The following is an 88,654-nucleotide window of genomic DNA, read 5'->3' on the forward strand; positions in this document are numbered from 1 at the left end:
ACCGGACCGCCGTGTGCATCTGGAGGGTCTGAATGGCCTTCACGCCTCATCCGCTCGACCGGCACCGTGCCACGCTGCCCCTTGAGTCCGACCCCCTCGACAAGGGCGGCCAGGGAGTGGTCACCCGTGTGCTCGGACCGGAGAACCTCGTCTACAAGGAGTACATGCCGCAGGCCGGCCAGGTGAACGGCGCGGCTCTTGCGGAGCTGGTCGAGTTCGGTCATCGCCAGACGGCCGCGGAAGTGCGCGCCCTATTGGACCAGTGCGCCTGGCCCGTCGCGAGGGTGGTGCACGGAGGCCAGGTGACCGGCTTCCTCATGCCGCACGTGCCCAAGGACTTCTACGGCACGATCGGCGGCAAGCCCAAGCTGGTCGAGCTGCAGTATCTGCTGTACGAGCCGAACTGGGCGTGGCAGGACCTGCACCAGCCGGACATCCAAGGCCGCCTCGAGATCGCGACACTGGCCGCCAAGCTGATCGACCTGCTGCACACTCATGGGTGGATCGTCGGAGACCTTTCCTTCCGGAACCTCCTGTGGCGCCCGGGTCAGCCGTACAAGGTCTTCATGCTCGACTGCGACGGCCTGCGCCGGCACGGGGCGGAACCGGTGCTGCGGCAGGCGCACACGCCGGACTGGAACGATCCGCACCAGCCCTCCAGCGGACCCGACCTGGACACCGACCGCTACAAGCTCGCGCTGCTGGTCGGCCGGGTGCTATCGCGGACCGCGTCCGTGCGGCCCGGTGACGAGCCGGCGCTGCTCCCCGGCCTGCCGGACCATGTGGTCACCGCGGTCAGAGAGCTCTTCACCCGTGCGCAGGGCCCGCGCGGCACCCGCCCGATCGCGGCCGAGTGGGTCCAGGCTCTGCTCGGCCGCAAGCGCATCGCGGTGACCCGCCCCCCTCGGCCACAGGCGCCCTTGCACACCGGGTCTGCCGCCCCGATCCACCTGCCAGGCGCGGGCCGTGTCAGTGTGCCCGTGAGCCGGCCGACACCGGGAAGTCGGCCGTCCCTGTCGCAGCCGCCGGCTGTGAAGTCCGCCGAGCGGCAACGGATTCCCGTCTCCGTTCGCAAGCCTCCCGTCGTCGCGCCACGCCCGCCGTCCCAGCCGGCTGCGCCTCGACCACCGGTACCTCCGCAGCCAGAGTCGCGGCCCACTTCTGCGCCCCTGCCGCCGACATCGCAACCGGGAACGGCCACAGCACCACGCACCCCGGCACCGCGGCCCTCACCGCCGCCGGCCGTACAGCTCCCACCTCCGGTCCGGCCGTCGTTGGGGCAGCGGGTGGTCGCCTCGGATACCTATGTCGAGCAGCGGAGGCTGGCTCCCCGGGGTGGCGTCGTCGATGACGCCGAAGTGGCCCGTCTCATCGACCACCTCGCCGCGGGCACTGGACGCGACTCGGTGGCGAACATCGCGGTATTGCTGGCAGACACCGCAGACAGGACGGTCTTGTTGATGCGGGCGCTGAAGAACCTGCTCAACGTGGAGCAGAGCGACGTAGTCATGCTCAAGGACGGCGACCGTACGGTCGAACTGAACGTGCGGCTGCTGGAAGAGCAGTTCCTCGAGGAGGATGAGCCGTGACGGCGAAGGTGAGCCGGGCAAGGCGGCGGCAGATCATCGACGCTCTCGGCCGCGGGACCGTGCCGCGCAACGGCCTGGACCTGTTCGCGGTCGGCATGGAGCGGTTCGAGAAGGCGCTCGACGACGATCTGACGGCGGTGACTGCCGGAAGCGCGGGATTCAAAGCGGTCCGTGGCGAGTACGGCTCGGGCAAGACGTTCTTCGCCCGCTGGCTGGCCGAAAGGGCCAAGCGGAAGAAGATGGCGACCAGCGAGATCCAGATCTCGGACCGGACCACGCCCCTGCACCGGCTGGAGACCGTCTACCGGTCGTTGATCGGCGGGTTGAGCACCGCGAGTTCGCCGCCCAGCGCGTTGCGGGACATCGTCGACACGTGGCTTCTCGCTCTGGAGGACGACGCCGGGGTCGCGAAGGACGACCGCAGGGCGATGAGCACGGCGGTCGAGGACCTCATCGAGTCACGGCTGGCCGAGACCGCCAAAAACGCACCCGCGTTCGCGACCGCCCTCCGTTTCTACCGCCGGGCCCGGCTGTCGGGCGACCACGCGACAGCGGACGGCCTGCTCGCCTGGGTGGGCGGCGAGCCGAACGTCGCGTCGAGCATCCGCCGCTATGCAGGGCTCAAGGGGGACGTCGACTCGACCGCGGCCCTGCATTTCCTGCAGGGCCTGCTCGTGGTGCTGCGCGACTGCGGTTACCCGGGACTGCTGGTTGTGCTGGACGAGGTCGAGACCCTGCAGCGGATGCGCAGCGACAACCGCGAACGGAGCCTCAACACGCTTCGGCAGCTGATCGACGAGATCGACAAGGGCCGCTTCCCCGGCCTTTATCTGGTCATCACCGGCACTCCCGCCTTCTACGACGGCCAGCAGGGAGTGCAACGATCCCCGGCCCTGGCCCAGCGACTGCATGTCGACTTCAAAACCGACGCGCGGTTCGACACCGCCCGCGCGGTGCAGATCCGGCTCACCGGTTTTGACCGGGACAAACTGGTTGAGCTGGGCTGCGCCGTACGCGACCTGTACGCCCGGGGAGATCCCGCCGAGCAGCGGATCAGAGACCTTATCGACGACGCGTACGTCAAGGACCTGGCCACCGCGGTCGCCGGACACCTGGGAGCCGGCGTGGCGCCCCGCATCTTCCTCCGCAAACTCGTCGCCGACGTGCTGTACCGGGTCTCGGATCACGAGGATTTCGACCCCCGGCGGGACTACCGGCAGGTCACGGTCACAGAGGGAGAGCTGAACGACGACGAGCTGAACGCGTTCCGCCGCGGCCGCCCGGCGGTCTCCGCGGACGAAGTGGAGCTCGACCTGCCGTGACCTCGCCGACCCTAGCGCTGCATCCAACGATCGCGTACCACCTCACCAACACGCTCGGCTGGGCCCGGCTGCGGCCCCTCCAGCAGGAGGCGCTCGGCCCCATCGGCGAGGGGCAGGACGCGCTGCTGATCGCGCCGACGGCCGGAGGCAAGACCGAGGCGGCGACGTTCCCGTTGCTGTCCATGATGGAGGAACAGACCTGGACCGGCCTGTCGGTGCTGTACGTCTGCCCGCTGAAGGCCCTGCTCAACAACCTGGTGCCGCGCCTGCAGGCGTACGCGGGCTGGCTCGGCAGGCGGGTCGAGCTCTGGCACGGGGACGTGTCCGGCTCTCGCCGCCAGGCGATCCTGCGTGATCCGCCTGACATCCTGCTGACCACCCCGGAATCCCTGGAGGCCATGCTCATCAGCACCGGTGTGGACCATCGCCGACTGCTGGCGGATCTGCAGGCGATCGTGGTGGACGAGGTGCACGCCTTCGCCCGCGACGATCGGGGCTGGCACCTGCTGGCCGTCCTGGAGCGCCTCACCCGGCTGACCGGACGGCCGCTCCAGCGTATCGGCCTGTCGGCGACGGTGGGCAATCCCGATGAACTGCTTTCCTGGCTCCAGGGGTCGGGCGCGGGAAGCCGACCCGCGGGAGTGATCGCCCCGGAGACGGGAGCGGATCCCGGAGCCGCCGATGTGGAGCTGGACCACGTCGGCTCCGTCGCCAACGCCGCCCGCGTCATCGCGGCGCTGCATCAGGGCGAGAAGCGACTGGTCTTCTGCGACTCCCGCAGAATGGTGGAAGAGCTCGGTCAGTTGCTGCGCGACCACGGCGTCACGACGTTCCTCTCCCACTCCTCCCTCTCGGCCGAGGAGCGCCGGCGCGCCGAAGAGGCCTTCGCCCAGTCTCGCGACTGCGTCATCGTCTCGACCTCCACACTGGAACTGGGCATCGACGTCGGAGACCTGGATCGGGTCATCCAGATCAACGCTCCGTGGTCGGTCGCGTCGTTCCTCCAGCGCCTGGGACGCACGGGCAGGCGCTCAGGAGTCAGGCGCAACTGCCTCGTCCTGGCCCTGACCCCGGAGGATCTCCTCGCCTCAGCGGGGCTCCTGCTGCTGTGGAGCACGGGTTACGTCGAGCCCCTGCAGCCGCCGCCCGCGCCTCGGCACATCGTCGCGCAGCAGCTCCTCGCACTCACCCTGCAGGAAGGCCGCATAGGCGACGCCCTGTGGCCGGACTGGTGGCACGGCCTCGGCCCATTCCGCGAACAGCACGCGCGCCAGGTGCTCGACCATCTCATCGCCCAGGGCTTTCTCGAGCGAGACGGCGGCGCTCTGCTCGTCGGCCCTCAGGCCGAGCAGCGCTTCGGCCGCCGGAATTTCATGGATCTCACCGCGGTGTTCACGGCCCCGCCGGAGTTCACCGTTCTGCGCGGCAACGCCGAGATCGGCCGGACGGATCCCGGTCTCCTGACGTCCGCCGTCTCGGGGCCGCGCCTCCTGCTGCTTGCCGGCCGTACCTGGGTCGTGGACTGGATCGACTGGAAACGGCGGCGGTGCTTCGTCCAGCCAGTCGAAGGCGGCGGCGGCAAGGCACGCTGGGCGACCTCGATGTCCGGCGGCGCATCCTTCGCCCTGTCGAGAGCCATGCGGGACGTCGTCCTGGGCGCCGACCCTCCGGTGAAGCTCACCCGGCGGGCGGTGAGCGGACTCACGCGGATACGGGAAGAAAGCCGTGACCTCGTCCATCCCGGCGGCACGGTGATCGTGCGAATCGACGGAGACCTGCTGTGGTGGACCTGGGCCGGATACCGCGCCAACGCCACGATCAAAGCCACGCTGGGCCCGCTCGCCGATCCGACCCAGCGCGTGGACGACCTGTACATCAGGCTGAGGAACGACCTGAACGGCACCGGGTGGCGGCAGGACCTCGCCGGTGAGCTCAGCCAACCCGATATCGATGACAGGGCGCTGAACGGCCTCAAGTTCAGCGCGTTGCTGCCCCGCGAACTCGCCGTCGAGACGCTCGCCACCCGCCTGGCCGACTTCCCGGCAGCGGCCGCCGTGCTTTCGGAACCCGCACATCTCACGCTCCGGTGAGCACGCCGTCTCTCGCAGCTTTCTCGCACTGGGTCAGCGACCCCACAGGCTCAAGGTGAGCAATCCATCTCAGCCATCAATGTGTGTGCATAGTTCACATACTGTGTGCTTGTGTTTGGCGATCCGACTGGATAGTTTTGTGGCTGTCGACGACGCAAAGGAGTCAGAAGATGGGCAACGGCTACGGGACCTGCATCTACTGCAACAACGGAAGCCATGACATGTGCAGCGGCAGCCGCTGCGCATGCGCCGATCAGCAGCACCTGAGGTAGTTCCCCACCCGACCTCTCCCCCGCGCCGGCCCTCTTCGAGGGCCGGCCAAGAACACCTCTCCCACCACCGGATGTGTCGTTCTCAAACGCTCGCACAGCGTGAACGGCAACATCGTCGGGCGAAGCATCCATCGATCGCGTTCCGAACCTTCGGAATGTTCCCCCGAGGAAACAAATGACGGTCATTCCTATCCGCGTCGATGACTGGATCAGCGTGACACCGACCGCTGTGGACACCGCCGCCGGAGCACGCCCCGGTCTCGATGCCACCGCTCCCGATGCCGCCGAGCAGCTCGTCAATCTGCCTTGGCCTCTTCCCGTGCCCGTACGCTCCGCTTCCCGGCCGGAACGGCTCGTCGCAGACTGCCTGTATCCGAGCCGCCCGCTCGGCCAGACCGGAAAGGTAATGCTTAGCGTCCGGGCGTGGCGCATGTTCGGCAGGAGGATCTCCCGGGTCCTGCACGTCCGGGAGAACCGCCTGGAACTGCTCAGCCGACGGGCCAAGGAACCGGTGGAAGTGATTGATCTCGGCCCGGTTCCGGCTGACCCCCTGACTGCCGCCCTCGACCGGATGCCAGATCTGCTGACCTTCCCTTCCGAGGCCGCCGTGGAGATCGAGTGCCCCGGCGAGGACGCCGAGCGGGTCGCCGGTCTCGTCACGCCGGTCTTCGACCAGTTCCACGCCGTGGATGACCTGTACGAGTACGACGACTTCCCGGGCGGCGATTACGGCTGGGACGAGGAGGACCGGGACGACCACGACGCGACACGCGAGCGCGCGTGGCCGCCCGAGGACGAGCGCTTCTACCGTTGGTACGAGAAGCTGATCGCCGTCCGGGTCCACATCAACGGCATCCTGCACCTGGCCGCCGGGGTGGACCATCACTGGGTCCTCGTCCCGATGGACCCCCACCAAGAGTTCCCTCCGTTACCTATGCCCAGCCGCTACTACACCGAGGACTCCTACGGCTTCGACGGCGGCTCCCCCATCAGCAACAGCCACTGTTGGACCGGATCGGGCAACATCCGCGACGACCTGCACATCGCGTGGGCCGCCTGGGACGAGGGTGGCGAGGTGCTCATCGCCCGCTGCGACATTGAGGAGTTCGAGCGCCGGATGAAGTCCCTGGGCTACCTGGACCGCCCGGACGAGGACGTGATCAAGGAATGACGGAGCCGACCGGCGGAGGATCGATTCGTCTGGCAGGACGGCGACTGGGGCTACGCCGCTACCGAACTCAAGTCCCTCGGCGGCTGTTCAGTGACCGAGTACGTCGTCGGCAAGGTGGGCCGCCTGGGCCGCCAATGGCGTGCGGGATTGAGGCATGCAGGGATCGTAACGCCGGTAGCCCTCGCCCCCGATCCTGAGCGTCTTCGCTCCCATCACCAGAAGCCGCGGCACCCGCGCTCAAAGTAGTGGCCTGCGGGCTTAGCGAAGGCGCCGGTCACCACGTGTACCTGGTCGGCGCTCCGGTGAACCCGCCAGGTGGCGGGATCTTCAGGATCAGCCCGCCGGACAGTCGCAGGGACGTGGTGGAGGAGACGGCGGCGGGGCCGTCGCTGGCCACAGCGGCGGCCCCGATGACGGCACCCGCGACGGCGTCCAGGGCGACCGTTTTTCTCATCATGGCGGAGATATTGGTGATGTCCTATAAACAGGGCACCTGGAGCGTCCGCAGGTTAAGGAGGAGCGCCGCCCTGCGCTTTCGTCGCCCATGGTGAGGCGGAACCGCGATCAGCAGGCGTCATGGAGACAGAAGCGCATCGCCGAAGACGGCCCCCCTCAAGGCTCCCCCGTCGCTGCCGGCCGTCCGTGTGGCGGCGATCCGCAGTTTGACAAGCCCCTTGACGGACAATTGTACAGCCAGCTGCCTGGCGTACGCGACGCGGACTCTTTTCAGCAGCTTCCCATTGCCGTAAATGGCGAATTCCGAAACCGAGTCGGTGCTCATCACGTCGTTCAGGCCCAGGCTCGCCCTCAAGAACGAATACGATCCGTTGAGGGTGTACTCCACCCAGGACGTCGTCCCCACGCCGTAGGAACTGAGAGCGACGCTGTGCGGGTAATCGTGCCCGTTGATGGCGTACGAACCGCTGCCGTAATTGCCCTGGTAATCCGTGATCTGATCGCCTAGGTCCGCCAGATAGACAGTCGAATCGGTCACGCCGGAGGTGGGGCCGTCGGTCGGCGCCTCGCTCAGGTCGGGGGTGGGCGTGAAGGTCACCGTCGCCCTCGCCGTTACCGTCTGAACTGCGGTCTGAGTGACGGTGTGGGTGACCTCCGCGTTGGGCACCACCTTGCGGACGAGGTCGTCGGGTGCCGCATGGAGAGTGGCGAGTGTACCGACGAGCGTTATCAACGAGGTCACGACCGTGGTCCAAGAAGCGATCCACAAGTTGCCGCGACGATGACGACGTTCAGCCCTCCGGTCCTCCGGCGAGGTGGCATCGTTTTCTAGATGTTCGGGGGTGTTAAGGGTCACCTTTCATCCATTCTCGCAGTCATCACCACAGAGAACCTGCGGAAGCGCCGAGGTGTCCATTCGTGTGCGGCCGTGGAGCCGTTGCGAAAGCATCCGTGGGCGTGACGGTCATCGCGGTGCGAGCCGCCCGATGAGGGTGCCGATGTCACCCGGGAAGGTCCAGCACACGTCTTCAGGACGGCCCTGGGATGGCACATCGTGGCCGCCTCCCGCGTAACGGCGTAGATCCCTCTCCTCCACGGGAGATCGCGGAGCAAGGCTCAACCGCTGCCGGGCGACGACCCCGGCCAGCCAGTGGGCGAACTCCTTCTCGATGACGAGCGGGTTCCAGAACTGGATCGTCCGGCGGCCGGAACGGCAGAGCACGGAAAGGTCGAGATAGACGTCCATGCCGCCGATCAACCTTTTGCTATGACGCAGCAGAAGCCCGGTGAGCCATTCGTGACGGATGTGCCCGATAGCGACCTTGCCAGCGCTGCGTTTGGCTGCTCGGTGCTTGCTGACCGCATTCGCCGCGATAGACAGCGTCAGGCCGACAGCCCCGAATCCGATCCAGCCCCCGCCGGTGTCGAATCTGGTGGTCAGGAATGCGATGCGCCTGTCGGTGACGACCACCTCGGCGCTTTCGGGCAGTTCCCAGTTTCCAGGGTCGCGGACGGTGCATCTGCCGTTCCACAGCACGATCTCGCCTCGTTCGAGGAGCAGGTGCCGACCGTCGGCGGATGCAGGACTCCAGTAAAACCCCGTGGTGTCGCCGATCGCTCTGACCTGGATGAGGTGTTCGGGAAGCATGATCGATTCCTCCGGGTACGAGGGGGATAACGAATGCGTAGCGTGCGGCATCAACAACGACTCCCCGAGCGGTCTGGGCAGAGATCACCGCCGGAGACCACGCCTGGTCCCGGGTTTTTCCGGGCGCGATCCGATCCGCCGGCTGCCCTACTGGACGGCTTCCAAGGGATATTGCCGAGGGGCGGCGCACCCGCGGCCGCCTCCCGGTGTCACTGGCTGTCGCGCAATACAGCGCCGAGTTTCATATCGGGCGCCTGCCCGCACATGTACTCCGTGTTGCTCACCATCAACGGGCTACCCGCCTCCGAATTGTGCAGTTGCACGCCGATATACTTGACCGCGGTGTCGCGTTCCTGAGGGGAGGACGCCAGATACTCTCGGCACGTCGAGTCGGCGGTGAGCGAGGAACTCCAAATCATGCCGGGGCCCCACGAGACCAGCTTGGCGATGATCAACAGGACGAGCAGGACGATCGCCGCAACGGTCTTGGCGCCGTTGGTTTTCCAGAAGTCGTCAGTGGCGGGGGCCGGGGGTTTGTAGCCGTAACGGGGCAGGCTCTCCGCCCTGGCGCCGACCCCCGCTCGCGGGTTGTCCGCCTGCGCGGAAGGGAACACCTTCGCGGCGTCGAACAGGACCGACCGGAACCCGGGGTTCTGCTCCAAATGTTGCTGGACCAGGTACCGCACCACGGCTCGTTCGCCCACACCCCGCGGGTTCTCCTTGAACTTCTTCATCTCGTCGCCGTTTCCGGACGACTGCAGCTGGCCGGCGATGAGCCGATACAGCCAAGCGGCGTGCGCCTCGCCGGACTGATGCGGGGCGCCTGCCGCCAGGCGCATGAAGTAACTAGCGACCACGAACACGACGCGGTCCGCTAAAGCGTCAATATCCACCTTTGTTTCCTGTTCATAGCCGTCCTTTCGCCTGCAGGCAGCATGGACACGGTTTCCAGGCCGCGACGTGGAGGCCGCCGAGCGCGAGTGGACCGTTCCTTCGACGAGCGACACGAGATTTCCTGACCACGGTGATGTGATGGGTGGTACCGCTTCGGACTGCGCAGCTTAGTTCGGGGACATGGGTCGACATGTACCGAGATCGTGTACATGTCGACCCACGGCGGTCAGGTGTCGCCGTCCTCTTCACCACCCCGGCGATCGATGTTCATGGCACGCCTCCTTCGGATCACGATTTCTCACGAGGTCTCGGTGGTGCGCGGACGGCATCAGCAAAACCGGCGTCCGGGCCAGGGGTGAACAGATTCCGCAATGCCCGTACAAGGCCGCACACAGCCGTTATGGTCATGCCGCGCGAGAAGGGGGCAGGGTGCCGAGCAGGAGAGTCCCGAAGTCCGACCACGACAGGATCGACCGCGGCCGTGAGGCGATCAGGATGTGCCTGGACGCCATGAGGGAACGCGGCATGAGCACGACGGCCGCGGAGATCTCCCGCCAGACCGGCGTACCCTCCAGCACGGTCGCCAAGGTCCTGGCGCACGAGCGGAGCGTGCAGCCGGACTTCCTGCGCAAGCTCGGAGAGGCGTCCGGGATCCCCATCACCCGCCTGTTCATGGAGATGGGCTGGCTTCCGGAGAGCGAGGTGATGAACGTGCTCGACGCCTCGCAGCATCTCACGGCCGCGCTGCGCGATCTCGCGCGACTGCGCCCCTATCTAGAGCAGATCGCCACGCCCCCGTTGCCAGCTCCGCTAGCGGCGGCACACGCGCTGCTCGGCGACCCCGTCTCGGCTCAGCGCTTCGAAGTACGGCTCGATCAAATCGTGTGCGGTGGCCGGTACCGCACCCCTGCCATAATCGTGGCGGAGTTCAGCCTCAAGGACGGCGCCCACCCGTTGCCCTTCGACGAGGCGCGGCGACTCGCCGCCGAGTCCGGGGTCCGGCTGTCCGCCGAGGAGGAAGCCAGGAACGACCCCGCATTCTGGTCCGTGCGACTCGAGTTGATGGCACGCACCAGGCGCGTACTCGACGACGGTCAGGAAGCCACCTGGCAGGGCGGTCCCGACCATCGCACCTGGGAGCCGGTGGCCCGCGCCTGGCCGGCCCACCTGCTCGTGCAGGACGCCGTCGGCGGCCGCCAGCGCGCCGCGAGCGTCGCTCCCCGGAGCCTTGACCGTCCCTGCTCCCTGGTGGTCGTGGGCGGCCGGCACGGTACCGGACTTGCCGCCCCGCTGCTGGCCGAGGCGTTGGGGTGGCAGTTCGTGCTCATCAGAGGGGACGTCGAGGTCGCTCCCGACGGGAGAGTCGTCCCGATTCGACAGGACAGCGCGGCAGGCCGGATCAGGGCGTGGATCTCGGCCGCCGAGCGCATAGAGGAGGCCGCGGGCGCGGGCCGACCGTGGCAGGCGGTGATCCTCGTTCGGCCCGCCGCGTTCGACGGCCGACAACGTCATCCCCACCTCGAGGCGCGGGCCTTCGACCTGCTGGCGAGAACACAGGCTCGGGTGATCTACGCGCGTGTTCCCGACGCCTACCTGTCCTGGTGGGGCCGCAGGATCGAGGGCGACCACCTGCCCGGCCGATACGACGGCGAGCGGTGGGCGCGCAGGACGCGTGGGCTGTACGAACGGCTGGAGGGAGTGCTCGGCCGCCGCACCGTTGGCAAGGACCTCCTGATGCACGTTCCGGATCCGGCCGACGAGTTCGCGCCGCATCACCCTGCCATCCCCGACGAGGTCATCGACTGGTCGGCCCGTGTGGCCTGGGCCGCCTTCAACTGGATCGGACGCGAACTCGGCCGAGACGGCGACATCCGCACCGGACGGCTGGCGCAGTGGGCCGACCTGCTTCGCGAGGACTTTCGGCAGGGCGTGCCCGACCTCGACCTCTAGGTCCGGTTCGTGCAGGGCGGGTCGTACGCCTTGTCGGGCACGTACTGCCGCCATTCGGTCGCGGTGATCGCCGTTCCCGTGATCGCGCAGATGTCCGCCGCCACGCGCTCCACGTCGGTGTCCCAGACGCGGACGACGTGATCGGCACCCGAGGTCACCAGCACGTCCGTGCCGGTGTCGTAGGCGTCGGCGAACACGGCCTGGTCCGACGCCGCCAGGGTGGCGAGGAGCACCGGTCGGCGCGGGTCCGACACGTTCCAGGTGAGAACCTCTCCGTTCCCGTCGGTTGCCGTGAGGATCTCGCCGTTGTGGTTGAAGGCCAGCGAGTAGACGTAGTCGCGGGCCCCCGTGAGCGGCCTTCCGATGAGCGCGGGTCGCCGGGGGTCGCGGATGTCCCACAGCCGCACCAGGTCGTCCGCGCCCGCGGTGGCGAGGACGTGACCGTCCGGACTGAACGCGACCATGAGGACGTAGCCGCCGTGTCCCGTGAGAGGGCCCCCCAGTGACACGGGCCGCCATGGGTTGGAGACGTCCCACAGGCGTGCGGTGCCGTCCGCGCTGCCCGCGGCGAGGATACGGCCGTCCGGGCTGAACACGGGCGAGTAGACGTAGTTGCGGAAGTCGGAGATGGGCGCGCCGAGCAGGGACGGATGCTCGACATCGCTGAGGTTCCACAGCCACAGCTTGCTGTCGTCGCCGCCGACCGCGAGCGTCTGGCCGTCAGGGCTGAAGGCGATCGATTCGATGTTCCGTCCCGGGCCCGTCAGGCGAAGCGGATCCGGTCGAGGCCTGTCCGGACTGGTCACGTCCCACAGTTGCACCGCTCCGTCCACGGTGCCCACGGCGAGCGTGCGGGCATCCGGGGTCAGGGCCGCCGCACCCGACGCGGGACTCGAACCGCCCGCATGGGTGATGACCGGACCGAGCGGGACAGGTCGCCGGAAATCGCTCACGTTCCACAGCCGAGCGGTGTCGTCGGAACTCACGGCGGTGAGAACGTGATTGCCGGTGCCGAAGGCTACGGAGAAGATGGGTGCCTGAGCACCGGTCAGTCGGGGTTCCGGGAGCCGCCATCTGCGCGCCGCCCCGTCACCGGCGCTGGTGATGGCGTCGGCGCCGGCGAACACGACCCCTGTCACAGGACCGGGATGGGGCAGCGGCAGGGTTGCGCGCCCGCTGTCCAGGTCCCATATCCAGAGGTTGCTGTCGGAGCTGGCAGCGGCGAGCCACTGCCCGTCCGGGCTGAACGCGACGGAGTTGACCCAGCTCGCAGGGCCCTTCAGCGGGCTTCCCCGCAGTACCGGACGCCGAGGCCTGGTCAGATCCCAGAGACGGACGGTCGTGTCGCCGCTCGCCGCAGCCAGCGTTCTACCGTCGGGGCTGAAAGCGACGGAGTAGACGGTCTTGCCCGCCCCGCGTATCGGCGGCGCGATCGGAACAACATGCCTCGGGTCGGCGACGCTCCACAGACGCACCGTCCTGTCCGCGCTTCCCGCCGCGAGCACTCTCCCATCCGGACTGAACGCCACCGACTGCACGGCGCCGATGGCAGCCGCTACCGGCTCGCCGAGCGCGACCGGCCGGTCCGGGCTCGTGACGTCCCAGAACCTGATGCTTCCGTCCGAAGCGCCGGCGGCGAGGACCCGCCCGTCCGGGCTGAAAGCAACGGAGTAAACGGTACCCGTGGCGGGGAGCGGAGCGCTCAGCACCGAGGCCGAACCCTGCGGGCCGATTTTCCAGAGTCGCACGGTCCGGTCGCCGGAACCGCTGGCGAGGACGTCGCCCGTGGGCCGGAAGGCCAGGGAGAAGACGGTCTCGGCGTGCCCGGTGAGCGGCCCGCCGGCCAGTGCGGGCCTGCCGGCGGCGGCGAGGTTCCACAGCCTGATCTTTCTATCGGCGCCGGACGTCGCCAGCACGTTCCCGCTCACGGCCACCGCTTGCAGGACGGTGCCGGAACTGATCATCCGCGTCACCCCAGGGAGTGGGGAGGACTCCAGGACACTCGCCCGGGCCTCCGCGGTGTGCGCGGTCCGATAGGCGACAAGCGACAACTGCGCAGCCAGGGCGAGATCACTCCTCCTGAGCTTCTGCGCGGTCACGGCCAGTTGCCGGGAGACCGCGACGTCCCGCTGCTCCGCGGCGATGTTTCCTTGCCGGAGGGCGTAGACCGTGGTGAGCGAAGCGACCAGTACCAGCACGACGAGGGCGGCGAGCATCTGCTGAAGGCGGCGCGTACGACGCTTGGACGCACGCACCTCGGCGAACTCGTGCTCGACGCTCGCGTCGAGAAAGTCGCGTTCGAGATGGTTCAGGCCGTCGGCATGGCTGGGCTCTGCCGCCCATTCAGAGGCGACGCTCAAGCGGCTGCCACGGTAGAGCGTGCCGGGGTCCCTCTCCGATTCTCGCCAGACCTCGGCCGCCGCCGTCAGCAGCCGGTGCGTACGCAGCCCCGCCCGGTCGGCGTCGATCCACTCCCGAAGCCGAGGCCATGCCATCAGGAGCGCCTCATGCGCTATCTCGACTTGCTCGGTCTCGATTGTGATCAGCCGGTGGGCGATGAAGCTGTCAAGCACCTCGTGCACGTCGCCGTCCAGCAGATACATCTCGTCGAGGGAGGCCCGGCGACGGGTGTCGCCCGTGTCCTCCGCGACATGCACGAGGCGCAGCAGGATCTGCCGCGCCAACCGCTGCTGAGCGGCATCGAAGCCGTGATAGACGATCTCGGCCGTTCGCGCGACGGCGCCGCGTATCCCCCCGGTTTCCTGGTAGTCCGCGATGGTCAGTTGGTTACGGCTGCTGTGCTCCCACGTACTCAACAGAGCATGGGAAAACAGCGGTAGGGCTCCCGGATCGTGTGCGGCTTCCGTTCCCCGATTCGTCGGCGCGAGATCCCGCAGGATAAGTTCGACCAGCCCTTCCTGCAGGTCGAGGTGGGCCTTGCGGGCAGGCTCCTCGATCGCCGACCTGAGTTCCTCCTCGTTCATCGGCCCCACCGGGATCTGCAGGTCCTGGAGAGCGGGGATCAGCGACCTGTACCGCAGTGCGTGGGGGTAGAAGTCGGCGCGCAGGCAGATCACCGCCGGCCGTGCGACGAGAGCGTTGAGGAACTTCTCACGATCGGCTTCGTCCGCGCCCCCCGTGAAGACCTCCTCGAACTGGTCGACCACGAGAAGGTCTGCGCCGACGTGTTCTGCCAGACGATCCAGGGGTCTCTCCCCCGGGGTGAACAGTGCCACGTCCCAAGCATCCGCGCCGGGGAGAGCTCCTGACTTCAGCGCGGGTATGAGCCCGGCGCGCAGCACGGACGACTTTCCCGACCCTGAAGGACCCACGAGCACCAGCAGGCGACGTTCGGCGATCCGCTGCACGAGGGCCTCGGTGAGACTTTCCCTGCCAAAGAACCACTCGGCGTCCTCGACCTGGAAGCTGGACAGCCCTCGATAGGGCACGGGCGCACTGGCAGGCCGTTTCCCCGGAGCGCGCCGCACGCGGCTGAGCGCTTGGAACCACTCCTCGGCCTGAATCGGATCGATTATTCCGCAAGCCCCGAGGATGTCCTGCAGCAGGTTCCGGGGTTTGACAGGGGGAAGATGACGGCCGCTGAAGTAGCCTCCCAGCGTACTGAAGGGGATTTGGACCAGGTTCGCGACATCGCGAACTGTTAATCCCGCCCGCTCCCTCGCCAGGGTCAGCTGTTGGGAGAACTCCTGACGAGTGCCGATGCTACTCGGGTCGAGAACCACCAGCTAACCTCCTGCAGGCCGAAGACATTCATAAGGATCATCGGCATGCCACACGGCATCGTTGCAGAGAAAACTGGAACTACAACAACATGATTGAGCGGTGGATCAGGAGTACGAAAGAGTGCCCCTGCTCATCGAGTTAGGCGATAACAGAGTGTGCTCTCTAGGCCGAATTGGACGGTACATATTCCGTCATTTAGGACTCTATTTGTTACCTCGATCTAGACGAGCGACGCTGATGAAGTCGGCTACAAGCTGACGACCACCGTCGCACATCTCGACCAGAGTCCGGGGCGCCCCGCGGTTGAGGCGACTCGCCGATTAAGAGGCCGCCACTACCTGGTCGGCTGTCGCCTCGGCGACCTCGTCGTCGCCGTAGATTCACTCGCATCTGAACACGCCCAAGGCACCGGGCTGGTCAACCCCTCGAATCCGGTGACACGCTGGACATACATCTGCGCCGGGAGGGCGGCTCTTGATGGCACCTGGGTGACACAAGAGAAAGCCACAGCATCCGATCTCGGATACTGTGGCCCTGACCTGCTAGAACTCTGTCGGGACGGCGGGATTTGAACCCACGACCCCTTGACCCCCAGTCAAGTGCGCTGCCAAACTGCGCTACGTCCCGGCGCCCAGTCTCCCGGGCGACTCCCCAACCTTAGCGTAGTTTCCGGCCGCGTGCGTACCTGAAGCCCTAGGCTGTGGATCATGGGGAGGAAGCCTCGCATCGACCAGGGCGAGCTCGCCCGGCTGGCCGCCGAGGGGTGGTCGAACGCCAGGCTGGCTGAGCACTTCGGCGTATCCGAGTCCGGGATCCTGCAGGCGAAACGGGCAGCCGGGCTGTCCAAGCCGATGACCGACCACAGCCGGGCCCTGCCCTGGCGGCTGCGGCGCGAGCACAGCCAGAGCGGGCCGGCCACGAACCTGCGCAACCTGTCGGCCGTCGCCCAGGGACGCCCGGCGCCCAAGGACAAGGTCGCGACCGCCGTACGGTGGGCGTCGCGGCTCGTGGACGGCGGCCTCGACATCGCGTACGACCAGGAGCGCGGCTTCCATGAGGTCCCCGCCAGGGGCGCGTCCCACATCGCCCGCGTCCTCGCTGAGGCGCGCGCGGTCCTGGACGACGCAAGCGAAACCGCCGCGCATCCGGCCGACGACACAACCGGCGGCACCCAGAACGCGAGCGACGACGCAGGCGGGGGCGCCGCGCCTGCGACCACGACGGCAGACGAGTCCACGGGCGCTCCGCGCTCGAATACGACGGCGGACGACGTAACCGGAAGCCCTCCGCGTCCCACTACTCAGATGTGAACCCCTCCAACGGCGAGCCCGTCGACCGGGCCAGGGCCGGCGACGTGTCCGCGTTCCGTGATCTGGTACGGCGGCACCGGTCGATGGCCCGCCGGACCCGGTGTTCCTGCTGTTCGGGGTCACGCTGCGCGGGGGGCCGTCCGCGTCCGTGACGCCGATTCCGGGATGGTGACGTCCTGACCCCTTTCCCGATTCGCGAAGCCCGGACGCCGGAACACGGAAGCCGTTCACGCGAAAACCCGCGGCCGTGCCGTCGCGTGAATTCTCTTATCGCGGCGGGTCACGGCCGGCGGGTATAGGCGCGTGTCACGGCCGGCGTGAAAGCGGATCGCGGCCGACGAGGGAAACGGCTCAGATGTCGTCGCGGCCGAGGGGCCTGGTCTCGTCCCGCACGTGGACGTGGCGCTCACCCGGGTTCACCGTGGCGTGCGACTCGGTCTCGTGCACGTGGACGTGCGGTTCGGCGGCCGGGTCGACGGTGTACACGACGTCGGGCTCAACCACGTCGACCGTGTCCTCCGCCTGCGGGCGGCGCGTGTACAGACCGGTCAGCAACGCACCGGCGACGCCGACGGCCATCAGGATCCAGCCGATCATCTGCAGGTCGATCCCGGGTACGTCCCATTTCACGGCGAACGCGAGAACAGCGCCGACGGCGATGAAGGCGAGACTGGCTCCGAAGCCCATGGCTACCTCCTCTGCTGGTAGACCCGCCTTTACCCGCGAAATCGCTTATTACGCAACGCGTGAAGGCCGCTTTCCAGGGCAGTGCGGATGAACAACGCACTCACCCCTGGAGGCAGGTATGAACGCCGTAGCATGGGTGGCCGTCGTCATAGTCGTGGTGCTGGCGATCCTGGCAATCGGCTACTTCGTGTCACGTCAGAACCGGCGACGTCATCTGCAAGACCGTTTCGGGCCCGAGTACGACCGGGCCGTGCGGGAGAGCGACAGCCGTAAGGCCGCCGAGCAGGAGCTGCTCGCGCGTGAGGAGCGGCACGCCCAGCTCGACATCCGCCCGCTCGCGCCGGAGGCCCGGGAGACCTACACCCGCAAGTGGACCGAGGTCCAGGAGCGGTTCGTTGACGCCCCCGGCTTCGCCGTCACCGAGGCGGACGCCCTGGTCACAGCCGTCATGGCGGACCGCGGCTACCCGACCGACGACTTCGAGCAGCGCCTGAGCGACCTGTCCGTGGCGCACGCCGCCACGCTCGACCACTACCGCCAGGCCCACGACATCAGCAGCCGCGCCGCCCGGCAGGACGCCACCACCGAGGAGCTCCGCCAGGCGATGGTCCACTATCGCGCCCTGTTCCAGGAGCTCCTGGAGGCCGGCGCCGGCGATCGCGACGACCGGACGACCGCCGCAGGCGCCGTCCCCGCCGATTCCGTGACCACCGACACCGCCACCGCCGACCCTGCCACCGCCGACACCGTGAACGCCGGCCGGTTCGACGACACCGCCACCGCCGACGAGCGTGTGACCGACGAGCGTGTCCGTGACGACCGGCTCCGTGACGACCAGCTCCGTGACGACCGCGCCGCCGCCGACCGTGTCGCCGCCGAACGGGCCGCCGCGCAGCGCGCCGAGGACGACCGCGCCGACGACCGGACCGGCGGACGCCGCCTGGACGACCCGGTCGACGAGGACATGACCACCGGTTCCGTGAACGGCCGGCACGCCGCCCGTTCCGACAGCAGGGAGGCGGGCCGCTGATGCGCACCGATCACCAGCCCGAGCGGCGCGACGACCTGACCGAGCGGCCCACCCCCGAGTCTCCCGAGCCGCTGGAGGAGGAGGCGCGCCGGGAGGAGGCCCTGGCCGCCCGCCGCGACGAGCACGAGGGCCCCGGCCCGGTCTTCTCCCCCGCGGGAGCGCGGGAGGCCGGCACGGCCGCGGACGAGCCCGTCGACACCACCGTCCCCGGCGAGCGCGACTCCTTCACCCGCGACTTCACCCGCGACGGCCGTTCCGGCTCTGACGTGGACGGCACCCGGGACGACCGTCCCGGCTCCGGTCTGGACGCCGGCGACCGCTCCGGTCTGGACCCCCGCGACGGCTACGGCTCCGAGCTGGACGACGACCGTACGGCAGCCGGCGCCGGGACGTTCGAGGGCGCCGGGGACCGCGACCGTGATCCCGCCCTCACCGGCGACCGCACGGGAGACCGCACCGGGTATCGCCCTGACGACGTCCTCGCGCCGGAGGCGGCTCCCGCGAGCCGGACCGACGACGCCTCGGTCGTCGCCCCCGTCGACCGGAGCGACGACCCCCTCGACGACGACCCCGACCGCAGGGACGACGCCCTCAGCGCCGACCCCGCGAACCGGCCCGACCTCGGCGCGGACGACACGGACGGCGACGCGGCGGATCCCCTCGACCGTCCGGCGTCCGAGGCCCACCGGCGGGACGGCGGCTCGTTCGCCTCGGATCCCGCGCTGGGACCGGACGACACGCAGCCCGACACCGGCGTCGCCGGTGACGTCCGGGTCGCGGGCGCGCCCATCGTCGTCGCCCCCGCCGCGAGCCCGGGCTCCGCACCGGACATGACTCACGTCGCCACTCCGGTCACCTCCGCGGCCCCCGCCGGCACCGACGGGCTCGCCGAGGACGTCGACCAGCGGTGGCGCGAGATCAAGGCCGGGTTCGTGGACGACCCGCGCCAGTCGGTCGAGCAGGCGGACGCCCTGGTGGACGAGGCGCTCGCCGTGTTCACGAAGCGGCGCCAGTCGCTCCTCGACCAGTGGAAGAACAGTGAGAACTCCGACACCGAGGCGCTGCGGCTCGCCCTGCGCGAGTACCACACGCTTCTCCTTCAGCTGAACGGAAAGTGAGGTAGCCATGCTGGCCATCGCCGCGGCGGTCGTCTTCGGGATCGCCTTCCTCCTCGATCTCCTCAACGCGAGCATCGGCATCGGGCTGACGGCCCTGCTGGCCCTGGGCCTGTGCCTGCTCGCGCTCCACCAGGCCGGCGTGGGCACGGCGGGCGTCAACTCCTGGCGTGGCGGCGGCTGGCGCCGAGCCCGCCGCTGACGCCCTCCCACCGACGACGGCGGTCCCGCCCCGGGCCAGCCGTCGGGCCCGTCCGGCACCGCCGCCACCGCGGCATCGCCTCATCACTGAGGCACCGCCCGCCACCTCGTGGCGCGGCCCCGGCCGCGAGAGCGGCGGTGAGGACGGGCAACAGAACGGCGCGGACACAGCGGAACGGCACGGAACACGATCGGCACGGACACGGGAACCGGCCGACAGCGCCGCTCCCCCACGAACGGGCCCGTGCGCCACTGTGGAGACGGCCTGGCGAGCACGGGCCCCGGAGGACCGCCGGCAGCCGAACCGGCGGTCCTCCGGCAGGCGGAATCCCGCCTCCGCCCACCCCCGTAACCCCCATCATGAAGACACCGGCGTTCCCCCGCCCCGAGGAGACCGAGATGCCGCGCAGAGTCGAAGACGTCATGACCCCCGACCCGGTGACGCTGCCGGAGGAGGCGACGGTCGTGAAGGCGGCCAAGCTGATGCGCGACCAGGGCATCGGCGACGTGCTCGTGGTCAGTGGCGACCAGCTCCGCGGCGTCGTCACCGACCGGGACATCGTCGTACGGGCGGTCGCCGAGGGCCGGGACACCGCCGCGACCCCGCTCGCGACGCTGTGCACGTCCGACGTGATCACGGTGGGCCCGGAGGACGACCCCGAGGAGGTCGTCCGGCTGATGCGCGACAAGGCGGTCAGGAGGGTCCCCGTGGTCGTCGACGGACGGCCGGTCGGGATCGTCACCCTCAGCGACCTCGCGGTCGAGTGGGCGCCCGCCTCGCCGATGTCCGACATCGCGGTGACCCCGCCCAACGCCTAGCCCGACGCCCAAGCCCGACACCTGGGCCGACAGCCTGGGCCGGCGTCGACCGGAACGACGCCGGACCGCAGAGACGTGCCGCGCGACCTCACGGGCCTTGGTCGCGCGGCACTCTGCTGCGCGCGAGCAGCCGTCTCAAGCTCTGCGAAGCGCCTAACTGCCGCTGCGGGCGGCGAGCGTGAACTCCTCGCGCGGATGCTGGATCGCGCCCAGCGAGACGATCTCCCGCGGGAAGAAGAGCCCGAGCGTCCAGTCCATCAGGATCCGGGTCTTCTTGTTCACGGTCGGCATCCGGGTGAGATGGTAGGTCCGGTGCATGAACCAGGCCGGGAAGCCGCGCAGCTCCCTGCCGTAGATCTGGGCCACGCCCTTGTACAGGCCGAGGCTCGCCACCGACCCGGCGTTCTTGTGCATGTACGGCCGGCAGCGCTCGCCCCTGATCGTCGCGATGAGGTTGTCCGCGAGCCGCCGGGCCTGCCGTACGGCGTGCTGGGCGTTGGGCGGGCACGTCTGGCCGGGCCGGGTGAGGTCGGGAACGGCGGCAGAGTCGCCGGCGGCGAAGGCGAAATCGGTGCCCTCGATGCGCAGGAAGGCGTCGGCCTTGATCCTGCCCCGCTCGTCGACGGGCAGGTCGCCCGACTTGACCAGCGGATTCGGCTTCACGCCGGCCGTCCAGACCAGGGTGTCGGAGTCGAACTCGTCGCCGTCGTCGAGCACGATGCGGCCGCCCTCCGCCGACTTGAGCCGGGTGCGGGTGCGCACGTCGATGCCGCGCCTGCGCAGCTCCTCGGCCGTCCAGCGGCCCATGTCTGCCCCGACCTCGGGCAGGATGCGGTCGGTCGCCTCGACCAGGACCCACCGCATGTCCTCCCGGCGGATGCCGTCGAAGTACTTGCAGGCGTCGCGGGCCATGTCCTCCAGCTCGGCCATCGCCTCCACACCAGCGTACCCCGCGCCGACGAAGACGAAGGTCAGCGCGCGGCGGCGCACCTCCTCGTCCGGGGTGGACGCGGCCACGTCCATCTGGCCGAGAACGTGGTTGCGCAGGTGGATGGCCTCCTCCACCGTCTTGAACCCGATGCCCGTCTCGGCGAGTCCGGGGATCGGCAGCAGCCGGGAGATCGAGCCGGCCGCGAAGACCAGGTAGTCGTAGTCGAGCGTGAGCCTCGGGCCCTCGTGCGGGCTGAACTCCGCCCTTCGCTGGTCCAGGCGTACGGAGGTGACCCGGCCGCTGAGGATCCGGCAGGACGGCAGGACCCGGCGCAGCGGGACCACCACGTGCCGCGCCTCGATGTTCCCGGCGGCCGCCTCGGGCAGGAACGGCTGGTAGGTCATGTAGGAGTCGAGGTCCGCGACCGTGACGTGCGCCTCGCCCCGGCGAAGCCTGCGCTGCAGGCGGAGCGCTGTGTACATGCCGACGTATCCGCCGCCGACTATCAGGATCCGTGGGACAGCCATGGGTGTCCCCTACCCCGCTCTAAAGGGGGAAACGCATCGTAACGGTCGTCCCGCTGGGCTCGGCGGACACCTGGAGATCGGTGCTGAGCAGGCGGGCGACCCACAGGCCCATGCCGCTGGTCGCGTTCTCGGGGGGCGGCGTCTGGCCGGGGACGCCCTCGGGACGCCAGTGCCGGCCGTCGTCGTGCACGGCGACCACGAGCTCTCCGCCGTCGGCCCAGATCCGGAGCCTCGCCTTGGTCGAGCCGTGGGTGACGGCGTTGGTCGCGACCTCGTTCAGCGCGACCAGGAAGTCGCCGAGGGCGTCCTCGGCCATGCCGCGGCGACGGGCCTCGGCGGCGGCGAACTCCCGCAGGTCGGGCAGATCGGCTAAGGAGAAGGCCCGCTCCCTGGCCGCTCTGGCGACGTGCGCCGGAACGCCGTCCTCTTTCACCCGGTACACGCCTCCCCCCGCATGTCGCTCGATCAAACCTGGTGGGCCGTGGCACCGACGAAGATACTCCGGGATACCGCCAGGTCATAGGCGGCATCCCGGGCATCCCGCTGCATCGTCATCCCGCGACGAGCTCCGCCCGGAGCTGGTCGAGGGTCTTGCGGAGGATCCGCGAGACGTGCATCTGCGATATGTCGAACTCCGCCGCGATCTCGGCCTGGGTCATGTTGCCATAGAAGCGCAGCAGGAGAATGTTCTTCTCCCGCTCGGGGAGGTGGTCGATGAGCGGCTTGACGGCCTCCCTGTCCACCAGCATGTCCAGGGCGTCGTCCTCCTCAGGGATGACGTCGCCGAGCGCCGCCGCGTCGTCGTCGGCCCCGATCGGGGCGTCGAGGGAGAGCGTGCTGTAGGCGGCGGAGGCGTCCATCGTGAGGATCATGTCCTCTTCGGAGATGCCCATCTTCTTGGCGAGCTCGGCGACGGTGGGGAACCGGCCGAGCTCCTGGGTCATGTCGGCGACGTGCCGGTTCAGCTCGGCGCGGCGCTCCTGGTAGAGGCGGGGAACCCGTACGGCCCAGGTGCGGTCGCGGAAGTGCCGCTTGACCTCACCGGTCATCGTGACCATGGCGTAGCCCCGGAAGCTGTGGCCGAGGCTGGCGTCGAAGCCGTTGATGGCCTTCATCAGGCCGACGTAGGCGGCCTGGAGGAGGTCCTCCATCGGCTCGCCGCGGTTCAGGTACCGCCGGGCGATGTCCCTCGCCATGGGGCGGTGCATCTCGACGATCATCTCACGGAGGCGTTCCCGCCGCTCCTGGGACAGCCCGTCCTGGGCCAGCTCGTCCAGAAGCTCCTCGGCGGTCGGATTGCTGACGGTCACTCCACGGACCTCGGCAGCCATCTGCGCAGTCCCCTCGTATTTTCTTTGCGAGGACGCTGCCGTGCCGGGATCACCATGCAGAAGGCGCGCCTCGCTACAGTATCGAGACGAGGCCCTCTGCTGGACCTCTGGTCAAGTATATTGCCGCAAATCCGGGAGTATCACCACCCCTTCGGCACCAGTAATGTTGCCGCAGAGGAGGCGCGAGGTGTCTAACAACGGACTGCTGTCCCTGTCGTCCACGATGGCGGGAGACATAGTGGTGATCCATGTCAACGGCGTCCTCGACGCCACGACGCGTGAGCAGTTCTCGGACTACCTGGACGCCGCGGCCGACGACCACGGCCCCGACATGATCCTCGACCTGGGCGCCGTCACGTTCATGGACTCGCGGGCGCTCGGCCTGATCGTGCACCACTGGCAGCGGTCCACCACGGCGGGGGGCAACTTCGCCCTGGTCTCCGTGCAGTACCCCAACTCCAAGGTCATGTGGGTGACCGGGCTGTCCCAGCGCCTCCCGCTGTTCGACACGCTCGACGACGCCCTGACGGCCTTCGCCGCGTAACCCCGGCTCACGCCGGGGCCGCTCCCCCGTGCTTCTGCTGGTGCTCGGTCACCAGGAGCTTGGCCAGGTCGGCGACCTTGACCTGGTGGTGCTGGGACACCCTCCGCAACTCCTCGAACGCCTCCTCGGCCGAGCACCCGCTCTTCGACATGATGATCCCCTTGGCCTGGTCGATGACCGACCGGCCGGCCAGCGCCTCCTGCATCTGGGCCGCGCCGGTGAGCACGTCGTCGAACTCCCAGATGTTGGCCAGCGCCACCGTGACCTGCTCGCGCAGAAGCGGGGTCACCGCGTCGCCGGAGGCGGCGAACACGCCGGGCCGCACGCCGTACAGGCCGATGATCACGACGGCGGTGTCGACCTCGATGGGGACCACGAGCACCGAGCGGACGCCGTGCCGCACGGCGGTGGCGGCGTACCGGGGCCAGCGGGGGTCACGGATCACGTCGGGGACCACGACGGGCCGCCCGGACGACAGCGCCTCCCTCGACGGCCCCTCACGCAGGTCGCGTTCACGGTCGATCAGTGAGGTGAGCTCGCTGTGGGAGGCCGCGAGCAGCACCCGCTCCTCCGTCCACAGCTCGGCCGTGCCGCCCGCGCACCCGGGCACCCCGCGGGCCACGGCCTCGGTGATGCCGCGCAGGACGCTTTCGAGGGACGTGCCCTCGGTCACACGGCCGAGGGCGGCGAGGTCACGCGCGAGGATGGACGTCGTCTCCATGGTAGAAAGACCATTCCCATAGTTGCGGGCTTATTCCAGGCTGGATCGATTAGACCCGGTCTTTGGCGTAGCGTCTACGTCGAGAGAGGGGGGCAGCTTGCCCGACATCGCCGAGCTTGAGCGCGCGCTGAGCGGGCTCGCCGACCGTATCGCCACCCTACGGGACGACCCCAGGCCGCAGGCCGCCCTCCAGGGGCTGGAGGAGGCCGAGGAGCTGGTCAGGGCCGCCCTCGCCGAGCTCGCCCGCAGCCGCAGGCGCAAGGACGGCGGCAGCCAGCGCGAGCAGAAGCTGCTGCGCCAGGTCTTCCGCTCGCTGCCCGTCCCGGTGATCATCATGGACACCGGCGGCACGGTGCGGCGGATCAACAACGAGACGACGCGCCTGCTCGGCAGCCCCGCCGGATATCTCATCGGCCGCGCCTTCCCCCTGCTGATCGACGTGTCGAGCCGGGCCGCGTTCCGCGCGCGGTTCACCTCGGTCCTGCACGGCGAGGAGAACGCGTCGTTCCAGACCCGGCTGGCCCATCAGGGCCGCGCCCACACCGTACGGCTGGTGCTGAGCCGGTTGCGCATGCCGGGTGAGCCGCAGGAGATGATCGCGGCGGTCGCGCTGCCGACGGAGGTGCAGCTGCCCGAGCCGGCCGCGCCGGCGGGGAGCTCGCCCGACGAGCCCGCGATCATGGCGGCGGCCCGGCGGCACGAACTGCTGTCCCGGCTGACCCGGCTGCTGCTCGACGAGGAGAGCCTGCGGGAGCCGGTGGCGCTGCTGCGCACGGCGCGCCTGCTCGCGGCCGAGACCGCCGACTGGGTCATCGCCGACGTGCTGCGGGACGGCGTCGCGCGGCGGGCCACCGTGATCGCCCCGAGCGACCAGCCGGTGGGCCGCCTGCAGCGGGTCGTGGAGGAGACCCCGCCGCGGCTCGACCCCGTCGTCGAGCGGGTCCTGACCACGGAGAGCGGGATCGTGCACGAGATGCTCACGGACGAGTCGCTGCTCGGCGGGGACGTCCTGCAGCAGATGCGGGCCGGGTCGCTGCTCAGCGTGCCGATCCGGACCGACGACGAGGTCCGGGGCGTGCTCACGCTGGTGCGGCTGCGCGACCGGCCGCCGTTCGGGCTGGCCGACCTCGGCCTGCTGGAGGAGATCGGGCTCCACCTGGGCCTCGCGATGCAGGCGCAGCGCGGCTTCCAGCGGCGGGCGCAGGCGGCCGAGACCCTCCAGACGGGCGTGCTCCCCCGGACGCTGCCGGACGTCCCCGGCTTCGAGATCGGCGCCGTGTACCACCCCGGGTCGGGGATGCGCGCGATCGGCGGCGAGTTCTACGACGTGTTCCCCGTGAAGAGCGGCTGGGGCTTCGTCATCGGCAGCGCGGCCGGCCGGGGCGAGGAGGCCGCCTCCGTCACCGCCATGGTCCGCAACGGGCTGCGGGTGCTGAGCGTGTGGGAGAACGACCCCGGGGAGGCGCTCCGCAAAATCAACGACGCGCTGGTGGCGCAGCGGACCGGCCTGTTCGTCATGGCCGCGGCCGGGTTCGTGCGCGGCAGGAAGATCAGGCTGGCCTCGGCGGGGCACCACCCGGCCGCGCTGCTGCAGGCGGGGGGCGGGGTCCGCTTCTCGGAGGGCGGCGGCGTGCCGCTCGGGTTCGAGGAGGGCTCGGTGCCCGCCACAGAGGAGATCACGCTGGCCGCGGGCGAGACGCTCGTGCTCTACTCGGACGGCCTCGTCGGCTCGCAGAGCCCGGCCGGGGAGACGTACGGCGAGGGGCGCCTGACCGAGGTGCTCGCGCGGTGCGCGGGCCAGCCGCCGGGCGCCGTCGTGAAGGCCGTCGAGGAGGACCACCGGGCGTTCTCCGGCACCCACGCCGTGGACGAGATCACCCTGCTCACGCTGCGCCGGGCCCGCTGAGGATTTGCCGCCCGGCCCCGGCTGGTGGTGGACTTGACCGGTGGGAATGCGGCCTGGGGACCACCGCGCGGTGGCCTTCTCCGACGAGGCGGAGCTGGAGCCGGTGCTCGCTCCGTACGTGTCGGAGGGGCTGGCGGGGGGCGACCGCGTGCTCTACCTCACCGACGTCACGCATCCCGCGGTCGCGACCGGCCTGCTGCGCGGGTGGGGCGTCGACACCGGCTGCCACGTCGCCGCCCGCCGCCTCGACGTGCGCCACATCGAGGTGTACGACGCCGACAGGATGCTGGGCGACCTGGCGGAGGCGGCGCGGCTGGCCCGGGCCGACGGGTATCGGGCCTTACGTGTCACGACCGAGATGAGCTGGGGGCTGCGTGAGGGCGCCGACCGGCTCGCCGACTTCGAGAGCCGGGTGCACGGCCTGTTCTCCGAGGGGACGGCCCTCGGCCTGTGCCAGTACGACCGCCGCCTGTTCCCGCCGGTTGTTTTGGCCGATCTGTACCGGATACATCAAGAGCCGGACAGTGACCTGGAGTTCGACGGAGCGCTCCTCCGGATCCGCCGCACCGTCGAGCCCGCCGGCATACGGGTGGAGGGCGACGTGGAGGCGAGCACGCTGGAGCCGTTGACGAGGTCGCTGCGGGCGGCGGCCTCCCGCGGCCGGGGCGACGTGCACGTCGACCTCGGCGGCGTCTCGTTCATCGATCTGTCCGGTTTGCGGGCCCTGCTCGAGACCGCCGGCTCGCTGGGAAGCCGGCGCTCCCTCGTCCTGGAACGGGTCCCCGACCACGTGCGGCAGCTGATCCTGCTGATCGGCTGGGACGGCACCCCCGGACTGCGCCTGGGCGGGAGCGACCGCCGATGACCGAGATGATCCACCAGGTGAGCCTGTACGGCTCGGACGAGGAGTTCCTCGAGGTCGCCGTGCCCTTCGTCCGGGACGGCATCGACCACGGCGAGCCCGTGCTCGTCACCACCACCTCGGCCAACCTCGACCTGGTCGGCGGGGCGCTGGGCGCCGACGCGGACCGGGTCGACTACGCCGAGAGCGCCTACTTCGGCCGCCGGACCGCCCAGCGCGCGACCGCGTTCCTGCGGTACTGGCGGCGCAACGCCGGGCGCGGCCGGGTGCGCGTCCTGGCCGAGCCGGTGTGGCCGGGACGGTCGGAGCGTGACGTGCTCGCCTGGACGCGCATGGAGTCGGCGCTCAACCTGCTCCTCGCGGGCACCGGCGTCTGGATGATCTGCCCGTACGACCTGCGCGCGGTCGGCCGCGACGTCGCGGAGGACGCGCTGCGCACCCACCCGTCGGTGAGCCCCGACGGCAGGCGGGCCGAGGCGTCGCCCGCCTACGCCGACCCCGCGGCGTTCATCGGCGCGTGCGACGCCGCGCCGCTGCCCGCGCCTCCCGGCGACGCCGTGACCGCGACGGCCGAGGTGCTGCCCGACGTGCGCGCCTTCGTGACCGAGGAGGCCGGGCGGCGGGGGGTGACCGGGGAACACGCCGTGATGCCGGCCCTCGCCGTCCACGAGGCCGCCCGATACCTGGGACTGCCGGTCACGATCCGGGTGTGGGAGACGTCCGGCGGGCTGGTGTGGGACCTGAGCGCGGCCGGGGACGGCGGGACGGCCGGCCACGACCCCCTGGCCGGTTTCGTGCCGCCGGACGCCGGGGAAAGGGCCGACGAGGGGCTGTGGCTGGCCCGACAGGTGTGCGACCATGTGGACATCCGCTCCGGCAGGGGTTCCCGCACGATACGGCTGCAGGCGGCGACCTCCCGCCTGCAGGAGAGTGGATGATTTTTCCCGATTAGGCGTTTAGCGCGAATCAGAGTAAGGTAAACAACCTCACAACGATCGTGCCTAGGACGCAGGCACACCTTTTCAAGCGCCTTCCTGTCTTGAGGTGTGCCATGGATATCGCGATCGTCTCCGCTCACGAGCTCACGCCCGACACTCCCGCCATCGCCCGCGAGCTGGCCCGCGGCCACCACGTCACCGTGTACACGCGTTCGAGGGTCAAGGGCGCCGCCGTCGAGCACGTGCCCGCCGGCCCCGACGTCGAGCTGTCGGAGAGCGATCTCCTCCCGTACATCTCCGACTTCAGCGCCGGGCTGCGCAGCCGGTGGAGGGAGCACCGCCCGGACATCATCCACGCGTACTCGTGGTCGAGCGGGCTGGCCGCCATCGCCGGGTCCGAGGGCCTCGGGGTGCCGGTCACGCAGACGTTCCACGGGCACGGCGACGCCGCCACCCCGGCCCCGGTACGGCGCCTGGAGTGCGCCATCGGCCGCCGGGCCCGGGCCGTCATCGCCAACTGCGCCGACGAGGAGGACGAGCTGATCCGGATGGGCGTCCCGCGGCGCAACATCTCGGTCGTCCCCCACGGCGTCGACATCGAGCGCTTCCGCCGCCAGGGCCCCGCGTTCCCGCGCGGCGACCGGCCGCGGCTGCTGCACGTCGGGCACGTCGGCGCGGCCAGCGCGGTGAACGCGCTGCGGGCCGTCCCCGAGGCCGAGCTGGTGGTCGCGGGCGGCGACGACCCGAGCGTCGAGCGCCTGCGCATCCTGGCCAAGGAGCGCGGGGTCGCCGAGCGCGTCGAGATGCTCGGCGAGGTGCCGCACACCGCGATGCCGAAGCTCATGCGCAGCGTCGACCTCGTCCTGTCGCTGCCGTCGACCGTCCCGACGGGTACGGCCGCGCTGGAGGCCATGGCCTGCGGCATCCCGGTCATCGCCTCGGCCTCGGGCGCGCACCTCGACTCGGTCGTCGACGGCGTCACCGGTTACCTGATCCGCCCGGACCGGCCGCTGGAGATCGCCGCCCGCATCCGCAGGCTCCTCGGCGACGCCACCCTCCGCACGGCCATCGGATACGCCGCCGCGGACCGGGCCCGCTCCCGCTACTCCGTCGAGCGCATCAGCGCCGAGCTGCTGCGGGTCTACGAGCGCACCTGCGCCTGAGCGGTTGCGCAATCGGCATTATGCCGTTATTGAAGTGAAATCCTGTGATTAGATGCGTCCATGTCACTTCATGGGCCTGGTTTAGCCGTGGCGGCGGCGACGCTCATCGCCGCCGCCACCGCGTGTTCGAGCGCAGACTCCACGAAGGTCTTCACCGCCGCCGGCGAGTCCGGGACGCAGGCGACCGCCGCGTCGGCCGGCGGTCACGGGGCGACCGTCACCGCCACCCCTGCCGCGGTGCCCCCCGCCTCCGAACCCGTGAGCGAGCCGGAGGCCATCCCCTCTCCCGTCCCCTCCCCGACGCGGAGCACGCCGCCCCGGCCGTCCCCCACCGAGACGCCCGAGCCGCCGCTGCGGCTGGCCGCCCCGGCGCGGCTGCGCCCGCACCCCAAGCGGGTCGACATCGTGGAGCCGGAGCCCGAGCCCGGAGGGAACGACTACGTGATCTCCGACCAGCCGCCGTCCGGGATCGAGCCCATCCCCGAGGTGCAGGGCGGCGGCCAGGAGACCCGCCCGCCGCGGCCGCACCCCTCGCGCCCGTCGTCCGGGTGGGGAGGCTCCGGATCACAGGGCTCGCAGGGCTCCCAGGGCGCGGGCGGGTCCACCGGGTCCGACGGCGCGGCCGGGTCCACCGGCTCGGGCGGCGCGGGCGGCTCCTCGAGCGGGACCACCACCGGCGCCCAGTGGGGCCAGCCGATCCTTGTCGAGGACTTCGACGGCAGCCGGATCGACCAGAGCCGGTGGAGCGTCTACGACTCCCCCAACGCGAGCGTCAACCCCCGCACGTACCAGGCCACGAGCGTCGGCGGCGGCGTGCTGAAGATGACGGGCGGCTTCTACGGCGGCAAGGACCTGTCCGGCGGCGTCGCCAGCTCCATCACCCAGAAGTACGGCCGGTGGGAGGTGCGCCTGCGGGCCGAGAAGGGCGCCGGCTACAGCGCGGTCGCGCTGCTGTGGCCCGAGCGGCAGAACGACCCGGAGTACAGCGAGATCGACTTCACCGAGATCATCGACCCCACCCGGCAGACCGGCGGCATCTACGTCCACAAGGGGCAGCAGGGCCAGGCCCAGAACGAGATGCGCGCCGACTTCACCCAGTGGCACACGGTCGCGGTCGACTGGCTGCCCGACCGGCTGACGTTCTGGCTCGATGGCACGATGGTCTGGAACTACACCGGCGACCGGATCCCCCGCTCCCAGCGGATGGGCCTGACCCTGCAGAACGACGTGGTCTGCAACCAGTGGTCGCCCTGCCGAAACGCCTCGACGCCGAAGACCGTCAGCATGTACGTCGACTGGGTCCGCGTCTACCGCGCCCCCGCCGGGGTCTAGGGACCGGTCAGCGCGGCGGCCTTGAGCGACAGGTGGAGGAGCAGGCGGTCCTCGCCGTCGGCGAGGTCGAGGCCGGTGAGGTGCTCGGCCTTGCCGAGCCGGTAGTACAGCGTCTGCCGGTGCACGCCCAGCAGCGCCGCCGTCTCCTTCACCTGCCCGGCGTGGTCCAGATACGCCTCGACGGAGCCGGCCAGGTCGCCCCCGGCGGCCCACAGGGCGGCCGACTCGGCGGCGAGGTCGGCGAGGTCCCGGTGGGACAGCCGGGCCAGCATGCGGTAGGCGCCGAGGTCCGGCCAGCTCGCGACCGGGCCCTGCCGGGGGACGTGCTCGGCCACCCGCAGGGCGAGCAACGCCTCCCGCCAGCTCTCCCACGCCTCCTGGGGGTCGTCGCGGACTCCCCCCACGCCGGCGGCCGTGCCGTACAGGCCCTGCGTCCGCCGCGCGACCTCCCCCGCCTGGGAGGCGGGGGCGAGGACCGCGAGCAGCGGTTCGCCGAGGTCGGGGTCGGCGAGCACGCCGCGCGGCAGCGTCCAGGGGCCCTCGGCGTCGCCGGGCGGAGTGCGCACGGCCACCGCCGCCACAGGCCCCTCGGCGTCCACCGACACCGAGGCCCGGGTGGCCGGGTCGGTGGAGAAGAAGGCCCGCAGCGGGGCGTGCCGTCCCCGGGCCTCCCGGGCCAGCAGCGCCGCCGCCCGGGCCATGAGAGGGGCCACGGCGGCCAGGCGCTCGTCGGTCAGCGCGCCCGAGTCGATCAGCCACAGGTACCCGTACGTTACGCCGCCGTGCCGCAGGGGCACGCAGACACGGCCCAGCATGCCGGGCAGGCCGGGAATCCGCACCGGGGCGGTGGCCGTGGCGATGCCGTACGCCTCGAAGTGGGCGCGCACCTCCGCCGTGGCGCGCCGGCGCAGGATCGACTCCTGCCGCACCCGGTCGACGTCGCCGATCTGCGCACCGTACGCGAGCAGGTTGAACGAACGGTCCTCCAAGGTGACCGAGGCGTCGAGCAACCGGGAGATCTCATCGACGATGTCCTGCATGGTGACATTGTTGTGCATTTGTAGGAAAAGCCTGTGGCGGATGTCCGTGGAACCTGGGTGACGTGCGGATTTAGCCTGTGGACATGCTCGGTTCCCTGCTTCTCGCGGGCTCGCGGAGCCCGCTGGCCCGCCGGGCGGTGTCGGGACTCCCGGTCACCCGCAAGGTCGTCGACCGGTTCGTGGCGGGCGAGACGACCGCGGACGCCGTCGAGGCGACCCGCCGCCTGACCGCCGCGGGGCTCGCCGTCACGATCGACCACCTCGGCGAGGAGGTCCGCGACGCCGCGACCGCCCGCGCCGCCGCCAAGGCGTACGTCTCCCTGCTGGACGCGCTGGCGCCGCTGGGGCTCGGCCGCCGGGCCGAGGTCTCGGTGAAGCTGTCGGCGGTCGGGCAGCGCCTCGACGAGGCGATGGCGCTGGAGCACGCCCGGCAGATCTGCTCCGCCGCCCGCGACTGCGGGTCGACGGTCACGCTCGACATGGAGGACCACACCACGGTCGACTCGACCCTGGAGGTCCTGCGGGCGCTGCGGGAGGACTTCCCGGAGACCGGGGTGGCGATCCAGGCGTACCTGTTCCGCAGCGAGGCCGACTGCCGTGACCTCGCCGGCTCTCGCGTGCGGCTCGTCAAGGGCGCCTACCGGGAGCCCGCCTCCGTCGCCTACCAGAGCAAGGGCGAGGTCGACCGGGCGTACGTCCGGTGCCTGCGCGTGCTCATGGCCGGCACGGGCTACCCCATGGTGGCCACGCACGACGACCGGCTCATCGCCATCGCGGAGCTCCTCGCCGACCGGCACGACCGCGACCGCGACGCGTACGAGTTCCAGATGCTCTACGGGATCAGGACCGACAAGCAGCTCGCGCTCGCCGAGGCCGGGTCGCGGGTGCGGGTCTACGTCCCCTACGGCGACGACTGGTACGGCTACTTCATGCGCCGCCTCGCCGAGCGCCCGGCCAACGTCGCCTTCTTCCTGCGCGCTCTGAAGGGTAAGTAATGGATGCGATCACCGACGTCCCGGTCCCGGCCAACGAGCCGGTGCACGGCTACGCCCCGGGCAGCGCCGAGCGCGCCGCCCTGGAGAGCCGGATCAAGGAGCTCGCCGGGACGGGCCTCGACCTCACGATGACGATCGGCGGCGAGAGCCGGATGGCCGGCGGCCAGCCGATCGACGTGGTCCAGCCGCACAACCACGCCGCGGTGCTGGGCCGTACGGCCGACGCGACCGCCGGTGACGTCCGGGCCGCCGTCGACGCCGCGCGCGCCGCGGCCCCGGCCTGGCGGTCGCTGCCGTTCGAGGAGCGCGCCGCCGTCTTCCTGAAGGCCGCCGACCTGCTCAGCGGCCCCTGGCGGGCGACGCTCAACGCGGCCACCGTCCTCGGGCAGTCGAAGTCGGTCCAGCAGGCCGAGATCGACGCGGCCTGCGAGCTGATCGACTTCTTCCGCTTCAACGTCTCCTACGCCCGCCGCCTGCTGGCCGAGCAGCCGCTGTCGTCGCCCGGTGTGTGGAACCGGATGGAGTACCGGCCGCTGGAGGGCTTCGTCCTCGCGATCACGCCGTTCAACTTCACCTCGATCGCGGCCAACCTGCCGTGCGCGCCGGCCCTCATGGGCAACGTCGTCGTCTGGAAGCCGTCCCCGACGCAGCAGTTCGCGGCCCACTTCACCATGCGCCTGCTGGAGGCCGCCGGGCTGCCCCCCGGGGTGATCAACATGGTGACCGGCAACGGCGGTGCCGTGTCCGAGGTGGCCCTCCCCCACCCCGAGCTGGCGGGCGTCCACTTCACCGGCTCGACCGCCACGTTCCAGCACCTGTGGCGCACGGTCGGCGAGAACATCACGGGCTACCGCGGCTACCCGAGGCTCGTGGGCGAGACCGGCGGCAAGGACTTCGTGGTCGCCCACCCGTCCGCGTCGCCCGAGGTGCTGTCGACCGCCCTGATTCGAGGGGCGTTCGAGTACCAGGGCCAGAAGTGCTCGGCCGCCTCGCGCGCGTACGTGCCGCGCTCGATCTGGTCGCGGATGCGCGACGACTTCGTCTCCCTCGCCGAGTCGCTCACGGTCGGCGACGTGGCGGGCGACCTGTCCACGTTCATGGGCGCGGTGATCGACGCCCGGGCGTTCGCGAAGCACCGGGAGGCCGTCGACCGCGCGCGGGCCACCGACTCGATCGAGGTCCTGACCGGCTCGTACGACGACTCCACCGGCTACTTCGTCCGCCCGACGGTGCTGGAGTGCTCCGACCCGGCCGACGAGATCTTCGTCAAGGAGTACTTCGGGCCGATCCTGGCCGTCCACGTCTACGACGACGCGTCGTACGACGCCGTCCTCGACCAGATGGAGGGCGTGGCGCCGTACGCGCTGACGGGCGCGGTCATCGCGCAGGACCGGCACGCCATCGCGGCGGCGACCGAGCGGCTCCGCTTCGCCGCCGGCAACTTCTACGTCAACGACAAGCCGACCGGGGCCGTCGTCGGCCAGCAGCCGTTCGGCGGCGCCCGGGCCTCCGGCACCAACGACAAGGCCGGCTCGATCTTCAACCTGATCCGCTGGGTCAACGCCCGCACCATCAAGGAGACGTTCGCCCCGCCGACCGACCACCGCTACCCCTACATGGGCTGACCGCCCTCAGCGCCCGGCAGGCGCTCGCGGGCGTGCCGCGCGAAAGCAGGCACGCCCGCGCGGCCGAGCGCGGCGACGACGTCGTACGCGGTCATGGGCGGTCGCCGCTTCCCCGCCGCCATCCGTGCCAGAACCGCCGTCACCTCGGCGGGAGCCCGGTCCAGCAGGGCGCACAGGTAGGTGTCGGGGTCGCTGACCGTCACCCCGTACCGGCCGAGGAAAGGCGCGGGGAAGTCCGCGAGATTCCAGGTGAGCAGGACGCCCGCGCGACCGGCGACGGCCGCGGCCATGTGGTGGCGATCGTCGGCGTCGGGCCCCTCCATGCGATCGAGCAGATGCTTGTAGTCCACCTCGTCGACGCGCAGGTCGTCGAAGTGCTCCCGGATCGCCGCAGTGATGCGCGACGCCGCCGGGGCCGAACGGCGCCGCTCCCGGACGATGACGCGCTCCCACTCGTCCAGCAGCCGTTCGGTCCAGACCAGCGTGTGCACCGCGTCCTCAGTCAGGGCCAGCATCAGGTCCATCAGCGAGAACGGGAACAGCACGTTCGTATCGGCGAAGACCCGTGCCACAGGCGCGTCCTCCGGAGGTCAGTAGGGCAGTTCTTCCTCTTCGGCGACCTCCATGATCCTGCGGCGGCCCTCGGCACGCCGCTCACGCCGAGCCTGGAATTCCAAGACATCCACGAGGCGGACCAGCCGATGGCGGCTGTCCGGCAACCGGTGGGACGGGATGGCCCCCTCGTCGAGCAGCCGGACCACGAACGGGCGTGACAGGCCGAGCATCCGGGCGACCTCGTTCGGGGTCAGCCGGGTCTCCACCGGCACGGCGAGGACGGCGTTGCCCCTGGCGAGATCGTGGGCCGCGGCCAGCACGAGGCTCACCAGCGACCGGGGCAGCTCGAGGTCGGTGCCGTCCGGTCCGCGCAGGACCAGCGACGCCTGCTCCGCGGCGGCCTCCACGCGGGCGAGGGTCTCGCGTTCGCCTCTGTCCGCCTCGACGCACGTGGCGGCGGCGGACAGCACGCTGGTCCGGGGCATGGCACCTCCAGGCGGGATCTTATCTGCAATAACTGTAACTGGAGGTGTGCGGCGGCGTCCACGCAAGCACACCCGCCCCGGCCGGCACGGCGCTTCTCCGGCGGCACGGACGGCTTCGCCTCTAGCTGACCGGAGCGGCGGAAGCCGCCGCACCCGCAGGGCGGGAGCTCAGCGGCGGGGGCGGGTGCAGTGGACGCAGGTGGTCGCGGCGGGACGGGCCCGGAGCCGTTCGAGGGCGATGGGCTGCCCGCAGCGCTCGCAGGTGCCGTAGCGGCCCCGGCCCAGCCGTTCCAGCGCAAGGTCCAGGTCGGCCAGCTGACTCCTGGCCTGGTCGAGCAGGGCCTGGACGTGGGCGCGCTCGAACGCGATCGTCGCGCCCTCGGGATCGTGCTCGTCGTCGACGGCCACGAGCGAGGAGGAGGCGACGATGTCGTCCCAGGCCAGCGTCAGCACCCCGACCCGGGTGACCGCGGCCGCGCGCTCCGCGGTGAGGAGATCCCGCAGGGCCGCCTCGTCCGACGCGGACAGCGCGCGGGACGGCTGTTCGGCCATCACACGGCCAGCGTACGCCGGGGTGCCGGGCCCGGCCCTCCTCACACGGTGACGACGATCTTGCCGGAGGCGTGGCCGGCGGCGAGGCGCCGGACGGCCTCGGCGGCGTCGGCGAGCGGGAAGGTGCCGGTCACGACCGGTGTGACCCGGCCCGACCCGGCGATCTCGGCGAGTAGGCGCAGGTCCTCCTCGCGCGGCAGCGACAGCAGGGAGGTCAGCCGCCGGCGCGTGAACGGCGACAGCAGCGCGGCCCGGAGCTGGCGGCCCATGCCGCCGGTCCACCTGCCGCCCGCCTCGCCGCCCATGAGGACGAGCGTCCCCCGGGGCGTGAGGGCCCGTCGCAGCCGCGACAGCGGGCGGTTGCCCGCGATGTCGAGGATCAGGTCGTACCGGGACGGCAGGTCCGCGACGTCCACGCGGGTGTGGTCGAAGACGTCGGCGGCGCCGAGCGAGCGGACGAGATCGGCCTTGCCGGGGCCGCACAGCCCCGCGACCCGCGCGCCGAACACGCCGGCCAGTTGCACCGCGAACGTCCCCACGCCGCCTCCGGCGCCGATGACCAGCACCTTCTGGCCCTCACGGACCCGGCCGCGGTCGCGCAGGCCGTGCAGGGCGGTCAGCCCGGACGTCGGCAGGGCCGCGGCCTGCTCGAACGTGAGCGCCTCCGGCTTGGCCGCGAGCCTGTCCTGCCTGGCCAGCGCGTACTCGGCGAAGGAGCCCTGGCAGACCCCGAACACCTCCTCGCCGGGCCGGAAGCGGGTCACGCCCGGCCCGACGGCCTCCACGACGCCCGCCCCGTCCATGCCGCGGACGGGGACCTTCGGCGCGCGCAGCCCGAAGCCGGCCAGGCGCAGCAGGTACGGCAGGCCGGTCGTGAGGTGCACGACCCCGGCGTCAACGCCGGCCGCGCGCACCCGCACGAGCACCTCGCCGTCCCCCGGCGACGGGATCGGGACGTCTCTGAGCTCCAGCACGTCGGGCGGGCCGTACGCGTCCTGGACGATCGCCTTCACGAGGCCTCCTCGGGCTCGTCGGGGTAGTGGAACACGTCGTCGAGCGGGACGCCGAACACCCGCGCGATCTGGAAGGCCATCTCCAGGGACGGCGAGTAGCGGCCCTGCTCGATCGCGATGACCGTCTGGCGGGTCACCCCGATGCGGGACGCCAGCTCCGCCTGGGTCATCTCGCCGTGGGCGAAGCGGAGGGCCCGGATCGAGTTGGTGACCCTGGTCGGCCTCACCACGGCCAGAAGCCGCGGCGGTAGGCGACGATCTTGGCGACCGAGCCGAGGATCGCGGACAGTACGAACGCCAGGTAGAGCACGTTGGCGATCCAGAACTGGTCGGCCCGCGCCATGGCCAGCCCGCAGGCCGCGACGCCCCCCGTCACCACGAAGGACTGGCCGATGTGGTCGCCGAACCGGTTGATCTCCCGGTCGCGCTGGTCCTTCATCCCGGCGTCCTCGGGGGCGAGGGCGGCCGCCACCGTCCGCAGCGCGATCTGGGCCGCGATGGCGCCGCCGATCGTCCCCAGCATCAGCGGCACGTACGGCACCTCGGCGAGCGGGACCGGGCCCGCCCTGCCGAGGAGGAGGACGACGTACGCCGCGTAGGCGACGGCCGAGACCGTCGCCATGATCCACGCGAGCTTCTCTTCGAAGGGCACCCCCCGAATGTAAAGCGAAACAGACCTCGTGTCTAGTTTTCTTTACATCGCGCTCCCGCTCCCGCCGTCGAGCCGCAGCGGGAGCCGGGCCAGCCGCCACGACGCGGGCAGGAGCTGGCGTTCGAGGTCCTCGGGCGGCACGGCCAGCTCCATCCCCGGGAAGCGGCGCGGCAGCGCGGTGAACGCGACCTCGGCCTCCTGCCTGGCCAGCGCGGCGCCGAGGCAGTAGTGCAGGCCGTGCCCGAACCCGAGGTGGACCTCACGCCGCCCGTCCGTCTGCCGGGTGATGTCGAGCCGCTCCGGATCGTCGAACCGGCGGGGGTCGTAGTTGGCGGACACCAGCACGGCCATCACCGGCTCGCCGCGCCCGATGCGCGTGCCGGCGATCTCGACGTCCTCGGCGGCGTAGCGGAACCGGGTGCCCTGCACCGGGCCGCACCACCGCATCAGCTCGTGGACGGCGAGAGGAGCCAGCCCCGGGTCGGCCCGCAGGGCGGCGAGCTGGTCCGGGTGGGCCAGCAGGGCGGCCGTGCCGTTCCCGACGAGGTGCGCCGTCGTCTCGTGGCCGGCGAGGACGAGCGTCAGCACCATGGTGATCATCTCGTCGTCGGACAGCCGGTCGCCGTCCTCGTCGTGGGCGCGGATCAGGCCGGTGAGCAGGTCGTCCGAGGGCTCCGCACGGCGGCGGGCGATCAGATCCCGGATGTAGCCGATCATCTCGCGCAGCGGCTCGGTCATCGCTCCCCGCCGCTGGCTGACCAGGGCCCTGCCCCATCCCCGCCAGAGGGGCCGGTCCTCCTCGGGGATGCCGACCAGCTCGCAGATGACGGTGATCGGCAGCGGGTAGGCGTAGTGCTCGACGAGGTCGACGACACCGTCCTCGGCCCGTCCGGGGAGCGCGTCCAGCAGGCGGTCGCTGATCTCCTCCACGCGGGGGCGCAGCTCCTGGACGCGGCGCGCGGTGAAGGCGCGGGAGACCAGCCTGCGCAGCCGGATGTGGTCGTCGCCGTCGGCGTCGAGCACGGTGTCGAGCACGAACCGGGCGTACTCGGCCGGGATGCCGCGGACCCGCAGCAGCTCCTCGCGGACGTTGGGGGCGTCCGTCCCCGGGACGTTCGCGGGGTCGTTGACGAAGCGGTGGTCGGACAGCACCGCCGCCACGTCGTCGTACCGGGTGATCAGCCAGATCGGCGTGCTCTGGCCGGGGAACGCGGCCCGCGTCACCGGAGTCAGCTCCCGGATGCGGGAGAACCCGCGGAACGGGTCGCGCATCAGCTCGGGGTCCATCAGGTTGACGGGGTGGCCGACCGTGCTGGGAGTGCTCATGGATGCCCTCCAGAGGCTGGTCAGATGAGTGTCCGCCTGCGCATCTCCTCGTGCAGGCGGTCGAGCAGGCGCCGGTAGGCGGCGGCGACGCGGGGCGCCGCGGCCCGCGCGGCCCCCGGGTCGCCGGGGATCTCGAAGGCCGAGCGGACGACGTGGGCGAGCATGCCGGCGGCGGCGCGAACGTCGGGCGCCGCGCCCGGCGTCATCGGCTCGATCATGAGGTACCCGGTCAGGATCGCCTCGTACGCGTGCCGCTGCAGCTCCAGCGGCTGGTCGTCGCGGACGAGGCCGTGCTCGCGCAGCGCGGAGAAGTGGGCGTCGACGGTCCGCTCGCGCACGGTCAGCAGGTCGCCGGTGTCCCGGGCGGCGCTCCTGCTCAGCGTGCCCAGCGTCTCCACATCCCCGATGAGCACGGCGCGGACGATCGGCTCCTCGTGCACCCACAGGTACGCCGACCTGGCCACGCTGCTCAGCAGGACGGCCGAGGGGTCGTCCCCCGCCTGCCGGACTAATCGGTCGATCATCCGGCTCTGGGCCCGCATCAGCACGGTCAGGAAGAGCAGCTCCTTGCCGGGGAAGTGCAGGTAGACCGTGCCCTTGCCGACCCCGGCGCGCCGGGCGACCTCCTCGATCGTCACCCGCCGGTACCCGCGGGAGACCAGCAGCTCCCCGGCCGCGTCCAGGATCCACTCGGTCCGCCGGTCGCGCCCCGCGCCCGCGGGGGCGGCCGCCCGCCGGTCGGCCTCCGTCACGACGCCTCCCTCGTGACCGGATCGACGAATCCGGTCATACAGTCGACGATACGACGCGCCGAAGCCGGGGACAACGGCGGGGCGGTCCGTCCGCGACGCCCGCCCGCCGCAGATCCCCGGGCCGGGTCTCCAGGTCTCGGGTTCGGTCTCCGGGTCAGGCCCGGTCGACGGCCATCTCGCCGAGGAGCGACCAGTCGTCCTGCGGGATCGTGGTGTTGACGATCCGGGGCGTCTCCGCGAGGTGGGCGGGCAGGGTCCGCTGGGCCTGCCGGAAATGCTCCGACCCGACGTGGGCGGCGCCCGCCTCGTCGTCCCGGAAGGCCTCCACCAGCACGTACTCCTCGGGGTCCTCGACGCTGCGCGACCAGTCGAACCACAGGCAGCCCGGCTCGGCCCGGGTGGCCCGGGTGAACTCACCCGCGATCTCGGGCCACCGGTCGGCGTACTCCGGCAGCACCCGGAACTTCGCGGCGATGAAGATCATCTCGTTCTCCTCCTCGATGTCGTACGGCCCCGATCACATCACAGCGACGTCCCCGTCCTGGCAGGCCTCCCCCGGATCGCGCGGGCCGTCCTCGCGGTAGAGGCGGCGTGGACGGGGTACGCCTGCCGGACCGGACAGGACTACCGAGCCGAGGTCGCCATGCGCCCGATCCTCACCGCGGTCCTCGCGGCCGCCGCCCTGACGGCGCCCGCCTGCTCCGACCTCAAGCAGGACGACAACAGTCAGGTGATCCCGCAGAACGAGGGCGCCAACGCCGACCTCGGGCGGGTCATGCTCAGGAACGCCTTCCTGATCGGCGGGCCTCCAGGGCGGCCGCTCCAGCCGGGGACCTCCGTCCCGATGTACCTCGCCCTGCTGAACGGCGGCGCGGCGGCCGACAGGCTGGTGTCGGTGAGCGCGCCCGGCGTGTTCCAGGGGGCGACCCTGCCCGCCGGCGGTCTCACCGTCCCTCCGAACGGGTTCGTCGGGGCGACGCCGACGCCGCAGGCGCTGATGACCGGCCTCCTCAGGCCGCTGCGGAGCGGCACCGCGATCCCTATGCGGCTGACGTTCGAGCACGCGGGGAGCACGACGGTGCAGGTCCCCGTGCTGCCCCCGACGAACTGGCGGGCCACCTACTCCCCCTGGCCCTCGGCCTCGCCCACACCGTCGCCCACCCCGTCGCCCACCCCGTCGCCGTGAGCGCCCGGAGGACCCCGGCTACGGGATCTTGAGCACGACCACCGCGATGTCGTCGCGCGGCAGGCCGGACTGGAAGTCCACGACCTCGCCCGTGAGCCGGGCGGCGATCCGCTCGGCGCTGGCGGACCGGCACTCCAGCAGCAGCGACTCCACCCGCTCCTCGCCGAAGAAGCCGCCGTCGTCGCGCCCCTCGACCACGCCGTCCGTGTAGAAGACGACGACGTCGCCGGGGACCAGGTCGACCTCGGCGTCCGCCAGCCGCACGTGCGGCAGGACGCCGAGCATGGTGCCGGGGCGGCCGACCGGGCGCACGACGCCGCCGGACAGGTGCAGGCCCGGCGGGTGGCCGCCGAGGCAGAGCGTGAGGCGGAAGCACCCGCCCGGCATGGGCCGGACCTGGGCGTACACCGCCGTCACGCACCGTCCGGCGTGCCCGTCCAGCAGGGCGCGGTTGAGCGTCGCGAGGATCGCCGAGGGGTTGGGCTCGCGCACGGGCGCGGCGCGCAGGGTGTAGCGGGCGAGGGTGGTGACGACGGCGGCCTCGACCCCCTTGCCGCACACGTCGCCGAGGGCGAGCGCCCAGCCGTCGACCATCTCGTACATGTCGTAGAAGTCGCCGCCGACCTCGTCGCCCTCGCCGGCGGGACGGAACGCGCCGGCCACCTCCAGCCCGGGGATGTCGGGCAGCGCCGGGGGGATGAAGCTGCGCTGGAGCGTGCGGGCCAGCTCGCGCGCCTCGGCCTCGGAGCGCTCGGCCCGCTGGCGGGCCCGCAGCAACTCCCGCTCGTACTCCCGCCGGTCGGTCGCGGCGAAGACGGCGATCCGGACGAGGGCCGGCCGGTCCGGCGCCTCCTGCCGCATCACCGCGTTCAGCAGCACGGGGAGCCGGCCGCCCCCGGCGAGCTTCAGGTCCACCGCGATCTCCCGGACCACGGACTGCAGCGCCAGCAGGGGGGCGAAGTGGGTCTCGTAGAAGATGCGGTCGCCCGCGGAGAGCAGGCTGTGCACCCGCACGCGCCCGGCGAGCTGGTCCCGGCGGTACCCCGTCATCTCCAGCAGCGTGCGGTTGACCCGGACGATCGTGCCGTCGGCCAGCGTCGAGATGAGGCCGCAGGGGGCGTCCTCGTACAGGTCCTCGAAGTCGCCGTCGGCGGCCCCGGGCTCGGCCGAGGAGTGGCCGCTCACCCGGCGGCCGGCAGGAACGCGCGGACGGCCGCCGCGGTCTCCTCCGGCGCGCTCAGGTTGGGGCAGTGCCCGGTCGCCCGCATCAGCACCAGCTCGCTGCCGGGGATCGCCTCGTGGACGTACCGCCCGACCTCGACGGGGGCGATCACGTCGGCCGAGCACTGCAGCACGAGCGTGGGCACGGACACCTTGGGCAGGTCGGCCCGGTTGTCCGACAGGAACGTCACCCGCGCGAACCGCTTGGCGATCTCCGGATCGGTGCGGCAGAAGCTGTTGGTCAGCTCCGCCCCCAGCTCGGGGCGGTCGGGGTTGCCCATGATGACCGGGGCCATCTGACCGGACCAGCCGAGGTAGTTGCTGTCGAGGGACTCCAGCAGGTCCTCGATGTCGTCCTCGGTGAACCCGCCCGTGTATCCCTCGTCGTCGATGTAGCGGGGCGAGGGGCCGACGAGGACCAGCGCCCCGAAGCGGTGGGGCTCGCGGATCGAGGCCAGCGCGCCGATCATGGCGCTCACGGAGTGGCCGACGAAGACGACGTCGGTGAGGTCCAGCTCCGCGCAGATCTCCAGGACGTCCCGGACGTAGCCGTCGAGGGACGAGTAGCGGTCGGGCGAGTAGGCCGACAGGTCGGAGCCGCCGGCCCCGACGTAGTCGAACAGGATGATCCTGTGGTCGCCGGCGAAGGCGGGGACGACCAGCCGCCACATGTTCTGGTCGCATCCGAACCCGTGCGCGAACATCATCGGGCGCCCGTCGGGCCGGCCCAGGATCCGAACGTTGTTCCGCGTCACGGTATTCACAGCTGATTCTACGTATCCCACGATCGACTGGAACAAACCGAACGGTGCCGTGTACGGCGGGGGATGAGGGGTAGCCGGATTCCGCACCATTTCGGACGGAAGGAGTGACATGACGGTCGCACGCGAGATCATGACCCCCGGCGCGGAGTGCGTGAACGAGGACGAGAGCGTCCTCGACGCCGCCGCGAAGATGGCCCGCCTCGACGTCGGCTCCCTGCCGATCTGCGGCACCGACGACCGCCTCAAGGGCATGCTGACCGACCGCGACATCGTGGTGAAGGTCCTGGCCAAGGGCAGGGACCCGAAGTCGTGCCTGGCCGGCGAGCTCGCCCAGGGCGAGGCCGTCACCATCGGCGCCGACGACGACGCGGCGGAGATCCTGCGCACGATGGCCTCGTACAAGGTCCGGCGGCTGCCGGTCATCGACGGCCACCGCCTGGTCGGCATCGTGGCGCTGGCCGACGTGGCCCGCGCCCTCCCCGACTCGCCGGTGGGCGACCTGGTGGACGCGCTGACCACCGACTGACCGCCCGCGCCGTCCCGGCAGGGGCACGCACCGCACGCGTGACGCGGGCACACCCCGCCCACCTCGGGCCACGGACCGCACGCGTGACGCGGGCACGCACCGCCGCGAAGCCCCGGCCGCCCGGCCGGGGCTTCGCGCGTCCCACCGTGGCCCCGCGCGTCCCGCCACGGCGGCTTCGGCGTCGACGGCCGATCCGCGCGGTTCCCGTTTGGCCCGCCGGAGGAGGGTATGGCGCCCGTACGCCGCCGCGGCACGTCCCTCCCAGGCCGCCGTGACGGCACCCGTACGGCCCGGGGCGTCCCGGCGCCGCGCGACCGAGGAGCGGAGGCGGCGATGAGCGACAACGAACGGCCGGGGAAGCGGGAGCGCTTCCTGTTCGACTTCGACCCGCGTTACTCGCCCGTGCTGACGGTCCTGGGCGTGACGCCCGCCACGGCGGGAGTGCTGGTCGGCCGGGACACCCTGCGGGTCCGCTTCGGGCCCTGGGTGGTCGAGACGTCCCTGGACAACGTCGTGGGGGCGGAGACGACCGGGCCGTACACGCCGTGGAAGGCGATCGGCGCGCACGTGTCCCTCGCCGACCGGGGGCTCACGTTCGCCACCAACACGCGGAGCGGGCTGTGCGTCCGCTTCCGCGAGCCCGTGCGCGGCGGCGACCCGTTCGGGCTGCTGCGCCATCCCGGGCTCACCGTGACCGTCGCCGACCCCGCGGCGCTCGCCGGACATCTGTCCACGCGGCGGTGACGCCCCCTCACGACAAGACAGGAGGAGCGGCAGTGATCCCGGTGATCCGCCACGTCGCCCGCGGCGCCGCGGCCGGCCTGCTCGCCACCGGCGCGATGAGCGCGGTGATGCTCGCCGGCGAGCGGGCCGGTCTGCTGCCGGGCCAGCCGCCCAGGCACATCGTCCGGGCGGCCCTCCCCGGCCACCGGCGACGCCCCAAGAGGGGCGAGAAGGCCCTCGGCGCCGGCGCCCATCTGGCCTTCGGCATGGGATCCGGCGCGCTGCTCGGGCTGCTGGCCCGGGACGGCCGCGTCCGGCTGCCGCTCGGCGTGGGCTACGGCCTGCTGATCTGGGTGACCAGCTACGAGGGCTGGGTCCCGGCCATGGACATCCTTCCGCCGATCTCCCGCGACCCCGAGCCGGGCCGCCCGGCCGTGATGGCGGCGGGCCACGTGGTGTACGGCGCCACGCTGGCCCTGGCCCTCAACCGGCTCCGCCGGCGGGGGACGGCGCAGGCAGCAACGCAACCATAGGGAGCACGACATGACGACACCGACCAGGCCGCTCGCGCTCGTGACCGGAGCCTCGAGCGGCATCGGCCTCGAGCTCGCCCGGCAGTTCGCCCAGCACGGGTACGACCTCGTGATCACCGCCGAGGACGCCGAGCTCGCCTCCGCCGCGCTGTCCCTCGAGGAGTACGGCGGCCGGGTGACCGCGGTGCCTGCCGACCTCACCGAGTACGACGAGGTGGAGCGGGTCTACGCCGAGAGCACCTCCGCCGGGCGGCCGCTCGACGCGGTCGCGATCAACGCGGGCGTGGGCGCGGGCGGCGCGTTCGCCGGCGGCACCTCGCTGCGGGACGAGCTCAGGGTCATCGAGCTCAACGTGACCTCCGCCGTCCACCTCGCCAAGCGCGTGGCCGAGGGCATGGTCGACCGGGGCGAGGGGAGGATCCTGTTCACCTCCTCGATCGCCGGGCTGATGCCCGGGCCGTTCGAGGCCGTCTACGCCGCCTCCAAGGCGTTCGTCCAGTCGTTCTCGCAGGCGATCCGCAACGAGCTGAAGGACTCCGGGGTCACGGTCACGGCGCTGCTCCCCGGCCCGACCGACACCAAGTTCTTCGAGCGGGCCGGCATGGAGGACACCAAGGTCGGGTCCGGCTCGAAGGACGACCCCGCCGAGGTGGCCCGTCAGGGCTTCGACGCGCTGATGAAGGGCGACGACCGGGTGATCGCCGGCTCGTTCATGAACAAGGTCCAGGGCGCGGCGAGCAAGGTCACGCCCGAGACCGTGAAGGCGGCCATGCACCGCCGCATGTCCGAACCCGGCTCCGGCGACAAGTGAGCACGCCTGACACCGCCGCTGCGGGGCCGCACCTTTCGTGACCGGACCGCCGGAACGCGGACGGCCGTACCGCGCAGTTACGGCAGGGGGCGGCGGAGACCGCCGCCCCCTCCGCGTCCCGCGGTCAGAGGGACGCGACGGCCGGGATGACCTCGGAGCCGATGACCTCCAGCGGTTCCAGCCGGTGGGCGTCCTGCACGGCGCCGAGCGCCTCCCCGAAGCCGAGCTCGGCGAGCCGGCCCAGGTCGTCGACGATCCGCTGGGCGTTCTCGCCCTTCTCCCCCGCGTCGAACCGGTAGTAGACCGTCTTCACGATGTCGTCGTAGTCGCGGCCCTCCGCCTCGCAGTGGGCGCGCAGCACGTCGAGCTTCCTGGCGAGGTCCGGCGTCGGGAACAGGTTGCAGGCCTGGGCGTACCGCGCCACCAGGCGCAGCGTCTTCTTCTCGCCGCCGCCCCCGATCAGGATCGGCGGGTGCGGGCGGGTCAGCGGCTGCGGCCGGTTGAGCGGCCGCTCCAGCTGGTAGTGCCGCCCGGTGTACGGCTGCTCGTCGCCCGCCCACATCCGCAGGCAGATCTGGATCGTCTCCTCGAGCCGCTCGAACCGCTCGGCGACCGGCGGGAACGGGAAGCCCAGGCCGCGGGACTCCTCCTCGTTCCACGCCGCGCCGATGCCGAGCCAGGAGCGGCCGCCGGACAGCACGTCGAGCGTGCTGATCGTCTTGGCCAGCAGGCCGGGCAGCCGGTAGACGGTCCCGGTGACGAGCGTGAGCAGCTTGGCGCGGGACGTGTGGCCGGCCAGGTAGCCGAGCGTCGTGTAGGCCTCCAGCATGTCGTTCTCGGGCGGCCCGACCACGCCGATCTGGAAGAAGTGGTCCATCACCGCGATGGTGGCGAAGCCGGCGTCGTCGGCGGTCCGAGCGATGGCCGCCAGGTCGGCCCCGAGCGTCGGGGGCCCGCCGGGATACGTGAAATCGGGGATCTGCAGTCCAACCTTCACGAAGCACCTCCTTATTACATGCTTACACGACAGCGGGCGCCGAGCGACACGCCTCGGCGATCAGCTCGCGACGTCCCGGTACGCGATCACCTTGCCGATCCGGAGCCGCACGAGGAACTCCCCCGGGACTCCGTTGCGCTCGCCGTACTCCCGGGCCCGCTCCTCGCCCATGTACCGGCCGCCGATCACGGTCGCCCAGTGCCGCAGTTCCTCCGGATCGGCCGACAGCGCCGCCTCCCCCTCGATCATGACGTACGAGTAGGGTGGCCGCTGGTCGTCGACGCAGAGGGTCGCGCGGGGGTCGCGGCGCAGCACCTTGGCCTTCACGCCGGACTCGTGGGTGGTGAACACCACGTCGTCCCCGTCGAGCGCGAACCAGACGGGCGTCACGTGCGGCCGTCCGCCGGCCCGCGTGATCCCCAGCTTGCCGGTCCGGGTCCCCTCCGCGGCGAACGCCCGCCACTCGGCGTCTGTCATCCGTTCCATGACTCGACCCTAGGCCGCGCGCTACGCCCTCGGACGCCTGCCCTCCGCGTCGAGGGCGGCCGCCTCCTCCGGGGTGGGCGCGGTGCCGCCGAGGTGGGCGGGCTGCCACCACACGCCCTTGGGCTGGTCGGGGTAGGCCCGCTGGGCCTCGTCGAGCAGGGCGGACATGCGGCGGCGCAGGCCGGCCGTGAGCTCGGCGACGTCGTCGCCGGGGGCCGGGTGCGTGGGCTCCCCCACCAGGATCGTGATCGGCACATGACGCTGCAGCAGCCGGCGGGGCCGCCCCTTGGTCCAGAGCCGCTGCCCGCCCCACAGCGCCACGGGGATCAGCGGCACCCCGGCCTCGGCCGCCATGCGGATCGGCCCGTTCTTGATGTCCTTGACCGTGAACGACCGGCTGATCGTCGCCTCGGCGAAGTTGCCCACCACCTCGCCCGCCTCCAGCGCCCGTACGGCCGCCTGGAAGGCGTCCGCGCCGGCCGACCGGTCCACCGGGATATGGCGCATGCCCCGCATGAGCGGCCCGGAGACCGGGTGGGAGAACACCTCCTTCTTCGCCATGAACCGCACCAGGCGGCCCGAGGGGAGGGCGGCCAGCCCGGCGAAGACGAAGTCGAGGTAGCTGACGTGGTTGGCGACCAGCACGGCCCCGCCCGTGCGGGGGACGCGGTCGGCCCCCTCGATCCCGATGCGCAGGTCGAGGAGCCTGAAGGCGGTCAGCGCGGTGCGGATGACCGGCCGGTACACGAACTCAGCCATGCCTGGAACCGTAACCTACTGGAGCGTAACCCGCGCCCCTCGAAGGAAGCCCGGTCGCCGCGCAGCCTCGGCGCCGCGCAGCCTCGGCGCCGCGCAGCCTCGGCGCCGCGCAGCCTCGGCGCCGCCGACCTCCGGCGCCGCGCACCCTCGGACCCGTGGGCCCTCAGTGGCCGCGGAACGCCTCCTCCAGCCACCACGAGGGCGCGTCGCCGGTGACCTTGGCGTGCACCACGAGCGGCCGGTCGCGCGGGCCCTTCAGCCATTCGGCCACCCCGCCGAGGTCCCGCTCGTCCCGCACGGTCACGGCCGCGCAGCCGAAGCCCCGCGCGATCTCCGCGATGTCGACCGGCGGGAACGTGACCGTCTCCAGCGGGAAGCCGTGCGGCCCGAAGTGGTGCACCTCCGCGCCGTACGCCTCGTCGTCGTAGACCACCACGACCATGGGCAGCCCGAGCCGCACGACGGTCTCCAGTTCGGCCACGCTCATCAGCGCTCCCCCGTCGCCGAGCGCGGCGACCGGCAGCCGGTCCGGCTGCGCGAGGGCCGCCCCGATGGCCGTGGCGAGGCCGAGGCCGATCGCCTGGAACGCCTGGGTGAAGCAGAAGGCGCTCCCGTCGGGCACCGCGAGGAACATCGACGGGTACCCCATGAAGTTGCCGGAGTCGACCGCCACGACCCGCTCCGCCGGGAGGAGGTCGTCGAGGCCGATCGTCAGCGTGCGGGGGTCGATGCGCCCGCCGCCGGTCGCGTCCTCGTACGGCACGTCGCGCCAGCGCACCTCGCGGGCGATGCGCTCGGCGAGCCCGGGGCTGCGGTAGCCGCGGGAGGACGGGTCGCCGGCCGGGGCGAGGCCGTCCACGAGCGCCCCGACCGCGCGGGCCGTCTCCCGGACGTCGCCGATCACCCCGAGGTCGACCGGCCGGTTGACGCCCAGGGCGTCGGGATCGAGGTCGACCTGGACGACCGTCGCGTCCGGCCCGATGAGCGCACCGTGCCGGGTGGTCCACATGGTGAACGAGCAGCCCCAGCCGACCACCAGGTCGGCGCCGCGGACCAGCTCGGCGGCCAGCGGCGAGGCGAACCCGCCGATGACGTCCAGGTCCCAGGGGCTGCCGTGGAAGTGGCCCTTCGCGACGGCCGACGTGGCGAACAGCGCGCCGACCCGCTCGCCGAGCGCCTCCAGCTCCCGCCGGGCGCCGCGCGCGCCGCGGCCCGCGACGAAGACCGGCCGTTCCGCGCGGGCGAGCAGCCCGGCGAGCCGGGTCATCGCGTCGGACGGCTCTTCCGGCAGGTCCTCCGGGTCGCCCCCCGACGTGTCCCGCTCGGCGGGGAAGGTCAGGCCCCACGGTCCCGCTATCCGGCTCGCGGCCTCCCGGTGGGCGCCGCCCGGGCCCGCCCGCAGGTCCCGTACGGCGTGCACGGCCTCCTCGGGCAGTTCCTCGGCCTGGACGTCGAGGGGCAGGGTGAGCACGACCGTGCGGCGGCCGAGCAGGGCCGCCAGGTAGGCCATGACGGTGTCGTCGACCACCGTCTCCGCCGACCCGACCCGGGCTCCGTGGGCGCCGACGGCGGCGGCCAGGGCGGCCTGGTCGAGGGCGAAGTTGGACCGGGCCGAGGCCGCCTCGGGGGCCAGCACGAGCAGCGGGGTCCGGCTCTTGGCGGCCTCGGTGATCCCGGTCAGCGCGTTGGTGAGCCCGGGGCCCTGGTGGACCGTCAGCACGGCCACCGTGCCGCTCATCCGGGCGTAGGCGTCGGCCATGGTCGCGGCGCCGCCCTCGTGCCGGGCGGCGACGTATCGCACGCCGCCGGCGACCAGGGCGTTGGTGACGTGGAAGTTCCCGCTGCCGACGACGCCGAAGGCGGCCCGCACGCCGAGGGAGGCGAGGACGGCGCCCACGGCCTCGGCGACGTTCACCGCTCCACCAGCGCGAGGACGCGGGCCGGGCTGCCGGAGCCGCCGGTGATGGGCAGCGGCCCTGCGAGGATCACCGCCCCGGTCGGCGGCAGCCGGTCGAGGTTGCGCAGCTGGGTCAGGCCGTACTTGCCGGCCCCGAGGAGGAACGAGTGGCACGGGAACGCGGGGTCGAAGGAGTGCGCGGCCCCGGCGTCGGTGCCGACCGTCTCGACGCCGATCCCCAGGATGGGCGTCTCCTCCGCCAGGTAGCGGGCGCACGCGACCGAGATGCCCGGCGTGTGGGGGCCGGTGTCGTCGGCGTTCAGGAACTCCGCCTGGTCGTTCGCACGGGCGTCCCAGCCGGTGCGGTAGAGCAGCCAGCCGCCGTCCGGCAGCGGGCCGTGCTCGCGCACCCAGGCGTCGACGTGCTCGACCTCCAGCAGGAAGTCGGGGTCGGCGGCGGCCTCGGCGGCGAAGTCGAGCACCACGGCGGGCGCGACCAGCCGGGACGGGGGCACCTGGGCGACGTCCTCGCCCTCCCGCGCCGTGACCCAGTGGATCGGCGCATCGAAGTGCGTGCCGGTGTGCTCGCCGGTGGTGAAGTTGTTCCAGTACCACGCCGGGCCGCGGTCGTCGTACCGGCTGATCTCCTGCAACGTGAACGGCACGGTCTGCCCGAACGGCTCGGGCAGGGTCAGGATCGGCGTCTTCTCCCCCAGCGGCGCGGTCAGGTCGAGCACCTCGATCCCGCCGCCTCTGACGGCCTCCACCAGATCCCGTAACAGCGACATGCCGCCTCCCATCGGTCAGGACGCACAGATCCTCCTACACAGCGCGGGCGGAGCGCCATATGCGGCGGCCACACCGCACGGTCCGGCCCGGGCCTTGACGCGCGTGGGCTCCCGATTTAACTTCTATGAAATCCCGTTCGACATCGTCGAACGACGTTCACCACCGGGACGGTCCCATGAACGACTCACCCCCCTCCACCCTCCAGAAGCTCCTCGCCGAACTGGTAGGCACGGCCTTCCTCGTGTACGTCGGGGCCGGCTCCGCCGCCGCCACCGGCGTCATCGCCGCCGGCACCAGGGTGCCGTTCTCGATGGCGCAGCTCGGCGTCATCAGCTTCGCGTTCATGCTGGTCATCGTGGGCACGGTGTACGCCATCGGGCACATCTCCGGCGCCCACATCAACCCGGCCGTCACGGTCGCGCTCGCCGCCACCGGCCGGTTCCCCTGGCGCGAGGTGCCGGGGTACGTCCTGGCGCAGGTCGCGGGGGCCGTCGCGGGCGCACTGGGCATCTTCGTGACGCTCGGCGCCGACGCGGCCCGGGCGGCCGGGGGCGGCGTGACGGCCTACGCCGCCCAGGTCGGCTTCGCCCGGGGCACGCTGATCGAGGGCATCGGCACGTTCATGCTGGTCTTCGTCATCTTCGGGGTGCTCGACCGGCGGGCCGTCCCGGGGTGGGCGCCCATGGCCATCGGCTCGATCGTCTTCGCGATCATCATCATCGTCGGACCGGCGACGGGCGCGGCCATCAACCCGGCCCGGTACGCCGGCCCCTTCCTGGTTGACGCCGCGTTCGGCGGCGGGGTCGCATGGGAACAGTTCCCCGCCTACCTGATCGGGGAGCTCGCGGGCGGCCTGCTCGGGGCCGCCGCGTACGCCGCGCTCGCCGCGACACGCACCAAGGCACAGGTGAAGAGCACAGCTGCAGTAGGGACGGCATCATGAAGAAACTGATCAACGGCGTCGACGCGGTCGTCACCGACGCGCTGCGCGGCATCGCCGCCGCCCACCCCTCCCTCCGGGTGGACGTCGAGAACAAGGTCGTGTTCCGCGCCCAGGCCCCCCGCCCCGGCAAGGTCGGCCTGGTCTCCGGCGGCGGCTCCGGGCACGAGCCCCTCCACGCCGGGTTCGTCGGGTACGGCATGCTCGACGCCGCCTGCCCGGGCGAGGTCTTCACCTCCCCCGTCCCCGACCAGCTCATCGAGGCCACCAAGGGCGCCGACGGCGGCGCCGGGGTGCTGCACATCGTGAAGAACTACACCGGTGACGTGCTCAACTTCGAGATGGCCGCCGAGCTCAGCGGCGACGAGGGCGTCGAGGTGGCCAGCGTGCTGGTCAACGACGACGTCGCCGTCCAGGACTCGCTCTACACCGCCGGCCGCCGGGGCACCGGCGCCACGCTGTTCGTCGAGAAGATCGCCGGAGCGCTGGCCGAGACCGGGGCGCCGCTCGCGGAGGTGGCCCGGGTCGCCAAGGAGGTGAACGACCGCAGCCGGTCGTTCGGCGTGGCGCTGACCCCGTCCACCGTTCCCGCGGCGGGCAAGCCCACCTTCGAGCTCGGGGACACCGAGATCGAGCTCGGCATCGGCATCCACGGCGAGCCCGGCCGCACCCGCGCCCCTCACCGGGAGGCCCGCGAGATCGCCCGGATCGCCATGGACGCGATCAACGACGACCTCCCCCTGTCCGGCGAGACGCTCGTCCTGGTCAACGGCATGGGCGGCACCCCGCTCCTGGAGCTCTACATCGTCTTCGCCGAGGTCGCCGCCTATCTCGCGGAGAAGGGGGCGACGCCCGTGCGCAGCCTGGTCGGCAACTACGTGACCAGCCTCGACATGCAAGGCTTCTCGGTGACGACCTGCTCGCTGACCGACGAGCTCACCCGGCTCTGGGACGCGCCCGTGGAGACGCCGGCGCTGCGCTGGGGCCGCTGACCGCCCTCGACCCTCTGGAGTCCCTGTTGAACACGCAGTTCTTCGCCGCCTGGATCCAGGAGATCGCCTCGGCCGTGCGGGCCCAGCGCGACCACCTGACCCAACTGGACGCCGCCATCGGCGACGCCGACCACGGCGCCAACCTCGACCGCGGGTTCGCCGCGGCCGGGGAGGCGCTGGCGGGAGCCTCCCCGCAGACCCCGGGCGCCCTGCTCGTCCTGGTCGGCTCCACGCTGATCCGCAAGGTGGGCGGCGCCTCCGGCCCCCTGTACGGCACCGCGTTCCGGGAGATGGGCAAGCTGCTCGGCGACACGGCCGAGGTGTCGCCGGCCCAGCTCGCCGACGCCCTGAACGCGGCCTTGTCAGGCGTCCAGCGGCTGGGGGCGGCGGCGGAGGGCGACAAGACCATGGTCGACGCGCTCGCCCCGGCCGTGCGGGCGCTGGCCCGGGCCGTACAGGAGGGCCTGAAGACCGAGGAGGCGCTCGACGCCGCGGCCGCCGCGGCGGAGGAGGGCGCCAAGGCGACGATCCCCCTGCAGGCGCGCAAGGGGCGGGCCAGCTACCTCGGGCCCCGCAGCGTGGGGCACGAGGACCCGGGGGCCGCCTCGACCGCGCTGATCCTCGGGGCGCTCAGGGCCGCCGGATCCCGATGAGGGCGTGCCCGTCAGGCGGCCGAGCCCCCGGGGGACGCCGGGGAGATCGAGCGCGGCGCCCCCAGGTCGCGCGAGAGCGCCCGGGCGGTCTCGCGGACGGCCAGCGTGATCGCGTCCCGGCGGGCGGGGTCGAGCAGCCGCTCCGCCGGGCCGACCACGCCGACCGCGCCTGCGGGCGTGCCGTCGCGGCCGAAGACCGGGGCGGCGACGCCCGCGTCGCCGAGCGCGGCCTCCTGGTCCTCGACCGCGTAGCCGCGCCGGCGCACCTCGGCGAGCGCCTCCTCCAGGGCGGGCCGGGTCGTCCTGGTCAGCCCGGTCAGCGGGGGGAGGTCGTCCGACAGCAGTTCCTCGCGGCGGGGGTCGTGGGCGGCGATGGCGTGGCCGAGCGCGCAGGCGTGCCACGGGATCGCGGCCCCGACCTCCAGGATCTGGACGACGTCGTCTGGCCGGAACACGTGGTGCAGGACGATCACGCGGGTCCCGGAGAGCGTGGCGACCCAGACGGCCTCGTTCACCCGCTGGGCGAGGGAGTCGGCCCACAGCAGGCTCCTGGCCCGCAGCTCCGAGCCGTCCAGGTAGGCGTTGCCGAGCTGGAGCACGGCGGGCCCGAGCGCGTACTTCCCGGTGTCGGAGTCCTGGACGACGAGCTCGCACGCGGCGAGCGTGCGGAGCAGGCCGTGCACGGTCGGCTTGGCCAGCCCGACCCGCTCGGCGATCTCGGTGACGCCCAGTCTGGGGGTGCCTGACCCGAGAGCCTTCAGGATGAGCGCGGCGCGCTCCACCGATTGGATCACTTTTCGATTATGCCGAACGAACTTCAGGAAGACCGAATGGTTGGCATCGTACTCATCTCCCACAGCAGCGGCCTGGCCGCCGAGGTGGCCGCGCTGGCCCGGCAGATCGGCGGGGCGCGGGTGCCGCTGGCGGCGGCGGGCGGCACCGACGACGGCGGCCTGGGGACCAGCCCCGACCAGGTGACTGCGGCGATCAAGGACGTGGACCGCGGCGACGGGGTGGTGCTCATCCCCGACCTCGGCAGTTCCGTGCTGACCGCGCGGTTGCTGGAGAGCCCCGGATCCGTCGTGATCGCCGACGTCCCGTTCGTCGAGGGCGCGATCAGCGCCGTTGTCGCGGCCGGCGGCGGGGCCTCGCTGGACGGCGTCCTCGCGGCGGCCGAGGAGGCGTGGCATGTCCGCAAGCTCTGAGCCGCTCCCGGACATGGCCGGGCGCTCGATCGTTCTCACCGAGGAGGCACGGCATGTCCGCACGCTCTGAGCCGCTCCCGCAGGCCGCTGGACGCTCGATCGTCCCGCCCGAGGAGGCACGGCATGTCCGCACCCCCTGAGCCGCTCCCGGAGACCGCCGAGCGCTCGATCGTTCTGACCGAGGACCTGCACGCGCGTCCCGCGAGCACGCTCGCCCAGGTCGCCGCCGCTTACGTCTCGTCCGTGACGATCTCGTACGGCTCCCGCGCGGCCGACGTGCGGAGCGTCCTGTCCGTCATGAGCCTGGGTGCGACCGGCGGCGGGTCCGTCACCCTGCGGGCCACCGGTCCCGACGCCCCCGAGGCGCTTGCCGCCCTGGGGGCCGTCCTCGGCGCCTGAGGCCCGGCCGGTCGCGGCGCCCGCCGGAAAGCGCCGTGGCGCGGCGGTCGTGGACCGCCGCGCCACGGGACTCCGGGTGGGTCAGCTCGCGCTGCAGGAGACCGACGGCCAGGTCCAGGTGCCGTTGGTCTGGATGGTGACGCCGAAGGTGTTGCCGTTGCCGTTCGGCTTGGCCACCATCACCTGGGAGCTGGGCCAGGTCGCGCTGGTGTTCCAGGTCGCGATGATCTTCTCGGGGGACGGGACGTTCATGGTCACGGTCCAGTTGCTGGAGCCGCTGACCGAGACGTTGAGGTTGTAGCGGTCGCTCCACTGCTGGCCTGCGGACAGCGTCGCGGTGCACCCGCCGCCGCCACCGCCGCCGCCGCCACCACCGCCGCCGCCGCCGCCACCGGAGGAGCCGCCCAGCGTGATGTTGGAGTTACCGCTGCTCTGGTAGCCCTCGGTGGCGAGGATCATGTAGTTGAAGTTGCCCATGTTCATGCCGTAGCGGGACCAGGCGTCGAAGTGGTTGCCGGTGGTGATGGTGCCGCCGGTGCGCTTGGACTGCCGGACGCTCCAGTACTGGTTGAACGTCGCGTTCCCCTGGATCGAGGGGGCGTTGTACCGCGTCGTCTCGTAGATGTCGTAGGTGCCGCCGTCGGTGGTGACCGTGCCCTTGTAGGTCCCGGTCGGCCGGTAGGTGCCCCAGTTGTCGACGATGTAGTACTCCACCAGCGGGTTGGTCGTCCATCCGTACAACGACAGGTAGGCGTTGCCGGACGGGTTGAAGCTGCCGGAGTAGTTGACGCTCATGCGCCCGCCGGTGCTCCAGCCCTTGCCGGCCACGAAGTTGCCGACGTTGCTCCAGGAGGTGCTGTAGTTGCCGCCGGATCCCAGCGTCATGGAGGACGAGCCGCCGCCGTCGGTCCAGAACGAATAGAAGTAGCCGTTGTTGGTGCCGGTCTGGTTGCTGGTGATCGCCGCGTGGGCGACGCCGGGCAGCAGCGCCACGGCCATGGCCAGCGCCACGGCGCAGGCGCGGGCGAACACCCCGGCACGGCCGCGCCCGCGGCCTCTCCGGCGGATGGGGATGTCGTACATCTGCGTGTTCCTCCTGGTGTGGGCCGGCCGGAGGCCGGGCGGCGCGCGACGGCCACGGCGGTGGCGGGCGGCCGGGTGGCGGCCGCCGCTCGCCGGTGTCGTGCGGCGCGCGGGGGGTGGGCCGGTCGTCGTGCGGTCGACGGCCGGGGGACCAGGTTGCGACGGGGCGATCCGGGTCGGCGGAGCGTCCGTCGCAGCGAAACTATCGGTTGACTGGCGAAAGTATCGGCTCGCTGTCAGGTGCTTGTCAACGGTTCTCGAAACATCCCGGTAACCTCACGGCGGACGGGACATCTGGACACGGCTCGCTTCCCGCCGCCACCTGCGCATCTGCCATCCACGTCGATCCCCGAAGCGGGCCGAAGCCGCGACCCTGCCTCCGAAAGTTTCGGAAAACTTCGCAGTCCCGGTCAGACGGGCTCGGACCTCCGGATGACGCCTCCCGTCGCGGTGTCGATCCGGGGACGGGTCGTTCGTATAGCTGGTGACGGGCCGGCGAAGGGCCGGCCGCGACGTGAGGAGGTCACCGTGGGCAGGGTCGTCGTGGTCGAGAACTTGACGCTCGACGGGGTCATGCAGGCGCCGGGCGGGGCTGACGAGGACACGCGGGGAGGCTTCGGGCACGGCGGCTGGGCCCGTCCGTACGCGGATCCGGTCATCGCGGAGAAGATGGGCATGGGCAGGGCCATGAGCGGGGACGGCGGGCTGCTGTTCGGACGCCGCACCTACGAGCAGTTCCACGGCTTCTGGCCGAAGCAGACCGACGGCAACCCGTTCACCGAGGTGCTCGACCGGCGACGCAAGTACGTCGCCTCGCGGAGCCTCCTGGAGCCCCTGCCCTGGAGGAACTCGGTCCTCGTGCGGGGTGACGCGGCCGATTCCGTGGCCGCGCTCAAGCGCGACGTCGAGGGCGACCTGGTCGTGCTCGGCAGCGGCGAACTGGTGCGGTCGCTGACCCGGGCCGGTCTGGTCGACGTCTACACGCTGGCGATCCATCCGCTCACGCTCGGCACCGGGACGAGGCTGTTCGCCGAGGGCGAGCACGCGTACGGCACGCTGGAGCTGGTCGAGGCCTCGCCGGCCCCCAACGGCGTCATCGTCGCGACCTACCGCCCGGCCAGCTGAGAGGATCAGGTGACATGCGGCAGTACCTGCTCAGTGTGTACCAGCCCGACGGCGAGCCCCCGCCACCGGAGGTCCTCGCCCCGATCATGGCCGACCTCGGCGTCCTCGCCGAGGAGATGAAGGCCGCAGGCGCCTGGGTCTTCTCGGTCGGCCTGCGCCCGGCGAGCAGCGCGACCGTCGTGCGCTACCGCGACGGCGAGGCGCTGCTCACGGACGGCCCGTTCACCGAGGGGAAGGAGCACCTCGGCGGCTTCACCGTCATCAACGCGCCCGACCTCGACGCCGCGCTCGAGTGGGGCGTCAGGATGTCCCGCGCCGCCACGCTGCCGGTCGAGGTGCGGCCCCTGGCATGAACAGCGGCACGAACGGCGGCGACATCGAGGGGATCTTCCGGAAGGAGTACGGCCGGGCGGTCGCCGTCCTGGTCCGGGTGTTCGGCGACATCGACCTCGCCGAGGAGGCGGTGCAGGACGCGTTCGCCTCGGCCGTGCGGCGCTGGCCGGTCGACGGGCCGCCCCCCAGCCCGGCCGGGTGGATCATCACGACGGCCCGCAACCGGGCGATCGACCGCCTGCGCCGCGAGTCGACGCGATCCGGCCGGCACGCCGAGGCGCTGCTGGTACACGCACCCGGCGACGCACCCGATCCCGGACAGGAGGGCCCCGTGGACGACGACCGGCTCCGGCTGATCTTCACCTGCTGCCATCCGGCGCTCGCGCCCGCCGCCCGCGTGGCGCTCACGCTCCGGCTGCTCGGAGGGCTGTCCACGGCCGAGATCGCGCGCGCGTTCCTCGTGCCGGAACCGACCATGGCCCAGCGGCTCGTCCGGGCCAAGGCCAAGATCCGTGACGCCGGCATCCCGTACCGGGTGCCGCGCGACGCCGATCTGCCCGACCGCCTCCACGCGGTCCTCGCCGTCGTCTACCTGATCTTCAACGAGGGCTACACCGCGAGCTCGGGCGACGACCTCGCCCGCGACGACCTGAGCGCCGAGGCCGTACGGCTCGGGCGGCTGCTCGCGGCGCTGATGCCCGACGAGCCGGAGGTGCTCGGCCTGCTCGCGCTCATGCTGCTGATCGAGGCGCGGCGGCCGGCGCGCACCGGTCCCGGCGGCGAGCTGGTGCGGCTCGGCGACCAGGACCGCGGGCTGTGGGACCGCGCGCTGATCGCGGAGGGCCGCGGGCTGCTCAGGGAGTGCCTGCGCCGGGACCGGCCCGGGCCCTACCAGCTGCAGGCCGCCGTCAACGCCGTGCACAGCGAGGCCGCCACCGCCGCCGGCACCGACTGGCCGCAGATCCTCGCCCTGTACGACCACCTGGCCGCCCTGACGCCCACGCCGGTCGTCGCGCTGCACCGTGCGGTCGCGGTGGCCGAGGTGCACGGCCCCGCCGCCGCCCTGCCGCTCGTGGACGCCCTCCACGGCCTCGACCGCCACCACGTGCTCCACGCCGTGCGCGCCGACCTGCTCCGCCGCCTCGGCCGTACGGAGGAGGCGGCGGCGGCCTACCGGCGGGCCGCCGGGCTCACCGGCAACGCCGCCGAGCGCCGCTACCTCCGCTCCCGGGCCGCCTGCTGAACGCGTCGGCGTCCGCGCGTCGGGAGTCCCGCGTCAGGGGTCACGCGTCAGGGGTCACGCGTCAGGGGTCACGTGCCGGGCCGGTCGGCGCGCTTCGCGGCCGCCGGGCTCGCCTGATCTCCGACCGCGGTCAGCAGGACGCGGCGTTGCCGGTCGCTGAGGTCGGCGACCTGCTCTCCGGCGCCGATGCCGGTGGCGGCGAGAAGGGTGCGCACGGACTGGGCGGTGGCGCCGGGCAGGGCGCTCAGGACGCTGCGGACGGGGGTCTGCCGGGTGACCGGGTCCGTGCGCTGGAGGACCTGGGTGAGGCTGAGCCGTCCGGACCTGACCGCCCGGCTCAGCTCACTCCGGCTGAGCGGCGCGGCCGCCTCCGGCGGCTGGCCAGGCCGCCGGCCCGGTGCCGTCGACCGCGCCGGTGAGCCGGGGTGCGGGGTCGGCGGGAGCACTGACGGGTGGACCTGCTGCCTGCGACGCGGGGGCGTGGTCGGTGCGGGCGTCACGGTCAGGGCCGCCTCCGCGCTGTCCAGCTCGGCGGACATCGCTCCACCGGCGGCCTCCTCGTGGCCGTCGTCGCCGTCGAGGGTGTGCGCGCCGGCCAGGAGGATGCCGGCACCCGCCGCCGCCCCGGCGGCGATGGCGATGTGCCGCGAGGACAGGCGTCCGCCCTCCTGCCTGCCGGCGGCGAGCTTCATCCCGACGATGGCGGTGCGGCAGAGCACGCCCATGACGACGGCGAGCAGGATCGGGACGATCCGGTCCGGCAGGGGGCTGAGGGACGCGGTCAGCACCCCGACCGCCGGGCTGAGGCAGGCCACGACCAGCCAGGGGACGAGCCGTCGCCTGGCGATGTCGAGCAGCGCGGCCAGGGCCAGGCCCTCGCTGGCCGAGTGCACGACCAGGGCGATGACGACCACGACGGAGGCCGTCAGGGCGAGGGCGGCGCCCTCGATGGCCCGGTGCAGGGTGAGCGCGGCGGCGGTGCCCATGCCGCCGAAGACCGCCGCGTCCACCCCCTGTTTCACGCGCCGGTGCAGGCCGGGGGCGTGCATCCCGGCTCTGGGCGGCTGGTCGTCCGGGCAGGCGCAGCCGCGGCGGGTGAAGTAGGTGATGACGAGGAAGCCGAATCCGGCCGACAGGCCCAGCGCCCAGGGCGGGACGCCGGCCTCGGCCGCCTCCGCCCACGCGTCGGGGGCGAGGTCGACGAGAGCGGTGACCAGGATCATCGCCGACGCGACGGCCAGCCACAGGCTCATCCGCTTCGAGTTGCGCCGGGCGAGGAACGCGCCGACGAGGGTGGAGACGCAGACGAGCAGGACCGCGCCCACCGCCTCCGGCCGGGGCGCCTGAACGGCGGACACGGGCCCCACGGCCCACACGACGGCCCATGACGACATGCGTGAGCACCTCCTTGATCTGCTGAACGGGGTGGAAGATCGTGGCCGGACCGCACGTCGGACGCCGGGTGCGGCCTGTTTACTCTTCGTAGTTATCCAGTTACCTTCGCACTTACACATGTGAGCGAGTGGGCAACTATGGATTGCCCGTCCATGGCGGCGGCGGGAGGGTGACAGACCGATGGCCTGGCCAGGAGATGTCTTGACGGCGGGAAGCGGCGGACACATACTCCGTCGAATGAGCGAGCGTTCACATGTCGTGCCCCTGGCTCCCGACGGCTGCGCGGTCCGGATGGTGGACGCCGAACGGGTGGCCGGTGTCCGCGAGGCGTTGCCGTCCGAGGAGACGGTCGGCGACCTGGCGCGGGTCTTCGGGCTGCTCGCCGACCCGGGACGGCTGCGCCTGATAGCGGCGATGCTGGAGGGGGGAGAGATGTGCGTGTGCGACCTGGCGGCCGCGACCGGGCACAGCATGTCGGCCGCGTCGCACGCCCTGCGGCTGCTGCGGGCCAACCGGGTGGTGAGGGTCCGCCGCAGCGGGCGGATGTCGTACTACCGGCTCGCCGACTCCCACGTGCGGATGCTGTTCGACCTGGCCCTCGTCCACGTCCGGCACGAGCGAGGCGAGCACGGCGACGGAGACGTCCGGTGAGCGCAGCGCGCCGCGGTCGACCGGACTCCGCCGCCGCGCCGGCGACCGGCATGGGCGTCCCCCGAGCCCGGACGACGAAAGCGAGATGAGGCGATGACCGAGCACCCGTCCGCCCTGCCGTCCACTCCTGCGGACGCCCCGGCCTGCGCCTGCGCGGACGCCTGCTGCGGCTCCGCCGCCGCGGCGCCCGCCTCCGGGGCGCCGCCGGCCGGTCGCGACGAGAGCTGGATGCGCGCGGCCCGCTGGGCCAGGGCCCTGTCATGGGTCAGCCTGGTCTGGATGACGGTCGAAGGGGCCGTCGGCATCGCCGCGGGCGTGGCCGCCGCCTCCATCGCGCTGATCGGCTGGGCGCTGTCATCCGCCGTGGAGGGGCTGGCGAGCGTCATCGTCATCTGGCGCTTCACCGGGTCCCGCACCCTGTCGGAGACCGCCGAAGGGCGCGCCCAGAAGGCCGTCGCGGTCTCGTTCTGGCTGCTGGCCCCCTACGTGGCCGTCGAGGCCGTGCACAAGCTCGTCTCCGGGCAGGCCGCCGAGTCCAGCGTGCCCGGCATCGTCCTCACCGCGCTCAGCCTCGTCCTCATGCCGCTGCTCGGCGTCGCCAAGCACCGGCTCGGCGCCCGGCTCGGCTCCGGCGCCACCGCCGGGGAGGGCACCCAGAATCTCCTGTGCGCCTATCTGGCCGGCGCGGTCCTCGCCGGTCTGGCCGCCAACGCGTGGCTCGGCTGGTGGTGGCTGGATCCCCTGATCGGCCTGGCCGTCGCCGCCGTCGCCGTCAAGGAGGGACGCGACGCGTGGCGCGGTGAGGAGTGCTGCTGACGGCGCCACGCGCCGTACCGCGAGTCGGACTCATACCTTTACGGGCCTTCACGGATTCTCCAACTCCGGCTAGTTTTCCCGATCAGTACGTATCGGGGACCCCTGTCATTGGACCCGGAGGAGAGCCCAATGCGCATCGCCCTCGGCGCGAGAGTGGGCGCCGCCACCGCGGCCGCCGCCCTCATGCTTCCGCTCGTACAGGCCTCGCCTGCGAGCGCCGACCCCGACCCCGCGCAGATCGCGCAATCGGTGGCCGTGTCCGGCGTCAAGAAGCACCTGCAGAAACTGCAGGAGATCGCCAACGCCAACGGCGGCACCCGCGCCGCCGGGACGCCCGGTTTCGACGCCTCCCGCGACTACGTGGCGAGCCAGCTCAAGAAGGCCGGCTACGCCGTGACCGTCCAGCCGTTCCAGTTCCCGTACTTCCGGGAGAACTCCACGGCGGTGCTCCAGCGGACCGCGCCCTCCCCCAAGACCTACGCCCCCACCCCGCCCGACGGCAGCAGCGTGGGCGACTTCGCCACGATGACCTACTCGGGGTCCGGCGACGTCACGGCCCCCGTGCAGAACGTCGACCTGATGCTGCCGCCCGGCCCCACGCCGAGCAGCTCGACCTCCGGCTGCGAGGCCGCCGACTTCGCCGGGTTCACCCCCGGCGGCATCGCGCTGCTCCAGCGCGGCACCTGCACCTTCCAGGTCAAGGCGGAGAACGCGCAGGCCGCGGGCGCGTCCGGGGCGATCATCATGAACGAGGGCCAGCCGGGGCGCACCGACACGCTCCAGGGCACGCTGGGCGAGCCGACCGTGCACATCCCCGTGGTCGGGGTCAGCTTCGCCGTCGGCCAGGAGCTCTCCGCCGCCGGGACCGCGGTGCGCGTGAAGACGGACACCACGAGCGAGATCCGCACGACCCAGAACGTCATCGCCGACTCCAAGTGGGGCGACCCGGCCAAGGTGGTCCAGCTCGGCGCGCACCTCGACAGCGTCCCGGCGGGACCGGGGATCAACGACAACGGCTCGGGCAGCGCCACGATCCTGGAGATCGCCTCGAAGCTCGGCAGGATCCCGACGCGCAACAAGCTGCGTTTCTCCTTCTGGAGCGCGGAGGAGCTGGGCCTGCTCGGGTCCGAGCACTACGTGGCGAGCCTGTCGCCGGCCGACCTGGCCAAGATCAGGCTGTACCTGAACTTCGACATGGCCGCCTCCCCCAACTACGCGCTGAAGATCTACGACGGTGACGACTCGGACGCGGTGGGCTCGCCCGCCGGTCCTCCCGGATCCGACGAGATCGAGAAGCTCTTCGAGAAGTACTTCGACACCATCCGCCAGGGCCACGTGGGCACCGACTTCGACGGCCGGTCCGACTACGGTCCGTTCATCGCCGCCGGCATCCCGGCGGGCGGGCTGTTCACCGGCGCCGAGGGCGTCAAGACCCCCGAGGAGCAGGCGTTGTTCGGCGGCACCGCCGGCCATGCCTACGACTCCTGCTACCACCAGGCCTGCGACACCATCGCCAACATCAACGACAAGGCCCTGCTGCTGAACGCCGGCGCCATCGCCACCGCGACCGTGGTGTACGCGTTCAGCCGCGACCTGCCCGGCCCGGACACGCGTACCACCGCGCGGACCGCGGCGGCTCGGTCCGCCCAGACCGGCCTCCGCGGGCCGGCCACCGAGTAACAGGACGGACCCGGCCGTGGCGTGGCCGTGACGGCGTCGAAGGACCCGGCCGGCGGCCCGGCGGCCGGGCCCAGGCGTCCGGCGATCCCCGAGATCCTGATCGCCGGACGCCTTTCCGTCGTCACGGTCGTGAGAGAGCGGCCCGGCCCGTTCCGCCAGTCACAGTGGCCGGCTGGCCCCGGGTACCGGACCTGCTCGACGGGGTCAGCCGGCTTCCAGTGGCGCCCAGTCGCTCCAGCCGCCGTTCTTCGCGGTCTGCCAGATGTGGTAGGGCTGACCGTCGCCGCGGGTGGCGACCACCTCGAGCCTGCCGTCCTTGTTGCGGCCCACGCCAAGCCCTGAGCGGGTGAAGCCGGTGAACGTGCCGAGCCTGTCCCAGCCGCTCCAGCCGCCGTTCTTCGCGGTCTGCCACATGTGCTGGATGACGCCGTCGACGCGAACCGTGAACGCCTCGATGCGTCCGTCCTCGTTGCCGGTGATCGCCACCGGGGCCGTCGTGTCGATCTCGCCGTTGCCGCGGTTGTCGAAGCCGGACCAGCCGCCGGTGCTCAGCTGCCACATGTGGCAGAAGTCTCCCCGGTACATGCTGTTGGTCGGCATGATCGCGACGAGCTCGAGTCGTCCGTCCTCGTTCTTGGCGGCGGCTATCGTCGCCAGAGTGGTCTCGTTGCAGTGCCCCATCGGCGCCCAGCCGCTCCAGGCGCCACCGGGAGTGAGCTGCCACTTGTGGTAGATCGCCGGAATGCCGCAATCGTACGGGCTCGCTATGCCGCACCCCACGGCGAACGCCTCCAGCCGCCCGCCGTCGTTCTGCGCGGAGGCCACCGGGCCGTTGATCAGGAACGTGGTGGTCGGCCTGCCGAGGTTGAGCGACGACCAGGAGGTTCCCGGCGTGGCCGAGGTCTGGAAGACCGACCACAGGTCGGCGCCGTCCGAGAGGAGCACCTCGACGCGGCCGTCCTTGTTGGTGGTCACCGAGAGACCGGTCATCAGGTTCCACTTGCCGAGCTGCGCCCAGCCGCTCCAGCCGCCGTTCGCTGCGAGCTGCCACATGTGGTAGAGCCTGCCGTCGGCCGTCCCGGCGAACACCTCCATCCGGCCGTCCTTGTTCGACCTGACGATCCGCCCCTGGGTAACGACACCGTCGGGAATTCGGGCGCGGGCCTGCCAGCCGTTCCAGCCGCCGCTGGGGAGCTGGAAGTTCGCGTAGAGAGTGTCATCGAGACCGAACGCGAAGACTTCCAGTCGTCCGGCCGGCTCAGCCCGCCTCGCGAATCAGGGGCGCGGGAGAACGAGCTCGGCGCCGAGCTGAGCGTACAGTTCGAGCTGGTCGTAGAAGACGCAGTGGGCGGCGATGCGACCGCCGTCCATGGTGCGCAGGGAGCACCCCCGCACGTTGACGCACCGGCCCGTGGCCTCGATGATCTCGCCGTTCGGCATCGAGAACGGGCCTCGGTGAGTGCCGGTGATGACCCACTGCGTGATCAGGACATTGCCGCAGACGACGACCCTGCTCCAAGGAGTCCAGCGGACGTCGGGGAAGGCGGTGAGGAACGCGCCCAGGAACGAGGCGATCTCGTCGCGGCCCTCACCCACGCCGACCGGTGAGACGTAGACGGCTCCTTCGGTGTAGCACCGCAGGGCGGCGTCCAGGTCGTGCATGTTCATCGCGTTGATCAGGTCGTCCGAAAGGTCGGTCAGATTCGACATGCGCGAGTCCCCCTCCTCGCGGTCTCCACCCATCCACCACGCTATCCGGACGTGGCGAACCGTCTCAGCCCGAGGTGCTCATCGGACGAACGGCCGCTCAGGCCCGAGCAGGCGACTCGGTGCCACGGGCCGCGGCGCTCAGCTTGGCCAGGGCGTCCTCGGAGGGACTCCCGGGCTCCGCCTTGGCGATGAAAAGACGCTGGCCGGGAGCGCTGTCGATGGAGAACGACTCATGCCAGAGCTTCAGGTCGCCGACAACCGGATGGCGTACGCCGAAGAGGTCGCGACGCCTGGTGCGGACATCGTGGCGGGCCCACATCCGGCGAAAGTCCTCGCTCTTGTCCGAAAGCTCCCTCACCAGGTCGAGCAGGGACGGATCCTCGTGGTCCGCGCCCACGGACGCGCGCAGGTGGGCGACCATGGCACGGGCGTTGTACTCCCAGTCGAGCGAGATCTCCTTGGCCCCCGGGCTGAGGAAGAGCATCCGCAGGAAGTTGTCGGTGTGCTCGAACCCTTCGAGGAAGGCGGCGGACATCCGGTTCCGGGCCAGCACGTCCGTCCTGCGATTGATCACGCACGCCGGCATCCGGTCCCACTCGTCGAGGAGCTGCAGCACCTGGGGATGGACCTGGCCTTCTTCGCGCCGCACTCCGCTTCTGCGCGCCCGCGGCCGGGCCAGCCGGTGAAGATGGTCACTGGCCTCGTCGTCGAGGTGGAACACGCGCGCCAGGGCGTCGAGCACCTGATCCGACGGACGGCGTTCCCTGCCCTGCTCCAGCCTCGTGTAGTAGTCGACGCTGACACCGGCGAGCACCGCGACGTCCTCGCGGCGAAGCCCCGGCGTCCGGCGGAGGTTGCCGCCGCGCGGCAGGCCCACCGTGTCCGGCAGCATGGCGTGCCGCCGGGCACGAAGGAAGTCACCAAGAGCGCTCTGCATGCCGACAAGCGTAAGAAATCGCAGGTCAAGCGGCAAAATGATGATTTACCTCAGCGCTGGGTCCGACGGTGCCCAGAGGCTGAGGGCGGCCGGTTCGGCGTCGGCCGGCGGCACGTGGCGTGACCTTCCGGGGTCTCCCCGTGAACGCTACGCGGGCGCCGGATCGTCCTTCGCCAGGTGCAGGCCGAGCTGTGTGTACAGCTCCAGTTGATCGAAGTACTCCCGGTGCGTGACGACCTTTCCGTTCTCTATGAACGAGGCGCAGGTCCCGCGCAGCGTGATGCGGCGGCCTGTCGGCTCCAGTTCCCGTCCGTCGGGCAGCAGGAACGGCCCGGTCTGCGTACCGGTCCCCGTCCATTCGACCACCAGGGGATTGTCGGTGCCGGTGGCCTCGTACCACACCGTCAGATGGAGGTCCGGAAAGCCTTTGAAGAACTGCTCGAAGATCCACGCGATCTGTTCGCGTCCCTCTGCGAGCCCTACGGGCGAGACGAAGACGGCGTTCTCGGTGAACAGATCGAGCATTCGGGGCACGTCGTGGTCGTTGATCGCGTCGGCCAGCCTGCGCTTGATCTCCCACTTGTCGACCATGGCCGTGGCTCCTCCGTGGTCGGAAGTCAACCCATGATCACACTACCGAGAGGGAGGTCGATCACGAGCCATGAGGCCGTAGCGGAGTCACCAGGGAATGCCGGGCAATCTCCCAGTCGGGGCAAGTCGGTGCGTACCGCGCCGCACCGCCGTTTCGAGCGGACAGCCCGTCCTGCGCTCGATCACGCAGGTGGACGGTACAGGGTGCGCAGGACGTCGAACTCGTTGCCCTCGGGGTCGGCCATGACCACCCAGCTCCGGCCGGCGCCCTGGCCCACGTCCACCTTCACGGCGCCGAGGCCGAGCAGCCGGGCCACCTCGTCGTCGGTGCTGCCGTCGATCGGGCTGACGTCGAGGTGGAGCCGGTTCTTCACGGTCTTGCCCTCGGGCACCCGGATGAACACCAGAGTGGGCGGCATCTGGCGGGCCCGCACCTCCTCGACGGTCGGCTCCCAGGAGCCGATCTCGACCTTGCCCTCGCTCTGGTCGATCACCGTGAAGCCCAGGACCGCGCACCAGAAGGCCGCGAGCCGCTCCGGATCGTGGCAGTCGACGACCAACTCGGTGAACCTACTCGTCATTACTCTCCCCAGACAGTGCGGACGGGGGTCAGCCTATGGGGCCGCACCGCCCGTCCGGCGCGTCCGGGTACGCCACGGCCAAGCCTCTGGAATCGATCATCTGAGGCACGTCATCCGCCTACAGCGTCCTCGGCCTCCCAGCGCAGCAGGTCGCCCGGCTGGCACTGGAGCACCTCGCACAGCGCGGCGAGCGTCGCGAAGCGCACCGCCTTGGCCCGGCCGTTCTTGAGCACCGCCAGGTTGGCGGGCGTGATCCCCACCCGGTCCGCGAGCTCGCCCACGGACATCTTCCGCCTGGCCAGCATCACGTCGATGTCCACGGTGATCGGCATCAGATCACCTCGTCCAGCTCGGCCTGCATCTGCGCCGCTTCGACGTCGCGTGCGACGGCCTGGGCGAGCAGCATCCGCAGCACGAGCACGATGAGCGCGACCCCGAGGATGCCCACGCCGACCCCGCCCATGATCAGGGTGACGCCCGGGTCGTCCCGCTGGCCCGGCGCGTTGACGATCGTGACCGCGAACCACACGAGAGCAGCCGCCACGATCGCACCGATCACGCCGTCCACGTACCGGAAGGCGGCGTGCGAGAACACGGTTCCGCGCCGCACCATCGTCACCAGCCGCATTACGCAGACCAGGGCGACCTGGACCGACAGCATGCCCACAATCGTGATCACGCGCAGCGGGATCAGCGGGAGCGACCCGTCCTCCGGATCGGTGGCCAACGCCCACACCATCGATACCTGTATCAACACGGTGCCGGCGAGCACCACCATGAGCACGGCGCGCAGCGCATGCACTGTCAGCTTTCCCACGGCCCATCCTTCCATCGAGTCACGATGGGAATCTATCGAATGTCGATAGGCGAAGCAAGTGACGAAGCCGGCCACGCTTGAGCCTGAAGACCTGAACAGAGTTGCCGTCATGGGAGCTGGAGTGACGCCGGGCCGCGAGGTTGTCCTCGAGACGAGTCGCCTGCTGCTCAGACCCTGGCGGGTAGCCGAGGCTGTCGTCCAGCGCGAGCTGTGGACCGAGCGTGATCCACGAGTGCCGCCGCACCGCCGAATCGACGCGGACGGACACCCCACGGTCGCAGAGCTCGAGGATTCGATCCGCGCCGACCAGCCATCGTCGATCGGATTGCTGGCGGTCGAGCGGAAGGCCGCTCGTGACGTCGTCGGCTACTGCGACTGTACGAGAGCTCCTTTACTATAATGCCCCGACCGCGAAGGAAGGCCCGCAGGTGCGGGTAGTCGTACCCCTTGTCGCTGTGCAGCTTCGCGGGCCTGCGACGGCGCGGTCCACGGCGGAAGCGGATCGGCGGGATGCCCCCGAACCGGCGGCTCCAGGGCCCGGGCTGTCGTGAGTGTTGGCCGTGCTGATTCCAACAGAGATCCGCACACCGCTCCGCTCGGCGATGAGGTGGCCGCCGCCGCCTACCACCCTGCGGTCGTGTCGGCACTGGCGCACCACCCTCTGGAACAGCTCCCATAACTCAGCAGGAACCAGCCGGTCCACAAACGTCGTCACGACCGGTCAAACGATCAACCGCCATTAGCAAGACACGGTCTAAGGGCTGGGTGGCCATTGCTACGGCGGGCCGTGTGATGTGGACGTCCATGTCCTACGCGATGTTGTGATCAGATCGTTTCCCTGCCTGGATTGAACCGTTCCAATCGATCGATCATTTTCTTTTATGAGAGAGGGGTGAAAGAAGGGAGTCTCTGTGCGGTCGTCGGAGTCGTCCACGCATTTGGTCTATCTGGTGACCTACTGGCGGGAGTGGCGTCTGTGGGGTCCGGGGGGCGGTGAGGCCGATGACCGCCTAATCAGGGAACTGCTCGAATCGAGTGACAGCGCCGATCCCAAGGTGTGGCTGGCGACGTCGCCGGACGGCCTGCTCGACAAGGTCACCTGGCTCAGCGGCAACGCCGCCTTGCGAGAACTCGAGGAGGGCAACGCGAAGGTCGACCAGGCGAACCGGGAAATCGAGGCCCGTTACCTGGATGCGGCGGACAGTCTCGACTGGTACCACGTCCTGATCCACCCCGATCACCAGGTGGGACCGTTCAAACAGGAGGGAAAGGGCAGGAAGCCCTGGATCTTGTTCGACATACAGTTCCGGAACCGCTGGAGCTCGCGGATGATGTTCATCGGCGTCAGCTTCTGGGTCGGGGATCCCGTGTGGGCCCCCACCAAGGCCGGGGGCTGGTTGTCGCCGCACGAGGACGACCGGAAGTGGCATGAGTGGTTCGTGAACTACGCGCGGCAGTCGCGGGCTCACGTGGGGGGTCACTTCCGGAAGATGAAGCAGGAAATCCGGGAATACGAGGCACCGGAGTTCTGGATCGCCCTGCAAGGCGACGTCGTCCGGAAACAGCAGGAATTGCAGTCCGCGCGTGATTTGTATAAGGCGATGCACTGGACCGACCAGTCTCCCATGGAGGACAGGCGTTCCAGTCGGCGCGAGCCCGCCCGCCATGACGATGATCCGCTGTTGAGCAGCGCGGACGTGCTCGTCGTTCCCACCCGGCGAGGCGACCGGACGGTGCGGGAGTGCTACGTGGTGCTGCCGGACACGACCCCTTTGAACGGCACGCTTGTAGGAGAGCGGTTACGGTCGGCGGTGGCGGGACTGCTGACCTTGGAAACACTAGCGGCCGCGGGCAACGATATCCGCGATCAGCTGGAGGTCTGGCGCGAGCACGCCGTGATCTATCAGCACGCCGCACGTACGACAGGGGCGCTGTGGGACGGGGTGGCGTCCCACCTGCCGATCCGGCGCTGGATCAGATTGCACCGGGCGCATCGGGCGGTGGAGCTGATCCACCTTACGCTCTTGCAGGGCATGGCGGACCTCGCCGACGTGTCCAGCCACGTCGATGAAGGAGTGAGCCGGCTCCAGCGGCTGGAGCACCTGGCCGACGAGCGGTTCACCGCGACACTCGGCTGGGCGGGCAGAGGGTTACGCGAGGCGCTTGATGACGTCAGCCACTTCACGGATCTCAGGCGGTTCGGGGAGCGGGCGGGGAACGTGGCGGAGCGGGCCACAGAGCAGTACAAGAACCTGCTCGAATCCATTTCACACGCCTTCGACGAGCGCCGAGTCCGGGAGTTGGAGGTGCTGCAGCGCGCGGGCTTCTGGCTGAGCGTGGCCGTGGGCGCCTTCGCGGTGCTGACGTTCCTGGACTTCTTCATGGAGAACAAGAACAAGATGCCCGCCTCCAGCTTCTGGATGAGCGGCAGGGAGCTGGGAGTAGGAGCATGGGGCATTCTCGCGGTGCTTGCCCTGGGCGTGCTGGGCTCGTGGGGCTACTCGCTGTGGTCTCGGCGGATGGGGACGAGATGGTTCCACCGTACGTTCCGGGAGCTTGAGTGGTATCTGCGCCTGTCGTCCACCCACGAGCTGGAGCTCGTGCGCGGCCGGATCCGGGCCCCGGAGGATTGGGAGGAGCATGATCGGGACCTGGCCAACCGGTTCGCGGATCTGTGGGACGCGTCGAAGGACAAGGCCGAGCGTAGTTCGTCGTCCAGGCCGCGGGTGCCGCGCCGGGCGAGGCGGTCCAGCGGGCTGCTCGCCTGCCTGGACGCGAAATGGGTCACGCTGTGGGGCATGTGGTGGACGGGCCGCGACCTGACCACGCAGAGCCGCGACATCGAGGCGCTGATCGTCCGTACGCTCCTGCTGGCGGAGCGGACGCCGACACTGCGCAGGTACGGGCTGCCACGGCTGACGCTGCTGCATCGGCACTGCGGACGGCTGCCCAGCAACTGGTTCGGCGACTTCGACGGCGTGTCCAAGACGGAGCTGCGGATGGTGCTCGCGTCGGCCGGGTTCGCGGCCGAGGTGGCGGACAGGGTCGATGCGCCGGTGGCAGAACGGATCGCCTTCACCAAGGCCGTGGCTGCGGGCCGGATCGCGCGCGAGGAGGCCGACCGGAAGGCCGATACGAAGATCACGACCGCCCAGGAGTTGCTCACCGCGATCGAGGAGGAGCTGGCCGGTACGCGCGCTGCGCGCATTCACACCTATGGCGGGCCGGAGGTCATCCGCTACGAACGAGTGCGCCTGCGGGATCCGGGGCCGGGTGAAGTGCTCATCCGGGTGGCGGCGACCTCGTTCAACCCTTCGGAGGCCGGGCTGCGCTCCGGGATGCTGCGCGGCGCGCTGCAGGTGGCGCTGCCGTACACACTGGGCTGGGACGTCGCTGGCACGGTGGCGGCCGTGGGCGCCGGGGTGAGCAAATGGATGCCAGGAGACCAGGTGATCGGCCGCCTGGACGCGGGCGGTGCAGCGGCCGAGTACGCCCTGGCCCCGGCCGAGGTCCTGGCCCCGGCGCCCACCGCCATCCCGCTTGCTCACGCCGCGGCGATACCGGTCGCCGCGTTGACCGCCTGGCAAGCGGTGTATGAGCACGCGGAGGTGACTGTGGGCCAGCGAGTGCTGATCAACGGCGCGGGCGGCGGGGTCGGCGGATTCGCCGTCCAGTTCGCCAAGAGAGCCGGCGCGACCGTGATCGCCACGGCAAGCCTCCGCAGTGCCGACGTCGTTCGTTCCCTCGGCGCCGACCAGATCGTCGATTACATGACCGTCCCGCTCCCCGGCGGCATGGACAAAGTGATCAACCTGGCCGCGGTCAGCCCGCAGCAAGCCGCCAAGCTGACCGCGCTTGTACGGCCCGGCGGTGTCGTGGTGTCCACCACGACGCCGCCCGTGCCCGGAGCCCGGCACTTGGTGGCCCGCAACGACCCCCACCAGCTCACGCAGATCGCCAAACTGGTCGACGCCTGGCAGCTAACCGTCGACGTCGCCGAATCCCGCCCGCTGACCGATCTGGCCTCGGTCCATCTGAGAAGCGAGGCCGGCCAGACCCGCGGCAAGATCATCCTGATTCCCTGAAAGAGACGAACCGCCCTGATCAGAATGGAGCCCACCATCGGTGGCCCTACCGTCCAGGTGACTTTGCCGGCCCGCGTCCCCGTCAGGGATAACAACCCTCACACCCACACAGCGAGGCGCCGGTGTCGAGTGGTGTGGGCGGTCATGCGTGCAGTGGGAGGGCTCCAGCCGACGTGCCCGGCCGGATCGGTCGCGGTCACGCTGCCGTGGATCGAGAAGGGCAAGCCTTGGGGCGACCTGGTGACGGTGGAGCTCCTGTTCCCAGGCCCGAACGGCGGTGCCCTGCACCGCAACACGTTCAACCACACGTGGCGCGTCGGTCTTGAGCGTGCTGACTCGTGCCCCCGCCGGCGAAGGGAGAGCGCCGGAAGTCTCACCGCGAACACGGGTGTCATGTGCTGCGGCACACTGCGGCGTCGGCGTGGCTCGGTGCCGGGGTCGACATTCGCACGGTCGCCGAGTACCCCGGTCACGCCGACCCTGGTTTTACGCTCCGGACGTACACCCACCTGATGCCGAACGCAGCCGACCGGGCGCGCAGGGCCGTGGACGCGTTCTTCACTCAAGAGCAGACGGGGTCGAGTGCCCTGGTTGTGCCCTCGGGGAGATCAATGCTGGCAGACGCGGGATGCCCTTACTTCCACTGGAAGTAGACGAACAGGCGTCCGTGGTTCTTGGCGTCCTTGTCGATCCGGTGGTAGAGGGCCTTGATCTCCTTCTGCTCCAGGAAGCGCAGCACCTTCTTCTTGAGCTGCCCCGACCCCTTGCCGGGGATGATCTCCACCTGTGTCGCCTTCTTCCGGACGGCCTCCTGGATGATGCCGTGCAGCGCGCGGTCGATCTCGCTGCCCTTGTTGTAGATGTCGTGGAGATCCAGCTTGAGCTTCACGACCCCGAGTCTAGGACGGCGCCCCCTCCCCCGTCTCACCCGAAAATCCCATGAAAAATCGTTCTATAGAACGATCTAGTCTGCAAAATGGTCGCCAGTTAGACTCCCTGTCAGGTTCGGCCACCCGGCGCGGGTGGCCGTTCGCTCGTCGCCCACGGGGAGGGCCGCCGTCCTCCCGCGTCTTCCGGGCGGCGCGCACCCTCCTGCCGCCGGACGGCGAGGCCGCACCGGTTACAGGGAGGGTGTCGTGTCAAGGAAGCCCCCGCCTCGCTACTTACGCGCGGCCGCCGTCGTCGGCGGCCTCGGCCTGATCGCCGCGACGATCCCCGCGGGCTCCGCCGCGGCGGACCCGAGCCCCACCCCCTCGCGCTCGTGGACCGCGACGGCGCTGACGGGCGCCGAGCGGACACAGGGCGCCAAGTCCCCCAGCGGACAGCTCGCCAAGAGCGACGAGGGCCTGTTGAGGTCCACCTCCGCGGCCCAGACGACCGTGATGGTGAAGCTCGACTACGACTCCCTGGCGGCGTACAAGGGCGGGCTGTCGGGCCTGCCGGCGACGAGCCCCTCGGTCACCGGCCGCCCGCTCGACCTCAAGAACGCCGACACGGCCAAGTACGCCAAGCACATCGAGGGCATCGAGAACACCTTCCTCGGCGAGCTGGGCAAGAAGATCTCCGGTGCGCGTGTGGGGCAGAAGCTCCGCACGGTGTACGGCGGGGTGGCGCTCACCCTGCCCGCCAACAAGGCGGCCGACCTGCTGAAGCTGCCCGGTGTGGCGGCCGTGCAGGAGGACCGCAGGGAGCAGCCGCTGACCGACTCCAGCCCCGAGTTCATCGGCGCGCCCACGATCTACAACCGCCTCGGCGGGGCGAACTCCTCCGGCAAGGGCGTCATCGTCGGCATCCTCGACTCGGGCGTGTGGCCGGAGCACCCGCAGTTCAACGACCCGGGGACGCTGCCCGCTCCCCCGCCCAAGGCCGACGGCACGCCCCGGACCTGCAACTTCGGGGACAACCCGCTCACCCAGGCGAACGACGTCTTCCCGTGCAACCACAAGCTGATCTCGGGCCAGCCGTTCCTCGCGACGTACAACGCGCTGGTGGGCGGCGACATGTACCCCGACAGCGCCCGCGACTCCAACGGGCACGGCACGCACACGGCCACGACCTCGGCCGGCGGCCCGGCCGACCACGCCAACCCGCTCGGTATCGACCGCGGCCCGATCCACGGCATCGCGCCCGCCGCGCACGTCGCCGTCTACAAGGTCTGCGGCGCGGAGGGCTGCTACCAGTCCGACTCGGTCGCGGCGGTCGCCCAGGCCATCGCGGACGGCGTACGGGTGATCAACTTCTCGATCTCCGGCGGCGCCGACCCGTACAGCGACCCGGTGGAGCTGGCGTTCCTCGACGCGTACGCCGCGGGCGTGTTCGTGTCGGCCTCGGCCGGCAACTCGGGCCCGGACGCCGGTACGACCGACCACCGCGGCCCCTGGGTCACCACGGTGGCGGCCTCCACGCAGGCGCGGACGTTCCAGTCGACGATCACGCTGACCGGCGGACCGTCGATCAAGGGCGCGTCGATCACGCAGGGGATCTCGACGCCGCTGCCCGTGGTGCTCGCCTCCGACCCGCCGTACAGCGACCCGCTGTGCGTCAACACGCCGCCGGCCGGGCTGTTCGCCGGCAAGATCGTCGCCTGCCAGCGCGGCCCGAACCGGGTGCTCAAGGGCGCGCAGGTCAAGAAGGGCGGCGCGGCGGGCATGATCTTGTACAACGCCACGCCGCTCGACATCATGACCGACAACCACTGGCTGCCGGCCGTGCACATCGACAAGCCGGAGACCGACGTCCTGCTGAGCTTCCTCGCCTCCCACCCGGGCGCGACGGCCACGTTCACGCAGGGCGAGAAGGCGACCTGGCAGGGCGACGTGATGACCACGTTCTCCTCCCGTGGGCCGGGCGGCGACTTCCTCAAGCCGGACGTCACGGCTCCCGGACTGCACATCCTCGCCGGGCAGACCCCGACCACGGAGTCCGAGCTGGAGGGCCCGCCGGGGAACCTGTACCAGGCCATCGCGGGCACCTCGATGTCGTCGCCGCACGTCGCGGGCGCCGCCGCGCTGCTGTTCGCGCTGCACCCGTCGTGGACGCCCGGCCAGGTGAAGTCGGCGCTGGAGACGACCGCCACGACCAAGGTCGTCAAGCCCGACCGCACCACCCCCGCCGACCCGTTCGACTACGGCGGCGGGCGGATCGACCTGTCCAAGGCCGGGGACGCGGGGCTGACCCTCGACGAGACGGCCGCGGACTACGCCGCCTCGGCGGCCGACCCGCTCAACCGGATCGACCTGAACGTCCCGTCGGTCAACGCCCCGATCATGCCGGGCGTGATCACCGCGAAGCGCACGTTCGTCAACGCGACCAGCGGTTCGCTCACGTACGCGGCGACCGGGACGACCGTCAGCGGGGCGAACATCACCGTGCTTCCGCCGCTGTTCACGGTGAAGCCCGGCAAGAGCGTCACGGTCTCGGTCGTGATCACCGCCCCCGACCTGCCCGAGGGGCAGTACTTCGGCCAGGTCGACCTCAAGCAGGTCGGCGGCTCGCGCCAGCAGCACCTGCCGGTGGCGTTCTACCGGCGTGAGGGCGCGGTGCCGATCGACCAGACCTGCACGCCGGCGACGATCGCCCGCAACACCGGCCAGTCCACCTGCGTGGTGAACGTCCAGAACACCACCCTGGAGGACGCCGACGTCACCGCGGCGACCGTGCTCGACGCCAAGCTCCGGGCGACCGCGGCCACCGGGGCGACCCGGGTCGGCACCCAGATCGTGACGGCGCGCACGACCCTCGCCGCGCGGCAGCCGGACAAGCCGTCGATCGCGCCGGGCGCCAACCCGGCCGGCGGATGGCTCTCGCTGGCCGACTTCGGCATCGCGCCGACGCCCATCGGGGACGAGGAGGCGCTGAACTACAACGTCCCGGCGTTCACCTACGCGGGCCGCACGTTCACCAGGATCGGCGTCGTCTCCGACGGCTACACGGTGGCCGGCGGCACCAACGGCAACGCCGACATCCAGTTCGCGCCGCAGACGCTGCCCGACGCGGCGCCGCCGAACGGCGTCCTCGCGACGTACTGGACCGACCTGAACGGCGCCGGCGCGCCCGGCGTCTACGTCGGCACCCTGAGCGACGGCGTGAACCGCTGGCTCGTCGTCGAGTGGCACGTCTACCTGTACGGCACCAGCGACCTGAAGGTCTTCCAGCAGTGGATCGGTCTCAACGGCGCCGAGGACATCTCGTACGCCTACGACCCCGGCCACCTGCCGGGCGACCCCGGGGCGGCGTACGGTCTGACGGTCGGCGCCGAGAACGCCGAGGGCACCGCCGGCAGCCAGATCAGCGGCCCGCCGATGCAGGACTACCGGATCGCCAGCACGCCGGGCGCCCCCGGCGGCACGCTCAGCTACTCCTTCACGGTGAAGGGCGTGTCCCCGGGCACCGGCACGGTCACGACCGGCACCTCCACCCCCCAGGTGAAGGGCATCACGGTCGAGGTCGACCGGATCACCGTCAAGTAGACGGCGCGCGAGGGGCCCGGCGGGTTCGCCCGCCGGGCCCCTTCTCGTCGCCGGTCAGCCGTGGAGGTAGCCGACCAGGGCCTCCTTCTCCGTCTCCAGTTCCTCGATCGCGCTCTTCACCACGTCGCCGATGCTGACGATGCCGACCAGGCGGCCGTCCCTGACGACGGGCACGTGCCTGACCCGGTGGTTCGTCATCGTGCGGCGCAACTCCTCGACGTTCGCGTCCGGGGAGCAGGTCCGCACCTCGGAGGTCATGATCGAGGACACCGGCTCGTTCAGGACGCGGGCGCCGCGCTCGTGCAGCCGCCGCACCACGTCGCGCTCGGACACGATGCCGTCGATGGTCAGCCCGTCCTCCGACACCACCACCGCGCCGATGTTGAGCTCGGCCAGCGCGGCGAGGAGCTGGGTCACCGTCGCGTGCGGGCGCACGGTCGCCACGCCGGTTCCCTTGTTCTGCAAGATCGTACCGATGAGCATCGACACCGCCTTCCAGGGGCACCCGGGGGAGATCCCCGTCTCCCGCTCCGACCGGCCGGCTGGAGCGGCATAAGCCTGTTTCCCCAGGCAACAGCGGTCGTCGTGGCCCGTCAAGTGCCTCACCCCTAGCATGTGAAATAACGCTGCAGCCTTGGGAACGGGATGGCCGATGACGGAGAAGCTGAACACCGGGAGTCACGATCTGCCGATCAGCGACGAGCTCGCGGAGTTCATGCGCACGGGCTGGGGTCCCGCGGCGGGGACCGATCCCGAGCCCCTCCCCGTCGCCGCGTACGCGGCCAAGCGGCGGGCCCGGCTCGCCGAGCGCTTCCCCGGCGAGCGGCTCGTCGTCCCCTCCGGCGTCCTGGTGGCCCGGAGCAACGACGACGACCACCGCTTCCGGGCGCACAGCGCGTTCGCCCACCTCACCGGCGGACAGCAGCCTGACTGCGTGCTCGTGATCGAGCCCTCCGGCGCCGCCCGGCTGTTCCTGCGTCCCCGCCCGCCCCGTTCCGAGGGGCAGGAGTTCTACCGCGACCGCCGGTACGGCGAGTTCTGGGTGGGGCACCGCCCCGACCTGGCCGAGGCCGAGGCCCTGCACCAGATCGAGTGCGTCCACATCGACCGGCTGCCCGACGCGCTGACCGGCCCGGCCCGGGTGCTGCGCGGCGTCGACCCCTCGGTCGACGCGCTGGTGCCCCCGTCCGGCACGGCCGACGCCGAGCTCGCCGCGGCCCTGTCGGAGCTGCGGCTGGTCAAGGACGAGTGGGAGGCCGCGGAACTGCAGCGCGCCGTCGACGCCACCGTCCGCGGCTTCGAGGACGTCGTGCGGGCGCTGCCCGCGGCGCTCGCCCACCCGCGGGGCGAGCGGTACGTCGAGGGGGTCTTCGGGCTGCGCTCCCGCCTGGAGGGCAACGCGGTCGGCTACCAGTCGATCGTGGCCTCCGGCGCCCACGCCTGCGTGCTGCACTGGATCCGCAACGACGGCCGGCTCGACGCCGCCGACCTCCTGCTGCTGGACGCGGGGGTGGAGGGCGACAACCTCTACACGGCCGACGTGACGCGCACGCTGCCGCTGTCCGGCGCGTACTCTCCGGTGCAGCGGCAGGTCTACGAGCTGGTGTACGAGGCGCAGAGCGCCGCCATCGGCGTCCTGCGGCCGGGGGCGCGCTTCCGTGAGTTCCACGAGACCGCCATGCGGGTCATCGGCGACGGCCTGGTCGACTGGGGGCTGCTGACCCGGGCCCAGGCCGACGCGGGCCTCCACCGCCGGTACACCCTGTGCAGCAGCGGCCACATGCTCGGCCTCGACGTGCACGACTGCGCCCGGGCGCGCGCCGGGACGTACCTCGACGGCGTGCTGGAGGAGGGGCAGGTGCTCACCGTTGAGCCGGGCCTGTACCTCCAGCCCGACGACCTGACGCTCCCGCCGGAGCTGCGCGGGATCGGCGTGCGCATCGAGGACGACCTGGTGGTCACGGCCGAGGGCGCCCGCCTGATGTCGTCCGGGCTCCCCCGCCACCCGGACGAGGTCGAGTCCTGGATGGCCGCCCTCGCCGGCTGAACCTCGTCGGGCCTGGACGAGGCCCGGCTCGGCGGGGGGGCAGTTCACTTGATCGTCACATCGCTCCCCTATCGTGGGCAGCGTGCGCCCCCCGCTCGCCGTGGCCGGCTACACCGACGAGGTGCTCGACGTCGTCGGCGGCACCCTCACCGAGGAGGAGCACCGGCGGGCCGAGCGGTTCACCCGCAAGCGGGACCGCCTCGACTTCGTCGCCGCGCACCTCCTCGTACGCCACTGCGCCGCCGAGCTCCTCGGCTCGCAGGCGTGCGTGCTGACCGTGGTGCAGCGGTGCGAGCGGTGCGGCCAGGGCCACGGGCGGCCGTGGCTGGCCGAGGCGCCCGAGGTGTCGATCAGCCTCGCCCACACCTCCGGATACGTGTGCGCGGTCGCCGGGGCCGGGCGGGTCGGGGTCGACGCCGAGCACGCCACAACCGGCCCGGCCGACCACAACCTGAAGACGCTCGCGCTGACCCCCGCCGAGGCGACGCTGGTGGGCGACGACAACAGCAGGCTGATCCGCCAGTGGGTGCGCAAGGAGGCGCTGGTGAAGCGGGGCGAGCTCACGCTCGACCGGCTGCGCGAGGCGGACCTGTCCGTGCTCCCCCTGGACGGCGCGCCGGCGGGGACGCTGGAGTGGGAGGGCCGCCACTTCACCGAGTGGGCGGCCGGCACGGTCATCGCCGCCGCCGTCACCGACGAGCCGGCCGAGCTACGCCTCCTTGGCGGGTGACCGGCCCGGGGTCGGGTCGAGGAACACCTGCTTGATCTCGGGGAACCGCTCGGTCAGGCGCCGCTCCACCTGGTCGGAGGCGAGCTCCAGCCGCTCGCCGGTCGTCTCGTCCAGGAAGTCGATCTTGGCGGCGACCATGACCTGGCCGGGGCCCATCATGACCGTGACGAGGTCGACCACGCCCTCGACCTCCGGCTGCCCGTTGAGCTCGGCAAGGATCTCCTCCTCAAGGATCTTCGGCGCGGCCTGGCCGATCAGCAGGGACGCGTTGGTCCTGATCAGGCTGAGGGCCACCCCGAGCAGCAGCAGGCCGATGACGATGGAGGCCGCGCCGTCCCACACCGCCGAGCCGGTGAGCTGGGACAGGACGAGCCCGAGCGCCGCGACGGCGATGCCGGCGAGGGCAGCGACGTCCTCCAGCACGACCGCCTTGAGCATGGTGTCGGACGTCCGGGCGAGCAGGTCGCGCGAGCTGACCCGCCACCGGCGGGCCTCGCCGCGCAGCTGTGACAGGCCCTTCCAGAGGGAGACCGACTCGATCGCGAACGACACCGCCAGCACGATGTAGGAGACCAGGATGTCGCCCAGCTCCTCGCCGTGGACGATGGTCTGCCAGCCGTGCGTGAGCGAGAACCCGGCGCCCACGACGAGCGTGAAGCAGGCGGCCACGATCGCCCATAAGTAGCTGGCCCGGCCGTGCCCCAGGGGATGCCGCCGGTCGGCGGGCCGCCCGCCCTGCCGGATCGCGGTGAACAGCAGCACCTCGGTCGCGGTGTCGGCCGCCGAGTGGGCGGCCTCCGAGAGCATCGCCGACGACGAGCTGAGCAGGCCCGCGACCAGCTTGGCCAGGGCGATCAGGAGGTTGGCCGCACCCGCGACCACCACAGTGCCGACGCTCTCGCCGCCTTCGTCCGCGCTCATCGGCACTCCCGTCCGCTCCGCCCCGCCTCGTGCGATCTTATGCTGGTCGTCATGGAAGACCCCCGCTGGCTAAGCCCGCAGGAGCAGCGCGCGTGGAGGGCACACCTCGCCGCGCACCGGCTGCTCTTCTATCAGCTCGACCGCGACCTGCAGGGCAGCGGCCTGTCCCTCAACGACTACGAGATCCTGGTGAACCTCTCGGAGAGCCCGGAGCACCGGATGCGGATGAGCGAGCTGGCCGACGCCACCATCCAGTCCCGCAGCAGGCTGTCCCACCAGATCTCGCGCATGGAGGCGGCCGGCCTGGTGGTGCGGGAGAACTGCGAGGACGACAGGCGCGGCACGTTCGCCGTCCTCACCGGCCGCGGCTGGGAGACCATCCAGAAGGTGGCCCCCGACCACGTGGTCAGTGTCCGCCGGCATTTCATCGACCTCCTCACGCCCGAGCAGATTGCCCTGCTCGACGAGATCTACACTCCCGTGGTGAACCACCTCCAGTCCGTACGCTCGCCGCGCTGAGCGCCGGGACGCACGGGCGCGCGGCCGCAGGCCGCGTGGCGCGACGTGCCGGGGCGGCCCGCGGCCCCTCAGAAGGGGGCCGAACCGATACGCATGGATCCGCGTGCCTGTCGGGGCCGCTCGCTACGATCCGCCATGTGAGAACAATCGCCGGGCTGGTCGCAGCCGCTCTCCTGCTTCTGACGGCCTGCACCTCGACCGGCGGGGCGGCCCTCCCCGGCGGGCCCGACCTGCTGAAGAAGTCGGCCGACGCGATGCGGGCGGTGAAGACCGTCGCCTTCACCATCGACACCAAGGACCGGCCCGCCGTGCCCGTCCGCCACGCCGAGGGCAGCCTCACCCGTGCGGGCGACGCCAAGGGCACGCTGCAGATCGAGATCGCCGGCCTGCAGGAGTTCGAGTTCGTGGTGTCCGGCGACACGGTGCGGTTCAAGGGCCCGACCGGCGGTTTCCAGACGATGACCCGGCAGCAGCTGACCGCGCTCTACGACCCGTCGGCCGTGCTGACCGGCGTGCCGGAGCTGCTGGCCACCGCGAAGGACGCCCGCACCGAGGGCGTGGAGAAGGTGGGCGGGTCCGACGCGTACCGCGTGGCGGTGACGCTGGCCCAGCAAACGCTGGCGAAGCTCATCCCCGGCGTGCAGCAGGGCGTCAACGGGACGCTCTGGGTCGACAAGGCCACCAGCCGGCTGCTCAAGATCGACCTTCCCCTCAGCGGCGGCTCGGTCGTCGTGACCCTGGGCGACTACGACGCGCCCGTGACCATCGCCGTCCCCTCCTCCAGCCCGTCGTGACCGCCTCGCTCGGCAGGAGGGTCGCGCTCGGCGCCGGCGGCGCGGCGGTGCTGCTGGCCGCGCTCGACGCGTACGTGGTCGTCACCGTGCTCGTGGACGTCGCGCAGGACGTGGGCGTCCCGCTCAACCACCTCGAACGCGCCACGCCCGTCGTCACCGGGTTCCTGCTCGGGTACGTGGCCGCGATGCCGCTGCTCGGCCGCCTGTCCGACCGCTACGGCAGGAGGCCGCTGATCCACGCGTGCCTGGCCGGGTTCGCCGCGGGGTCGCTCGTCACCGCGCTGGCCGGGAGCGTCCCCGCGCTGACGGCCGGCCGTACGCTCCAGGGGATCGCCGGAGGGGCGCTGCTGCCGATCACGATGGCGCTCGTCGGCGACCTGTGGGACGAGCGCGCCCGTCCTGTGGCGCTCGGCGCGGTCGGCGCCGCCCAGGAGCTCGGCAGCGTGCTCGGCCCGCTGTACGGGGCGGGGATCGCCGCCGTCGCCGGCTGGCGCGGGATCTTCTGGATCAACCTGCCGCTCGCCCTCGCCGCCGCCGTGGCCGTCCAGTGGGCCGTCCCCCGCGAACCGGACGCCGCGACGGACGGAAGACCGCCGGACGTCGGAGGCGGCGCCACCACGCGGAACGGGGTGGACCCCGGCGGCGGTCCCGCCGGGCGGGACGGGGTGGACCCCGGCGGCGGTCCCGCCGGGCGGGACGGGGTGGACCTCGGCGGCGGCGTGCTGCTCGCGCTCACCCTCGGCCTGCTCGTGGCCGGGCTGTACAACCCCTCGCCCGACCGCGCGGTGCTGCCGGCCTGGGGACCGCCCTGCCTCGTCGCGGGGGTCGTCGCGGGGATCCTGTTCGCGGTGTGGGAGGTCCGCTCGCCGGTGCGCCTGCTCGACTTGACCGGCGTCCCCCGGCGGCCGCTGCTCGGGACGCTCGCGGTGAGCCTGCTCGCCGGGGCGGCCCTGCTGGTCACGCTGGTCGACGTACAGCTGGCCGCGCAGACGCTCATGGGGAAGGACGCCGTCGGCGGCGCCCTGGTCCTCACCCGCTTCCTCCTGGCGCTCGCCGTGGCGGCGTTCCTGGGCGGGGTGGCGGCCCGGCGGTTCGGGGAGCGGGCGGTCGCCGCGGCCGGCATGGCCGTGGCCGCCATCGGCTACCTGATGATCTCGCGCTGGCCGCTCGACCCGGCGTCGGCCGGCCTGCGGATCGACCTCGACCTCGTCGTCGCCGGGCTCGGGCTGGGCCTGGTCGTCGCCCCGGTCTCGTCGGCGGCCCTGCGGGTCGTGCCCGCCGCCCAGCACGGCGTGGCCTCCGCGGCGGTCGTGGTGGCGCGGATGATGGGCATGCTGCTCGGGGTGTCCGCGCTGTCGGCCTGGGGGTTCCACCGGTTCCAGTCGCTCACCGCCCACCTCGACACGCCGCTGCCGTTCGGCGTGGACGCGGCCGAGTACGCCCGGCGGCTCGCCGCGTACACCCGCCAGGTCACGGCGGCCCTGCACAGCGAGTACACCGAGATCTTCCTGATCACCTCGGTCCTGTGCCTGGTGGGAGCGGCGGCGGCCCTCACGCTCCCGGTGGCCCGGGGTGTGAGCCGCGGGGTCGCGGCCTCCGCGCGGGTGGCCGAACGCGACGGCGCCTGACGGTCAGGAGCGCAGGACGGCGCCTGAACGGTCAGGAGCGCAGGTAGGCCAGCACGGCCAGGACCCGGCGGTGCTGGTCGCCGTCCTCGGCGTGCAGCCCGAGCTTGGCGAAGATGCTGCGGATGTGCTTTTCGACCGCGCCCTCGGTGACGACGAGGCGGCGGCTGATCGCCGGGTTCGACCGGCCCTCGGCCATGAGCCCGAGCACCTCCCGCTCGCGCGGGGTCAGCGAGGCGAGCGGGTCGTCCCGCCGCCGGCGGACCATGAGCTGCGCGACGACCTGGGGGTCGAAGACGGTGCCGCCGCCGGAGACGCGGCGCAGCCCCTCCATGAACTCCTCGACGTCCACCACGCGGTCCTTGAGCAGGTACCCCACCGCTCCGCGGGCGTCGGCCAGCAGGTCGTCGGCGTAGGAGACCTCGACGTACTGCGAGAGGATCAGCACGGGCGCCCCCGGGACCTTCTCCCTGGCCTCGACCGCGGCCCGCAGGCCCTCGTCGGTGAACGTGGGCGGCATCCGCACGTCGACCACGGACACGTCGGGCCGGTGCGCGACGACGGCGTCGACCAGGTCGTCCCCGGTGCCGGCCGTGGCCACGACCTCGCAGCCGAACTCCTCCAGCAGGCGGACGAGGCCCTCCCGGATCAGGACGGCGTCGTCGGCCACCACTACGCGCACGGAACCTCCGCCGTGATCATCGTGGGCCCGCCCGACGGCGAGCTCACCGCCAGCTCTCCCTCGACCGCCCGCAGCCGGTCGGCCAGGCCGGAGAGCCCGTGTCCCTTGGCGACGTGCGCGCCGCCGACTCCATCATCGCCGATCGTGAGCAGCAGGCTGTCGCCGATCCTGGTGAGCGTGACCCAGCAGGAGGTCGCCCGGCTGTGCTTGGCGACGTTGGTCAGCGCCTCGGCCGTCACGAAGTACACGGTGTTCTCGATCAGCGCGGGGTAGCGCTCCGCGGTCTGGACGTCCAGCTCGACCGGGACCGTGCAGCGGCCCGCGAGCGCGGCGAGGGCGGGGGCGAGGCCGCGGTCGGCCAGGATGGGCGGCGCGATGCCGCGCGACAGCGCCCGCAGCTCGTCCAGCGTCTCCCGGGTCGCGGTGATGGCCTGCCCGATCGTCGCGTGCGCCGCCGAGGCGTCCCGCTCCAGCTCGCGCTGGGCCCGCGACAGCTCCATGGCGAGGTGCACCAGCCGCTGCTGGGGCCCGTCGTGGATGTCGCGCTCCAGCCGGCGCAGGGCGTTGGCCTCGGCGTGGGCGGCGGCGTTGCGGCCCTCGGTCAGGTCCTCGATCCGCTCCTGGAGCTGGGCCACGCCGGTCAGCAGCGCCTTGCCCAGCGACGCCTGCAGCACCGCGCAGGCCCGGACGACCGGGTAGAGCGTGAGCGCGGCCACAATGCCCATCGCGACGTAGAAGACGCTGTCGATCAGGTACCCCCGGCCGAGCCCGAGCAGCTCGGGCAGGCCGTGGTTGCCGGGGATGTTCGAGAAGATCCACCCGTACAGGGGGTAGGTCAGCGCGGAGACGGTCGTCGCCCACCAGGTCACGGCCACGCAGAACGTGGCGACGGCGACGGGGAAGACCACGAGGGCGTGCAGGGCGTCGAGCCAGGGCTGCCCCCCGGCCAGCGGCGTGAGCATCCGCCGGAACCACCTCGCGCCGTCCGGGGACCGCGGGTACCGCGGCCGGACCGTGTCGACGCCGAGGACGGCGCGGATGCGGGCCCGCTCGACTTCGCCCATGCCGCGCGCGACGAGCAGGGTGAGGGCGAGGATCGGCACGCCGATCCAGACGACCAGCGTCCCGGCGCCCGCCGACAGGCCGGCCACGACGAGGCAGAACGTGACGGTCGCCAGGGGGAACCCGACGAGCAGGTAGGCCGTGTCACCGGCCAGGCGGGGCAGCAGTCGTCTCATGTCGTCCACGGTATTGAGCGGCGGCCCGCCGATCGATCCCGCCGACGGCAGTCCCGGTGGTAGGGCAGGCCCTACCACCGGGGGTGTCCGCTACTTCTTCTTGCGCTTCTCGCGGATCTTCATGGTGACCTCGATCGGCGAGCCGGCGAAGCCGAACTCCTCGCGGATCCGCCGCTCGATGAAGCGGCGGTAGGTCTCCTCCAGGAAGCCCGAGGTGAACAGCACGAACTTGGGCGGCTCGACCGACGCCTCGGTGGCGAACAGGATCTTGGGCTGCCTGCCGCCGCGCACCGGCGGCGGGGTGGCCTGCACCAGCTCGGTGAAGAACTGGTTGAGCCGGGACGTCGGCACCCGGGTGCCCCACGACTCCAGGGCCCGCTCGATCGCCGGGGCCAGCTTCTCGACGTGGCGCCCGGTCTTGGCGGAGATGTTGACGCGCAGCGCCCACGGCGTGCGGACGAGCTGGCGGTCGATCTCCTTCTCCAGGTAGTGGCGCCGGTCCTCGTCGACCAGGTCCCACTTGTTGAACGCGACGACCATGGCCCGGCCGGACTCGATCACCAGGCCGATGATCCGCAGGTCCTGCTCGGTCAGCACCTCCGAGGCGTCGATCAGCACGACCGCGACCTCCGACCGCTCCAGGGCCGCGCGGGTGCGCATGGCGGCGTAGAAGTCGGCGCCCTTGAGCTCCCGGTCGCGGCGGCGGATGCCGGCGGTGTCGACGAAGCGGTACGTCCGGCCGCCCAGGTCGATCAGCTCGTCGACCGGGTCGCGGGTGGTGCCCGCGACCGGGTCCACGAGCACCCGCTCCTCCCCCGCCAGCCGGTTGAGCAGCGACGACTTGCCCACGTTGGGCTTGCCCAGCAGGGCGATCCTGCGCGGGCCGCCGCGCGCGCCGAACGTCTGCGGCGGCGTCTCGGGCAGCGCGTCCAGCACGATGTCGAGCAGGTCGCCGCTGGCCCGGCCGTGCAGGGCGGAGACGGGGTACGGCTCGCCCAGCCCGAGGGACCACAGCCCGGTCGCCTCCAGCTCCATCTGCTGGTTGTCGACCTTGTTGGCGGCCAGCACCACCGGCTTGCCGGCCCGGCGCAGCACGGCGCCCACGGCCTCGTCGGAGTCGGTCACGCCGACGCTCGCGTCGACCACGAAAAGGATCACGTCGGCCAGCTCGGCCGCGATCTGCGCCTGCTCGGCGATGCGCAGCGCCATCCCCGTGGCGTCCGGGTCCCACCCGCCGGTGTCGACCAGCGTGAACCGGCGGCCCCGCCAGGTGGCCTCGTAGGTGACGCGGTCGCGGGTCACGCCCGGGACGTCCTCGACGACCGCCTCGCGGCGGCCGATGATCCGGTTCACCAGCGTCGACTTGCCCACGTTGGGGCGCCCGACCACCGCGACGACCGGGAGCGGCCCCGCGTCCGGCTCCTGCTCGGCCTCGTCGCCGCCCAGATCCGCGAGCTCGGCCTCGATCCAGCCCGCGTCGTCGTCGTAGTCCCCCGCCACGTCCACACCCTGCCTCATCGGCTGCTTCCTCTTTCCCGGCGTCCCGCCGGTCTCCCGGCGCCGGTCGGCCGTCCCGCTGGTCCGCGGGCCCGCCGGCGCCCTGGCCGTACGCCCGGAGGCGTCAGGTCCGCTCCTTCACCAGCCGCAGCACCTCGGCGATCACCTCGTCGAGGTCGAGCGGGGTGGTGTCCAGCTCCACGGCGTCGGCGGCCCTGGCGAGGGGGTCGATCGTGCGGGTCGAGTCGAAGGCGTCGCGCCGCGCCATCGCGGCCCGCTGCGCCTCCACCGTGGTCCCGGCGAGCTCGGCCGTACGGCGGACGGCGCGGGCCTCGGCGCTGGCCGTCAGGTACACCTTGACCGGCGCGTCCGGGGCGACCACGGTGCCGATGTCGCGTCCCTCCACGACGATCCCCCCGGACGGGAGGGCCGCGGCGATGATCTCGCGCTGGAGGTCCACGAGCCGCCTGCGCACCTCGGGGACCGCGCTCACCGCGGAGACGGCGCCGGTCACCTCCGAGCCGCGGATGGGTCCGGAGACGTCGGCGCCGTCGACGGCGATGCCCGGGGAGTCGGGGTCGGTGCCCACCGTGAGCGCCGGCTCACCCGCCCGCGCCGCGATCGTCGCGGCGTCGGCGAGGTCGACGCCCCGCTGGAGCATCCACCACGTCACGGCGCGGTACATCGCGCCCGTGTCGAGGTATCGCAGGCCGAGCGCCCGGGCGACGCCGCGCGACGCGCTCGACTTGCCCGACCCCGAGGGACCGTCCATGGCGACGACCAGACCTGACACCGGCTGTCTCCTTCTCCCTGCGCGCCCGCCTTCGAGCTGTCGCCCTTGAGGCTACCGGGAGTCGGGACGCGGCCGGGCATCGGCGGCCGGGCCGGGTACGGTCAGGAGAAGATCCCCGGCCCGGGGGTCAGGATGCGGCCGGGGTCGTACCTGGCCTTACGGCGCAGCAGGTCGGGCCAGCGCTCGCCGTACTGGGCCCGCCAGTCGTCCCCGGTGAAGTCGAGGGAGCCGATGGGGTAGCGGGTGCCGCCGAGCGCTCTGGCCTTGTCGTACAGGCGCCGGTTGCGGTCGAGCATCTCGGCGGCGAAGGCGGGGTCGGGCCCGGGGGCCGGGGAGGAGGTGAGGACGTCGAACAGGTAGACGAACTCGCTGTCCCCCGGCGGGACGCGGAAGAAGGGCCGGGTCAGCTTCGACCGCCGCTGGGGGAAGACGAAGCCGATGCCGGTGGGCGGGCCGAAGTCGCGGGCCGTGAGCGTCGGCACCACCTCGGAGACGTAGCCCTGGGCCGTCTCGCCCGGGAGGATCACGTCGAACCAGGGCTTGAGCAGGTCGTCCCAGGCGTACTGGCGCCGCCAGCCGTCGATGACCCGGTCGTACCGCTCGACCCACTCCAGGTAGGTGGAGTCGACCACGGCGGCCGAGGAGGCGGGCACGCTCAGCCCGCGCAGCAGGCGCCCGTCGTCCGGCGCCCGGCCGGCGTCGTAGAAGACGACGCCGTTGAGCTGGTAGACGACAGTCTTGCCGTCGGGCGCGAACATCAGGATGTAGGCGCCGTCGAGCTCCCGCCGCTCCAGCAGCACGTGCAAATCGGCCCAGACGCGGGCGGTGTCGGTGGTGGGGTACTGCAGCAGGTAGTTGCGGGCCAGCCCGCGGGCGGGCACCAGGTCGATCGTGGCCCGGGTGATCACGCCGCACTGGCCGAGGCCGCCCAGCATCACCTCGAACAGGTCGCGCTCCCTGTCGGGGGAGCACCGGTGAAGCCGGCCGTCGCCGGTGACCACGTCCAGCTCCCGGACGTGGTCGATCTGCAGGCCCAGCTCGTTCTGCGCGGGGAAGCCGCCGACCGACAGTGTGCCGCCGACCGACAGCCCGACGTACGTGGTGAACAGCGGCGGCGTGAGCCCGCGGGCGGCGGCCGCGTGGGCCGCCTCCCGCCACAGCACGCCGGAGTCGACGCTGATGGAGTCGGCGCCGACCGAGTGGATCGCGGCCAGCGACCGGTTCTCGATGATGAGGCCGTCGGTGAGGCCCTGGCCGTGGGTGGAGTGCCCCTGGCCGCGGGTGGCCACCGGGATGCGGTGCTCGCGGCAGAAGGCGATCATCTTCTGCACGTCGCGGACGGAGCCGGGCCGCAGGACCGCGCGCGGCAGGCGGCTGACGATCCTGCCGAGGTCGCGGCCGTCGGCCTGCCGGGTGGGGAGGTCGGTGAGCAGGACGCCGTCCAGATGGGGGATCCGCTGGACGCTCCGGGAGCCGGCGCCGGTCGCCCAGGCCCGGGTGGTGGGGTCGAAGCCGACAATGAGGGCGCTCGCCCCGAGAGTGCCGAGAAATCGTCGTCGTGTAACCACATCTGGGACGCTAGTGATCGCCCCGAAGCCGGAACAACGCGCCTTTCGTGACATTGCGGATCACACGTCCAGCGTGCACAGGACTTCGCCGTTGGCGACGGCCTGGCCCACCTTCACGGCCAGCCCCGCGACCCGGCCCGCCCGGTGCGCGAACAGCGGCTGCTCCATCTTCATGGCCTCCAGGACGAACAGCAGCTCCCCCTCCTCGGCCGCCTCGCCGTCCTCCTTGAGGATCTTCACGATCGTGCCCTGCATGGGGCTCACGACCGCGCCCTCGGCCGCCGGGGCCCCGCGG

General features: G+C 71.6%; 89 protein-coding genes, 1 tRNA gene and 1 pseudogene (1 of these 91 running past the window's edge). 43 read left to right on the forward strand and 48 right to left on the reverse strand.

From position 1 onward, the window contains the following. From MPTA5024_RS07645 to MPTA5024_RS07665, 5 genes are all read left to right on the forward strand, one after another. Window positions 1–32 carry the final stretch of a PP2C family serine/threonine-protein phosphatase gene (locus MPTA5024_RS07645; RefSeq protein ID WP_036321090.1) on the forward strand. 844 nt of this gene lie to the left of the window's left edge, so only the last 32 of its 876 coding nucleotides appear in the window; its start codon lies beyond the left edge, outside the window; it ends in the stop codon at window positions 30–32. Then, window positions 33–1,589 carry a hypothetical protein gene (locus tag MPTA5024_RS40695; protein ID WP_051457826.1) on the forward strand — a complete coding sequence of 519 codons (1,557 nt, stop codon included), beginning with the start codon at window positions 33–35 and terminating at the stop codon, window positions 1,587–1,589. Beyond that, a complete protein-coding gene (brxD, locus tag MPTA5024_RS07655) occupies window positions 1,586–2,911 on the forward strand; it encodes a BREX system ATP-binding protein BrxD (protein WP_036321091.1) in 1,326 nt (441 codons plus the stop codon). The genes MPTA5024_RS40695 and brxD overlap by 4 nt, the downstream gene beginning before the upstream one ends. After that, window positions 2,908–5,001, forward strand: a complete 2,094-nt coding sequence (locus tag MPTA5024_RS07660; RefSeq protein ID WP_036321093.1) for a DEAD/DEAH box helicase — start codon at window positions 2,908–2,910, stop codon at window positions 4,999–5,001. Before brxD ends, MPTA5024_RS07660 begins: the two co-directional genes overlap by 4 nt. A 702-nt stretch (window positions 5,002–5,703) precedes the next feature. Beyond that, entirely contained in the window at window positions 5,704–6,444 is a 741-nt protein-coding gene (locus MPTA5024_RS07665; protein WP_036321095.1) for a hypothetical protein, read from the forward strand. Window positions 6,445–6,718: 274 nt separating this feature from the next. Here the strand turns inward: MPTA5024_RS07665 and MPTA5024_RS40700 are convergent, their stop codons facing one another. From MPTA5024_RS40700 to MPTA5024_RS07685, 4 genes are all read right to left on the reverse strand, one after another. Then, the gene (locus MPTA5024_RS40700) at window positions 6,719–6,901 is read right to left on the reverse strand and encodes a hypothetical protein (RefSeq protein ID WP_157099329.1); all 183 of its coding nucleotides are present in this window, start codon (window positions 6,899–6,901) and stop codon (window positions 6,719–6,721) included. Between the two features lie 117 nt (window positions 6,902–7,018). Further along, window positions 7,019–7,756 carry an NPCBM/NEW2 domain-containing protein gene (locus MPTA5024_RS07675; protein ID WP_084369491.1) on the reverse strand — a complete coding sequence of 246 codons (738 nt, stop codon included), beginning with the start codon at window positions 7,754–7,756 and terminating at the stop codon, window positions 7,019–7,021. A gap of 108 nt (window positions 7,757–7,864) precedes the next feature. After that, the gene (locus MPTA5024_RS07680) at window positions 7,865–8,548 is read right to left on the reverse strand and encodes a hypothetical protein (RefSeq protein ID WP_036321100.1); all 684 of its coding nucleotides are present in this window, start codon (window positions 8,546–8,548) and stop codon (window positions 7,865–7,867) included. Window positions 8,549–8,757: 209 nt separating this feature from the next. Beyond that, entirely contained in the window at window positions 8,758–9,555 is a 798-nt protein-coding gene (locus tag MPTA5024_RS07685; protein ID WP_157099330.1) for a hypothetical protein, read from the reverse strand. A 316-nt stretch (window positions 9,556–9,871) separates the two neighbouring features. Here MPTA5024_RS07685 and MPTA5024_RS07690 point away from each other — a divergent pair, with 316 nt between their 5' ends. Beyond that, on the forward strand, window positions 9,872–11,392 hold the full coding sequence (locus tag MPTA5024_RS07690) for a hypothetical protein (RefSeq protein WP_036321102.1): 1,521 nt from the start codon (window positions 9,872–9,874) through the stop codon (window positions 11,390–11,392). On the opposite strand, the gene MPTA5024_RS07695 is transcribed toward MPTA5024_RS07690, so the two are convergent. Both MPTA5024_RS07695 and MPTA5024_RS07700 read right to left on the reverse strand, forming a co-directional pair. Further along, entirely contained in the window at window positions 11,389–15,135 is a 3,747-nt protein-coding gene (locus MPTA5024_RS07695; RefSeq protein WP_036321103.1) for an nSTAND1 domain-containing NTPase, read from the reverse strand. The two genes, MPTA5024_RS07690 and MPTA5024_RS07695, sit on opposite strands and share 4 nt — an antisense overlap. 554 nt (window positions 15,136–15,689) lie before the next feature. Next, a tRNA-Pro gene (locus tag MPTA5024_RS07700) sits at window positions 15,690–15,763 on the reverse strand. Window positions 15,764–15,843: 80 nt separating this feature from the next. Here MPTA5024_RS07700 and MPTA5024_RS07705 point away from each other — a divergent pair. Then, complete coding sequence (locus tag MPTA5024_RS07705) at window positions 15,844–16,446, forward strand: hypothetical protein (protein WP_198167005.1); 603 nt, start codon at window positions 15,844–15,846, stop codon at window positions 16,444–16,446. A gap of 351 nt (window positions 16,447–16,797) precedes the next feature. On the opposite strand, the gene MPTA5024_RS07710 is transcribed toward MPTA5024_RS07705, so the two are convergent. Then, on the reverse strand, window positions 16,798–17,133 hold the full coding sequence (locus MPTA5024_RS07710) for a DUF6458 family protein (protein WP_036321104.1): 336 nt from the start codon (window positions 17,131–17,133) through the stop codon (window positions 16,798–16,800). A gap of 118 nt (window positions 17,134–17,251) precedes the next feature. Between MPTA5024_RS07710 and MPTA5024_RS41940 the strand changes: the two genes are divergently transcribed. From MPTA5024_RS41940 to MPTA5024_RS07730, 4 genes are all read left to right on the forward strand, one after another. Continuing rightward, complete coding sequence (locus MPTA5024_RS41940; RefSeq protein ID WP_198167006.1) at window positions 17,252–18,163, forward strand: hypothetical protein; 912 nt, start codon at window positions 17,252–17,254, stop codon at window positions 18,161–18,163. Next, window positions 18,163–19,281 carry a hypothetical protein gene (locus tag MPTA5024_RS07720; RefSeq protein WP_051457827.1) on the forward strand — a complete coding sequence of 373 codons (1,119 nt, stop codon included), beginning with the start codon at window positions 18,163–18,165 and terminating at the stop codon, window positions 19,279–19,281. Before MPTA5024_RS41940 ends, MPTA5024_RS07720 begins: the two co-directional genes overlap by 1 nt. A 7-nt stretch (window positions 19,282–19,288) precedes the next feature. Further along, window positions 19,289–19,480, forward strand: a complete 192-nt coding sequence (locus MPTA5024_RS07725) for a hypothetical protein (RefSeq protein WP_036321105.1) — start codon at window positions 19,289–19,291, stop codon at window positions 19,478–19,480. A 398-nt stretch (window positions 19,481–19,878) separates the two neighbouring features. Then, entirely contained in the window at window positions 19,879–20,298 is a 420-nt protein-coding gene (locus tag MPTA5024_RS07730) for a CBS domain-containing protein (RefSeq protein ID WP_036323560.1), read from the forward strand. A 153-nt stretch (window positions 20,299–20,451) separates the two neighbouring features. Here the strand turns inward: MPTA5024_RS07730 and MPTA5024_RS07735 are convergent, their stop codons facing one another. The 3 genes from MPTA5024_RS07735 to MPTA5024_RS07745 all read right to left on the reverse strand — a co-directional run bounded on the left by MPTA5024_RS07735 (window position 20,452) and on the right by MPTA5024_RS07745 (window position 23,066). Then, on the reverse strand, window positions 20,452–21,756 hold the full coding sequence (locus MPTA5024_RS07735; protein ID WP_036321106.1) for an NAD(P)/FAD-dependent oxidoreductase: 1,305 nt from the start codon (window positions 21,754–21,756) through the stop codon (window positions 20,452–20,454). A gap of 19 nt (window positions 21,757–21,775) precedes the next feature. Further along, a complete protein-coding gene (locus MPTA5024_RS07740) occupies window positions 21,776–22,198 on the reverse strand; it encodes an ATP-binding protein (RefSeq protein WP_051457828.1) in 423 nt (140 codons plus the stop codon). A gap of 109 nt (window positions 22,199–22,307) precedes the next feature. Beyond that, window positions 22,308–23,066, reverse strand: a complete 759-nt coding sequence (locus MPTA5024_RS07745; protein WP_036321107.1) for a SigB/SigF/SigG family RNA polymerase sigma factor — start codon at window positions 23,064–23,066, stop codon at window positions 22,308–22,310. A gap of 208 nt (window positions 23,067–23,274) precedes the next feature. Between MPTA5024_RS07745 and MPTA5024_RS07750 the strand changes: the two genes are divergently transcribed. Continuing rightward, complete coding sequence (locus MPTA5024_RS07750; protein ID WP_232326278.1) at window positions 23,275–23,631, forward strand: STAS domain-containing protein; 357 nt, start codon at window positions 23,275–23,277, stop codon at window positions 23,629–23,631. 7 nt (window positions 23,632–23,638) lie between these two features. Here MPTA5024_RS07750 and MPTA5024_RS07755 read toward each other — a convergent pair whose 3' ends face one another. Further along, entirely contained in the window at window positions 23,639–24,352 is a 714-nt protein-coding gene (locus MPTA5024_RS07755) for a GAF and ANTAR domain-containing protein (RefSeq protein ID WP_036321110.1), read from the reverse strand. 97 nt (window positions 24,353–24,449) lie between these two features. Between MPTA5024_RS07755 and MPTA5024_RS07760 the strand changes: the two genes are divergently transcribed. The 5 genes from MPTA5024_RS07760 to MPTA5024_RS07780 all read left to right on the forward strand — a co-directional run bounded on the left by MPTA5024_RS07760 (window position 24,450) and on the right by MPTA5024_RS07780 (window position 30,553). Continuing rightward, window positions 24,450–26,258, forward strand: coding sequence for a SpoIIE family protein phosphatase (locus MPTA5024_RS07760; protein ID WP_232326284.1), 1,809 nt, complete (start codon window positions 24,450–24,452; stop codon window positions 26,256–26,258). 46 nt (window positions 26,259–26,304) lie between these two features. Then, window positions 26,305–27,123, forward strand: coding sequence for an MEDS domain-containing protein (locus tag MPTA5024_RS07765; protein ID WP_084369493.1), 819 nt, complete (start codon window positions 26,305–26,307; stop codon window positions 27,121–27,123). Then, window positions 27,120–28,058: a sensor histidine kinase gene (locus MPTA5024_RS07770; RefSeq protein WP_051457831.1), complete on the forward strand. Its 939-nt coding sequence runs from the start codon at window positions 27,120–27,122 to the stop codon at window positions 28,056–28,058. The genes MPTA5024_RS07765 and MPTA5024_RS07770 overlap by 4 nt, the downstream gene beginning before the upstream one ends. 113 nt (window positions 28,059–28,171) lie before the next feature. Next, on the forward strand, window positions 28,172–29,221 hold the full coding sequence (locus MPTA5024_RS07775) for a glycosyltransferase (RefSeq protein WP_036321112.1): 1,050 nt from the start codon (window positions 28,172–28,174) through the stop codon (window positions 29,219–29,221). A gap of 87 nt (window positions 29,222–29,308) precedes the next feature. Next, window positions 29,309–30,553, forward strand: a complete 1,245-nt coding sequence (locus tag MPTA5024_RS07780; RefSeq protein WP_051457832.1) for a family 16 glycosylhydrolase — start codon at window positions 29,309–29,311, stop codon at window positions 30,551–30,553. On the opposite strand, the gene MPTA5024_RS07785 is transcribed toward MPTA5024_RS07780, so the two are convergent. Then, entirely contained in the window at window positions 30,550–31,611 is a 1,062-nt protein-coding gene (locus MPTA5024_RS07785; RefSeq protein WP_036321113.1) for a PucR family transcriptional regulator, read from the reverse strand. The genes MPTA5024_RS07780 and MPTA5024_RS07785 overlap by 4 nt on opposite strands. A 65-nt stretch (window positions 31,612–31,676) precedes the next feature. Here MPTA5024_RS07785 and MPTA5024_RS07790 point away from each other — a divergent pair, with 65 nt between their 5' ends. Together MPTA5024_RS07790 and pruA are read left to right on the forward strand one after the other, a co-directional pair. Beyond that, window positions 31,677–32,588, forward strand: coding sequence for a proline dehydrogenase family protein (locus MPTA5024_RS07790; protein WP_036323576.1), 912 nt, complete (start codon window positions 31,677–31,679; stop codon window positions 32,586–32,588). Continuing rightward, window positions 32,588–34,213: an L-glutamate gamma-semialdehyde dehydrogenase gene (pruA, locus tag MPTA5024_RS07795; RefSeq protein ID WP_036321115.1), complete on the forward strand. Its 1,626-nt coding sequence runs from the start codon at window positions 32,588–32,590 to the stop codon at window positions 34,211–34,213. The genes MPTA5024_RS07790 and pruA overlap by 1 nt, the downstream gene beginning before the upstream one ends. On the opposite strand, the gene MPTA5024_RS07800 is transcribed toward pruA, so the two are convergent. The 9 genes from MPTA5024_RS07800 to MPTA5024_RS07840 all read right to left on the reverse strand — a co-directional run bounded on the left by MPTA5024_RS07800 (window position 34,201) and on the right by MPTA5024_RS07840 (window position 40,032). After that, window positions 34,201–34,785, reverse strand: a complete 585-nt coding sequence (locus MPTA5024_RS07800; protein WP_036321117.1) for a PIN domain-containing protein — start codon at window positions 34,783–34,785, stop codon at window positions 34,201–34,203. The genes pruA and MPTA5024_RS07800 overlap by 13 nt on opposite strands. A gap of 18 nt (window positions 34,786–34,803) precedes the next feature. Beyond that, window positions 34,804–35,253, reverse strand: a complete 450-nt coding sequence (locus MPTA5024_RS07805) for a helix-turn-helix domain-containing protein (RefSeq protein WP_036321119.1) — start codon at window positions 35,251–35,253, stop codon at window positions 34,804–34,806. Window positions 35,254–35,421: 168 nt separating this feature from the next. Then, window positions 35,422–35,805 carry a TraR/DksA family transcriptional regulator gene (locus MPTA5024_RS07810; protein ID WP_051458059.1) on the reverse strand — a complete coding sequence of 128 codons (384 nt, stop codon included), beginning with the start codon at window positions 35,803–35,805 and terminating at the stop codon, window positions 35,422–35,424. 41 nt (window positions 35,806–35,846) lie between these two features. After that, window positions 35,847–36,818, reverse strand: a complete 972-nt coding sequence (locus tag MPTA5024_RS07815; protein ID WP_036321121.1) for an NAD(P)-dependent alcohol dehydrogenase — start codon at window positions 36,816–36,818, stop codon at window positions 35,847–35,849. Beyond that, complete coding sequence (locus tag MPTA5024_RS07820; protein ID WP_036321124.1) at window positions 36,815–37,048, reverse strand: helix-turn-helix transcriptional regulator; 234 nt, start codon at window positions 37,046–37,048, stop codon at window positions 36,815–36,817. The genes MPTA5024_RS07815 and MPTA5024_RS07820 overlap by 4 nt, the downstream gene beginning before the upstream one ends. Continuing rightward, window positions 37,042–37,470: a hypothetical protein gene (locus MPTA5024_RS07825; protein WP_036321126.1), complete on the reverse strand. Its 429-nt coding sequence runs from the start codon at window positions 37,468–37,470 to the stop codon at window positions 37,042–37,044. The genes MPTA5024_RS07820 and MPTA5024_RS07825 overlap by 7 nt, the downstream gene beginning before the upstream one ends. Window positions 37,471–37,512: 42 nt before the next feature. Then, window positions 37,513–38,796, reverse strand: coding sequence for a cytochrome P450 family protein (locus MPTA5024_RS07830; protein ID WP_036321129.1), 1,284 nt, complete (start codon window positions 38,794–38,796; stop codon window positions 37,513–37,515). A 20-nt stretch (window positions 38,797–38,816) separates the two neighbouring features. Continuing rightward, entirely contained in the window at window positions 38,817–39,548 is a 732-nt protein-coding gene (locus tag MPTA5024_RS07835; RefSeq protein ID WP_036321130.1) for a TetR/AcrR family transcriptional regulator, read from the reverse strand. A gap of 154 nt (window positions 39,549–39,702) precedes the next feature. Then, window positions 39,703–40,032, reverse strand: coding sequence for a putative quinol monooxygenase (locus MPTA5024_RS07840; protein WP_036321131.1), 330 nt, complete (start codon window positions 40,030–40,032; stop codon window positions 39,703–39,705). Between the two features lie 159 nt (window positions 40,033–40,191). On the opposite strand from MPTA5024_RS07840, the gene MPTA5024_RS07845 reads away from it, so the two are divergent. Continuing rightward, window positions 40,192–40,734, forward strand: coding sequence for a copper chaperone PCu(A)C (locus MPTA5024_RS07845; RefSeq protein ID WP_051457833.1), 543 nt, complete (start codon window positions 40,192–40,194; stop codon window positions 40,732–40,734). 18 nt (window positions 40,735–40,752) lie between these two features. On the opposite strand, the gene MPTA5024_RS07850 is transcribed toward MPTA5024_RS07845, so the two are convergent. Together MPTA5024_RS07850 and MPTA5024_RS07855 are read right to left on the reverse strand one after the other, a co-directional pair. Further along, on the reverse strand, window positions 40,753–41,919 hold the full coding sequence (locus MPTA5024_RS07850; protein ID WP_051457834.1) for a PP2C family protein-serine/threonine phosphatase: 1,167 nt from the start codon (window positions 41,917–41,919) through the stop codon (window positions 40,753–40,755). Then, the gene (locus MPTA5024_RS07855) at window positions 41,916–42,710 is read right to left on the reverse strand and encodes an alpha/beta fold hydrolase (RefSeq protein ID WP_332310601.1); all 795 of its coding nucleotides are present in this window, start codon (window positions 42,708–42,710) and stop codon (window positions 41,916–41,918) included. Before MPTA5024_RS07855 ends, MPTA5024_RS07850 begins: the two co-directional genes overlap by 4 nt. Before the next feature lie 118 nt (window positions 42,711–42,828). On the opposite strand from MPTA5024_RS07855, the gene MPTA5024_RS07860 reads away from it, so the two are divergent. The 4 genes from MPTA5024_RS07860 (at window position 42,829) to MPTA5024_RS07875 (ending at window position 45,312) form a co-directional block, all read left to right on the forward strand. Further along, window positions 42,829–43,245, forward strand: coding sequence for a CBS domain-containing protein (locus MPTA5024_RS07860; RefSeq protein WP_036321135.1), 417 nt, complete (start codon window positions 42,829–42,831; stop codon window positions 43,243–43,245). Window positions 43,246–43,578: 333 nt separating this feature from the next. Then, complete coding sequence (locus MPTA5024_RS07865) at window positions 43,579–43,989, forward strand: hypothetical protein (RefSeq protein ID WP_036321137.1); 411 nt, start codon at window positions 43,579–43,581, stop codon at window positions 43,987–43,989. A 32-nt stretch (window positions 43,990–44,021) separates the two neighbouring features. Continuing rightward, window positions 44,022–44,501: a DUF1440 domain-containing protein gene (locus MPTA5024_RS07870; RefSeq protein ID WP_232326286.1), complete on the forward strand. Its 480-nt coding sequence runs from the start codon at window positions 44,022–44,024 to the stop codon at window positions 44,499–44,501. A 10-nt stretch (window positions 44,502–44,511) separates the two neighbouring features. Continuing rightward, window positions 44,512–45,312: an SDR family NAD(P)-dependent oxidoreductase gene (locus MPTA5024_RS07875; protein ID WP_036321139.1), complete on the forward strand. Its 801-nt coding sequence runs from the start codon at window positions 44,512–44,514 to the stop codon at window positions 45,310–45,312. Window positions 45,313–45,436: 124 nt separating this feature from the next. On the opposite strand, the gene MPTA5024_RS07880 is transcribed toward MPTA5024_RS07875, so the two are convergent. From MPTA5024_RS07880 to MPTA5024_RS07900, 5 genes are all read right to left on the reverse strand, one after another. Then, on the reverse strand, window positions 45,437–46,309 hold the full coding sequence (locus MPTA5024_RS07880; RefSeq protein WP_036321141.1) for an LLM class F420-dependent oxidoreductase: 873 nt from the start codon (window positions 46,307–46,309) through the stop codon (window positions 45,437–45,439). A gap of 60 nt (window positions 46,310–46,369) precedes the next feature. Further along, entirely contained in the window at window positions 46,370–46,795 is a 426-nt protein-coding gene (locus MPTA5024_RS07885) for a PPOX class F420-dependent oxidoreductase (protein WP_036321143.1), read from the reverse strand. A 21-nt stretch (window positions 46,796–46,816) separates the two neighbouring features. After that, window positions 46,817–47,554, reverse strand: coding sequence for a lysophospholipid acyltransferase family protein (locus tag MPTA5024_RS07890; protein WP_036321145.1), 738 nt, complete (start codon window positions 47,552–47,554; stop codon window positions 46,817–46,819). A 163-nt stretch (window positions 47,555–47,717) separates the two neighbouring features. Further along, on the reverse strand, window positions 47,718–49,469 hold the full coding sequence (locus MPTA5024_RS07895) for a thiamine pyrophosphate-binding protein (RefSeq protein WP_036321147.1): 1,752 nt from the start codon (window positions 49,467–49,469) through the stop codon (window positions 47,718–47,720). Further along, a complete protein-coding gene (locus MPTA5024_RS07900; protein WP_036323591.1) occupies window positions 49,466–50,239 on the reverse strand; it encodes a cyclase family protein in 774 nt (257 codons plus the stop codon). The genes MPTA5024_RS07895 and MPTA5024_RS07900 overlap by 4 nt, the downstream gene beginning before the upstream one ends. 176 nt (window positions 50,240–50,415) lie before the next feature. Here MPTA5024_RS07900 and MPTA5024_RS07905 point away from each other — a divergent pair, with 176 nt between their 5' ends. From MPTA5024_RS07905 to dhaL, 3 genes are read left to right on the forward strand one after another with little or no spacing between them, the layout of a single operon-like run. Continuing rightward, window positions 50,416–51,183 (forward strand): MIP/aquaporin family protein, encoded by a 768-nt coding sequence (locus MPTA5024_RS07905; RefSeq protein WP_036321149.1) that lies wholly within the window; start codon window positions 50,416–50,418, stop codon window positions 51,181–51,183. Further along, entirely contained in the window at window positions 51,180–52,172 is a 993-nt protein-coding gene (dhaK, locus tag MPTA5024_RS07910; RefSeq protein ID WP_036321152.1) for a dihydroxyacetone kinase subunit DhaK, read from the forward strand. Before MPTA5024_RS07905 ends, dhaK begins: the two co-directional genes overlap by 4 nt. Before the next feature lie 26 nt (window positions 52,173–52,198). Next, window positions 52,199–52,825, forward strand: a complete 627-nt coding sequence (dhaL, locus tag MPTA5024_RS07915; protein ID WP_036321154.1) for a dihydroxyacetone kinase subunit DhaL — start codon at window positions 52,199–52,201, stop codon at window positions 52,823–52,825. A gap of 11 nt (window positions 52,826–52,836) precedes the next feature. On the opposite strand, the gene MPTA5024_RS07920 is transcribed toward dhaL, so the two are convergent. After that, window positions 52,837–53,619 (reverse strand): IclR family transcriptional regulator, encoded by a 783-nt coding sequence (locus MPTA5024_RS07920; protein WP_051457835.1) that lies wholly within the window; start codon window positions 53,617–53,619, stop codon window positions 52,837–52,839. Window positions 53,620–53,655: 36 nt separating this feature from the next. Between MPTA5024_RS07920 and dhaM the strand changes: the two genes are divergently transcribed. Together dhaM and MPTA5024_RS07930 are read left to right on the forward strand one after the other, a co-directional pair. Next, window positions 53,656–54,030, forward strand: coding sequence for a dihydroxyacetone kinase phosphoryl donor subunit DhaM (gene dhaM / locus MPTA5024_RS07925; protein ID WP_036321155.1), 375 nt, complete (start codon window positions 53,656–53,658; stop codon window positions 54,028–54,030). A 123-nt stretch (window positions 54,031–54,153) separates the two neighbouring features. Continuing rightward, on the forward strand, window positions 54,154–54,429 hold the full coding sequence (locus tag MPTA5024_RS07930; protein WP_051457836.1) for an HPr family phosphocarrier protein: 276 nt from the start codon (window positions 54,154–54,156) through the stop codon (window positions 54,427–54,429). An 81-nt stretch (window positions 54,430–54,510) separates the two neighbouring features. Here MPTA5024_RS07930 and MPTA5024_RS07935 read toward each other — a convergent pair whose 3' ends face one another. Continuing rightward, window positions 54,511–55,512: a glycoside hydrolase family 11 protein gene (locus MPTA5024_RS07935; protein ID WP_036321157.1), complete on the reverse strand. Its 1,002-nt coding sequence runs from the start codon at window positions 55,510–55,512 to the stop codon at window positions 54,511–54,513. Between the two features lie 528 nt (window positions 55,513–56,040). Here MPTA5024_RS07935 and MPTA5024_RS07940 point away from each other — a divergent pair. The 3 genes from MPTA5024_RS07940 to MPTA5024_RS07950 are packed head-to-tail and all read left to right on the forward strand — an operon-like array spanning window position 56,041 to window position 58,213. Next, window positions 56,041–56,637 carry a dihydrofolate reductase family protein gene (locus tag MPTA5024_RS07940; protein ID WP_036321159.1) on the forward strand — a complete coding sequence of 199 codons (597 nt, stop codon included), beginning with the start codon at window positions 56,041–56,043 and terminating at the stop codon, window positions 56,635–56,637. A gap of 14 nt (window positions 56,638–56,651) precedes the next feature. Further along, the gene (locus tag MPTA5024_RS07945; protein ID WP_036321160.1) at window positions 56,652–56,990 is read left to right on the forward strand and encodes a YciI family protein; all 339 of its coding nucleotides are present in this window, start codon (window positions 56,652–56,654) and stop codon (window positions 56,988–56,990) included. Then, the gene (locus MPTA5024_RS07950) at window positions 56,987–58,213 is read left to right on the forward strand and encodes an RNA polymerase sigma factor (RefSeq protein WP_036321161.1); all 1,227 of its coding nucleotides are present in this window, start codon (window positions 56,987–56,989) and stop codon (window positions 58,211–58,213) included. Before MPTA5024_RS07945 ends, MPTA5024_RS07950 begins: the two co-directional genes overlap by 4 nt. A 68-nt stretch (window positions 58,214–58,281) precedes the next feature. Here the strand turns inward: MPTA5024_RS07950 and MPTA5024_RS39410 are convergent, their stop codons facing one another. Then, window positions 58,282–59,607 (reverse strand): hypothetical protein, encoded by a 1,326-nt coding sequence (locus MPTA5024_RS39410; protein WP_051457837.1) that lies wholly within the window; start codon window positions 59,605–59,607, stop codon window positions 58,282–58,284. 238 nt (window positions 59,608–59,845) lie between these two features. Between MPTA5024_RS39410 and MPTA5024_RS07960 the strand changes: the two genes are divergently transcribed. From MPTA5024_RS07960 to MPTA5024_RS07970, 3 genes are all read left to right on the forward strand, one after another. Next, window positions 59,846–60,259 (forward strand): ArsR/SmtB family transcription factor, encoded by a 414-nt coding sequence (locus MPTA5024_RS07960; protein ID WP_051457838.1) that lies wholly within the window; start codon window positions 59,846–59,848, stop codon window positions 60,257–60,259. Window positions 60,260–60,352: 93 nt separating this feature from the next. After that, window positions 60,353–61,075, forward strand: coding sequence for a membrane protein (locus MPTA5024_RS07965; protein WP_036321163.1), 723 nt, complete (start codon window positions 60,353–60,355; stop codon window positions 61,073–61,075). A gap of 129 nt (window positions 61,076–61,204) precedes the next feature. Further along, window positions 61,205–62,755: a M28 family metallopeptidase gene (locus MPTA5024_RS07970; RefSeq protein WP_036321165.1), complete on the forward strand. Its 1,551-nt coding sequence runs from the start codon at window positions 61,205–61,207 to the stop codon at window positions 62,753–62,755. 204 nt (window positions 62,756–62,959) lie between these two features. Here MPTA5024_RS07970 and MPTA5024_RS07975 read toward each other — a convergent pair whose 3' ends face one another. The 8 genes and pseudogenes from MPTA5024_RS07975 to MPTA5024_RS43285 all read right to left on the reverse strand — a co-directional run. Continuing rightward, window positions 62,960–63,850, reverse strand: a complete 891-nt coding sequence (locus MPTA5024_RS07975; RefSeq protein WP_051457839.1) for a hypothetical protein — start codon at window positions 63,848–63,850, stop codon at window positions 62,960–62,962. Between the two features lie 180 nt (window positions 63,851–64,030). Beyond that, window positions 64,031–64,465, reverse strand: coding sequence for an ester cyclase (locus MPTA5024_RS07980; RefSeq protein WP_036321167.1), 435 nt, complete (start codon window positions 64,463–64,465; stop codon window positions 64,031–64,033). 97 nt (window positions 64,466–64,562) lie between these two features. After that, entirely contained in the window at window positions 64,563–65,402 is an 840-nt protein-coding gene (locus MPTA5024_RS07985) for a helix-turn-helix transcriptional regulator (protein ID WP_036321169.1), read from the reverse strand. Between the two features lie 147 nt (window positions 65,403–65,549). After that, window positions 65,550–65,993 (reverse strand): ester cyclase, encoded by a 444-nt coding sequence (locus MPTA5024_RS07990; protein WP_036321170.1) that lies wholly within the window; start codon window positions 65,991–65,993, stop codon window positions 65,550–65,552. Between the two features lie 182 nt (window positions 65,994–66,175). Further along, window positions 66,176–66,574, reverse strand: a complete 399-nt coding sequence (locus MPTA5024_RS07995; RefSeq protein WP_036321172.1) for a VOC family protein — start codon at window positions 66,572–66,574, stop codon at window positions 66,176–66,178. 110 nt (window positions 66,575–66,684) lie between these two features. Then, window positions 66,685–66,906, reverse strand: a complete 222-nt coding sequence (locus MPTA5024_RS08000) for a helix-turn-helix domain-containing protein (RefSeq protein WP_036321174.1) — start codon at window positions 66,904–66,906, stop codon at window positions 66,685–66,687. After that, the gene (locus MPTA5024_RS08005; RefSeq protein WP_036321175.1) at window positions 66,906–67,391 is read right to left on the reverse strand and encodes a DUF2975 domain-containing protein; all 486 of its coding nucleotides are present in this window, start codon (window positions 67,389–67,391) and stop codon (window positions 66,906–66,908) included. Before MPTA5024_RS08005 ends, MPTA5024_RS08000 begins: the two co-directional genes overlap by 1 nt. A gap of 395 nt (window positions 67,392–67,786) precedes the next feature. Beyond that, window positions 67,787–68,028 (reverse strand): annotated as a pseudogene (locus tag MPTA5024_RS43285) (IS5/IS1182 family transposase); the annotation flags it as partial. Window positions 68,029–68,302: 274 nt separating this feature from the next. Between MPTA5024_RS43285 and MPTA5024_RS43290 the strand changes: the two are divergent. Continuing rightward, window positions 68,303–71,476: an NADP-dependent oxidoreductase gene (locus MPTA5024_RS43290; protein WP_232326288.1), complete on the forward strand. Its 3,174-nt coding sequence runs from the start codon at window positions 68,303–68,305 to the stop codon at window positions 71,474–71,476. Window positions 71,477–71,814: 338 nt separating this feature from the next. Continuing rightward, entirely contained in the window at window positions 71,815–72,129 is a 315-nt protein-coding gene (locus MPTA5024_RS44605; RefSeq protein WP_084369497.1) for a tyrosine-type recombinase/integrase, read from the forward strand. Here the strand turns inward: MPTA5024_RS44605 and MPTA5024_RS08015 are convergent. Beyond that, window positions 72,111–72,365, reverse strand: a complete 255-nt coding sequence (locus MPTA5024_RS08015; RefSeq protein ID WP_036321177.1) for a Smr/MutS family protein — start codon at window positions 72,363–72,365, stop codon at window positions 72,111–72,113. The two genes, MPTA5024_RS44605 and MPTA5024_RS08015, sit on opposite strands and share 19 nt — an antisense overlap. A gap of 247 nt (window positions 72,366–72,612) precedes the next feature. Here MPTA5024_RS08015 and MPTA5024_RS44190 point away from each other — a divergent pair, with 247 nt between their 5' ends. Further along, window positions 72,613–75,945 carry a S8 family serine peptidase gene (locus MPTA5024_RS44190; RefSeq protein WP_036321178.1) on the forward strand — a complete coding sequence of 1,111 codons (3,333 nt, stop codon included), beginning with the start codon at window positions 72,613–72,615 and terminating at the stop codon, window positions 75,943–75,945. A gap of 54 nt (window positions 75,946–75,999) precedes the next feature. On the opposite strand, the gene MPTA5024_RS08025 is transcribed toward MPTA5024_RS44190, so the two are convergent. Then, window positions 76,000–76,428 (reverse strand): CBS domain-containing protein, encoded by a 429-nt coding sequence (locus MPTA5024_RS08025; protein ID WP_036323608.1) that lies wholly within the window; start codon window positions 76,426–76,428, stop codon window positions 76,000–76,002. A gap of 169 nt (window positions 76,429–76,597) precedes the next feature. Here MPTA5024_RS08025 and MPTA5024_RS08030 point away from each other — a divergent pair, with 169 nt between their 5' ends. Together MPTA5024_RS08030 and MPTA5024_RS08035 are read left to right on the forward strand one after the other, a co-directional pair. After that, window positions 76,598–77,992, forward strand: a complete 1,395-nt coding sequence (locus tag MPTA5024_RS08030) for an aminopeptidase P family protein (protein WP_036321179.1) — start codon at window positions 76,598–76,600, stop codon at window positions 77,990–77,992. Between the two features lie 82 nt (window positions 77,993–78,074). Then, window positions 78,075–78,722, forward strand: coding sequence for a 4'-phosphopantetheinyl transferase family protein (locus tag MPTA5024_RS08035; protein ID WP_036323612.1), 648 nt, complete (start codon window positions 78,075–78,077; stop codon window positions 78,720–78,722). Here the strand turns inward: MPTA5024_RS08035 and MPTA5024_RS08040 are convergent. Continuing rightward, window positions 78,702–79,643: a cation diffusion facilitator family transporter gene (locus tag MPTA5024_RS08040; protein WP_036321181.1), complete on the reverse strand. Its 942-nt coding sequence runs from the start codon at window positions 79,641–79,643 to the stop codon at window positions 78,702–78,704. The genes MPTA5024_RS08035 and MPTA5024_RS08040 overlap by 21 nt on opposite strands. A 51-nt stretch (window positions 79,644–79,694) precedes the next feature. On the opposite strand from MPTA5024_RS08040, the gene MPTA5024_RS08045 reads away from it, so the two are divergent. The 3 genes from MPTA5024_RS08045 (at window position 79,695) to MPTA5024_RS08055 (ending at window position 82,584) form a co-directional block, all read left to right on the forward strand. Continuing rightward, a complete protein-coding gene (locus tag MPTA5024_RS08045) occupies window positions 79,695–80,162 on the forward strand; it encodes a MarR family winged helix-turn-helix transcriptional regulator (RefSeq protein ID WP_036323615.1) in 468 nt (155 codons plus the stop codon). Window positions 80,163–80,299: 137 nt separating this feature from the next. Further along, window positions 80,300–80,956 (forward strand): LppX_LprAFG lipoprotein, encoded by a 657-nt coding sequence (locus tag MPTA5024_RS08050; protein ID WP_036321183.1) that lies wholly within the window; start codon window positions 80,300–80,302, stop codon window positions 80,954–80,956. Beyond that, window positions 80,953–82,584: an MFS transporter gene (locus MPTA5024_RS08055; RefSeq protein WP_036321184.1), complete on the forward strand. Its 1,632-nt coding sequence runs from the start codon at window positions 80,953–80,955 to the stop codon at window positions 82,582–82,584. The genes MPTA5024_RS08050 and MPTA5024_RS08055 overlap by 4 nt, the downstream gene beginning before the upstream one ends. A 31-nt stretch (window positions 82,585–82,615) precedes the next feature. Here the strand turns inward: MPTA5024_RS08055 and MPTA5024_RS08060 are convergent, their stop codons facing one another. From MPTA5024_RS08060 to MPTA5024_RS43300, 6 genes are all read right to left on the reverse strand, one after another. Beyond that, complete coding sequence (locus tag MPTA5024_RS08060) at window positions 82,616–83,263, reverse strand: response regulator transcription factor (RefSeq protein WP_036321186.1); 648 nt, start codon at window positions 83,261–83,263, stop codon at window positions 82,616–82,618. Beyond that, complete coding sequence (locus MPTA5024_RS08065; RefSeq protein ID WP_051458062.1) at window positions 83,254–84,501, reverse strand: sensor histidine kinase; 1,248 nt, start codon at window positions 84,499–84,501, stop codon at window positions 83,254–83,256. The genes MPTA5024_RS08060 and MPTA5024_RS08065 overlap by 10 nt, the downstream gene beginning before the upstream one ends. A 90-nt stretch (window positions 84,502–84,591) precedes the next feature. After that, window positions 84,592–86,019: a ribosome biogenesis GTPase Der gene (gene der / locus MPTA5024_RS08070; RefSeq protein ID WP_084369498.1), complete on the reverse strand. Its 1,428-nt coding sequence runs from the start codon at window positions 86,017–86,019 to the stop codon at window positions 84,592–84,594. Between the two features lie 103 nt (window positions 86,020–86,122). After that, a complete protein-coding gene (gene cmk, locus MPTA5024_RS08075; protein ID WP_051458064.1) occupies window positions 86,123–86,770 on the reverse strand; it encodes a (d)CMP kinase in 648 nt (215 codons plus the stop codon). Between the two features lie 122 nt (window positions 86,771–86,892). Further along, entirely contained in the window at window positions 86,893–88,359 is a 1,467-nt protein-coding gene (locus MPTA5024_RS08080; protein ID WP_063794634.1) for an FAD-binding protein, read from the reverse strand. Between the two features lie 60 nt (window positions 88,360–88,419). Further along, window positions 88,420–88,654 (reverse strand): biotin/lipoyl-containing protein (locus MPTA5024_RS43300; protein WP_332310602.1); only part of this gene is annotated, 235 nt, incomplete at its 5' end.

Origin of the sequence: Microbispora sp. ATCC PTA-5024 (assembly GCF_000511135.2) — a bacterium.
Taxonomy (GTDB): Bacteria; Actinomycetota; Actinomycetes; order Streptosporangiales; family Streptosporangiaceae; genus Microbispora; species Microbispora corallina.

Bases quoted from the DNA above. Each gene is read 5' to 3' on its own strand.
- MPTA5024_RS08065 (WP_051458062.1), bottom strand. From the start codon at position 84,501: ATGAGACGACTGCTGCCCCGCCTGGCCGGTGACACGGCCTACCTGCTC.
- MPTA5024_RS07755 (WP_036321110.1), bottom strand. From the start codon at position 24,352: ATGGAGACGACGTCCATCCTCGCGCGTGACCTCGCCGCCCTCGGCCGT.
- MPTA5024_RS07950 (WP_036321161.1), top strand. From the start codon at position 56,987: ATGAACAGCGGCACGAACGGCGGCGACATCGAGGGGATCTTCCGGAAG.
- MPTA5024_RS07945 (WP_036321160.1), top strand. From the start codon at position 56,652: ATGCGGCAGTACCTGCTCAGTGTGTACCAGCCCGACGGCGAGCCCCCG.
- MPTA5024_RS07785 (WP_036321113.1), bottom strand. From the start codon at position 31,611: ATGCACAACAATGTCACCATGCAGGACATCGTCGATGAGATCTCCCGG.
- MPTA5024_RS07975 (WP_051457839.1), bottom strand. From the start codon at position 63,850: ATGGAGGTGTTCGCCGGGACGGCCGACGGCAGGCTCTACCACATGTGG.
- MPTA5024_RS07890 (WP_036321145.1), bottom strand. From the start codon at position 47,554: ATGGCTGAGTTCGTGTACCGGCCGGTCATCCGCACCGCGCTGACCGCC.
- dhaK (WP_036321152.1), top strand. From the start codon at position 51,180: ATGAAGAAACTGATCAACGGCGTCGACGCGGTCGTCACCGACGCGCTG.
- MPTA5024_RS08040 (WP_036321181.1), bottom strand. From the start codon at position 79,643: ATGAGCGCGGACGAAGGCGGCGAGAGCGTCGGCACTGTGGTGGTCGCG.
- MPTA5024_RS07725 (WP_036321105.1), top strand. From the start codon at position 19,289: ATGCTGGCCATCGCCGCGGCGGTCGTCTTCGGGATCGCCTTCCTCCTC.
- MPTA5024_RS39410 (WP_051457837.1), bottom strand. From the start codon at position 59,607: ATGTCGTCATGGGCCGTCGTGTGGGCCGTGGGGCCCGTGTCCGCCGTT.
- MPTA5024_RS07930 (WP_051457836.1), top strand. From the start codon at position 54,154: ATGTCCGCACCCCCTGAGCCGCTCCCGGAGACCGCCGAGCGCTCGATC.
- MPTA5024_RS07765 (WP_084369493.1), top strand. From the start codon at position 26,305: ATGCGGCCTGGGGACCACCGCGCGGTGGCCTTCTCCGACGAGGCGGAG.
- MPTA5024_RS07970 (WP_036321165.1), top strand. From the start codon at position 61,205: ATGCGCATCGCCCTCGGCGCGAGAGTGGGCGCCGCCACCGCGGCCGCC.
- MPTA5024_RS07840 (WP_036321131.1), bottom strand. From the start codon at position 40,032: ATGATCTTCATCGCCGCGAAGTTCCGGGTGCTGCCGGAGTACGCCGAC.
- MPTA5024_RS07960 (WP_051457838.1), top strand. From the start codon at position 59,846: ATGAGCGAGCGTTCACATGTCGTGCCCCTGGCTCCCGACGGCTGCGCG.
- cmk (WP_051458064.1), bottom strand. From the start codon at position 86,770: ATGGACGGTCCCTCGGGGTCGGGCAAGTCGAGCGCGTCGCGCGGCGTC.
- MPTA5024_RS08025 (WP_036323608.1), bottom strand. From the start codon at position 76,428: ATGCTCATCGGTACGATCTTGCAGAACAAGGGAACCGGCGTGGCGACC.
- MPTA5024_RS07990 (WP_036321170.1), bottom strand. From the start codon at position 65,993: ATGGTCGACAAGTGGGAGATCAAGCGCAGGCTGGCCGACGCGATCAAC.
- MPTA5024_RS08000 (WP_036321174.1), bottom strand. From the start codon at position 66,906: ATGCCGATCACCGTGGACATCGACGTGATGCTGGCCAGGCGGAAGATG.
- MPTA5024_RS07710 (WP_036321104.1), bottom strand. From the start codon at position 17,133: ATGGGCTTCGGAGCCAGTCTCGCCTTCATCGCCGTCGGCGCTGTTCTC.
- MPTA5024_RS08045 (WP_036323615.1), top strand. From the start codon at position 79,695: ATGGAAGACCCCCGCTGGCTAAGCCCGCAGGAGCAGCGCGCGTGGAGG.
- MPTA5024_RS08030 (WP_036321179.1), top strand. From the start codon at position 76,598: ATGACGGAGAAGCTGAACACCGGGAGTCACGATCTGCCGATCAGCGAC.
- dhaM (WP_036321155.1), top strand. From the start codon at position 53,656: ATGGTTGGCATCGTACTCATCTCCCACAGCAGCGGCCTGGCCGCCGAG.
- MPTA5024_RS07865 (WP_036321137.1), top strand. From the start codon at position 43,579: ATGAGCGACAACGAACGGCCGGGGAAGCGGGAGCGCTTCCTGTTCGAC.
- MPTA5024_RS07735 (WP_036321106.1), bottom strand. From the start codon at position 21,756: ATGGCTGTCCCACGGATCCTGATAGTCGGCGGCGGATACGTCGGCATG.
- MPTA5024_RS07875 (WP_036321139.1), top strand. From the start codon at position 44,512: ATGACGACACCGACCAGGCCGCTCGCGCTCGTGACCGGAGCCTCGAGC.
- MPTA5024_RS07985 (WP_036321169.1), bottom strand. From the start codon at position 65,402: ATGCAGAGCGCTCTTGGTGACTTCCTTCGTGCCCGGCGGCACGCCATG.
- pruA (WP_036321115.1), top strand. From the start codon at position 32,588: ATGGATGCGATCACCGACGTCCCGGTCCCGGCCAACGAGCCGGTGCAC.
- MPTA5024_RS40700 (WP_157099329.1), bottom strand. From the start codon at position 6,901: ATGATGAGAAAAACGGTCGCCCTGGACGCCGTCGCGGGTGCCGTCATC.
- MPTA5024_RS40695 (WP_051457826.1), top strand. From the start codon at position 33: ATGGCCTTCACGCCTCATCCGCTCGACCGGCACCGTGCCACGCTGCCC.
- MPTA5024_RS07830 (WP_036321129.1), bottom strand. From the start codon at position 38,796: ATGAGCACTCCCAGCACGGTCGGCCACCCCGTCAACCTGATGGACCCC.
- MPTA5024_RS07860 (WP_036321135.1), top strand. From the start codon at position 42,829: ATGACGGTCGCACGCGAGATCATGACCCCCGGCGCGGAGTGCGTGAAC.
- MPTA5024_RS07965 (WP_036321163.1), top strand. From the start codon at position 60,353: ATGACCGAGCACCCGTCCGCCCTGCCGTCCACTCCTGCGGACGCCCCG.
- MPTA5024_RS07790 (WP_036323576.1), top strand. From the start codon at position 31,677: ATGCTCGGTTCCCTGCTTCTCGCGGGCTCGCGGAGCCCGCTGGCCCGC.
- MPTA5024_RS07900 (WP_036323591.1), bottom strand. From the start codon at position 50,239: ATGTCGCTGTTACGGGATCTGGTGGAGGCCGTCAGAGGCGGCGGGATC.
- MPTA5024_RS07995 (WP_036321172.1), bottom strand. From the start codon at position 66,574: ATGACGAGTAGGTTCACCGAGTTGGTCGTCGACTGCCACGATCCGGAG.
- MPTA5024_RS07905 (WP_036321149.1), top strand. From the start codon at position 50,416: ATGAACGACTCACCCCCCTCCACCCTCCAGAAGCTCCTCGCCGAACTG.
- der (WP_084369498.1), bottom strand. From the start codon at position 86,019: ATGAGGCAGGGTGTGGACGTGGCGGGGGACTACGACGACGACGCGGGC.
- MPTA5024_RS07805 (WP_036321119.1), bottom strand. From the start codon at position 35,253: ATGCCCCGGACCAGCGTGCTGTCCGCCGCCGCCACGTGCGTCGAGGCG.
- MPTA5024_RS07810 (WP_051458059.1), bottom strand. From the start codon at position 35,805: ATGGCCGAACAGCCGTCCCGCGCGCTGTCCGCGTCGGACGAGGCGGCC.
- MPTA5024_RS07770 (WP_051457831.1), top strand. From the start codon at position 27,120: ATGACCGAGATGATCCACCAGGTGAGCCTGTACGGCTCGGACGAGGAG.
- MPTA5024_RS07935 (WP_036321157.1), bottom strand. From the start codon at position 55,512: ATGTACGACATCCCCATCCGCCGGAGAGGCCGCGGGCGCGGCCGTGCC.
- MPTA5024_RS07885 (WP_036321143.1), bottom strand. From the start codon at position 46,795: ATGGAACGGATGACAGACGCCGAGTGGCGGGCGTTCGCCGCGGAGGGG.
- MPTA5024_RS07665 (WP_036321095.1), top strand. From the start codon at position 5,704: ATGTTCGGCAGGAGGATCTCCCGGGTCCTGCACGTCCGGGAGAACCGC.
- MPTA5024_RS07775 (WP_036321112.1), top strand. From the start codon at position 28,172: ATGGATATCGCGATCGTCTCCGCTCACGAGCTCACGCCCGACACTCCC.
- MPTA5024_RS07845 (WP_051457833.1), top strand. From the start codon at position 40,192: ATGCGCCCGATCCTCACCGCGGTCCTCGCGGCCGCCGCCCTGACGGCG.
- MPTA5024_RS07730 (WP_036323560.1), top strand. From the start codon at position 19,879: ATGCCGCGCAGAGTCGAAGACGTCATGACCCCCGACCCGGTGACGCTG.
- MPTA5024_RS07980 (WP_036321167.1), bottom strand. From the start codon at position 64,465: ATGTCGAATCTGACCGACCTTTCGGACGACCTGATCAACGCGATGAAC.
- MPTA5024_RS07720 (WP_051457827.1), top strand. From the start codon at position 18,163: ATGCGCACCGATCACCAGCCCGAGCGGCGCGACGACCTGACCGAGCGG.
- MPTA5024_RS41940 (WP_198167006.1), top strand. From the start codon at position 17,252: ATGAACGCCGTAGCATGGGTGGCCGTCGTCATAGTCGTGGTGCTGGCG.
- MPTA5024_RS07705 (WP_198167005.1), top strand. From the start codon at position 15,844: ATGGGGAGGAAGCCTCGCATCGACCAGGGCGAGCTCGCCCGGCTGGCC.
- MPTA5024_RS07680 (WP_036321100.1), bottom strand. From the start codon at position 8,548: ATGCTTCCCGAACACCTCATCCAGGTCAGAGCGATCGGCGACACCACG.